This is a genomic window from Pseudomonas sp. D3 (assembly GCF_029320995.1).
Taxonomy (GTDB): domain Bacteria; phylum Pseudomonadota; class Gammaproteobacteria; order Pseudomonadales; family Pseudomonadaceae; genus Aquipseudomonas; species Aquipseudomonas paraveronii.
This window is the reverse complement of sequence record NZ_CP119772.1, coordinates 5822965-5933676: the sequence shown is the minus strand read 5'-3', so window position 1 is coordinate 5933676 and position 110712 is coordinate 5822965. Positions and strand designations below refer to the sequence as shown.

At 58.8% G+C, this 110712-nt stretch carries 120 protein-coding genes, 6 tRNA genes and 3 rRNA genes (2 of these 129 cut by a window edge); 98 read left to right on the top strand and 31 right to left on the bottom strand.

The window, feature by feature from the left end:
• A protein-coding gene (locus P3S72_RS27570; protein WP_276195134.1) for an LPS-assembly protein LptD crosses the window boundary here: on the bottom strand, positions 1-1214 show its 5' end (the start). It extends 1564 nt beyond the left edge of the window; the window shows 1214 of its 2778 coding nt (coding positions 1-1214); the start codon lies at positions 1212-1214; its stop codon lies beyond the left edge, outside the window.
• A gap of 130 nt (positions 1215-1344) precedes the next feature.
• On the opposite strand from P3S72_RS27570, the gene P3S72_RS27565 reads away from it, so the two are divergent.
• Genes P3S72_RS27565 through P3S72_RS27555 form a run of 3 tightly spaced genes read left to right on the top strand, consistent with a single transcriptional unit; the run spans position 1345 to position 3807 of the window.
• Positions 1345-2370 (top strand): phosphotransferase, encoded by a 1026-nt coding sequence (locus tag P3S72_RS27565; RefSeq protein WP_276195133.1) that lies wholly within the window; start codon positions 1345-1347, stop codon positions 2368-2370.
• Complete coding sequence (gene murU / locus P3S72_RS27560; RefSeq protein WP_276195132.1) at positions 2367-3041, top strand: N-acetylmuramate alpha-1-phosphate uridylyltransferase MurU; 675 nt, start codon at positions 2367-2369, stop codon at positions 3039-3041. The genes P3S72_RS27565 and murU overlap by 4 nt, the downstream gene beginning before the upstream one ends.
• A 1-nt stretch (position 3042) precedes the next feature.
• A complete protein-coding gene (locus P3S72_RS27555; protein WP_276195131.1) occupies positions 3043-3807 on the top strand; it encodes a TerB family tellurite resistance protein in 765 nt (254 codons plus the stop codon).
• 26 nt (positions 3808-3833) lie between these two features.
• Here the strand turns inward: P3S72_RS27555 and P3S72_RS27550 are convergent, their stop codons facing one another.
• Positions 3834-4808 carry an alpha/beta hydrolase family protein gene (locus P3S72_RS27550; RefSeq protein ID WP_276195130.1) on the bottom strand — a complete coding sequence of 325 codons (975 nt, stop codon included), beginning with the start codon at positions 4806-4808 and terminating at the stop codon, positions 3834-3836.
• Positions 4809-4885: 77 nt separating this feature from the next.
• Between P3S72_RS27550 and P3S72_RS27545 the strand changes: the two genes are divergently transcribed.
• From P3S72_RS27545 to P3S72_RS27480, 14 genes are all read left to right on the top strand, one after another.
• Positions 4886-6880 (top strand): sensor histidine kinase, encoded by a 1995-nt coding sequence (locus P3S72_RS27545; RefSeq protein WP_276195129.1) that lies wholly within the window; start codon positions 4886-4888, stop codon positions 6878-6880.
• Positions 6881-6898: 18 nt separating this feature from the next.
• Positions 6899-7528, top strand: coding sequence for a response regulator transcription factor (locus P3S72_RS27540; RefSeq protein ID WP_276195128.1), 630 nt, complete (start codon positions 6899-6901; stop codon positions 7526-7528).
• A gap of 225 nt (positions 7529-7753) precedes the next feature.
• Positions 7754-8866, top strand: coding sequence for an ABC transporter ATP-binding protein (locus tag P3S72_RS27535; RefSeq protein ID WP_276195127.1), 1113 nt, complete (start codon positions 7754-7756; stop codon positions 8864-8866).
• A gap of 44 nt (positions 8867-8910) precedes the next feature.
• On the top strand, positions 8911-9951 hold the full coding sequence (locus tag P3S72_RS27530) for an ABC transporter substrate-binding protein (protein WP_253399628.1): 1041 nt from the start codon (positions 8911-8913) through the stop codon (positions 9949-9951).
• A 149-nt stretch (positions 9952-10100) separates the two neighbouring features.
• On the top strand, positions 10101-11348 hold the full coding sequence (locus P3S72_RS27525) for an ABC transporter permease (RefSeq protein ID WP_276195126.1): 1248 nt from the start codon (positions 10101-10103) through the stop codon (positions 11346-11348).
• A gap of 12 nt (positions 11349-11360) precedes the next feature.
• Positions 11361-12185, top strand: coding sequence for an ABC transporter permease (locus P3S72_RS27520; RefSeq protein WP_024077705.1), 825 nt, complete (start codon positions 11361-11363; stop codon positions 12183-12185).
• Positions 12186-12307: 122 nt separating this feature from the next.
• Complete coding sequence (locus P3S72_RS27515; RefSeq protein ID WP_276195125.1) at positions 12308-13456, top strand: iron-containing alcohol dehydrogenase; 1149 nt, start codon at positions 12308-12310, stop codon at positions 13454-13456.
• Between the two features lie 84 nt (positions 13457-13540).
• Positions 13541-14215, top strand: a complete 675-nt coding sequence (gene rpe, locus P3S72_RS27510; protein ID WP_276195124.1) for a ribulose-phosphate 3-epimerase — start codon at positions 13541-13543, stop codon at positions 14213-14215.
• The gene (locus tag P3S72_RS27505) at positions 14212-15030 is read left to right on the top strand and encodes a phosphoglycolate phosphatase (protein ID WP_276195123.1); all 819 of its coding nucleotides are present in this window, start codon (positions 14212-14214) and stop codon (positions 15028-15030) included. Before rpe ends, P3S72_RS27505 begins: the two co-directional genes overlap by 4 nt.
• Positions 15031-15100: 70 nt before the next feature.
• Positions 15101-16582 (top strand): anthranilate synthase component I, encoded by a 1482-nt coding sequence (gene trpE / locus P3S72_RS27500; protein ID WP_276195122.1) that lies wholly within the window; start codon positions 15101-15103, stop codon positions 16580-16582.
• A gap of 20 nt (positions 16583-16602) precedes the next feature.
• Positions 16603-17196, top strand: a complete 594-nt coding sequence (locus P3S72_RS27495) for an aminodeoxychorismate/anthranilate synthase component II (RefSeq protein WP_247401720.1) — start codon at positions 16603-16605, stop codon at positions 17194-17196.
• Positions 17197-17205: 9 nt separating this feature from the next.
• Positions 17206-18255 carry an anthranilate phosphoribosyltransferase gene (trpD, locus tag P3S72_RS27490; protein ID WP_247401722.1) on the top strand — a complete coding sequence of 350 codons (1050 nt, stop codon included), beginning with the start codon at positions 17206-17208 and terminating at the stop codon, positions 18253-18255.
• Complete coding sequence (gene trpC, locus P3S72_RS27485) at positions 18252-19088, top strand: indole-3-glycerol phosphate synthase TrpC (protein WP_276195121.1); 837 nt, start codon at positions 18252-18254, stop codon at positions 19086-19088. The genes trpD and trpC overlap by 4 nt, the downstream gene beginning before the upstream one ends.
• Before the next feature lie 176 nt (positions 19089-19264).
• A complete protein-coding gene (locus tag P3S72_RS27480; protein ID WP_276195120.1) occupies positions 19265-19960 on the top strand; it encodes a lipoate--protein ligase family protein in 696 nt (231 codons plus the stop codon).
• Here the strand turns inward: P3S72_RS27480 and crp are convergent.
• Entirely contained in the window at positions 19957-20601 is a 645-nt protein-coding gene (crp, locus tag P3S72_RS27475) for a cAMP-activated global transcriptional regulator CRP (RefSeq protein ID WP_247406562.1), read from the bottom strand. The two genes, P3S72_RS27480 and crp, sit on opposite strands and share 4 nt — an antisense overlap.
• A gap of 248 nt (positions 20602-20849) precedes the next feature.
• Between crp and P3S72_RS27470 the strand changes: the two genes are divergently transcribed.
• Positions 20850-21272, top strand: a complete 423-nt coding sequence (locus P3S72_RS27470; protein WP_005792019.1) for an OsmC family protein — start codon at positions 20850-20852, stop codon at positions 21270-21272.
• 57 nt (positions 21273-21329) lie between these two features.
• Here P3S72_RS27470 and coq7 read toward each other — a convergent pair whose 3' ends face one another.
• From coq7 to hemJ, 6 genes are all read right to left on the bottom strand, one after another.
• On the bottom strand, positions 21330-21977 hold the full coding sequence (gene coq7, locus P3S72_RS27465) for a 2-polyprenyl-3-methyl-6-methoxy-1,4-benzoquinone monooxygenase (RefSeq protein WP_276195119.1): 648 nt from the start codon (positions 21975-21977) through the stop codon (positions 21330-21332).
• Between the two features lie 117 nt (positions 21978-22094).
• Positions 22095-22433, bottom strand: a complete 339-nt coding sequence (locus P3S72_RS27460) for a histidine triad nucleotide-binding protein (protein ID WP_010568016.1) — start codon at positions 22431-22433, stop codon at positions 22095-22097.
• Between the two features lie 46 nt (positions 22434-22479).
• Positions 22480-23268, bottom strand: coding sequence for an SDR family oxidoreductase (locus tag P3S72_RS27455; RefSeq protein ID WP_276195118.1), 789 nt, complete (start codon positions 23266-23268; stop codon positions 22480-22482).
• A 63-nt stretch (positions 23269-23331) separates the two neighbouring features.
• Positions 23332-24282 (bottom strand): DUF805 domain-containing protein, encoded by a 951-nt coding sequence (locus P3S72_RS27450; protein WP_276195117.1) that lies wholly within the window; start codon positions 24280-24282, stop codon positions 23332-23334.
• Positions 24283-24353: 71 nt separating this feature from the next.
• Positions 24354-25316: a nitronate monooxygenase family protein gene (locus P3S72_RS27445; protein WP_276195116.1), complete on the bottom strand. Its 963-nt coding sequence runs from the start codon at positions 25314-25316 to the stop codon at positions 24354-24356.
• Between the two features lie 24 nt (positions 25317-25340).
• Positions 25341-25769, bottom strand: coding sequence for a protoporphyrinogen oxidase HemJ (gene hemJ, locus P3S72_RS27440; protein ID WP_276195115.1), 429 nt, complete (start codon positions 25767-25769; stop codon positions 25341-25343).
• Between the two features lie 136 nt (positions 25770-25905).
• Here hemJ and argC point away from each other — a divergent pair, with 136 nt between their 5' ends.
• Both argC and erpA read left to right on the top strand, forming a co-directional pair.
• Positions 25906-26940 (top strand): N-acetyl-gamma-glutamyl-phosphate reductase, encoded by a 1035-nt coding sequence (gene argC, locus P3S72_RS27435; protein WP_247405766.1) that lies wholly within the window; start codon positions 25906-25908, stop codon positions 26938-26940.
• 153 nt (positions 26941-27093) lie between these two features.
• Entirely contained in the window at positions 27094-27444 is a 351-nt protein-coding gene (erpA, locus tag P3S72_RS27430) for an iron-sulfur cluster insertion protein ErpA (protein WP_007906865.1), read from the top strand.
• Positions 27445-27523: 79 nt separating this feature from the next.
• On the opposite strand, the gene P3S72_RS27425 is transcribed toward erpA, so the two are convergent.
• Both P3S72_RS27425 and P3S72_RS27420 read right to left on the bottom strand, forming a co-directional pair.
• Positions 27524-28615 (bottom strand): anhydro-N-acetylmuramic acid kinase, encoded by a 1092-nt coding sequence (locus tag P3S72_RS27425; protein ID WP_276195114.1) that lies wholly within the window; start codon positions 28613-28615, stop codon positions 27524-27526.
• Positions 28616-28618: 3 nt separating this feature from the next.
• Positions 28619-30037 carry a peptidoglycan DD-metalloendopeptidase family protein gene (locus tag P3S72_RS27420; RefSeq protein WP_247405759.1) on the bottom strand — a complete coding sequence of 473 codons (1419 nt, stop codon included), beginning with the start codon at positions 30035-30037 and terminating at the stop codon, positions 28619-28621.
• 209 nt (positions 30038-30246) lie between these two features.
• Between P3S72_RS27420 and tyrS the strand changes: the two genes are divergently transcribed.
• The 55 genes from tyrS to bfr all read left to right on the top strand — a co-directional run bounded on the left by tyrS (position 30247) and on the right by bfr (position 72800).
• Positions 30247-31446 (top strand): tyrosine--tRNA ligase, encoded by a 1200-nt coding sequence (gene tyrS / locus P3S72_RS27415; RefSeq protein WP_276195113.1) that lies wholly within the window; start codon positions 30247-30249, stop codon positions 31444-31446.
• A 552-nt stretch (positions 31447-31998) separates the two neighbouring features.
• A 16S ribosomal RNA gene (locus P3S72_RS27410) occupies positions 31999-33535 on the top strand.
• An 82-nt stretch (positions 33536-33617) separates the two neighbouring features.
• Positions 33618-33694: transfer RNA gene (locus tag P3S72_RS27405), tRNA-Ile, on the top strand.
• A 27-nt stretch (positions 33695-33721) separates the two neighbouring features.
• A tRNA-Ala gene (locus P3S72_RS27400) sits at positions 33722-33797 on the top strand.
• 249 nt (positions 33798-34046) lie between these two features.
• Positions 34047-36938 (top strand): 23S ribosomal RNA (locus P3S72_RS27395).
• 157 nt (positions 36939-37095) lie between these two features.
• Positions 37096-37211, top strand: a 5S ribosomal RNA gene (rrf, locus tag P3S72_RS27390).
• The 16S, 23S and 5S rRNA genes sit together here with 2 tRNA genes alongside, the layout of an rRNA operon.
• Before the next feature lie 168 nt (positions 37212-37379).
• A complete protein-coding gene (birA, locus tag P3S72_RS27385; protein WP_276195112.1) occupies positions 37380-38339 on the top strand; it encodes a bifunctional biotin--[acetyl-CoA-carboxylase] ligase/biotin operon repressor BirA in 960 nt (319 codons plus the stop codon).
• Positions 38329-39078, top strand: coding sequence for a pantothenate kinase (locus tag P3S72_RS27380; protein WP_276195111.1), 750 nt, complete (start codon positions 38329-38331; stop codon positions 39076-39078). The genes birA and P3S72_RS27380 overlap by 11 nt, the downstream gene beginning before the upstream one ends.
• Positions 39079-39085: 7 nt before the next feature.
• Positions 39086-39532, top strand: coding sequence for a hypothetical protein (locus P3S72_RS27375; RefSeq protein WP_247396014.1), 447 nt, complete (start codon positions 39086-39088; stop codon positions 39530-39532).
• A 142-nt stretch (positions 39533-39674) separates the two neighbouring features.
• A tRNA-Tyr gene (locus P3S72_RS27370) sits at positions 39675-39759 on the top strand.
• A gap of 24 nt (positions 39760-39783) precedes the next feature.
• Positions 39784-39857: transfer RNA gene (locus tag P3S72_RS27365), tRNA-Gly, on the top strand.
• 26 nt (positions 39858-39883) lie between these two features.
• Positions 39884-39959, top strand: a tRNA-Thr gene (locus P3S72_RS27360).
• A gap of 161 nt (positions 39960-40120) precedes the next feature.
• Positions 40121-40196 (top strand) — tRNA-Trp (locus P3S72_RS27355).
• 45 nt (positions 40197-40241) lie between these two features.
• Positions 40242-40610, top strand: a complete 369-nt coding sequence (secE, locus tag P3S72_RS27350) for a preprotein translocase subunit SecE (protein WP_003194658.1) — start codon at positions 40242-40244, stop codon at positions 40608-40610.
• 9 nt (positions 40611-40619) lie between these two features.
• Complete coding sequence (gene nusG, locus P3S72_RS27345; RefSeq protein WP_003176436.1) at positions 40620-41153, top strand: transcription termination/antitermination protein NusG; 534 nt, start codon at positions 40620-40622, stop codon at positions 41151-41153.
• 116 nt (positions 41154-41269) lie between these two features.
• The gene (gene rplK / locus P3S72_RS27340) at positions 41270-41701 is read left to right on the top strand and encodes a 50S ribosomal protein L11 (protein WP_003210097.1); all 432 of its coding nucleotides are present in this window, start codon (positions 41270-41272) and stop codon (positions 41699-41701) included.
• A complete protein-coding gene (rplA, locus tag P3S72_RS27335) occupies positions 41701-42396 on the top strand; it encodes a 50S ribosomal protein L1 (RefSeq protein ID WP_150642949.1) in 696 nt (231 codons plus the stop codon). The genes rplK and rplA overlap by 1 nt, the downstream gene beginning before the upstream one ends.
• A gap of 199 nt (positions 42397-42595) precedes the next feature.
• Positions 42596-43096 (top strand): 50S ribosomal protein L10, encoded by a 501-nt coding sequence (rplJ, locus tag P3S72_RS27330; RefSeq protein ID WP_276195110.1) that lies wholly within the window; start codon positions 42596-42598, stop codon positions 43094-43096.
• Between the two features lie 78 nt (positions 43097-43174).
• Positions 43175-43540, top strand: coding sequence for a 50S ribosomal protein L7/L12 (gene rplL / locus P3S72_RS27325; protein ID WP_276195109.1), 366 nt, complete (start codon positions 43175-43177; stop codon positions 43538-43540).
• Between the two features lie 219 nt (positions 43541-43759).
• Entirely contained in the window at positions 43760-47833 is a 4074-nt protein-coding gene (gene rpoB / locus P3S72_RS27320; RefSeq protein ID WP_247396018.1) for a DNA-directed RNA polymerase subunit beta, read from the top strand.
• A gap of 64 nt (positions 47834-47897) precedes the next feature.
• Positions 47898-52097, top strand: coding sequence for a DNA-directed RNA polymerase subunit beta' (gene rpoC / locus P3S72_RS27315; RefSeq protein WP_247396019.1), 4200 nt, complete (start codon positions 47898-47900; stop codon positions 52095-52097).
• Between the two features lie 217 nt (positions 52098-52314).
• A complete protein-coding gene (rpsL, locus tag P3S72_RS27310) occupies positions 52315-52686 on the top strand; it encodes a 30S ribosomal protein S12 (RefSeq protein ID WP_002555494.1) in 372 nt (123 codons plus the stop codon).
• A 118-nt stretch (positions 52687-52804) separates the two neighbouring features.
• Positions 52805-53275 (top strand): 30S ribosomal protein S7, encoded by a 471-nt coding sequence (rpsG, locus tag P3S72_RS27305; RefSeq protein ID WP_002555493.1) that lies wholly within the window; start codon positions 52805-52807, stop codon positions 53273-53275.
• A 30-nt stretch (positions 53276-53305) separates the two neighbouring features.
• Complete coding sequence (gene fusA / locus P3S72_RS27300) at positions 53306-55411, top strand: elongation factor G (RefSeq protein ID WP_247396020.1); 2106 nt, start codon at positions 53306-53308, stop codon at positions 55409-55411.
• 30 nt (positions 55412-55441) lie between these two features.
• Positions 55442-56635, top strand: coding sequence for an elongation factor Tu (gene tuf, locus P3S72_RS27295; RefSeq protein WP_247396021.1), 1194 nt, complete (start codon positions 55442-55444; stop codon positions 56633-56635).
• A 158-nt stretch (positions 56636-56793) separates the two neighbouring features.
• A complete protein-coding gene (rpsJ, locus tag P3S72_RS27290) occupies positions 56794-57105 on the top strand; it encodes a 30S ribosomal protein S10 (protein ID WP_003186070.1) in 312 nt (103 codons plus the stop codon).
• A gap of 81 nt (positions 57106-57186) precedes the next feature.
• Positions 57187-57822, top strand: a complete 636-nt coding sequence (gene rplC / locus P3S72_RS27285; RefSeq protein ID WP_007253310.1) for a 50S ribosomal protein L3 — start codon at positions 57187-57189, stop codon at positions 57820-57822.
• A gap of 12 nt (positions 57823-57834) precedes the next feature.
• The gene (gene rplD / locus P3S72_RS27280) at positions 57835-58437 is read left to right on the top strand and encodes a 50S ribosomal protein L4 (protein ID WP_003210082.1); all 603 of its coding nucleotides are present in this window, start codon (positions 57835-57837) and stop codon (positions 58435-58437) included.
• Complete coding sequence (rplW, locus tag P3S72_RS27275; RefSeq protein ID WP_002555488.1) at positions 58434-58733, top strand: 50S ribosomal protein L23; 300 nt, start codon at positions 58434-58436, stop codon at positions 58731-58733. Before rplD ends, rplW begins: the two co-directional genes overlap by 4 nt.
• Positions 58734-58747: 14 nt before the next feature.
• A complete protein-coding gene (rplB, locus tag P3S72_RS27270; RefSeq protein WP_003210080.1) occupies positions 58748-59572 on the top strand; it encodes a 50S ribosomal protein L2 in 825 nt (274 codons plus the stop codon).
• 16 nt (positions 59573-59588) lie between these two features.
• Positions 59589-59864, top strand: coding sequence for a 30S ribosomal protein S19 (gene rpsS, locus P3S72_RS27265; RefSeq protein ID WP_003232420.1), 276 nt, complete (start codon positions 59589-59591; stop codon positions 59862-59864).
• An 11-nt stretch (positions 59865-59875) separates the two neighbouring features.
• Positions 59876-60208: a 50S ribosomal protein L22 gene (gene rplV, locus P3S72_RS27260; protein ID WP_003103908.1), complete on the top strand. Its 333-nt coding sequence runs from the start codon at positions 59876-59878 to the stop codon at positions 60206-60208.
• Between the two features lie 13 nt (positions 60209-60221).
• A complete protein-coding gene (rpsC, locus tag P3S72_RS27255) occupies positions 60222-60908 on the top strand; it encodes a 30S ribosomal protein S3 (RefSeq protein WP_003176422.1) in 687 nt (228 codons plus the stop codon).
• Positions 60909-60920: 12 nt separating this feature from the next.
• Positions 60921-61334, top strand: a complete 414-nt coding sequence (gene rplP / locus P3S72_RS27250) for a 50S ribosomal protein L16 (protein WP_003232424.1) — start codon at positions 60921-60923, stop codon at positions 61332-61334.
• The gene (rpmC, locus tag P3S72_RS27245) at positions 61334-61525 is read left to right on the top strand and encodes a 50S ribosomal protein L29 (protein WP_002555481.1); all 192 of its coding nucleotides are present in this window, start codon (positions 61334-61336) and stop codon (positions 61523-61525) included. The genes rplP and rpmC overlap by 1 nt, the downstream gene beginning before the upstream one ends.
• Before the next feature lie 2 nt (positions 61526-61527).
• Positions 61528-61794 (top strand): 30S ribosomal protein S17, encoded by a 267-nt coding sequence (gene rpsQ, locus P3S72_RS27240; protein WP_003176419.1) that lies wholly within the window; start codon positions 61528-61530, stop codon positions 61792-61794.
• Positions 61795-61817: 23 nt separating this feature from the next.
• Complete coding sequence (rplN, locus tag P3S72_RS27235) at positions 61818-62186, top strand: 50S ribosomal protein L14 (protein WP_002555479.1); 369 nt, start codon at positions 61818-61820, stop codon at positions 62184-62186.
• A gap of 11 nt (positions 62187-62197) precedes the next feature.
• On the top strand, positions 62198-62512 hold the full coding sequence (rplX, locus tag P3S72_RS27230) for a 50S ribosomal protein L24 (RefSeq protein ID WP_003176416.1): 315 nt from the start codon (positions 62198-62200) through the stop codon (positions 62510-62512).
• 20 nt (positions 62513-62532) lie between these two features.
• Positions 62533-63072, top strand: coding sequence for a 50S ribosomal protein L5 (gene rplE, locus P3S72_RS27225; protein ID WP_003176415.1), 540 nt, complete (start codon positions 62533-62535; stop codon positions 63070-63072).
• Positions 63073-63085: 13 nt separating this feature from the next.
• Positions 63086-63391: a 30S ribosomal protein S14 gene (gene rpsN, locus P3S72_RS27220; protein WP_003176414.1), complete on the top strand. Its 306-nt coding sequence runs from the start codon at positions 63086-63088 to the stop codon at positions 63389-63391.
• A 208-nt stretch (positions 63392-63599) separates the two neighbouring features.
• A complete protein-coding gene (gene rpsH / locus P3S72_RS27215) occupies positions 63600-63992 on the top strand; it encodes a 30S ribosomal protein S8 (RefSeq protein WP_003186040.1) in 393 nt (130 codons plus the stop codon).
• Between the two features lie 12 nt (positions 63993-64004).
• Positions 64005-64538: a 50S ribosomal protein L6 gene (gene rplF / locus P3S72_RS27210; protein ID WP_003176412.1), complete on the top strand. Its 534-nt coding sequence runs from the start codon at positions 64005-64007 to the stop codon at positions 64536-64538.
• Between the two features lie 10 nt (positions 64539-64548).
• Positions 64549-64899, top strand: a complete 351-nt coding sequence (rplR, locus tag P3S72_RS27205; RefSeq protein WP_003186037.1) for a 50S ribosomal protein L18 — start codon at positions 64549-64551, stop codon at positions 64897-64899.
• A 3-nt stretch (positions 64900-64902) separates the two neighbouring features.
• Entirely contained in the window at positions 64903-65403 is a 501-nt protein-coding gene (gene rpsE, locus P3S72_RS27200; protein WP_003186035.1) for a 30S ribosomal protein S5, read from the top strand.
• A gap of 2 nt (positions 65404-65405) precedes the next feature.
• A complete protein-coding gene (gene rpmD / locus P3S72_RS27195; protein WP_003176408.1) occupies positions 65406-65582 on the top strand; it encodes a 50S ribosomal protein L30 in 177 nt (58 codons plus the stop codon).
• Between the two features lie 3 nt (positions 65583-65585).
• Positions 65586-66023: a 50S ribosomal protein L15 gene (gene rplO / locus P3S72_RS27190; protein ID WP_276195104.1), complete on the top strand. Its 438-nt coding sequence runs from the start codon at positions 65586-65588 to the stop codon at positions 66021-66023.
• Complete coding sequence (gene secY / locus P3S72_RS27185; protein ID WP_276195103.1) at positions 66024-67352, top strand: preprotein translocase subunit SecY; 1329 nt, start codon at positions 66024-66026, stop codon at positions 67350-67352. It begins immediately after the preceding gene.
• A gap of 27 nt (positions 67353-67379) precedes the next feature.
• Entirely contained in the window at positions 67380-67496 is a 117-nt protein-coding gene (gene rpmJ, locus P3S72_RS27180; protein ID WP_002555468.1) for a 50S ribosomal protein L36, read from the top strand.
• A gap of 129 nt (positions 67497-67625) precedes the next feature.
• Entirely contained in the window at positions 67626-67982 is a 357-nt protein-coding gene (rpsM, locus tag P3S72_RS27175; RefSeq protein ID WP_003210063.1) for a 30S ribosomal protein S13, read from the top strand.
• A 30-nt stretch (positions 67983-68012) separates the two neighbouring features.
• Positions 68013-68402 carry a 30S ribosomal protein S11 gene (gene rpsK, locus P3S72_RS27170; protein ID WP_002555466.1) on the top strand — a complete coding sequence of 130 codons (390 nt, stop codon included), beginning with the start codon at positions 68013-68015 and terminating at the stop codon, positions 68400-68402.
• Positions 68403-68420: 18 nt separating this feature from the next.
• On the top strand, positions 68421-69041 hold the full coding sequence (rpsD, locus tag P3S72_RS27165) for a 30S ribosomal protein S4 (protein ID WP_003176404.1): 621 nt from the start codon (positions 68421-68423) through the stop codon (positions 69039-69041).
• A gap of 22 nt (positions 69042-69063) precedes the next feature.
• The gene (rpoA, locus tag P3S72_RS27160) at positions 69064-70065 is read left to right on the top strand and encodes a DNA-directed RNA polymerase subunit alpha (RefSeq protein ID WP_003176403.1); all 1002 of its coding nucleotides are present in this window, start codon (positions 69064-69066) and stop codon (positions 70063-70065) included.
• Positions 70066-70106: 41 nt separating this feature from the next.
• Positions 70107-70493, top strand: a complete 387-nt coding sequence (rplQ, locus tag P3S72_RS27155; RefSeq protein WP_247396022.1) for a 50S ribosomal protein L17 — start codon at positions 70107-70109, stop codon at positions 70491-70493.
• A gap of 238 nt (positions 70494-70731) precedes the next feature.
• Positions 70732-72180 (top strand): catalase, encoded by a 1449-nt coding sequence (locus tag P3S72_RS27150; RefSeq protein WP_276195072.1) that lies wholly within the window; start codon positions 70732-70734, stop codon positions 72178-72180.
• Positions 72181-72335: 155 nt separating this feature from the next.
• Positions 72336-72800 (top strand): bacterioferritin, encoded by a 465-nt coding sequence (gene bfr / locus P3S72_RS27145; protein WP_247396024.1) that lies wholly within the window; start codon positions 72336-72338, stop codon positions 72798-72800.
• A 66-nt stretch (positions 72801-72866) separates the two neighbouring features.
• Here bfr and uvrA read toward each other — a convergent pair whose 3' ends face one another.
• Complete coding sequence (gene uvrA / locus P3S72_RS27140) at positions 72867-75701, bottom strand: excinuclease ABC subunit UvrA (RefSeq protein ID WP_253399580.1); 2835 nt, start codon at positions 75699-75701, stop codon at positions 72867-72869.
• 178 nt (positions 75702-75879) lie between these two features.
• On the opposite strand from uvrA, the gene P3S72_RS27135 reads away from it, so the two are divergent.
• Together P3S72_RS27135 and P3S72_RS27130 are read left to right on the top strand one after the other, a co-directional pair.
• A complete protein-coding gene (locus tag P3S72_RS27135; protein ID WP_247396028.1) occupies positions 75880-77274 on the top strand; it encodes an MFS transporter in 1395 nt (464 codons plus the stop codon).
• Between the two features lie 9 nt (positions 77275-77283).
• A complete protein-coding gene (locus P3S72_RS27130) occupies positions 77284-77799 on the top strand; it encodes a single-stranded DNA-binding protein (protein WP_003232445.1) in 516 nt (171 codons plus the stop codon).
• An 82-nt stretch (positions 77800-77881) separates the two neighbouring features.
• Here the strand turns inward: P3S72_RS27130 and P3S72_RS27125 are convergent, their stop codons facing one another.
• The gene (locus P3S72_RS27125; protein WP_276195071.1) at positions 77882-78706 is read right to left on the bottom strand and encodes an alpha/beta hydrolase; all 825 of its coding nucleotides are present in this window, start codon (positions 78704-78706) and stop codon (positions 77882-77884) included.
• A gap of 253 nt (positions 78707-78959) precedes the next feature.
• Between P3S72_RS27125 and tam the strand changes: the two genes are divergently transcribed.
• Positions 78960-79721 (top strand): trans-aconitate 2-methyltransferase, encoded by a 762-nt coding sequence (tam, locus tag P3S72_RS27120; RefSeq protein ID WP_276195070.1) that lies wholly within the window; start codon positions 78960-78962, stop codon positions 79719-79721.
• Between the two features lie 21 nt (positions 79722-79742).
• Here the strand turns inward: tam and P3S72_RS27115 are convergent, their stop codons facing one another.
• A complete protein-coding gene (locus P3S72_RS27115) occupies positions 79743-80303 on the bottom strand; it encodes a cysteine hydrolase family protein (protein ID WP_276195069.1) in 561 nt (186 codons plus the stop codon).
• 96 nt (positions 80304-80399) lie between these two features.
• On the opposite strand from P3S72_RS27115, the gene P3S72_RS27110 reads away from it, so the two are divergent.
• Positions 80400-81371, top strand: coding sequence for a GlxA family transcriptional regulator (locus P3S72_RS27110; RefSeq protein WP_276195068.1), 972 nt, complete (start codon positions 80400-80402; stop codon positions 81369-81371).
• A gap of 230 nt (positions 81372-81601) precedes the next feature.
• Positions 81602-82486 carry a sugar nucleotide-binding protein gene (locus tag P3S72_RS27105; RefSeq protein WP_276195067.1) on the top strand — a complete coding sequence of 295 codons (885 nt, stop codon included), beginning with the start codon at positions 81602-81604 and terminating at the stop codon, positions 82484-82486.
• A 136-nt stretch (positions 82487-82622) separates the two neighbouring features.
• On the opposite strand, the gene P3S72_RS27100 is transcribed toward P3S72_RS27105, so the two are convergent.
• The 5 genes from P3S72_RS27100 to P3S72_RS27080 all read right to left on the bottom strand — a co-directional run bounded on the left by P3S72_RS27100 (position 82623) and on the right by P3S72_RS27080 (position 86538).
• Positions 82623-83321, bottom strand: a complete 699-nt coding sequence (locus P3S72_RS27100) for an OmpW family outer membrane protein (RefSeq protein WP_276195066.1) — start codon at positions 83319-83321, stop codon at positions 82623-82625.
• Between the two features lie 94 nt (positions 83322-83415).
• Positions 83416-83937: a DUF3299 domain-containing protein gene (locus P3S72_RS27095; RefSeq protein WP_276195065.1), complete on the bottom strand. Its 522-nt coding sequence runs from the start codon at positions 83935-83937 to the stop codon at positions 83416-83418.
• Positions 83938-83948: 11 nt separating this feature from the next.
• Positions 83949-85214, bottom strand: coding sequence for an ABC transporter permease (locus P3S72_RS27090; protein WP_253399571.1), 1266 nt, complete (start codon positions 85212-85214; stop codon positions 83949-83951).
• Between the two features lies 1 nt (position 85215).
• Entirely contained in the window at positions 85216-85926 is a 711-nt protein-coding gene (locus P3S72_RS27085; RefSeq protein ID WP_276195064.1) for an ABC transporter ATP-binding protein, read from the bottom strand.
• 6 nt (positions 85927-85932) lie between these two features.
• Entirely contained in the window at positions 85933-86538 is a 606-nt protein-coding gene (locus P3S72_RS27080) for a DUF2796 domain-containing protein (RefSeq protein ID WP_276195063.1), read from the bottom strand.
• Positions 86539-86669: 131 nt separating this feature from the next.
• Here P3S72_RS27080 and P3S72_RS27075 point away from each other — a divergent pair, with 131 nt between their 5' ends.
• Positions 86670-87017: a hypothetical protein gene (locus tag P3S72_RS27075; RefSeq protein ID WP_276195062.1), complete on the top strand. Its 348-nt coding sequence runs from the start codon at positions 86670-86672 to the stop codon at positions 87015-87017.
• Here the strand turns inward: P3S72_RS27075 and trxA are convergent.
• From trxA to P3S72_RS27060, 3 genes are read right to left on the bottom strand one after another with little or no spacing between them, the layout of a single operon-like run.
• A complete protein-coding gene (gene trxA, locus P3S72_RS27070; RefSeq protein WP_276195061.1) occupies positions 87014-87886 on the bottom strand; it encodes a thioredoxin in 873 nt (290 codons plus the stop codon). The two genes, P3S72_RS27075 and trxA, sit on opposite strands and share 4 nt — an antisense overlap.
• Positions 87887-87918: 32 nt before the next feature.
• The gene (locus tag P3S72_RS27065) at positions 87919-88581 is read right to left on the bottom strand and encodes a 50S ribosomal protein L11 methyltransferase (RefSeq protein ID WP_276195060.1); all 663 of its coding nucleotides are present in this window, start codon (positions 88579-88581) and stop codon (positions 87919-87921) included.
• The gene (locus tag P3S72_RS27060) at positions 88578-89033 is read right to left on the bottom strand and encodes a YbaY family lipoprotein (RefSeq protein WP_253399554.1); all 456 of its coding nucleotides are present in this window, start codon (positions 89031-89033) and stop codon (positions 88578-88580) included. Before P3S72_RS27060 ends, P3S72_RS27065 begins: the two co-directional genes overlap by 4 nt.
• Before the next feature lie 139 nt (positions 89034-89172).
• Between P3S72_RS27060 and nrdR the strand changes: the two genes are divergently transcribed.
• The 10 genes from nrdR (at position 89173) to P3S72_RS27010 (ending at position 96621) form a co-directional block, all read left to right on the top strand.
• Positions 89173-89643: a transcriptional regulator NrdR gene (gene nrdR, locus P3S72_RS27055; RefSeq protein WP_276195059.1), complete on the top strand. Its 471-nt coding sequence runs from the start codon at positions 89173-89175 to the stop codon at positions 89641-89643.
• On the top strand, positions 89640-90770 hold the full coding sequence (gene ribD / locus P3S72_RS27050; RefSeq protein ID WP_276195058.1) for a bifunctional diaminohydroxyphosphoribosylaminopyrimidine deaminase/5-amino-6-(5-phosphoribosylamino)uracil reductase RibD: 1131 nt from the start codon (positions 89640-89642) through the stop codon (positions 90768-90770). The genes nrdR and ribD overlap by 4 nt, the downstream gene beginning before the upstream one ends.
• Before the next feature lie 47 nt (positions 90771-90817).
• Positions 90818-91495 (top strand): riboflavin synthase, encoded by a 678-nt coding sequence (locus P3S72_RS27045; protein WP_253399543.1) that lies wholly within the window; start codon positions 90818-90820, stop codon positions 91493-91495.
• Between the two features lie 15 nt (positions 91496-91510).
• Positions 91511-92602, top strand: coding sequence for a bifunctional 3,4-dihydroxy-2-butanone-4-phosphate synthase/GTP cyclohydrolase II (gene ribBA / locus P3S72_RS27040; protein ID WP_276195057.1), 1092 nt, complete (start codon positions 91511-91513; stop codon positions 92600-92602).
• A gap of 88 nt (positions 92603-92690) precedes the next feature.
• The gene (gene ribE / locus P3S72_RS27035) at positions 92691-93167 is read left to right on the top strand and encodes a 6,7-dimethyl-8-ribityllumazine synthase (RefSeq protein ID WP_247408428.1); all 477 of its coding nucleotides are present in this window, start codon (positions 92691-92693) and stop codon (positions 93165-93167) included.
• On the top strand, positions 93164-93664 hold the full coding sequence (nusB, locus tag P3S72_RS27030) for a transcription antitermination factor NusB (protein ID WP_276195056.1): 501 nt from the start codon (positions 93164-93166) through the stop codon (positions 93662-93664). The genes ribE and nusB overlap by 4 nt, the downstream gene beginning before the upstream one ends.
• 18 nt (positions 93665-93682) lie before the next feature.
• Positions 93683-94648 carry a thiamine-phosphate kinase gene (thiL, locus tag P3S72_RS27025; protein WP_276195055.1) on the top strand — a complete coding sequence of 322 codons (966 nt, stop codon included), beginning with the start codon at positions 93683-93685 and terminating at the stop codon, positions 94646-94648.
• 142 nt (positions 94649-94790) lie between these two features.
• Positions 94791-95408: a GTP cyclohydrolase II gene (ribA, locus tag P3S72_RS27020; RefSeq protein ID WP_276195054.1), complete on the top strand. Its 618-nt coding sequence runs from the start codon at positions 94791-94793 to the stop codon at positions 95406-95408.
• Positions 95405-95824 carry an MFS transporter gene (locus P3S72_RS27015; RefSeq protein WP_276195053.1) on the top strand — a complete coding sequence of 140 codons (420 nt, stop codon included), beginning with the start codon at positions 95405-95407 and terminating at the stop codon, positions 95822-95824. The genes ribA and P3S72_RS27015 overlap by 4 nt, the downstream gene beginning before the upstream one ends.
• Positions 95821-96621, top strand: coding sequence for a cobalamin-binding protein (locus P3S72_RS27010; RefSeq protein ID WP_276195052.1), 801 nt, complete (start codon positions 95821-95823; stop codon positions 96619-96621). The genes P3S72_RS27015 and P3S72_RS27010 overlap by 4 nt, the downstream gene beginning before the upstream one ends.
• Before the next feature lie 36 nt (positions 96622-96657).
• On the opposite strand, the gene P3S72_RS27005 is transcribed toward P3S72_RS27010, so the two are convergent.
• The 9 genes from P3S72_RS27005 to P3S72_RS26965 all read right to left on the bottom strand — a co-directional run bounded on the left by P3S72_RS27005 (position 96658) and on the right by P3S72_RS26965 (position 105635).
• Positions 96658-98553, bottom strand: coding sequence for a TonB-dependent receptor (locus P3S72_RS27005; protein WP_276195051.1), 1896 nt, complete (start codon positions 98551-98553; stop codon positions 96658-96660).
• Positions 98554-98692: 139 nt separating this feature from the next.
• Positions 98693-100588, bottom strand: a complete 1896-nt coding sequence (dxs, locus tag P3S72_RS27000; RefSeq protein ID WP_276195050.1) for a 1-deoxy-D-xylulose-5-phosphate synthase — start codon at positions 100586-100588, stop codon at positions 98693-98695.
• Positions 100589-100698: 110 nt separating this feature from the next.
• Entirely contained in the window at positions 100699-101586 is an 888-nt protein-coding gene (gene ispA, locus P3S72_RS26995) for a (2E,6E)-farnesyl diphosphate synthase (RefSeq protein WP_276195049.1), read from the bottom strand.
• The gene (locus P3S72_RS26990) at positions 101583-101825 is read right to left on the bottom strand and encodes an exodeoxyribonuclease VII small subunit (protein WP_003176346.1); all 243 of its coding nucleotides are present in this window, start codon (positions 101823-101825) and stop codon (positions 101583-101585) included. Before P3S72_RS26990 ends, ispA begins: the two co-directional genes overlap by 4 nt.
• 138 nt (positions 101826-101963) lie before the next feature.
• Positions 101964-102578 (bottom strand): PAS domain-containing protein, encoded by a 615-nt coding sequence (locus P3S72_RS26985; protein ID WP_276195048.1) that lies wholly within the window; start codon positions 102576-102578, stop codon positions 101964-101966.
• Between the two features lie 57 nt (positions 102579-102635).
• Positions 102636-103604, bottom strand: a complete 969-nt coding sequence (locus P3S72_RS26980; RefSeq protein WP_276195047.1) for an ornithine cyclodeaminase — start codon at positions 103602-103604, stop codon at positions 102636-102638.
• A 120-nt stretch (positions 103605-103724) separates the two neighbouring features.
• Positions 103725-104096, bottom strand: a complete 372-nt coding sequence (locus tag P3S72_RS26975; protein WP_276195046.1) for a MerR family transcriptional regulator — start codon at positions 104094-104096, stop codon at positions 103725-103727.
• The gene (locus tag P3S72_RS26970) at positions 104035-104679 is read right to left on the bottom strand and encodes an NAD(P)H-dependent oxidoreductase (RefSeq protein WP_276195045.1); all 645 of its coding nucleotides are present in this window, start codon (positions 104677-104679) and stop codon (positions 104035-104037) included. Before P3S72_RS26970 ends, P3S72_RS26975 begins: the two co-directional genes overlap by 62 nt.
• Positions 104680-104762: 83 nt before the next feature.
• Complete coding sequence (locus tag P3S72_RS26965; protein WP_247404830.1) at positions 104763-105635, bottom strand: WYL domain-containing protein; 873 nt, start codon at positions 105633-105635, stop codon at positions 104763-104765.
• Between the two features lie 119 nt (positions 105636-105754).
• Here P3S72_RS26965 and P3S72_RS26960 point away from each other — a divergent pair, with 119 nt between their 5' ends.
• From P3S72_RS26960 to P3S72_RS26930, 7 genes are all read left to right on the top strand, one after another.
• On the top strand, positions 105755-106012 hold the full coding sequence (locus tag P3S72_RS26960) for a hypothetical protein (protein WP_276195044.1): 258 nt from the start codon (positions 105755-105757) through the stop codon (positions 106010-106012).
• 188 nt (positions 106013-106200) lie between these two features.
• The gene (locus P3S72_RS26955; RefSeq protein ID WP_276195043.1) at positions 106201-107331 is read left to right on the top strand and encodes a GTPase; all 1131 of its coding nucleotides are present in this window, start codon (positions 106201-106203) and stop codon (positions 107329-107331) included.
• A 98-nt stretch (positions 107332-107429) separates the two neighbouring features.
• Positions 107430-108269 (top strand): GTPase, encoded by an 840-nt coding sequence (locus tag P3S72_RS26950; RefSeq protein ID WP_276195042.1) that lies wholly within the window; start codon positions 107430-107432, stop codon positions 108267-108269.
• Positions 108270-108274: 5 nt separating this feature from the next.
• A complete protein-coding gene (locus P3S72_RS26945; protein WP_276195041.1) occupies positions 108275-108556 on the top strand; it encodes a hypothetical protein in 282 nt (93 codons plus the stop codon).
• A gap of 41 nt (positions 108557-108597) precedes the next feature.
• On the top strand, positions 108598-109410 hold the full coding sequence (locus tag P3S72_RS26940; RefSeq protein ID WP_276195040.1) for a GTPase: 813 nt from the start codon (positions 108598-108600) through the stop codon (positions 109408-109410).
• Positions 109411-109413: 3 nt separating this feature from the next.
• A complete protein-coding gene (locus P3S72_RS26935) occupies positions 109414-109830 on the top strand; it encodes a hypothetical protein (protein WP_276195039.1) in 417 nt (138 codons plus the stop codon).
• A 102-nt stretch (positions 109831-109932) separates the two neighbouring features.
• Positions 109933-110712 carry the start of a GTPase gene (locus P3S72_RS26930; protein ID WP_276195038.1) on the top strand. 930 nt of this gene lie beyond the right edge of the window, so 780 of the gene's 1710 nt are visible here — the first part of the coding sequence; it begins with the start codon at positions 109933-109935; its stop codon lies beyond the right edge, outside the window.

The window sequence follows — 110712 nt, the reverse complement described above, 5'->3', positions numbered from 1 at the left end:
AGCATATAGCGCGTTTTTTCGTAATCGGTCTGCTTGCTGCGTTCGTCGCTGTCGTCGTTCAGGTACGCGCCGCCGAACTGGCCTTCGCTGGATTTGGTGAGGTAGCGGAATTCGCCTTCCATCAACAAGCCGCGTTTGGTCATGTATTGCGGGTACAACGTGGCGTCGTAGTTCGGTGCCAGGTTGAAGTAGTAAGGCGTCACCAGCGTAAAGCCAGTCTCGCTGCCGGTGCTGAAGCTCGGCGGCAGGAAGCCGGATTGACGACGGTTGTCGATCGGGAAATAGATGTAAGGGGTGTACAGGATCGGGATGTTCTTGATCCGCAACGTCGCGTTGGTGGCAGTACCGAAACCGGTGGCCGGGTTCAACGTGATGTTGTTGCCCTTGAGCTGCCAGGCGTTGCTGTCTGGCTCGCAGGTGGTGTACGTACCGTCCTTGAGACGGATGATCGCGTTTTCGGCGCGCTTGGCGTACAGCGCGTTACCGCGCACGCGTGACTTGTGCATCACGTATTCGGCGTTGTCGATCTGCGCCGCGCCGGTATCGAGCTGGACCTGGGCGTGGTCGCCGACGATCAGGGCGCCGTTGTCGCGCAGACGGACATTGCCGTTCAGCTCGCCACGGTTTTCGGCCTGGTACAGGCTGGCTTCCTCAGACTCCAGCTGCATGCTGCCCTGGCGCATGACGACGTCACCGGCCAGGGTCGCGACCTGTTGTTCCTGCTCGTAACGCGAAGCCTTGGCGCCGATGAAGGTCGGTGCATCGCTCTGGTTCGTCTTGTCGTTCATGCCAGGACGAGTCGGCTCGATGTACGCGCCGGAGCAATAAGGGCCGGTTTCAGCCAGTTGGGCGGCGGTCAGCTTCTCGCGGGGCACCCAGTCCAGGTGGCTGTAGTCGGCGCTGCGCGAACGCAGGCCACGGCCCTTGGCTTCGGTGACCAACATGGTCTTCGGCTCGGCCTCGGTGCTGCCTTCAGCGTTGGCTTGCGCCGTGCCGTTGGCCGAGCTGACGGCTGCACCGTCATGCACCGGGCGCGGTGGCAATGGGGCGGCGGCGGTTTTCGGCGCGCAATCCCAGGCACCCGAAGCAGAGACTGAGCAGTCATACTGTTCCGCGGCGACCACGAATGAGGTGGCGAAAGGTTGCATGGCCAGCAGACTGCCGGTTACCAGCAACGGAAATTTTCTACGAAACGCGGGGGATTTCAATGCCATCTTATTAGTCCGGGCTTCCTGCGTGCCATCTGCCCGCGGTGTGGGCCGCACGCCTCTCGATGGTCTGAAAAAGATGCGTGATAATAAAGCATGACCCGCTTGACGGCTAGCGCCGTCGGAGACCCTTGTAATGCCCGAGCAAGATCTACGTTTACAACAGCTGAAAGTCTGGCTGGATGAGCAGTTGCCGATCCTCTTCAACGCTCAGGACTGGGGCGTCGTACCCCCGGCCACATTGACCGCGGCCAGTAGTGACGCGAGTTTCAGGCGCTACTTCCGCTGGGAAGGCGGGGCGCATACTTTCGTGGTGATGGACGCTCCACCCCCCCAGGAAAACTGCAAACCTTTCGTCGATATCGCCGATTTGTTGGCGAAATCCGGAATAAATGTGCCAAAAATTTATGCAGAAGATTTGCCGCGCGGCTTTCTTTTGCTCAACGACCTGGGCAGAAAAACCTACCTGGACGTGATTGACGAGCAAAATGCCGATCAATTGTTTGCCGATGCCATCGACGCCTTGCTGGCTTTTCAGCAGTTGCCGATGCACGCGCCGCTGCCCAGCTATGACGTCGCTTTACTGCGCCGCGAGCTGGAACTCTTCCCCGAATGGTACGCGCGCCGCCACCTGGGTATCGAATTCGACGCGCACCAGCAGGCGCTCTGGCAGCGTGTCAGCGAGCGCCTGATCGACAGCGCCCTGGCCCAGCCGAAAGTGCTGGTACACCGCGACTACATGCCGCGCAACCTGATGATCAGCGAGCCCAACCCCGGCGTGCTGGACTTCCAGGACGCGGTCTATGGCCCGGTGACCTACGACATCACTTGCCTGTTCAAGGACGCGTTCCTCAGCTGGCCCCAGGCCCGCGTGCGCGAATGGCAGCGCGGCTACTGGGAGCGCGCCGCGACGCTGGGCATCCCGGTGCAGGCGGATTTCGACGACTTCCAGCGCGCCTGCGACCTGATGGGCGTGCAGCGTCACCTCAAGGTGATCGGTATCTTCGCGCGCATTTGCCACCGCGACGGCAAGCCACGCTACCTGGCCGACGTGCCGCGCTTCTTTGCCTATATAGAAGCGGTGCTGGCGGACCGCCCGGAGCTGGGCGAACTGGCTGAACTGTTGGCCAGCCTGCGCGAACCCGCCGAGGCGAGCGTATGAAGGCGATGATCCTGGCGGCCGGCAAAGGCGAGCGGATGCGTCCGCTCACCTTGCACACGCCCAAGCCGCTGGTGCAGGCGGGCGGCAAACGCCTGATCGAGTACCACCTGGAAGCGCTGGCCAGGGCCGGTTTCAGCGATATCGTGATCAACCATGCCTGGCTCGGCCAGCAGATCGAAAGCTATTTGGGCGACGGTGCGCAGTTTGGTCTGCGCATCCGCTACTCCCCCGAGGGCGAGCCTTTGGAAACCGGCGGCGGGATTTTCCAGGCATTGTCGTTGCTGGGGGGTGAGCCCTTTGTGGTGGTCAATGGCGATATCTGGACCGACTACGACTTCGCCCAGCTCCAGCGCCCCCTCCAGGGCCTGGCCCACTTGGTGATGGTCGATAACCCGGCGCATCACCCCTCGGGCGGAGATTTCTACCTGGATCATGGCGTGCTTCATGATGCAGCGCCCGGTGCCGATAACCTGACCTTCAGTGGCATTTCAGTGCTCGACCCCAAATTGTTCGCGGGTTGCAGCGCCGGTGCCTTCAAGTTGGCGCCGCTGTTGCGCGCGGCCATGGTGCAAGGGCAGGTAACGGGGGAACACATGACGGGACGCTGGATTGATGTCGGCACGCTAGAGCGCCTGGCGCAAGTCGAAACCCTGCTGACAGCGGGGCGCTAAGATGTTGTGGCCAGGGACGCTGATCGGCGCCGGGGCTGGCTTCGCCATTGCCAGTATTCCGGGTGGCTTGTTGGGCGCCTTGCTGGGGCAGGCGCTGGATCGCCGCCTGCAACTGCAAAGCTGGGCACAATTGCGTGAGCGCCTGGGCGGGCGCCCGGCGTTGCGCAATGACGAACTGTTGTTTGTGCTGCTGGGCCGCCTGGCCAAAAGCAATGGCCGCGTGGTGGACGGGCATATCCAGCAGGCACGCCAGGAAATGCGTGCGCTGGACATGACGGAGCCGGCCCAGCGCCGCGCGATTACGGCGTTCAATCGCGGTAAATCCGGTTCTGACCGGGTGCGTGCCTACCTGCGCGTCCTCAAGTCCCAGCCCCACGCGGCAGAAGGCGTATTGCGCGCCTGTTGGCGGATGGCTTGGGCGGATGGCCGTGCGGATGATGCCGAGCGCGACTTGATCAGCCTGTGGGGCAAGTGGCTGGGCTGGACGCCACAACAGCTTCAGGCGCTGGCCGCCGATTACGCGCCGGAGCGCAAGCCAGTGGCCAGCCGTGGCGCAGCGTATCAGGAGGCGTTGCGGATTCTGGGGGTGACCACCACCACCGAACCGTCGGTGATCAAGCACGCCTATCGCCGCCTGCTCAGCCGCCATCACCCGGACAAAATCGCCGGCACCGGTGCCAGCCCGGCGCAAGTGCTTGAGGCCACCGAGCGAACCCGCGAACTGCATAACGCCTATACGTTGATTCGCGAGCGGCGGGATTTCTGATAGTCGCCCCGTTTTGGCGCGGGCGATCAGCTGTCTTTGGGCTCGGGGCTCAACCACCCGCGAACCCGTCGATACAGTTGCTCATGCTCGGCCGCACTGTTACCGGGCACGGTCTTGAGTGACACCTGCTTGTAGCCGTTATTCTTCAAACGTTTGGCGGCCTGGGCGCGTTCCCGTGCGGTGTCTCGGTCCTGGGCGGCGTCCTGGTAGAAGACATCCGCCGTGGGCACTTTCAAACCCGGGGCGAGTTGTTGCAGGTCCGGTTGGCGACCCACGGGTGCCTTGCCCGCAACCATCACCAGCTTCTGCACCTGGCTCGGTTGTTTCTCGCTCAAGTAACGCGCGGCCCACCAGGCGCCGCTGCCATGGCCGAGCAGCACGACGCTGCGGGCGCCTTGGGTCTGGGCGAAAGCGACGGCGGCATCGATACGCTCGAAGATGCGCTTGGCATCGGTCTTGTCCTGTTCATCCGTGCCTGGCACCACGGCCGGGTCGGTGCCTTCGGCTTCCGCGCTGGCGGCTTGCTCGACCGGTTTGGCGGCGGTGCTGCCGTCTTTGCTGCTGGTGTCGACGGCAGCCTTGGGCGCCTCGATCACCCGTGGCGGCAACGTGTCCAGGTTCACGTCCGGCAGCGATAGGCTGAGGGTGCCCCAGCCGGCATCCGGCAATTTACGTCGCAATGGCGCAATTGCTTGCGGCCAGTCAGCATTTTCACCCGCGCCAGGTACGATAATCACCACGCCTTCGGCTTCGGCGCTGTTGGCCGGTTTCCACAGGGCCAGGAATGAATCGCTGCCGGCCTGCAACTGTTGCTGTTCTTCTCGTGGGATTTGGCGCTCGAGGGCGCTGGCTTCTTCCCGGCTACGCTCCGGCAGGGGCAGGCGTTCGACCGGTTTTTCGGCTGCCGGCGCAGGCGCGTCGGCGGCCTGGGCAGAAAAGACGGCGGTAAAGAGGAGTGACAGGCACAATGCTGGCAGTGCCGAACGGTTTCGAGGTGGCATCGTTAATTCCCGGCCAGAAGTGATTCCAGCAGCCTAATGGGTTGGTCAGTATTTGTCAGTGATGTGAGACGTGGATCATGGGTTTTCGCTGTCTGCTGGTTATCGGCTGTATGTGCTTTGCCTTGATGGCGGGCGCCGCGCCCGTGCCTGTCGCTGCGCAAGCGCAGCTCACTGTGCCGCAGCGTGAATGGCTGGCGCAGCACCCGCAATTGCGGGTGGGGTTGGTCTTGCAGGCGCCGTATGCGCAATACGATCGGCGCCTGCAGCGGTTGTCGGGGGCCAATGTCGAGTTGATGCAATGGCTGGCCAAGGCCCTGAATATCGAGCTGACGTGGCGCAACTTCCCCACTCAGGATCAGTTGGAAGCCGCCCTGCGCGACGGCGAGGTGGACATTGCCCCTGGTCTGCAGCAAACCCCGGCCGGTTTGCGCCTGTGGTTGTTCACGGACCCGTATATGCGCGTGCCCCAGCACATTGTCGGTGTCCGTGAGGGCGGCGGTGCGGTGGAGCTGGAAAAACTCGACGAACATTCCCGCGTTGCCGTGCGCATGCCCAGCGCCGTGGCCGATTACCTGCGCAGCACTTATCCCAGCCTCAACCTGCAAGGCGTGCCGATGGAACGCCAGGCCTTGCAGTTGCTGGTCAGCCAGCAGGCACGTTATGCCGTGGTGGATGAGGCGCAACTGAGCCGGTTGTCGGGCGAGGCTGAGTTTTCCGGGCTGGCGGTGGTCGGCGATATCGGCCTGCCGCAATTGCTGCGCGTGGCGACCCGCCGCGACTGGCCGGAACTGTCCGGCATCATGGAAAGCGCGTTGCGCGCCATCCCCGCCCGCGATCTGGACCAGTTGCACAACCGCTGGCTGCAACCCAAATACCCGCGTCTATCCGAGTCTCCCGGCCTGTGGCAAAACCTCTGCCTGCTGTTGGGGTTGCTGCTGCTCGCCAGCCTCGCGGTAGTGTTTTGGCAGCGTCGCCAGCAACGAGTACTGGAACACAACCTGCTCGCCGCTCGCGAAGAAAGCGCCGCACGCGCTGCCGGCGCCGAAGCGCTGCGCCTGACACAATTTTCCATCGATCAAAGTACCGTCGGCATCCTCTGGGTCAATTGGGACAGTCATGTGCGCTACGCCAACCTGGCGGCGGAAACCATGCTCGGCTACGGTCCCGGCGCGTTGATCGAGCGTCCGCTGGCCGATTTCGACCCGAGCCTGAGCATGGACCGCTGGCTGAACCTATGGAAACGCGCGCGCAACAGTGAAGACGGCCCGCAGCACTTCGCCGCCGACTGCCTGCGCGCAGACGGCAGCATCCTGCCGGCCGAGGTGTCGTTGAGCTTTCTGCGGTTTGCCGAAGGCGAATACTTGGTGGTCTACCTTAATGACGTCACCGAGCGTCGCCGCTATGTGGCCGCGTTGCTGCAAAGCGAAGCGCAGTTGCGTGAGCTGTCGGCGCACCTGGAAACCGTGCGCGAAGAAGAAAAGGCGCGCATCGCCCGGGAAGTACACGACGAACTTGGGCAAATGCTCACCGTGCTCAAGCTGGAAACCTCCATGTGCGAGTTGGCCTATGCGCAACTGGACCCCGGCCTGAACGAGCGCCTGAACAGCATGAAGCGCCTGATTGCCCAACTGTTTCAATTGGTGCGCGACGTGGCCACCGCGTTGCGCCCGCCAATTCTCGACGCGGGGATCGCCTCGGCCATCGAGTGGCAGGCGCGGCGCTTCGAAGCGCGCACGCAGATTCCCTGCCTGGTGCAAGTCCCGGATAACCTGCCGGCCTTGAGCGATGCCAAGGCCATCGGCCTGTTCCGTATCCTGCAGGAGGCGCTGACCAATGTGATGCGCCATGCGCAGGCGCATACTGTCGAATTGACCCTGGCGGTGGAGGGCAAGCAACTGCGGCTGACCATCAGCGACGATGGCGTCGGTTTCGTCGAGGCCCAGGGTCGCCCGGTGTCGTTTGGCCTGGTCGGCATGCGTGAGCGTGTGCTGATCATGGGCGGGCAGTTGAGCCTGGACAGCGAGCTGGGGGAGGGCACCACCCTGAGTGTGACGGTGCCGCTGGATGCATAACGATAAGAGGAAGCCCCTGTGATCCGTGTACTGGTAGCCGAAGACCACACCATCGTGCGTGAAGGCATCAAGCAATTGATCGGCCTGGCCAAAGACCTGCTGGTGGTGGGCGAGGCGGGCAATGGCGAGCAGTTGCTGGAGACCTTGCGCCATGTGCCTTGCGAGGTGGTGTTGCTGGATATCTCGATGCCCGGCGTCAACGGCCTGGAAGCCATTGCGCGGATTCGTGCGCTGAACAACCCGCCGGCGATCCTGGTGCTGTCGATGCACGATGAAGCGCAGATGGCCGCGCGGGCCTTGAAGGTGGGTGCGGCCGGTTATGCCACCAAGGACAGCGACCCGGCCCTGCTCTTGATGGCGATTCGCAAGGTCGCGGCCGGTGGTCGTTATATCGACCCGGACCTGGCCGACCGCATGGTCTTCGAGGTCGGCCTGACCGATTCACGGCCCTTGCATTCGCTGCTGTCGGAGCGCGAGTTCTCGGTATTCGAGCGCCTGGCCCAGGGCGCCAACGTCAACGATATCGCCCAGCAACTGGCGTTGAGCAGCAAGACCATCAGCACCCACAAGGCGCGGCTGATGCAAAAACTCAATATCACCTCCCTGGCCGAACTGGTGAAGTACGCCATGGAGCACAAGCTGCTCTGACGACATGCCTGTTTGCGACCCCCTTTAAAGCGCCAGTTGCCCGTTCTTGCCGCTTGCAGCCTGGCGCTCATAGCGGCTCTGTCCTATCCCCGCCATCGCTGTAGGGCATGCCCTACACCCAACCTTCCATCCGGCTGATGTAATTCTCTCCTGACCCCCGATTTCCGGGGCCCCGTCCCTGGACTACGCTTGTGCCACAGCAGTCCAAAACACAAAGGTGCGGGTATGAGCGAGGTGGATTCAAATGATGTACTGGTCAGCTTTCGTGGCGTGCAGAAGAGCTACGACGGCGAGAACCTGATCGTCAAGGACCTCAACCTGGAGATTCGCAAGGGCGAGTTCCTCACCCTGCTAGGGCCATCGGGTTCGGGTAAGACCACCAGCCTGATGATGCTTGCCGGCTTCGAGACGCCGACCGCTGGCGAAATCCAGCTGGCCGGGCGCGCGATCAACAACGTGCCGCCGCACAAGCGCGATATCGGCATGGTGTTCCAGAACTACGCGTTGTTCCCGCACATGACTGTGGCCGAGAACCTGGCGTTTCCGCTGTCGGTGCGGGGGTTGAGCAAGACCGATGTCAGCGAGCGGGTTAAACGCGTGCTGAGCATGGTCCAGCTCGACGCCTTCGCCCAGCGCTACCCGGCGCAACTCTCCGGCGGCCAGCAACAGCGTGTGGCATTGGCTCGGGCGCTGGTGTTCGAACCGCAGTTGGTGCTGATGGACGAACCCCTCGGCGCCCTCGACAAGCAACTGCGCGAGCACATGCAGATGGAGATCAAGCACCTGCACCAACGCCTCGGCGTGACCGTGGTGTATGTGACCCACGATCAGGGCGAAGCCTTGACCATGTCGGACCGGGTGGCCGTGTTCCACCAGGGCGAGATCCAGCAGATCGCTGCGCCGCGCACCTTGTATGAAGAGCCGAAGAACACCTTCGTCGCCAACTTCATCGGCGAAAACAACCGTCTCAACGGTCGCCTGCACAGCCACACCGGCGACCGCTGCGTAGTCGAGCTGGCGCGGGGCGAGAAAGTCGAGGCGCTGGCGGTGAACGTCGGCCAGGTCGGCGGCCCGGTGACCTTGTCGGTGCGGCCTGAGCGCGTCAGCCTCAATGGCTCCAGCGAACGTTGCGTGAACCGCTTCTCCGGGCGAGTAGCGGAATTCGTTTACCTGGGCGACCACGTGCGCGTGCGCCTGGAAGTCTGCGGCATGACCGATTTTTTTGTGAAACAACCGATCGCCGAGCTGGACCCGGCACTGGCGGTCGGCGACGTGGTACCGATTGGCTGGCAAGTCGAGCACGTTCGCGCACTCGACCCACTTCTAGAGGCGAAATAATCGCCCCCATGGCTTCACCAACCCTGCACGTGGAGAGAACAACAATGTTGAGATCCCTTAAGTATTCCGCACTGGCGATCGGTTTGATCGGCGCGACACAGGCCATGGCCGGCCCGGACCTGACGGTCGTGTCCTTTGGTGGCGCGAACAAGGCAGCACAGGTCAAGGCCTTCTATGCACCGTGGGAAAGTGCAGGCAACGGCAAAATCGTCGCTGGCGAGTACAACGGTGAGATGGCCAAGGTCAAGGCCATGGTCGACACCAAGAGCGTGTCCTGGGACCTGGTGGAAGTGGAATCGCCGGAACTGTCCCGTGGTTGTGACGAAGATATGTTCGAACCGCTGGACCCGAAACTGTTCGGTAACACCGCTGACTACGTGAAAGGCGCCATCCAGCCATGCGGCGTGGGCTTCTTCGTGTGGTCGACCGTGCTCGCCTACAACGCCGACAAGCTGAGCAGCGCGCCGACCAGTTGGGCGGATTTCTGGGACACCAAGAAATTCCCTGGCAAACGCGGCCTGCGCAAGGGTGCCAAGTACACCCTCGAGTTCGCCTTGATGGCCGACGGCGTAGCGCCGAAGGATGTGTACAAAGTGCTGGCCGGCAAAGATGGCCAGGACCGTGCGTTCAAGAAACTCGACGAACTCAAGCCGTCGATCCAGTGGTGGGAAGCCGGCGCGCAACCGCCGCAGTACCTCGCCTCGGGTGACGTAGTGATGAGCTCGGCCTACAACGGTCGCATCGCTGCCGTACAGAAAGAGAGCAACCTGAAAGTGGTCTGGAACGGTGGCATCTACGACTTCGACGCGTGGGCTATTCCAAAAGGCCTGGCCAAGGATCGTGCAGAAGCGGCGAAGAAGTTCATCGCCTTCTCGGTGCAGCCGCAGCAGCAGAAGATCTACTCGGAAAACATCGCTTACGGCCCGGCCAACACCCAAGCCGTACCGTTGCTGGCCAAGGACGTGCTCAAAGACATGCCGACCACGCCTGAGAACATTGCCAACCAGGTGCAGATCGATGTGAGCTTCTGGGCCGATAACGGCGAGCAACTCGAGCAGCGCTTCAATTCCTGGGCTGCCAAGTAACTCCATGTGGGAGGGGGCTTGCCCCCGATAGCGGTGTATCAGTTGGTATATGTACTGACTGACATTCCGCTATCGGGAGCAAGCCCCCTCCCACAGGGGATCTGCTGCGTTTGGCAGAGTGCATTCATTTTCAAGTTTCGGAGTTAGCCATGGCCATCGCCGTTCCCTCGACCGAGGTCAACAGCCCCACCCTCAAGCAGCGCCTGGCGCGTGCCGAGCGGCTTAATCGCTGGAAGGCCCAGGCCTTGATTGCGCCACTGGTGCTGTTTTTGCTGCTGGTGTTCCTGGTGCCGATCGTTGCGCTGCTGTACAAAAGTGTCGGTAACCCGGAAGTCGTGGGTGGCTTGCCGCGCACGGTGGTGGCGGTGAAGACCTGGGACGGTCGCGGCTTGCCTGGCGAGCCGGTGTACCAGGCGCTCAGCGAAGACCTCGGTGAAGCGCGCAAAAACCAGACCCTCGGCGATCTGTCGAAACGCTTGAACATGGAACTGGCCGGCTATCGTAGCCTGCTGACCAAAACCGCCCGTGCGCTGCCGTTTACCGCAGCGCCGGCCTCTTATAAAGAAGCGCTGGAAACCCTCGATGAACGCTGGGGCGACCCGGCGTACTGGCAGGCGATCCGACGCAATACCAGCAGCCTGACGCCGTACTACCTGCTGGCGGCCGTCGATCACCGCATCGACGACCTCGGCGAAGTGGCCCCGGCCACGCCGGACCAGGCGATCTACCTGGACATCTTCGCCCGCACCTTCTGGATGGGCCTGGTGATCACCTTTGTTTGTCTGCTGTTGGCCTATCCGCTGGCCTACCTGCTGGCCAACCTGCCTGCACGGCAAAGCAACCTGTTGATGATTCTGGTCCTGCTGCCGTTCTGGACGTCGATCCTGGTGCGCGTGGCGGCTTGGATCGTGCTGCTGCAGTCCGGCGGCCTGATCAACAGCGCGCTGATGGGCATGGGCCTGATCGATAAGCCGTTGGAACTGGTGTTCAACCGCACCGGGGTCTACATCTCCATGGTGCATATCCTGCTGCCGTTCATGATTCTGCCGATCTACAGCGTGATGAAAGGCATCTCGCCGACCTACATGCGCGCCGCGATTTCCCTGGGCTGTCACCCATTCGCCAGCTTCTGGCGTGTGTACTTCCCGCAAACCTACGCCGGTGTGGGCGCAGGCTGCCTGCTGGTGTTCATCCTGGCGATTGGTTACTACATTACCCCGGCCTTGCTGGGCAGCCCGAACGACCAGATGGTCAGCTACTTCGTGGCCTTCTACACCAACACCAGTATCAACTGGGGCATGGCGACGGCGTTGGGCGGCTTGCTGCTGCTGGCCACCGTGGTGCTGTACCTGATCTACAACCGGCTGGTGGGCGCCAGCCGCCTGCGCCTGAGCTAAGGAGACCTTGCGATGCTGAGCCCTTATATGTCGCCCGTGGAACGGGTGTGGTTCTACAGCTTGCGGATACTCTGCGGCTTGATCCTGCTGTTCCTGATTCTGCCCGTGCTGGTGATCATCCCGCTGTCGTTCAACAGCGGCAGTTTCCTGGTGTACCCGCTGCAAGGCTTCTCGCTGCACTGGTACCAGGATTTCTTCGCCTCGGCCGAATGGATGCGTGCGCTGAAGAACAGCATCATCGTCGCCCCGGCGGCCACCGTGCTGGCGATGGTGTTCGGCACGTTGGCGGCGATCGGCCTGACCCGCGGGCATTTCCCCGGCAAGGCGCTGGTGATGGCCCTGGTGATCTCGCCGATGGTGGTGCCGGTGGTGATCATCGGCGTGGCCAGTTACCTGTTCTTCGCGCCGCTGGGGCTGGGTAACAGTTTCTTCTCGCTGATCGTGGTCCACGCCGTGTTGGGCGTGCCGTTTGTGATCATCACGGTGTCCGCGACCTTACAGGGGTTTAACCATAACCTGGTGCGGGCGGCGGCCAGCTTGGGGGCATCGCCGTTGACCGCGTTTCGCCGGGTGACCTTGCCGCTGATTGCGCCGGGGGTGATTTCCGGCGCGTTGTTCGCGTTTGCCACCTCGTTCGACGAAGTGGTGGTGACGCTGTTCCTCGCCGGCCCCGAGCAAGCTACCCTGCCGCGCCAGATGTTCAGCGGTATCCGCGAAAACCTCAGCCCGACGATTGCGGCAGCGGCGACTTTGCTGATTGCCTTTTCGGTGTTGTTGCTGCTGACCCTGGAATGGCTGCGCGGCCGTAGCGAAAAACTGCGTACCGCCCAGGTCTAAATGTGGGAGGGAGCTTGCTCCCTCCCACATGGGTTCTGTGACCATTCAGCTGTTGAATGGAATACAACCGATCTCCTTCAGCTACTCTTGTGCCAGCCCACAATCAACAAGAGGCCGCGCACATGAGTACTTCCTCATTCAAGATCGCCCATAAACTGCTGACTGGCGCCGGTGCCATCGAACAACTGGCCGCCGAGCTGACGCGGCTGGATGTCGACAACCCGCTGATCGTCACCGACGCCGCGCTGGTCAAGTCAGGCACTGTTGCGCTGGCGCTGGCGCATTTGGGCGGGCGCGCCTACGAGATCTTTGACCGGGTGCTGCCCGACCCGGAAATCGCCATTGTCGAAGATTGCATGCGCGCCTACCGCGAAGGCGGGCACGACGGCCTGATCGGCTTGGGCGGCGGCAGTGCAATCGATATCGCCAAAAGCGTGGCGGCCTATGCCGGTTATCACGGCGCCCTGGCGGATCTGTTCGGCGTCGACCAGGTACCGCGCAAGGGCCCGCCGTTGATCGCCATTCCCACGACGGCCGGCACCGGCTCGGAAGTGACCAACGTCGCGATCCTCTCCGACAAGGTCGCACAACTGAAAAAGGGCATTGTCAGTGACTTCCTGCTGCCGGACGTCGCACTCATCAGCCCGCAGATGACCCTGACCTGCCCGCGCAGCGTCACCGCCGCCAGTGGCGTGGATGCGCTGGTGCATGCCATCGAGTCCTACCTGTCGCTGAATGCCTCACCGATTACCGATGCCTTGGCCATCGGCGCGATCAAGCTGATTACCAAGGCGTTGCCCAAGGCTTACGCCAACCCGGCCAACCTGCAGGCTCGCGACGACATGGCCACCGCCAGCCTGATGGCCGGGATGGCGTTCGGTAACGCTGGGGTCGGGGCGGTGCATGCGTTGGCCTACCCGCTGGGCGGGCGCTTCAATATCGCCCATGGCGTGAGCAACGCGCTGTTGCTGCCGTATGTCATGCACTGGAACAAGCTGGCCTGTGTCGAGCGCATGCAGGACATTGCCCAAGCAATGGGCGTGAATGTCGCCGGCCTGAGCGTCAACGCTGCCGCCGACCAGGCGGTCGAGGCGATGACGCGGTTGTGTGCCGACGTGGAGATCCCTTCGGGCCTGCGCAGTTTCGGCATCCCCGAAGACGCCCTCGCGGGCATGGCCACGGAAGCGGCGGGTATCGAGCGCCTGATGCGCAACAATCCGCGCCGGCTCAGCGTCGCCGATATCGAGAAAATCTACCGGGCAGCGTACTAGCCGTTGAGTTAGGTCACGGTGCGCAGGGCAAAGCATGAGGTATACAATGCGCGCCATCGTGATTTAGCTCAAAAAAGGTGCGTCATGCAGCCCTTCGTTATCGCTCCATCGATTCTCTCCGCCGACTTCGCCCGCCTCGGCGAGGAAGTGGACAAGGTGTTGGCCGCCGGTGCCGACTTCGTCCACTTCGACGTCATGGACAACCACTACGTTCCCAACCTGACTATCGGCCCGATGGTTTGCGCGGCGTTGCGCAAGTACGGCGTCACCGCGCCGATCGACGCGCACCTGATGGTCAGCCCGGTGGACCGCATCGTCGGTGACTTCATTGACGCGGGTGCGACTTACATCACCTTCCACCCGGAAGCCTCGCTGCACGTCGACCGTACCCTGCAACTGATCCGCGAAGGCGGCTGCAAGGCGGGCCTGGTGTTCAACCCGGCCACCCCGCTGGACGTGCTCAAGTACGTGATGGACAAGGTCGACATGGTGTTGCTGATGAGCGTCAACCCAGGTTTCGGCGGGCAGAAGTTCATCCCCGGCACCCTCGACAAGCTGCGCGAAGCCCGCGCGCTGATCGATGCCTCGGGGCGTGACATCCGCCTGGAAATCGACGGTGGGGTCAACGTCAACAACATCCGCGAAATCGCTGCGGCCGGCGCCGACACCTTTGTGGCCGGCTCGGCGATCTTCAATGCGCCTGACTACCAGGAAGTCATCGCCAAGATGCGTGCAGAACTGGCGCTGGCGCGTCCATGAGTGGCTTTGAGCGGCTGTTCCCCGGCAAACTGCCACGGTTGGTGATGTTCGATCTGGACGGTACGTTGATCGATTCGGTGCCGGACCTGGCAGCGGCGGTGGACGAGATGCTGCTCAAGCTGGGGCGCAAGCCGGTCGGCATCGAGTCGGTGCGCGAATGGGTCGGCAACGGCGCGCAGAAGCTGGTGCGCCGGGCGCTGGCCAACCACATCGATGCCGAGGGTGTCGATGATGTCGAGGCCGAGCACGCCCTGGAATTGTTCAATGCGGCCTATGAAGACCACCACGAACTGACCGTGGTGTACCCCGGCGTGCGCGACACCCTCAAATGGCTGAGCAAGCAGGGCGTGGAAATGGCCCTGATCACCAACAAGCCGGAGCGCTTCGTCGCGCCGCTGTTGGACCAGATGAAAATCGGCCGTTACTTCCGCTGGATCATCGGTGGCGATACGTTGCCGCAGAAGAAGCCCGACCCGGCGGCGCTGTTCTTTGTGATGAAAATGGCCAATATCCCGGCGTCCGAGTCGTTGTTTATCGGCGACTCGCGCAGCGATGTGCTCGCGGCCAAAGCGGCGGGCGTGCAGTGCGTCGCCTTGAGTTACGGCTATAACCACGGTCGGCCGATCGCCGAAGAGTCGCCCTCGCTGGTGATTGATGACCTGCGCCGGCTAATCCCCGGTTGCTTGGGAGCTGGCGCTGAGATAACGTTGCCAGACACCGATCCGTCCCCCTCTGGAAGTGCCATCGTGGTAGTCACTCGCAAACTCTGGATGAAAGTCATCAAGGCCCTGGCCCGCTGGCGTTGGCGCGCCTGACTGATCCTCGCCGCGCGTTGCGGCACGTTTGCATACCTGACCGTTAGACCCTCATGCCACGAGGCACCTCATGATCCGCGAAGAATTCCTGCGTTTGGCCGCTGCCGGCTATAACCGTATCCCCCTGGCCTGCGAAACCCTGGCCGACTTCGATACGCCGCTGTCGATCTACCTGAAGCTGGCCGACGAGCCCAACTCGTACTTGCTCGAATCGGTACAGGGCGGCGAGAAGTGGGGCCGTTACTCGATCATCGGCCTGCCGTGCCGCACTGTCATGCGGGTGTACGACCATCACGTCAGCATCACCCATGACGGCGTCGAGATCGAAAGCCATGACGTCGAAGACCCGCTGGCCTTCGTCGAAACCTTCAAGGCGCGCTACAACGTGCCGACCATCCCTGGGTTGCCGCGTTTCAACGGCGGCCTGGTCGGGTATTTCGGCTACGACTGCGTGCGTTATGTGGAAAAGCGCCTGGGCAAATGCCCGAACCCCGATCCGCTGGGCGTTCCGGATATTCTGCTGATGGTCTCCGACGCCGTGGTGGTGTTCGACAACCTCGCCGGCAAGATGCACGCGATCGTGCTCGCCGACCCATCCCAGGCCGACGCTTTCGAGGAAGGCCTGGCGAGCCTCGAAGCCCTGCTGGAAAAACTGCGCCAGCCGATCACCCCGCGTCGCGGTCTGGACCTGCGCCGTCCGCCTGCGGCCGACCCGGTGTTCCGCTCCAGCTTTACCCAGGATGACTACGAGCGGGCGGTCGATACCATCAAGGAATACATCCTGGCTGGCGACTGTATGCAGGTGGTGCCGTCGCAACGCATGTCCATCGACTTCAAGGCCGCGCCGATCGATCTGTACCGCGCGCTGCGTTGCTTCAACCCGACGCCGTACATGTACTTCTTCAACTTCGGCGACTTCCACGTCGTCGGCAGTTCGCCGGAAGTGCTGGTGCGCGTCGAGGACAACCTGATCACCGTGCGCCCGATCGCCGGCACCCGCCCGCGTGGCGCGACCGAGGAAGCGGACCTGGCGCTGGAAGAAGACCTGCTCAGCGACGACAAGGAAATCGCCGAGCACCTCATGCTGATCGACCTGGGCCGTAATGACACCGGGCGCGTCTCGGAAATCGGCTCGGTGAAGTTGACGGAGAAGATGGTCATCGAGCGCTATTCCAACGTGATGCACATCGTCTCCAACGTCACCGGCGAGTTGAAGGCCGGCCTGACCGCGATGGACGCGTTGCGGGCGATTCTGCCGGCGGGCACCTTGTCGGGCGCGCCGAAGATTCGGGCGATGGAGATCATCGACGAGCTGGAGCCGGTCAAGCGCGGTGTTTACGGCGGCGCCGTAGGGTATTTCGCCTGGAACGGCAACATGGACACCGCCATTGCGATTCGCACGGCGGTGATCAAGGACGGGGAGCTGCATGTGCAGGCCGGTGGCGGGATCGTCGCCGACTCGGTGCCGGCCCTCGAATGGGAAGAAACCCTGAACAAGCGCCGCGCCATGTTCCGCGCAGTGGCGTTGGCTGAACAGACCCCCCAGGGCTAAGAATTCTTGAGGTTTCCCCCATGTTGCTGATGATTGATAACTACGACTCCTTTACCTACAACGTTGTGCAGTACCTGGGCGAACTCGGTGCCGAGGTCAAGGTGGTGCGCAACGACGAACTGACCGTCGCCGAAATCGCCGCACTGAACCCGGAGCGCATCGTGGTTTCGCCTGGCCCGTGTACGCCGACCGAAGCGGGCGTGTCCCTTGAAGCCATCAAATATTTCGCCGGCAAGCTGCCGATCCTCGGCGTTTGCCTGGGCCACCAGTCTATCGGCCAGGCGTTTGGCGGTGAGGTGGTGCGGGCGCGCCAAGTGATGCATGGCAAGACCAGCCCGGTGTTCCATAACAACCTCGGCGTGTTCGAGGGCCTCAAGCTGCCGGTCACCGTGACGCGCTACCACTCGCTGGTGGTCAAGCGCGAAACCCTGCCCGACTGCCTGGAACTGACCGCCTGGACTCAGTTGGACGACGGCTCGGTCGACGAGATCATGGGCCTGCGCCACAAGACACTGAATATCGAAGGGGTACAGTTTCACCCCGAGTCGATCCTGACCGAGCAGGGCTACGAGCTGTTCGCCAACTTTCTCAAGCAGAGCGGCGGCACGCGCTAAGGACTTTTCATGGATATCAAGACTGCCCTGAGCCGTATCGTCGGCCATCTGGACCTGAGCACCGCGGAAATGAGCGATGTGATGCGTGAGATCATGACCGGTCAATGCACCGACGCGCAGATCGGCGCGTTCATGATGGCGATGCGCATGAAGAGCGAGAGCATCGACGAAATCGTCGGCGCCGTGTCGGTGATGCGTGAGCTGGCAGACAAGGTCGAGCTCAAAACCCTCGACGGTGTGGTCGATGTGGTCGGCACTGGCGGCGACGGTGCGAATATTTTCAACGTGTCCACGGCGGCGTCCTTCGTGGTCGCGGCGGCCGGTTGCACCGTGGCCAAGCACGGCAACCGAGCGGTTTCCGGCAAAAGCGGCAGCGCGGATCTGCTCGAAGCGGCCGGGATCTACCTGAACCTGACACCCGTCCAAGTGGCGCGCTGCATCGACAACGTGGGCATCGGCTTCATGTTTGCCCAGTCCCACCACGGCGCGATGAAGCATGCTGCCGGCCCGCGCAAGGATCTCGGCCTGCGTACCCTGTTCAATATGCTCGGCCCGCTTACGAATCCGGCCGGTGTGAAGCATCAGGTGGTGGGCGTGTTCAGCCTGGCCCTGTGCCGGCCGTTGGCAGAAGTGTTGCAGCGCATGGGCAGCAAGCATGTGCTGGTGGTGCATTCGAAAGACGGCCTGGACGAATTCAGCCTGGCGGCGCCGACCTTTGTGGCGGAGCTGAAGAATGATCAGATCACCGAATATTGGGTCGAGCCTGAAGACCTCGGCATGAAGAGCCAGAGCCTGCACGGCCTAGCGGTGGAAAGCCCGGCGGCCTCCCTGGCGCTGATTCAGGACGCCTTGGGGCGTCGCAAGACCGAAAACGGCCAGAAAGCCGCAGAAATGATCGTGCTCAATGCCGGTGCTGCGCTCTATGCCGCCGATCACGCCTATAGTCTTAAAGAAGGCGTGGCCCTCGCGCATGACGCGTTGCACACCGGCCTTGCACGCGAGAAGCTCGAAGAACTGGGTGCCTTTACTGCGGTGTTCAAGATGGAGAATGAAGGATGAGTGTGCCGACCGTTCTAGAAAAGATCCTGGCCCGCAAAGCCGAAGAAATCGCTGAACGCCGTGCCCGCGTGAGCCTGGCCGAGCTGGAAAGCCAGGCGAAAATCGCCGATGCGCCGCGTGGCTTCGCCAAGGCCTTGATCGCCCAGGCCAAGCTCAAGCAGCCGGCCGTCATCGCTGAAATCAAGAAGGCCTCGCCGAGCAAAGGCGTGATCCGCGAAAACTTCGCACCGGCGGAAATCGCCGTCAGCTATGAGAAAGGCGGGGCGACTTGCCTCTCCGTGCTGACCGACGTCGACTATTTCCAGGGCTCCGATCTGTTCCTGCAACAGGCCCGCGCGGCGTGCAAATTGCCGGTGATCCGCAAGGACTTCATGATCGATCCATACCAGATCGTTGAAGCCCGCGCCCTGGGCGCCGACTGCGTGCTGCTGATCGTCTCTGCGCTGGATGACGTGAAGATGGCCGAGCTGGCGGCCGTGGCCAAAAGCGTTGGCCTGGATGTGCTGGTGGAAGTTCACGACGGCGATGAACTGGAACGTGCGCTGAAAACCCTCGACACGCCGCTGGTGGGGGTCAACAACCGTAACCTGCACACCTTCGAAGTCAGCCTGGAAAATACCCTCGACCTGCTGCCGCGTATCCCGCGCGACCGTCTGGTGATTACCGAAAGCGGCATCGTCAACCGCGCCGACGTGGAGCTGATGGAAATCAGCGACGTGTATTCGTTCCTGGTGGGCGAGACCTTTATGCGCGCTGAGAACCCGGGCGCCGAACTGCAACGCCTGTTCTTCCCGGAGCGCGGTGTGGCGGTCAGCGGTTCGACCCTGGATTGATCAAACCACGGTCAGTATTTGAAGTGCGGTCAACATGTGGGAGGGGGCTTGCTCCCGATAGCGGTGTATCAGTTGATAGATGTACTGACTGACACTCCGCCATCGGGAGCAAGTCGAACCGTCGCACCGCCCCTCCCACATTGGGTTTTGTGTTTATTCAGCGAGGTAGGTGTTCGATGATCCAGCCAGTGTCGATGACCGTCGAAGCCGGGCTTGCTGCGGAGCAGGCCTTACTGGCGCAAGTGTGCGCGGGTGAGCGGGCGTTTGGCTTGCTGTTCTGGCAACCCAGCGACCAGGCATTGGTGATGCCGCGTCGTTTGAGCCGCTTGCCGGCGTTCGAGCTGGCTAGCCAGGTGTCGGCGCAGGCCGGTTGGCCGGTGCTGTTGCGCGAAACCGGCGGCGAGCCGGTGCCGCAGTCGAGCGCCACGGTGAATATCGCTTTGGTCTACGCACCGCCGCGCAGTGAAGGCGATCAGGCGCGCATCGAAACCGGCTACCTGCGTTTGTGCCAGCCGATCTGCGACCTGCTGCTCGAATTGGGCGGCGATGCCTCCGTCGGCGAGATCGATGGGGCGTTTTGCGACGGTCGCTACAACGTCAACCTTAATGGCCGCAAAATGGTCGGCACCGCCCAGCGCTGGCGCCAAAGTGGTGGCCGTCCGGTGGGGTTGGTACACGGAGCCTTGTTGCTGGACAACGACCGCGAAGAACTGATTGCTGCGGTCAATCGTTTCAATCAAGCCTGCGGCCTGGAACAGCGCGTTCGCGCCGACAGCCATATCGCCCTGCACGAAGCCTTCCCCGCGCCGGACGCGATCAGCCGGCTGGATACTTTGTACCGGCAGATGCTGGCCGGCTTCCTGCCGGGTTAGCGGGTGCCGAACACGACCATCGTCTTGCCTTTGACGTTTACCAGGTTGCGCTCTTCCAGATCCTTGAGCACGCGGCCGACCATCTCCCGTGAACAACCGACAATGCGCCCGATCTCCTGGCGCGTGACTTTGATCTGCATGCCATCCGGGTGAGTCATGGCGTCGGGCTGTTTGCACAGCTCCAGCAGGCAACGGGCCACGCGGCCGGTGACATCAAAGAATGCCAGGTCGCCGACTTTGCGTGTGGTGTCCCGCAGGCGCTGGGCAATCTGGCCGCTCAGCGCGTAGAGGATGTCGGGATCGTGCTGAGTCAGTTCACGAAACTTCGCGTAACTGATCTCCGCCACTTCGCTCTCGATTTTGGTCCGCACCCAGGCGCTGCGCTCCTGCTCTTTGCCGGCTTGTTCAAATAACCCCAGCTCCCCGAAGAAATCGCCGGTATTGAGGTAGGCAATGATCATCTCGCGGCCGTCTTCATCCTCGATCAGGATGGTGACCGAGCCCTTGATAATGAAGAACAGTGTTTCGGAGCGTTCGCCTGCGCAGATGATGTTGTGCTTGGCCGGGTACCGACGACTCTGGCAATGCGTCAGCAGTCTGTCGAGATTCTTGATCTTGGGTATGGGAGTAAAAGCAACCATGGTTGTATCCCGAAAAAGACTGCACAGGGTGGTTGGACTTGTTTTTATATAGCCGTATCTACATTGATACACGTCGCACAAAGGATGGCAATGCGCCACTCATTTGGCGCCAGCTTACCAGACACATTGTGACTCTATTAACCAATTTACCGTGGCACCCTGACGATTGATGACGTTGCGCGGAAAAGCTGTCGGCCGCGGGCCCTGTGCTAAGCTGGCGACCCTTTTTTAGCAGTGGAGTCTGGGCGATGAAGGCACGCATCCAATGGGCGGGCGAAGCCATGTTCCTCGGTGAGTCGGGCAGTGGCCATGTCGTTGTCATGGACGGTCCGCCGGAAGCCGGCGGCCGCAACCTGGGCGTTCGCCCGATGGAAATGCTCCTGCTTGGTGTAGGCGGTTGCAGCAATTTCGACGTGGTCAGCATCCTGAAAAAATCCCGTCAGGCCGTGGAAAGCTGCGAAGCCTTCCTCGAAGCCGAGCGTGCGACTGAAGATCCCAAGGTGTTCACCAAGATCCACATGCATTTCGTGGTCAAGGGCCGGGCGCTGAAAGAAGCCCAGGTCAAGCGCGCCATCGAACTGTCGGCCGAGAAGTATTGCTCGGCGTCGATCATGCTTGGCGCGGCGGGTGTCGCGATTACCCATGATTACGAAATCATTGAGTTGGGCTGATACAGGGAGTTTCCGGCAATAAAGACAGGGCGCTTCGATAGCGCCCTTTTTTGCGGCTTAGATGCGGTAGGTGCTTTTGGTCATGACCTTGGCCATCAGGCTCATGCCAAACCTCACCGGCGCTGGGAAGCGGAAACCGCCGGCATCCAGTGCGCTTTCTGCGTGGTGTTCTTCGTCGATGCGCATCTGCTCAAGAATCGCCCGGGACTTTTCGTCTTCGGCCGGTAACTGTTCCAGGTGCTCATCCAGGTGCTTGCACACTTGCCGTTCCGTGGCGGCGACAAAACCCAGGCTGACTTTGTCGCTGATCAAGCCGGCCGCGGCGCCAATCCCAAACGACAGGCCATAGAACAGCGGGTTCAGCACGCTGGGATGGCTGCCCAATTGGCGAATACGTTGCTCGCACCAGGCCAGGTGGTCGATTTCTTCCTCGGCTGCATGCTCCATTGCCGCGCGCACTTGCGGCAGCTTGGCGGTCAACGCCTGGCCCTGGTACAGCGCTTGGGCACAGACTTCACCGGTATGGTTGATACGCATCAGGCCAGCGACGTGGCGGGTGTCGGTCTCGCTCATTTGCGCGTCGGGCTGCACGATGGCGGGCGACGGACGATACGGCTGGCCGCTGAATGGCAACAGCGTGCGCATGGCCGTGTCGGCTTGCAGCAACAGACGGTCAATCGGCGAGTAGTGACGTTGGGTAGTCATGCTGACCTCCGGGAAGAATCTCGGCGGCCAGTTTACCGCAAGAGAGGGCGAAGCGTTTGCGCTGAGTCAAGGGCATGGGGTCGCATGCCGGGGCTGGCGACCCTTGTGTCAGGCGTATCAGCCCGGCGGCCAGTTCATCTGGCGCTGACCCAGCACATGCATATGGATGTGGTAAACGGTCTGTCCACCTTCTTCATTGCAGTTCATCACCACACGGAAGCCTTTCTCGCAGCCCAGTTCCAGCGCCAGGCGCTGGGCGGTGAACAGGATATGTCCGGCCAAGGTTTTGTCGTCCTCGGTCAGGTCGTTCAGGGTGCGGATCGGTTTTTTCGGGATAACCAGAAAATGTACCGGCGCTTGTGGGGCGATATCGTGGAAGGCCAGGACCTGGTCATCTTCATAGATGATCTTCGCGGGTATTTCTCTGTTGATGATTTTGGTGAACAGAGTATCCAAAGCTGTTTCTCCATTGTGAATGTGCAGGGTGAGTGTACTCAGGCCGTCAGCGCGGGCAATAGGCCTTGTTGATCGCGCCGGCGATCTTGCGTGTCAGCCAGCGTGGGCTCAAGCGCGGGCTGAAAGCCAGCCAGCGGTTGCGGCGGCCGGGGATGATGATGGCTTTGTTCTTTTCCAGTGCGCGCACGGTGTAGAGCGCCACTTCTTCCGGGCTCATCAAGTGCGCGCTGCGCTCGAGCTTGGTGGTGTCCATTTGCGCCGTGCCGAAGAACGCCGTGCGCGTCGGGCCGGGGCACAATACCGAGACCTTGATGCCGCAGGTTTTCAATTCTTCGCGCAAGCCTTCGGAGAAGTGCAGTACATAGGCCTTGCTGGCGTAGTAACTGCTCATCCATGGGCCGGGTTGGAATGCGGCGATCGAGGCGACATTCAGGATCTGCCCGCCGCCATGCAGGGCCATGGCATTGCCGAGGGCGTGGCACATACGGGTCAGTGCGAGGATGTTGACTTCGATCAGGTCCTGCTCGGTCATCCAGTCCTGGGCCAGGAACGGCCCGCTGGTGCCCATGCCAGCGCAGTTGATCAGCAAGTCGATCTGTCGCTCGCCTTCCTCAAGTTCCAGCAGGAACCCGGACAAGCGCAGCGGTTCGCCCAGGTCGCAGGCACGGAACAGCACCTCGACGCCGAAGCGTTGCGTCAATTCGATTGCAATGCTTTCCAACTGATCACGCTGGCGGGCCACCAGAATCAAGCTGCGGCCACGCCGGGCCAGCGCTTCGGCCAAGGCCAGGCCGATGCCGCTGGAGGCACCGGTGATCAGAGCGTAACGGGTCATGCCTTTCTCCATCGCAACGCCGCCGGGCCTGTGACAGAGGCATCACAGGCGGCGGGCGTTTCTTCACTGTTCTGGAGAGTCTACAGGTTCGGCCGCGTCGTCAGCACTTTGCACGTCTGCTTCATCGACGATCACGCTTTGATCGACGTCGTCATCCGAGGTGATGGAGCTGCTTTCGTAGCTGCTGTCGACGTTGCTTTCGAGTTGGTCCAGGTAGCCGTTCATCCCCAAAGCCATCACGATGATGAGCATCAACGGAATAAACGCCAGCCACAGGGAGGCCAGGACTTTCACCGCCGTGGAGTTGCGCGGTGGCGGCGCGCCGTACTGGTTGGCGCCTGTGTTACCCGGCAACACCAGCAGCAACAACGGGAAAATGCTGTTCACCAGTGGCACCAGGTTCAGCAGGTACAGCCAGCCCGACCAGCCCAGGTCGTGTAGACGCTGCACGCCGATTTGCACGCTGACCCAGACAATCGCCACGAACAGCGCAAAGCCCAGCAGCGAACCCAGAATGATGCCTGCCGTCGGCGAAGCGGTCGCCACGGCGAAGCCAGCAGTGGCGAGGATGCCCGAGGCGACGAGCATTGCGACGGTGAGGACCAGCGTCCAGGCCAGGTAACGCAGGCGCCCGATGCGGCCATGGATCGTGAAAACCTTGAGCTCGGCATACTCCGGCAAGTCGTCGCCCACTGTCGCGCGCGGTGGTGCATACGGGGAGGCGGCAGGGCGGGCGGAGAACTCTGTCTCGTGGGTTTCGTCGAGGCTGAAGGCCACGGGCTGTTCGGCTTCGATACGTGCGTCGACCCCGGCGTTCTTCAGCGCGGTGAGGTAGGTGTCGGCATCGGGGCGCGACAGGTCGCGCTTGAGGGCAACGGGGCGGCCGGTAAAGAGCTTCTCGATGGCCTCAACGTCGCTTTTGAACAGTTCGGCGAGATTCAGCTTAGCGGTGGTGCTTTCGACACCCGGGAGCAAGGCTCCATCAAACACAATCTTGAAACGGTTGTCGCTCATGCGGGCATCCTTGTCACGTTACAGGGGGAGGTGGGCAGGCCCGCGTCACAGCGGCGGGGCCAGCAAGTGTATCAGCGCGGCCAGCGCAATTGTGCCGCCGTCTCACGGGCTTCGCGGTATTCGGCATCCAGGCGGGCAACGAGTTCATCGACGCCGGGTAAATCATCGATCTCGCCGACGCCCTGGCCGGCGGACCAGACCGTCTTCCAGGCCTTGGCCTCGTCGCTCAACGGCTTGAGCTTGGCGCCGAAATTGACTTCGCCTTTGTCTTGCAGGGCGGCGAGGTCGAATCCGGCGTTTTCCAGGCTCTGGCGCATAAAGCTGGCGGGCACGCCAGAGACTGCGGCAGTGTGCACGATGTCGACGGCGCGCGATGTGAGCAGCATCTCTTTATACGCATCCGGCGCGTGGCTTTCGGTGGTGCCGATAAAGCGGGTGCCGAGATACGCGAGGTCTGCGCCGAGCAACTGGGCGGCAAGGATCTCGTGCCCGTGGTTGAGGCAACCGGCCAGCAGCAGGGTTTTATCGAAGAACTGGCGAATCTCGGCGATCAACGCGAACGGACTCCAGGTGCCGGCATGGCCACCGGCGCCGGCGGCCACCGCGATCAGACCGTCCACCCCGGCTTCGGCGGCTTTCTCGGCGTGACGCCGCGTGGTCACGTCGTGAAAAACCAGGCCGCCATAACTGTGTACGGCGTCGACCAACTCCTTCACCGCACCGAGGCTGGTGATGACGATCGGCACCTTGTGCTCCACGCAGATCGCCAGGTCAGCCTCCAGCCGTGGGTTGCTGTTATGGACGATGAGGTTGACGGCGTAGGGCGCGGGGTTGTCCATCTGCGCCAGGCCCGCTTCGATTTCCTCCAGCCAGGCCTTGAAACCACTGCTTTCGCGCTGGTTCAGCGCCGGGAAGCTCCCGACCACGCCATTGCGGCAGCACGCCAGGACCAGTTGCGGGTTGGAAATCAGGAACATCGGCGCAGCCACGACGGGCAGGCGCAGACGTTGTTCAAGCAAAGCGGGCAGCGACATTGGAGGTACCCCGAGTCATTGAAGTTAGAACGGTTTGACCACGACCAAAATTACGATAGCCAGCAATATCAGAACCGGGACTTCATTGAACCAGCGATAAAAGACATGGCTGCGGGTGTTTTCGCCACGGGCGAAGCGTTTTACCTGCGCGCCGCACATATGGTGGTAACCGATCAGCAGAACGACCAGGGTCAGCTTGACGTGGAGCCACGCGCCCATATGGAAGAGGCTGGGGTTGAGGGCGATCATCCAGATGCCGAAGACCAGCGTGGCAAGCATCGACGGGCCCATGATGCCGCGATACAGCTTGCGCTCCATCACGCTGAAACGCTCCTTACTCACTGTGTCCTCGCTTTGTGCGTGGTAGACGAACAGGCGCGGCAGGTAGAACAGCCCGGCAAACCAGCACACGATGGCGACGATATGAAAGGCTTTGACCCATAGATAGAGCATTTTTAGTTATTCCCAGGTTCACGGTAACCGAAGATAGTAGTGGCTCATGCGTCCTTACGTCACGTTGGCGGTTGTCGCAGAACGATGCGGCCCCTATTATCGACAGCTTTCCAGTGGATTCGTTGAGGGCAGGTTTATGGTCAAGGTCGGTATCGTCGGCGGCACGGGTTACACCGGTGTCGAATTGCTGCGTCTGTTGGCACAGCATCCGCAAGCTGAGGTGGTGGTCATCACTTCCCGATCCGAGGCCGGTCTGGCTGTGGCCGATATGTATCCGAACCTGCGAGGCCATTACGACGGCCTTGCGTTCAGCGTGCCGGACATCAAGACCCTCGGCGCCTGTGACGTGGTGTTCTTTGCCACACCCCATGGCGTTGCCCATGCGCTGGCCGGTGAGCTGCTGGCCGCCGGTACCAAGGTCATCGATCTGTCGGCGGACTTCCGCCTGCAGGACGCCGATGAGTGGGCCAAATGGTACGGCCAACCACACGGTGCGCCGCAGCTGTTGGAAGAGGCGGTGTACGGCCTGCCGGAAGTCAATCGTGAACAGATCAAGCAAGCGCGCCTGATCGCCGTGCCGGGTTGCTATCCGACCGCGACGCAGTTGGGTTTCCTGCCATTGCTCGAAGCTGGGCTGGCGGATACTTCGCGCTTGATCGCGGACTGCAAGTCGGGTGTCAGCGGCGCCGGTCGTGGGGCCGCAGTGGGGTCGCTGTACTCCGAGACGTCGGAAAGCATGAAGGCCTATGCGGTAAAAGGGCACCGCCATCTGCCGGAAATCCGCCAAGGGTTGCGTCGCGCCGCCGGTAAGGACGTGGGGCTGACTTTCGTGCCGCACCTGACCCCGATGATCCGTGGCATTCACTCGACGCTGTACGCGACTGTGGTGGATCGCTCGGTCGATCTGCAGGCGCTGTTTGAAAAGCGCTACGCCAACGAGCCGTTCGTCGACGTGATGCCGGCCGGTAGCCATCCGGAAACCCGCAGCGTGCGCGGCGCCAATGTGTGCCGGATTGCCGTGCATCGTCCTCAGGACGGTGACCTGGTGGTGGTGCTGTCGGTGATCGATAATCTGGTCAAGGGCGCGTCGGGCCAGGCGGTGCAGAACATGAACATCCTGTTCGGCCTGGATGAGAAGCTGGGATTGTCCCACGCGGGCATGCTGCCTTAAGAGCAGTTGTAGGCTTCAAGTTGTAAGCTGCATGCTTGGAGCTGGCGATTTGAAGCTCGCCGCTGTGCCCATAATAGTTGACCGCTTTTCTAGGAGAAGCGGATAATGCCGACCATTACGCATATGGCGGCGGTACGCCGGGAGATTATCAGCATGAGCGTTGAATCCTTCACCCCCACGGCTTTGCAATTCACCCACGGTGCTGCGCACAAGGTGAAGAGCCTGGTCGATGAAGAGGGTAATGATCGCTTGAAGCTGCGCGTATTTGTTACGGGCGGCGGTTGTTCAGGGTTTCAGTACGGTTTTACCTTCGATGAAGAAGTGGCCGATGACGACACCATCGTTGAGCGCGAGGGCGTGAGCCTGGTTGTGGACCCCATGAGTTTCCAATACTTGGCAGGCGCCGAGGTGGATTACCAGGAAGGTCTTGAGGGCTCGCGTTTCGTGATCAAGAACCCTAATGCCACCACTACGTGTGGTTGCGGGTCTTCGTTCTCGATCTGATCGGTAGCGGATACAAAAACGCCGCTTGGCTTTGATCGGCCAAGCGGCGTTTTGCTGTCTGCGGATTATGGGGGGGCAGTCAGGCGGGGTAGATCCCGCCCAGGACTCGCAGCCCGCGCGCGCCGGTGACGCTGGGGCGGTTGGCGGCGATGCCTTCCAGGCAGCAATGGGCCAGCCAGGCGAAGGCCATGGCTTCGACCCAGTCGGGATCTACGCCGCAGGTGGCGGTGCTGCTGACCTGGGTTGATGGCAACAGCGCGGCCAGGCGCTTCATCAGTGTGGCGTTATGGGTGCCGCCGCCGCAGACCAGCAGGGTCTCTGTCTGGGGTTGGGCGGTTTGCAGGGACTCGACGATGGTCAGCGCCGTCAGTTCGAGCAGCGTGGCCTGGATGTCCTGAGGGGCGAATGCGGGCAGGCGCGCCAGGTGCCGTTGCAGCCATTCCATGTTGAACACTTCGCGCCCGGTGCTTTTTGGGCCTTTGGTCGAGAAGAAGGGGTCGCCGAGCAGAGCGTTGAGCAGTCGAGGTTCAACTTTACCGCTGGCAGCCCACAGGCCATCGCGATCGAAGTGTTCACCGCGCTGTTGGTGAATCCAGGCATCCAGCAAGACATTGCCCGGGCCGCAGTCGAAGCCGGCTACGGGCTTGTCGGTCTCGATCAGGCTGAGGTTGCTGAAGCCTCCGACATTCAATACCGCACGATTTCCGCTGCGCTCGTCAAACAGTGCTTCATGAAAAGCTGGCACCAAGGGCGCACCCTGGCCACCCGCGGCAACGTCGCGGCTGCGGAAGTCGCTGACCACAGTGATTCCGGTCAGCTCGGTGAGCAGGGCGGGATTGCCGATCTGTACGGTGAAGCCGCGTGCCGGTTCATGGCGGATCGTCTGCCCATGGCTGCCGATCGCGCGAATGTCCTGGGGCTTGAGGTTGTGCTGGTCCAGCAGGGCATGGATGCCCTGGGCGGCGAGTGCAACCCAGTGCTGCTGGGCAATGGCTGAGCGGGCGATCTCATCCGGGCCGCTGGCGCACAGGCTGAGCAGTTCCCCGCGCAGGCTATCAGGCATGGGGATGTAGTGAGTGGCGATCAGCTTGATCGCCACATCGTGTTCGATCAGGGCGATATCCAGGCCATCGAGGCTGGTCCCTGACATCACGCCTATATAGAGCGGCATACCTTAACGCTTCGCCGAAGCCAGCAGGGTGGAGCGCTCCTGGTCCATACGCGCCATCAGCGGTTGGCTTTGTTGCATGAAACGTGCGCGTTCGGCCTTGGCGATCGGGTCGGCCATCGGCAGCTTCTGGCCCAATGGATCGACGTGTACGCCATTGACCTGGAACTCATAGTGCAAGTGTGGGCCGGTGGACAGGCCGGTGGTGCCGATGTAGCCGATCACCTGGCCCTGCTTCACGTTGCCGCCAGTCTGTACGCCCTTGGCGAACCCTTGCATGTGGCCATACAGCGTGCGGTAGGTATTGCCGTGCTGGATGATCACCGTGTTGCCGTAACCGCCGCGACGTCCGGCCAGCAGCACCTTGCCGTCACCTGCCGCCTTGATGGGCGTACCGCGCGGAGCGGCATAGTCGACGCCTTTGTGGGCGCGGATTTTGTTCAGAATTGGGTGCTTGCGACCCATGGAGAAACGCGAGCTAATGCGGGCGAAATCCACAGGTGTCCGGATAAAGGCCTTGCGCATGCTGTTGCCATCAGCGGTGTAGTAGCTGCTGTTGCCTTGTTTGTTGGTGTAGCGCACGGCGGTGTAGGTCTTGCCGCGGTTGGTAAAGCGCGCGGAGAGGATGTTTCCGGTGCCGACCACTTTACCGTTGGCGACCTTCTGCTCGTAGATCACATCGAATTCGTCACCCTGGCGGATGTCCTGGGCGAAGTCGATGTCGTAGCCAAACACGCTGGCCATGTCCATGGTCATGCTGTGGGACAAGCCAGCACGGGCGGCCGATTGCGACAGCGAGCTGTTGATCACGCCGTGTACATAGGCGGAACGCATCACTGGTTTGGTGGTGATGCGATTGAACGCGAAGCCCTTGGCATCCTTGGTCAGGGTGATGCTTTCCAGGTCGCTGAGGTTGCTGTGCAGGTTGTTCAACTGGCCGTCGGGGGTCAGTTCGAACTCGAGTTTTTGACCGCGCTTGAGCTGGGTGAATTGCTTGGCTTGTTTATCGCTGGCCAAGACCTCATTAACCGTGGCGGCAGGCAGGCCGACCTTCTCGAACAGCGTGGAAAGCGTGTCGCCCTTGCCGACGATCACCTCGCGATGCTGAGGGTTCTTGGCCAGCGCTGGCGCAGGTGCAGGCTGCTGCTGGGCGGTTTTGTCGGTTTCGTCGGGGGCGCTTTCGATCTGGGCAAACGGCGAATCGACAGGTGCATTTGTGGCTTGTTGCGCGTCGGAAGCGTCTTGATCTTGTGTCAGTTGTTCAACTGGACTTTCCAGGTCAAGGCTCAGGGATGTTCGTTTGGCTTCTACGTCACTGGAAGGGAATACCAGGAGTGCCAGGCTCAAAAGGGCGGCGATACCACTTGCAGCGAGCAAGTGGGTCTTTGGGTAAAGCGGCGGCGCTTTAGACGGTTCTGTGGTCATAGGTAATTTTGACTTTGAAGATGAAATGGAAAAGATGAATGACATGATGAAGATGAAATAACTGTATAAAATATAACCAAATCATCTGTGGCGCAAGCTCGCGAGCGTTGGGTTTGCTGAACGGTGTCCGTGCGCAGGGCAAAACTTGTAATTAGTCCCTGATCTTGTATGGTTGGTTCCCTTTTGAATCTGAGCCTTGCGGGTCTGTTATGAAGTCGGTTGAAGAACAGCTAGCGCTGATAAAACGTGGTGCGGAAGAACTGTTGGTCGAGGCGGAGCTGATCGAAAAGCTCAAGCGTGGCCAGCCCCTGCGTATCAAGGCCGGCTTTGACCCGACGGCGCCGGATCTACACCTGGGTCATACCGTGCTTATTAATAAGTTGCGGCAGTTCCAGGACCTGGGGCATCAAGTGATCTTCCTTATAGGGGATTTCACCGGGATGATCGGTGATCCGAGCGGCAAGAGCGCCACGCGTCCGCCGCTGACCCGTGAACAGGTTCTCGATAACGCCGAGACCTACAAGACTCAGGTGTTCAAGATTCTCGATCCGGCCAAGACCGAGGTGGCCTTCAACTCCACCTGGATGGACAAGATGGCGCCGGCGGATTTTATTCGCCTGACATCCCAGTACACCGTAGCGCGCATGCTTGAACGCGATGACTTCGACAAGCGCTATTCCACCAATCAGCCGATCGCGATTCACGAGTTCCTGTACCCGCTGGTCCAGGGGTATGACTCGGTGGCGTTGCGGGCTGACGTTGAGTTGGGTGGCACCGATCAGAAGTTCAACCTTTTGATGGGGCGTGAGCTGCAGCGGGCGTATGGGCAGGAAGCTCAGTGCGTTCTGACCATGCCGTTGCTGGAAGGGTTGGACGGCGTCAAGAAGATGTCCAAGTCCCTGGGTAACTATGTCGGTATCCAGGAAGCGCCGGGCGTGATGTACGGCAAGCTGGTTTCGATTCCGGATGCGCTGATGTGGCGTTACTTCGAGCTGTTGAGCTTCCGCTCGATGGACGAGATCAATGCGCTGCGTGCGGATGTCGAAGCGGGCGCCAACCCTCGTGATGTGAAGATCAAGCTGGCTGAAGAGATTGTTGCGCGTTTCCATGGTGAAGAGGCTGCGGCCAGTGCTCATCGTGCGGCGGGCAACCGGATGAAAGATGGCGAGCTGCCGGATGATCTGCCGGAGATCGAGCTGACTGCTGCAGAGGCGATGCCGATCGCGGCAGTCCTTAATAAGGCGGGCCTGGTGAAGAACTCGGCGGTCGCGCGTGACCTCTTGGGTTCCGGTGGTGTGCGTATAGATGGTGAAGTGGTTGATCGCACCTTTATATACGAACTGGGCGCGACCCATGTTTGTCAGGCTGGGAAGAAGGCATTTGCGCGTATTACGCTCAAATCCGAATAAGTCTGAAATTAACGGTTGACGGCGATTTATATCTGTCTATAATTCGCCCCACTTCCGGCGCAGTCGAAACGGAAAACTCCTTGGTAAACAAAGAGTTATGCGAGATTCGACAGCGGCCTGCTTCAGTTCATCGAAGCCTGGAAGGAGTTGGTAGAGCGGTGTTGTTAGGCTCTATTAACGTTTCGATCTTCTCGGTCGAAAGCGGAGAAAAAGAGGTGTTGACAGCAGCGTGTAACGCTGTAGAATTCGCCTCCCGCTAACGAGAGATCGGAAGCGCAAGTGGTTGAAGTTACAAAGGAAACTTTGAAAACTTCTGAAAATAATCACTTGACAGCAAATGAGGCTGCTGTAGAATGCGCGCCTCGGTTGAGACGAAAGATCTTAACCAACCGCTCTTTAACAACTGAATCAAGCAATTCGTGTGGGTGCTTGTGGAGTCAGACTGATAGTCAACAAGATTATCAGCATCACAAGTTACTCCGCGAGAAATCAAAGATGTAACCAACGATTGCTGAGCCAAGTTTAGGGTTTCTTAAAAACCCAAAGATGTTTGAACTGAAGAGTTTGATCATGGCTCAGATTGAACGCTGGCGGCAGGCCTAACACATGCAAGTCGAGCGGTAGAGAGAAGCTTGCTTCTCTTGAGAGCGGCGGACGGGTGAGTAATGCCTAGGAATCTGCCTGGTAGTGGGGGATAACGTTCGGAAACGGACGCTAATACCGCATACGTCCTACGGGAGAAAGCAGGGGACCTTCGGGCCTTGCGCTATCAGATGAGCCTAGGTCGGATTAGCTAGTTGGTGAGGTAATGGCTCACCAAGGCAACGATCCGTAACTGGTCTGAGAGGATGATCAGTCACACTGGAACTGAGACACGGTCCAGACTCCTACGGGAGGCAGCAGTGGGGAATATTGGACAATGGGCGAAAGCCTGATCCAGCCATGCCGCGTGTGTGAAGAAGGTCTTCGGATTGTAAAGCACTTTAAGTTGGGAGGAAGAGCAGTTACCTAATACGTGATTGTTTTGACGTTACCGACAGAATAAGCACCGGCTAACTCTGTGCCAGCAGCCGCGGTAATACAGAGGGTGCAAGCGTTAATCGGAATTACTGGGCGTAAAGCGCGCGTAGGTGGTTAGTTAAGTTGGATGTGAAATCCCCGGGCTCAACCTGGGAACTGCATTCAAAACTGACTGACTAGAGTATGGTAGAGGGTGGTGGAATTTCCTGTGTAGCGGTGAAATGCGTAGATATAGGAAGGAACACCAGTGGCGAAGGCGACCACCTGGACTGATACTGACACTGAGGTGCGAAAGCGTGGGGAGCAAACAGGATTAGATACCCTGGTAGTCCACGCCGTAAACGATGTCAACTAGCCGTTGGGAGCCTTGAGCTCTTAGTGGCGCAGCTAACGCATTAAGTTGACCGCCTGGGGAGTACGGCCGCAAGGTTAAAACTCAAATGAATTGACGGGGGCCCGCACAAGCGGTGGAGCATGTGGTTTAATTCGAAGCAACGCGAAGAACCTTACCAGGCCTTGACATCCAATGAACTTTCTAGAGATAGATTGGTGCCTTCGGGAACATTGAGACAGGTGCTGCATGGCTGTCGTCAGCTCGTGTCGTGAGATGTTGGGTTAAGTCCCGTAACGAGCGCAACCCTTGTCCTTAGTTACCAGCACGTAATGGTGGGCACTCTAAGGAGACTGCCGGTGACAAACCGGAGGAAGGTGGGGATGACGTCAAGTCATCATGGCCCTTACGGCCTGGGCTACACACGTGCTACAATGGTCGGTACAGAGGGTTGCCAAGCCGCGAGGTGGAGCTAATCCCAGAAAACCGATCGTAGTCCGGATCGCAGTCTGCAACTCGACTGCGTGAAGTCGGAATCGCTAGTAATCGCGAATCAGAATGTCGCGGTGAATACGTTCCCGGGCCTTGTACACACCGCCCGTCACACCATGGGAGTGGGTTGCACCAGAAGTAGCTAGTCTAACCTTCGGGAGGACGGTTACCACGGTGTGATTCATGACTGGGGTGAAGTCGTAACAAGGTAGCCGTAGGGGAACCTGCGGCTGGATCACCTCCTTAATCGACGACATCAGCTGCTCCATAAGTTCCCACACGAATTGCTTGATTCATTGAAGAAGACGATAAGAAGCAGCCCGAAATTGGGTCTGTAGCTCAGTTGGTTAGAGCGCACCCCTGATAAGGGTGAGGTCGGCAGTTCGAATCTGCCCAGACCCACCAATTTTGTGTGGGAACCTGTAGAAATACGGGGCCATAGCTCAGCTGGGAGAGCGCCTGCCTTGCACGCAGGAGGTCAACGGTTCGATCCCGTTTGGCTCCACCACTACTGCTTCTGAAGTTTGAGAGCTTAGAAATGAGCATTCCATCGTGATGATGGTGAATGTTGATTTCTAGTCTTTGATTAGATCGTTCTTTAAAAATTTGGGTATGTGATAGAAAGATAGACTGAACGTTACTTTCACTGGTAACGGATCAGGCTAAGGTAAAATTTGTGAGTTGCTCTTAATTGAGTATTATCGAATTTTCGGCGAATGTCGTCTTCACAGTATAACCAGATTGCTTGGGGTTATATGGTCAAGTGAAGAAGCGCATACGGTGGATGCCTTGGCAGTCAGAGGCGATGAAAGACGTGGTAGCCTGCGAAAAGCTTCGGGGAGTCGGCAAACAGACTTTGATCCGGAGATGTCTGAATGGGGGAACCCAGCCATCATAAGATGGTTACCTTACACTGAATACATAGGTGTAAGGGGCGAACCAGGGGAACTGAAACATCTAAGTACCCTGAGGAAAAGAAATCAACCGAGATTCCCTTAGTAGTGGCGAGCGAACGGGGACTAGCCCTTAAGTGGCTTTGAGATTAGCGGAACGCTCTGGAAAGTGCGGCCATAGTGGGTGATAGCCCTGTACGCGAAAATCTCTTAGTCATGAAATCGAGTAGGACGGAGCACGAGAAACTTTGTCTGAATATGGGGGGACCATCCTCCAAGGCTAAATACTACTGACTGACCGATAGTGAACTAGTACCGTGAGGGAAAGGCGAAAAGAACCCCGGAGAGGGGAGTGAAATAGATCCTGAAACCGTATGCGTACAAGCAGTGGGAGCCTACTTTGTTAGGTGACTGCGTACCTTTTGTATAATGGGTCAGCGACTTATTTTCAGTGGCGAGCTTAACCGAATAGGGGAGGCGTAGCGAAAGCGAGTCTTAATAGGGCGTCTAGTCGCTGGGAATAGACCCGAAACCGGGCGATCTATCCATGGGCAGGTTGAAGGTTGGGTAACACTAACTGGAGGACCGAACCGACTACCGTTGAAAAGTTAGCGGATGACCTGTGGATCGGAGTGAAAGGCTAATCAAGCTCGGAGATAGCTGGTTCTCCTCGAAAGCTATTTAGGTAGCGCCTCATGTATCACTGTAGGGGGTAGAGCACTGTTTCGGCTAGGGGGTCATCCCGACTTACCAAACCGATGCAAACTCCGAATACCTACAAGTGCCGAGCATGGGAGACACACGGCGGGTGCTAACGTCCGTCGTGAAAAGGGAAACAACCCAGACCGTCAGCTAAGGTCCCAAAGTTATGGTTAAGTGGGAAACGATGTGGGAAGGCTTAGACAGCTAGGAGGTTGGCTTAGAAGCAGCCACCCTTTAAAGAAAGCGTAATAGCTCACTAGTCGAGTCGGCCTGCGCGGAAGATGTAACGGGGCTCAAACCATACACCGAAGCTACGGGTATCACTTAGGTGATGCGGTAGAGGAGCGTTCTGTAAGCCTGTGAAGGTGAGTTGAGAAGCTTGCTGGAGGTATCAGAAGTGCGAATGCTGACATGAGTAACGATAATGGGTGTGAAAAACACCCACGCCGAAAGACCAAGGTTTCCTGCGCAACGTTAATCGACGCAGGGTTAGTCGGTCCCTAAGGCGAGGCTGAAAAGCGTAGTCGATGGAAAACAGGTTAATATTCCTGTACTTCTGGTTATTGCGATGGAGGGACGGAGAAGGCTAGGCCAGCTTGGCGTTGGTTGTCCAAGTTTAAGGTGGTAGGCTGGAATCTTAGGTAAATCCGGGATTCTAAGGCCGAGAGCTGATGACGAGTTAACTTTTAGTTAACGAAGTGGTTGATGCCATGCTTCCAAGAAAAGCTTCTAAGCTTCAGGTAACCAGGAACCGTACCCCAAACCGACACAGGTGGTTGGGTAGAGAATACCAAGGCGCTTGAGAGAACTCGGGTGAAGGAACTAGGCAAAATGGCACCGTAACTTCGGGAGAAGGTGCGCCGGTGAGGGTGAAGGACTTGCTCCGTAAGCTCATGCCGGTCGAAGATACCAGGCCGCTGCGACTGTTTATTAAAAACACAGCACTCTGCAAACACGAAAGTGGACGTATAGGGTGTGACGCCTGCCCGGTGCCGGAAGGTTAATTGATGGGGTTAGCTAACGCGAAGCTCTTGATCGAAGCCCCGGTAAACGGCGGCCGTAACTATAACGGTCCTAAGGTAGCGAAATTCCTTGTCGGGTAAGTTCCGACCTGCACGAATGGCGTAACGATGGCGGCGCTGTCTCCACCCGAGACTCAGTGAAATTGAAATCGCTGTGAAGATGCAGTGTATCCGCGGCTAGACGGAAAGACCCCGTGAACCTTTACTATAGCTTTGCACTGGACTTTGAATTTGCTTGTGTAGGATAGGTGGGAGGCTTTGAAGCGTGGACGCTAGTTCGCGTGGAGCCAACCTTGAAATACCACCCTGGCAACTTTGAGGTTCTAACTCAGGTCCGTTATCCGGATCGAGGACAGTGTATGGTGGGTAGTTTGACTGGGGCGGTCTCCTCCTAAAGAGTAACGGAGGAGTACGAAGGTGCGCTCAGACCGGTCGGAAATCGGTCGTAGAGTATAAAGGCAAAAGCGCGCTTGACTGCGAGACAGACACGTCGAGCAGGTACGAAAGTAGGTCTTAGTGATCCGGTGGTTCTGTATGGAAGGGCCATCGCTCAACGGATAAAAGGTACTCCGGGGATAACAGGCTGATACCGCCCAAGAGTTCATATCGACGGCGGTGTTTGGCACCTCGATGTCGGCTCATCACATCCTGGGGCTGAAGCCGGTCCCAAGGGTATGGCTGTTCGCCATTTAAAGTGGTACGCGAGCTGGGTTTAGAACGTCGTGAGACAGTTCGGTCCCTATCTGCCGTGGACGTTTGAGATTTGAGAGGGGCTGCTCCTAGTACGAGAGGACCGGAGTGGACGAACCTCTGGTGTTCCGGTTGTCACGCCAGTGGCATTGCCGGGTAGCTATGTTCGGAATAGATAACCGCTGAAAGCATCTAAGCGGGAAACTAGCCTCAAGATGAGATCTCACTGGGACCTTGAGTCCCCTGAAGGGCCGTCGAAGACTACGACGTTGATAGGTTGGGTGTGTAAGCGCTGTGAGGCGTTGAGCTAACCAATACTAATTGCCCGTGAGGCTTGACCATATAACACCCAAGCAATTTGACTACTCGAAAGAGCATCAGATTGCGGTGTGTGAAGACGAAACGAACCGAAAGTTCGAATCTCACAAAACACCGAAAGCTATCACATACCCAATTTGCTGAAGCGAGGCCAGCTGGCCACGACTCAGTACCCGAATTTCTTGACGACCATAGAGCATTGGAACCACCTGATCCCATCCCGAACTCAGCAGTGAAACGATGCATCGCCGATGGTAGTGTGGGGTTTCCCCATGTGAGAGTAGGTCATCGTCAAGATTAAATTCCAGAACCCCTGTTTGCTTACGCAGACAGGGGTTTTGTTTTGCGCGCTCGGAAAGTGCGAAGAGGCTCATCGCGATAGTCTTCAGTGCTAAGGTCCGGCCTTTCTATGCAATGACCCTGCGCATGGCTATCATGCGTGCCTCATTGTGAGGCGATACTTGCATGCTGACGTTGTTAAAACTTCTGAAAGATGGCCGATTCCACTCCGGGGAAGCACTTGGCGCCGCCCTGGGCGTCAGTCGCAGTGCTGTATGGAAGCAGCTTCAGCATCTTGAGGCTGAGTTAAACTTGCCCATCCACAAAGTGCGTGGCAGGGGGTATCAGTTGGCATCGCCGCTGGTGTTCTTGAATGCTGAAGATATTGCGCTGAAGGCGCCTTCATTGGCATGGCCCGTCCACATCTCTGATTCTATTGACTCCACCAATGCTGAGGCCTTGCGCCTTGTCGATGCGGGGTGCGCGGCGCCATTTCTAGTGCTCGCGGAGCAACAAACCGCAGGAAGAGGCCGGCGCGGGCGCAAGTGGGTCAGTCCGTTCGCCCAGAATGTGTATTACAGCCTCGTGCTGCGCATCGAGGGCGGCCTGCGGCAGCTAGAGGGGCTGAGCCTGGTTGTGGGGCTTGCGGTTATGCAGGCCCTGCGTGAGTCGGGGGTGCAAGGGGCTGCCTTGAAATGGCCAAACGACGTCCTGGTGGGGCAGAAAAAAATTTCCGGAATCCTGTTGGAGTTGGTGGGCGATCCTGCTGATATCTGTCACGTTGTTCTCGGGATCGGCATTAACGTGAATATGCAGAAAGCCACTGCAGTTGATCAGCAGTGGACGTCGGTGCAGCTGGAAACGGGCCTTCCTGTGGATCGTAATCTACTTGTGGCGCAGCTGGGTCTGCAGTTGCAAAACTACCTGCAGCGACATACAGCCTCTGGCTTTGCGGCGCTTCAGGAAGAGTGGGAGCAGAATCACCTATGGCAGGACAGGGCGGTGTCCCTCATTGCTGGAGTCAATCGTATTGACGGGGTGGTCCTGGGTGTCGACCGCCAGGGTGCGTTGCGTTTGAGCGTGGATGGTGTTGAAAAAATATTTAGCGGTGGTGAGTTAAGCCTGAGGTTGCGTGATGATTCTTGAGCTCGACTGTGGGAATAGCTTTATCAAATGGCGCGTACTTGAATCGGATCAGGCGAAAGCATCCGCCGAAGGTGTTGTAGGTTCGGATTTCGCATTGATTGAAAGCCTGGCAGCGCTACCTGGGCTGTCGTTGACGCGTTGCCGCTTGGTGAGCGTTCGGGCTTTGGAAGAAACCAATAAGCTCGTCGAGGTGCTGCAAGGCGCTTTCGGTGTTGTCGTATCCTGTGCTGTATCCTCGCGTGAGATGGCCGGAGTGCGCAATGGCTACGAAGACTTCGAGCGTCTTGGTCTTGATCGCTGGTTGGCGATGCTGGGAGGCTTCAAGCTGGCGCCGGGCGCGTGCCTGGTGCTGGATTTTGGTACTGCGGCCACGGCAGATTTCATCGCGGGGAATGGCGAGCACCTGGGAGGCTTCATTTGCCCCGGCATGCCGTTGATGCGCAACCAGTTGCGAACGCACACCCGCAAGATACGCTACGACGACGCGGCTGCTGAGCGTGCCCTGGAGCGGCTTTCCCCTGGGCGCACGACCGCAGAGGCTGTCGAGCGAGGCTGTACGCTGATGCTCAGGGGGTTCGTGTTGACCCAGCTTGAGTTGGCCCGAAGCTACTGGGGTGATGATTTCACCGTATTCCTCACGGGTGGGGATGCTGATCTGGTCACGGATGCCGTACCGCAGGCGCGGTTGGTTCCGGACCTGGTTTTCGTTGGTCTGGCAATGGCGTGTCCTTTGTCCTGAGGTGTTTATGCGTTGGCTGTTTTTACTTTTACTCGTTCTTAATGCCTTCTATTACGTTTGGCATCAGCAAGAGGCTCCGTTGCGCGCCAAGGATGTCACGCCCCTGAGTCTTTATCGTGGCCCTCAGCAGGATATTCGGCTGCTGAGTGAATCCTCGGATTCGGTGTCTCGGCGCGACCGAGCAAAAGCGCCTGACGCGCAGAATACCTGCTTATACATCGGCGGCTTTGCCGACCAGCGTCAGGCACAGTCTGTTGAGCAGCGTCTTACAAGCCTGGATATAAAGGTCAAGGTTCAACTGTTGAGCACGCCTGAGGCATCCGGTTACTGGCTTCGTGTGGCCCCTGAAAGCCGACGCCTGGCTGAGGATCTGCCGTTTGAAAACCTTGCTAAAGAATTCAATGAGTTAAAACATAAAATAATGCTGTGCGAAGGCATTGCAACTCTCGAATAGTTTGCATAGAATGGCGCCCGCTTCGCAGTGAAGACCTTTAAGGTCTACAGCGTGAAGCGAACGTCAACGCAGCTAACCTCATATTTTTAATGAGAAAATGCTTGACAGAAGGTCGGCGTGATGTAGAATGCCGGCTCGCTTAGGAGGGGTTCCCGAGCGGCCAAAGGGATCAGACTGTAAATCTGACGTCTACGACTTCGAAGGTTCGAATCCTTCCCCCTCCACCATTTTTAGCGTGAGCTGCAAGCTCCGCGGGTATAGTTTAGTGGTAGAACCTCAGCCTTCCAAGCTGATGATGCGGGTTCGATTCCCGCTACCCGCTCCAAGTTTGCAGGTTGTGCGGCGTGTTTTGCTCTTGTAGCTCAGTTGGTAGAGCACACCCTTGGTAAGGGTGAGGTCAGCGGTTCAAATCCGCTCAAGAGCTCCATATAACAAGGCAGATATGAAAATATCTGCCTTTGTTTTAACGGCTATCTCGGCTTGATTCTGTTGTAGCTGGCGTTTATGTCAGGTGGTATCAAGTCTCTTGGGGTTTGCTGTTGTAAAGTCTTTTTCAGGCCTGCATAATGGTCGGCCTGATTTTGTTTTAGGTCAGTAGCTCAATTGGCAGAGCGACGGTCTCCAAAACCGTAGGTTGGGGGTTCGATTCCCTCCTGACCTGCCAGATTCACGTGGTGTATCTGGCTTTCTTTTCACAGGATCTTCATAGATGACTCCTAAGGCTGAAGCTCAAAGCTCTCGTTTCGATCTGGTCAAGTGGCTTGCAGTAGTCGCATTGGTGGTCGTAGGCGTTGTTGGCAATCAGTACTATTCTGCTTCGCCGATCCTGTACCGTGTACTCGCTTTGCTCGCCCTCGCTGCTGTAGCTGCCTTTGTAGGCCTGCAGACTGCCAAAGGCAAGTCTTTCGCGGTCTTGGTAAAGGAAGCTCGCACCGAAATTCGTAAAGTCGTTTGGCCGACTCGCCAAGAAACCACGCAGACCACGTTGATTGTTGTGGCTGTTGTTCTGGTTATGGCGTTGCTGTTGTGGGGGCTTGATTCCCTGCTCGGCTGGCTTGTTTCCTTGATTGTTGGCTAAGGGTGTCCCGTGGCTAAGCGTTGGTACGTTGTGCATGCTTACTCGGGTTACGAGAAGCATGTTATGCGCTCTTTGCTAGAGCGCGTAAAGCTGGCAGGCATGGAAGATGGCTTCGGCGAAATTCTGGTTCCCACTGAAGAAGTGGTTGAAATGCGGAATGGTCAGAAGCGCAAGAGTGAACGCAAGTTCTTCCCGGGCTACGTGCTGGTTCAGATGGACATGAATGAAGGTACTTGGCACTTAGTCAAGGATACGCCTCGTGTCATGGGTTTCATTGGTGGTACTGCCGATAAGCCTGCTCCGATCACCGACAAAGAAGCAGAAGCGATTCTGCGTCGTGTTGCTGATGGTAGCGACAAGCCCAAGCCGAAGACGTTGTTCGAGCCGGGTGAGGTTGTTCGTGTTACCGATGGTCCGTTTGCTGATTTCAACGGCACCGTCGAAGAAGTTAACTACGAAAAGAGCCGGATCCAAGTGGCGGTGCTCATTTTCGGACGCTCTACTCCGGTAGAGTTGGAGTTCAGTCAGGTCGAGAAGGTCTAGCTGAGCAAGCATCCCAACCCCGCAGCCTAGGCTGTGGGGTTTTGTCGTCACTGGGATAAACGCGCAAGTAACCGGGGAGCCTTTTGAGGCGTTCGAACCCGTAATTGGAGTGCCTCATGGCCAAGAAGATTACCGCTTACATCAAGCTGCAAGTGAAGGCCGCTCAGGCCAACCCTAGCCCACCCGTCGGTCCAGCTCTGGGTCAGCACGGCGTGAACATCATGGAATTCTGCAAGGCCTTCAACGCCCGTACACAGGGTATTGAGCCAGGTCTGCCGACTCCAGTGATCATCACTGTATACAGCGACCGTAGCTTCACCTTCGAAACCAAGTCGACCCCGGCTTCGGTTCTGTTGAAGAAAGCTGCTGGCCTGACTAGCGGTTCCGCTCGTCCTAACACCGTTAAGGTTGGCACCGTGACTCGTGCTCAGCTGGAAGAAATCGCGAAAACCAAAAACGCGGATCTGACTGCAGCTGATATGGATGCAGCCGTGCGTACCATCGCCGGTTCTGCTCGTAGCATGGGCCTTAACGTGGAGGGTGTGTAATGGCTAAGCTGACCAAACGCCAAAAGGCTATCGCCGGCAAAATCGAAGCAGGCAAGGCCTACAACTTTGTAGACGCTGCTGCACTGCTGACCGAGCTGTCGACTGTCAAGTTCAGCGAGTCTGTTGACATTGCTGTAAACCTGGGTGTTGACCCACGTAAATCCGACCAGGTCGTTCGTAGCGCTACTGTGCTGCCACACGGTACTGGCAAGACTGTACGTGTTGCTGTCTTCACCCAAGGTCCAGCAGCTGAAGCTGCTCTGGCCGCTGGCGCCGATCGCGTTGGCATGGACGACCTGGCTGCCGAAATGAAAGGCGGCGACCTGAACTATGACGTCGTTATTGCTTCCCCGGATGCAATGCGCGTTGTAGGTCAGTTGGGTCAGATCCTTGGTCCACGTGGTCTGATGCCTAACCCGAAAGTCGGCACCGTAACCCCAGACGTAGCTACCGCGGTTAAAAACGCCAAGGCTGGTCAGGTTCGTTATCGCACTGACAAAAACGGCATCATTCACACTTCCGTTGGCAAAGTCGGCTTCGATGCCGTCAAGCTGAAGGAAAACGTTGAAGCCCTGATCGCTGATCTGAAGCGTATCAAGCCAGCTTCTTCGAAAGGCATCTACGTCAAGCGCGTTACCCTGAGCACCACTATGGGCCCAGGTCTGGTCATCGACCAAGGTTCGCTGGACGTATAAGACACACGTTGGCGTGAGCGATCGCGTCAATTGAAAAAATTGGGGTCCCTGCCTGGCGGGGGCTATCCAAGACCGTAGGCGGCGCAAGTCTTAAACCTCAAGCCTACGCAGATGGTGCTCCCGGTTCCTTACCGAATCAGACACCAAAACGACATCCGGCTTCGGCCAGATGAAACGGTAACAAGCAGGAGTTTAACCCGTGGCAATTAATCTCGAAGACAAGAAGGCCATCGTCGCTGAAGTCAACGAGGCTGCCAAAGCTGCTCTGTCCGCTGTCGTGGCTGATGCCCGTGGTGTGACAGTAAGCGCTATGACCGGACTCCGTAAAGAGGCTCGTGAAGCTGGCGTATACGTACGTGTTGTACGTAACACCCTGCTCAAGCGCGCTGTTGCTGACACTGAATACAGTGTCCTCAACGACGTGTTCACCGGCCCGACTCTGATCGCGTTTTCCACAGATCATCCAGGCGCTGCTGCCCGTTTGTTCAAGGAATTTGCCAAGAGTCAGGATAAGTTCGAGATCAAGGCAGCTGCGTTCGAGGGCAAGTTCCTCGCAGCTAACCAAATCGACGTACTGGCAACACTGCCGACCCGTAACGAAGCTATTTCTCAGCTGATGAGCGTGATTCAAGGCGCTACCAGCAAGCTGGCTCGTACTCTGGCTGCAGTTCGCGAGCAAAAAGAAGCTGCCGCAGCCTAAGGCTGAGCATTTTCTCTCGCGTATTTTTGTTTATTTCGATGGCCGCGTAGGCCGTCCCCCAATTCAGGAAATACAGTAATGTCTATCTCCCAAGAAGATATCCTCAACGCCGTAGCTGAGATGTCGGTTCTGCAGGTTGTTGAGCTGATCAAAGCTTTCGAAGAAAAATTCGGCGTTTCCGCTGCCGCTGCTTCCGCCGGTCCAGCTGCTGCTGCTGCCGTTGTTGAAGAGCAAACCGAATTCAACGTCATGCTGCTGGAAGCTGGCGAGAAGAAAGTAAACGTGATCAAGGCCGTTCGTGAACTGACCGGTCTGGGCCTGAAAGAAGCCAAGGCTGTAGTTGACGGCGCTCCTGGCGTTGTTCTGGAAGCTGTGTCGAAAGACGCCGCTGACAAAGCCAAAGCTACTCTGGAAGAAGCAGGCGCTAAAGTCGAGCTGAAGTAAGCATCGACCTTGCGTCTCCAGCCCAAGCGTTAAGCTGAAGGCTGATGGCTGGTGGCTCATGCCACCGGCCTTTTTCCGTTCTTGGCTGTCGACTCGGTCGCCGCCATTAACGCGCTGTAGCCACCCGATGCGGTGGTGCAAACCAAGGGGTTTGCAAGATTTTCTGGCTGCTCCCGTCGGGAGGGCCAAACAAGCAGGTGACCAAGCTGGGGAACGCTGATGGCTTACTCATATACTGAGAAAAAACGTATCCGCAAGGACTTTAGCAAGTTGCCGGACGTCATGGATGTCCCGTACCTTCTGGCTATCCAGCTGGATTCGTATCGTGAATTCTTGCAGGCGGGAGCGACCAAAGATCAGTTCCGCGACGTGGGCCTGCATGCGGCCTTCAAATCCGTTTTCCCGATCATCAGCTACTCCGGCAATGCTGCGCTGGAGTACGTCGGTTATCGCCTGGGCGAACCGGCATTTGATGTCAAAGAATGCGTGTTGCGCGGTGTTACGTACGCCGTACCTTTGCGGGTAAAAGTCCGTCTGATCATTTTCGACAAAGAATCGTCGAACAAAGCGATCAAGGACATCAAAGAGCAAGAAGTCTACATGGGCGAAATCCCACTGATGACTGAAAACGGTACCTTCGTTATCAACGGTACCGAGCGTGTTATCGTTTCCCAGCTGCACCGTTCCCCGGGCGTGTTCTTCGACCACGACCGCGGCAAGACGCACAGCTCCGGCAAGCTCCTGTACTCCGCGCGGATCATTCCGTACCGCGGTTCGTGGTTGGACTTCGAGTTCGACCCGAAAGACTGCGTGTTCGTGCGTATCGACCGTCGTCGCAAGCTGCCGGCCTCCGTGCTGCTGCGCGCGCTCGGCTATACCACTGAGCAAGTGCTGGACGCTTTCTACACCACCAACGTCTTCAGCCTGAAGGATGAAACCCTCAGCCTGGAACTGATTGCTTCGCGTCTGCGTGGTGAAATTGCTGTCCTGGATATCCAGGACGAAAATGGCAAGGTCATCGTTGAAGCTGGCCGCCGTATCACTGCGCGCCACATCAACCAGATCGAAAAGGCCGGTCTCAAGTCGCTGGACGTGCCTCTGGACTACGTCCTGGGTCGCACGACCGCCAAGGTCATCGTTCACCCGGCCACAGGCGAAATCCTGGCTGAGTGCAACACCGAGCTGAACACCGAAATCCTGGCAAAAATCGCCAAGGCTCAGGTTGTTCGCATCGAAACCTTGTACACCAACGATATCGACTGCGGTCCGTTCGTCTCCGACACCCTGAAGATCGACTCCACCAGCAACCAATTGGAAGCGCTGGTCGAGATCTATCGCATGATGCGTCCTGGCGAGCCACCTACCAAAGACGCTGCCGAAACCCTGTTCAACAACCTGTTCTTCAGCCCTGAGCGCTATGACCTGTCTGCGGTCGGCCGGATGAAGTTCAACCGTCGTATCGGTCGTACCGAGATCGAAGGTTCAGGCGTGCTGTGCAAGGAAGACATCGTTGCGGTCCTGAAGACTCTGGTCGACATCCGTAACGGCAAAGGCATCGTCGATGACATCGACCACCTGGGTAACCGTCGTGTTCGCTGCGTAGGCGAAATGGCCGAGAACCAGTTCCGCGTTGGCCTGGTACGTGTTGAGCGTGCGGTCAAAGAGCGTCTGTCGATGGCTGAAAGTGAAGGCCTGATGCCGCAAGACTTGATCAACGCCAAGCCAGTGGCTGCAGCGGTGAAAGAGTTCTTCGGTTCCAGCCAGCTCTCGCAGTTCATGGACCAGAACAACCCGCTCTCCGAGATCACCCACAAGCGCCGTGTATCCGCACTGGGCCCGGGCGGTCTGACCCGTGAACGTGCTGGCTTTGAAGTCCGTGACGTACACCCGACGCACTACGGTCGTGTTTGCCCGATCGAAACGCCGGAAGGTCCGAACATCGGTCTGATCAACTCCCTGGCTGCCTATGCGCGCACCAACCAGTACGGCTTCCTTGAGAGCCCGTACCGTGTGGTGAAAGACGCTCTGGTCACCGACGAGATCGTGTTCCTGTCCGCCATCGAAGAAGCTGATCACGTGATCGCCCAGGCTTCGGCCACGATGAACGACAAGAAAATGCTGATCGACGAGCTGGTAGCTGTTCGTCACTTGAACGAATTCACCGTCAAGGCGCCGGAAGACGTCACCTTGATGGACGTTTCGCCGAAGCAGGTAGTTTCGGTTGCAGCGTCGCTGATCCCGTTCCTGGAACACGATGACGCCAACCGTGCGTTGATGGGTTCCAACATGCAGCGTCAAGCTGTACCGACCCTGCGCGCTGATAAGCCGCTGGTAGGTACCGGCATGGAGCGTAACGTAGCCCGTGACTCCGGCGTTTGCGTCGTGGCCCGTCGTGGCGGCGTGATCGACTCCGTTGATGCCAGCCGTATCGTGGTTCGTGTTGCCGATGACGAAGTTGAAACTGGTGAAGCCGGTGTCGACATCTACAACCTGACCAAATACACCCGCTCGAACCAGAACACCTGCATTAACCAGCGTCCGCTGGTGCGTAAGGGTGATCGTGTTCAGCGTAGCGACATTATGGCCGACGGCCCTTCCACCGATATGGGTGAGCTGGCTCTGGGCCAGAACATGCGCATCGCGTTCATGGCCTGGAACGGTTACAACTTCGAAGACTCCATCTGCTTGTCCGAGCGTGTTGTTCAAGAAGACCGTTTCACCACGATCCACATCCAGGAACTGACCTGCGTGGCGCGTGACACCAAGCTTGGGCCTGAGGAAATCACTGCAGACATCCCGAACGTGGGTGAAGCTGCACTGAACAAGCTGGACGAAGCCGGTATCGTTTACGTAGGTGCTGAAGTTGGCGCAGGCGACATCCTGGTTGGTAAGGTCACTCCGAAAGGCGAGACCCAACTGACTCCGGAAGAGAAGCTGCTGCGTGCCATCTTCGGTGAAAAAGCCAGCGACGTTAAAGACACCTCCCTGCGTGTACCTACCGGTACCAAGGGTACTGTCATCGACGTACAGGTCTTCACCCGCGACGGCGTTGAGCGCGATGCTCGTGCTCTGTCCATCGAGAAGATCCAGCTCGACGAGATCCGCAAGGACCTGAACGAAGAGTTCCGTATCGTTGAAGGCGCGACCTTCGAACGTCTGCGTTCCGCCCTGGTAGGCCGCAAGGCTGAAGGCGGCGCGGGCCTGAAGAAAGGTCAGGACATCACCGACGAAGTACTCGACGGTCTTGAGCACGGCCAGTGGTTCAAACTGCGCATGGCTGAAGACGCTCTGAACGAGCAGCTCGAGAAGGCCCAGGCCTACATCGTTGATCGTCGCCGTCTGCTGGACGACAAGTTCGAAGACAAGAAGCGCAAACTGCAGCAGGGCGATGACCTTGCTCCAGGCGTGCTGAAAATCGTCAAGGTTTACCTGGCAATCCGTCGCCGCATCCAACCGGGCGACAAGATGGCCGGTCGTCACGGTAACAAGGGTGTGGTCTCCGTGATCATGCCGGTTGAAGACATGCCGCACGATGCCAATGGCACCCCGGTCGACGTCGTCCTCAACCCGTTGGGCGTACCTTCGCGTATGAACGTTGGTCAGATCCTTGAAACCCACCTGGGCCTCGCGGCCAAAGGTCTGGGCGAGAAGATCAACCGTATGATCGAAGAGCAGCGCAAGGTTGCTGACCTGCGCAAGTTCCTGCACGAGATCTACAACGAGATCGGCGGCCGCAAAGAAGAGCTGGATACCTTCACCGACCAGGAAATCCTGGATCTGGCGAAGAACCTGCGCGGCGGGGTTCCAATGGCTACCCCGGTGTTCGACGGTGCCAAGGAAAGCGAAATCAAGGCCATGCTAAAACTGGCAGACCTGCCAGAAAGCGGCCAGATGCAGCTGTTCGACGGCCGTACCGGCAACAAGTTCGAGCGCCCGGTTACTGTTGGCTACATGTACATGCTGAAGCTGAACCACTTGGTAGACGACAAGATGCACGCTCGTTCTACCGGTTCGTACAGCCTGGTTACCCAGCAGCCGCTGGGTGGTAAGGCTCAGTTCGGTGGTCAGCGTTTCGGGGAGATGGAGGTCTGGGCACTGGAAGCATACGGTGCTGCTTACACTCTGCAAGAAATGCTCACAGTGAAGTCGGACGATGTGAACGGTCGGACCAAGATGTACAAAAACATCGTGGACGGCGATCACCGTATGGAGCCGGGCATGCCCGAGTCCTTCAACGTGTTGATCAAAGAAATTCGTTCCCTCGGCATCGATATCGATCTGGAAACCGAATAACACGTGACGCGAATCGAGAGCGGGGCTATTTAGCCCGCTCTCTGCTCCGCCAGGAGGAAAGGCCTTGAAAGACCTACTGAATTTGCTGAAAAACCAGGGTCAAGTCGAAGAGTTCGACGCCATCCGTATTGGACTGGCATCGCCTGAGATGATCCGTTCGTGGTCGTTCGGTGAAGTTAAAAAGCCGGAAACCATCAACTACCGTACGTTCAAACCTGAGCGTGACGGCCTGTTCTGCGCCAAGATCTTTGGCCCGGTAAAGGATTACGAGTGCCTGTGCGGTAAGTACAAGCGCTTGAAGCACCGTGGTGTGATCTGCGAGAAGTGCGGCGTTGAAGTCGCACTGGCCAAGGTTCGTCGTGAGCGCATGGCGCACATCGAACTGGCTTCGCCGGTTGCCCACATCTGGTTCCTGAAATCGCTGCCGTCCCGTATCGGCTTGCTGATGGACATGACCCTGCGTGATATCGAACGCGTTCTCTACTTCGAGAGCTATGTCGTTATCGATCCAGGCATGACCACCCTTGAAAAAGGTCAGCTGCTGAACGACGAGCAGTACTTCGAAGCGCTGGAAGAGTTTGGCGACGATTTCGATGCCCGCATGGGTGCCGAAGCTGTCCGCGAACTGCTGCACGCTATCGACCTGGAGCACGAGATTGGCCGTCTGCGTGAAGAAATTCCGCAAACCAACTCCGAAACCAAGATCAAGAAGCTGTCCAAACGTCTGAAGTTGATGGAGGCCTTCCAGGGTTCCGGCAACTTGCCAGAGTGGATGGTGCTGACCGTTCTGCCGGTTCTGCCGCCAGACCTGCGTCCGCTGGTACCGTTGGACGGTGGTCGTTTCGCGACGTCCGACCTCAACGACCTGTACCGCCGCGTGATCAACCGTAACAACCGCTTGAAGCGCCTGCTCGATCTGTCCGCTCCGGACATCATCGTGCGCAACGAAAAGCGTATGTTGCAAGAAGCCGTCGATGCCCTGCTCGACAACGGTCGTCGTGGCCGCGCTATCACTGGTTCGAACAAGCGTCCTCTGAAATCCTTGGCTGACATGATCAAGGGTAAGCAAGGTCGTTTCCGTCAGAACTTGCTCGGTAAGCGTGTTGACTACTCCGGTCGTTCGGTAATTACCGTAGGCCCGACCCTGCGTCTGCACCAGTGCGGTCTGCCTAAGAAGATGGCTCTCGAGCTGTTCAAGCCGTTCATCTTCGGCAAGCTGGAAATGCGCGGTCTCGCGACCACCATCAAAGCGGCCAAGAAAATGGTCGAGCGCGAACTGCCAGAGGTTTGGGACGTTCTCGCTGAAGTGATTCGCGAACACCCGGTTCTCCTCAACCGTGCACCGACCCTTCACCGTCTGGGTATCCAGGCGTTTGAACCGGTACTGATCGAAGGTAAGGCTATCCAGCTGCACCCGCTGGTCTGTGCTGCGTACAACGCCGACTTCGACGGCGACCAAATGGCCGTGCACGTACCGCTGACACTGGAAGCCCAGTTGGAAGCGCGTGCGTTGATGATGTCGACCAACAACATCCTGTCGCCAGCCAACGGTGAGCCAATCATCGTTCCTTCGCAGGACGTTGTATTGGGTCTGTACTACATGACCCGTGAAGCGATCAACGCCAAGGGCGAAGGTCGTGTATTCGCTGACCTGCAGGAAGTTGACCGTGTGTTCCGTGCCGGCGAAGCCGCACTGCACGCCAAGGTCAAAGTGCGGATTCACGAAACCGTGAACGACCGTGACGGCGGCAGCGTGAGCAATGTCCGTATCGTCGACACCACTGTCGGCCGTGCGCTGTTGTATCAGGTTGTGCCAAAAGGTCTGTCTTACGACGTCGTCAACCTGCCGATGAAGAAAAAGGCGATCTCCAAGCTGATCAACCAGTGCTACCGCGTGGTTGGTCTGAAAGAGACCGTGATTTTCGCTGACCAGTTGATGTACACCGGTTTTGCTTATTCGACTATTTCCGGCGTTTCCATCGGTGTTAACGACTTCGTTATCCCGGATGAAAAAGCCCGCATCATCAGTGCTGCTACTGATGAAGTGAAAGAGATCGAAAGCCAGTACGCCTCCGGCCTGGTAACCCAGGGCGAGAAGTACAACAAAGTGATCGACCTTTGGTCCAAGGCCAACGACGAAGTGTCGAAGGCGATGATGTCTAACCTCTCGAAAGAGAAGGTTATCGACCGTCATGGCGTGGAAGTCGATCAAGAGTCGTTCAACTCGATGTACATGATGGCTGACTCGGGCGCACGGGGTTCTGCTGCGCAGATCCGTCAGCTCGCCGGTATGCGTGGCCTGATGGCCAAGCCGGACGGCTCCATCATCGAAACGCCAATTACTGCGAACTTCCGTGAAGGTTTGAGCGTACTTCAGTACTTCATCTCCACTCACGGTGCTCGTAAAGGTCTGGCGGATACCGCGTTGAAAACCGCGAACTCCGGTTACCTGACTCGTCGTCTGGTAGACGTGGCACAAGATCTGGTTGTAACCGAGATCGATTGCGGCACCGAACACGGTCTGCTGATGACACCGCACATTGAAGGCGGTGACGTTGTAGAGCCGCTGGGTGAGCGCGTATTGGGTCGTGTTATTGCCCGTGACGTATTCAAACCAGGTACCGAGGAAATTATCGTTCCTGCCGGCACCCTGGTTGACGAGAAGTGGGTCGAGTTCATCGAACTCAACAGCATCGACGAAGTGATCGTTCGCTCGCCGATCAGCTGCGAAACCCGCTTCGGCATTTGCGCCAAGTGCTATGGCCGTGACTTGGCTCGTGGTCACCAGGTGAACATCGGTGAAGCGGTCGGCGTTATCGCTGCCCAGTCCATCGGTGAGCCGGGTACCCAGCTGACCATGCGTACATTCCACATCGGTGGTGCGGCAAGCCGGACCTCCGCAGCCGACAGCGTTCAGGTGAAGAACGGCGGTACCGTCCGCCTGCACAACCTGAAACACGTTGAGCGAGTGGACGGTTGCCTGGTTGCTGTGTCCCGTTCCGGTGAGCTGGCAATCGCTGATGACTACGGTCGTGAGCGTGAGCGTTACAAGCTGCCGTATGGTGCTGTGATTTCGGTTAAAGAAGGTGACAAGGTCGACGCTGGCGCAATCGTGGCTAAGTGGGACCCGCACACTCACCCAATCGTTACCGAAATGAAAGGTACCGTGACCTACGTGGGCATGGAAGAAGGCATCACGATCAAGCGTCAGACTGACGAATTGACCGGTATGACCAACATTGAAGTACTCGACGCGAAAGATCGTCCAGCTGCCGGTAAAGACATCCGTCCTGCCGTGAAGATGGTCGATGACAACGGCAAGGATCTGTTGCTGCCAGGCACTGACGTAATCGCTCAGTACTTCCTGCCAGCCAACGCCCTGGTCGGTGTAGCGGATGGTGCGAAGATCGCGATCGGCGACGTTATCGCGCGTATCCCGCAAGAGACTTCGAAGACCCGTGACATCACCGGTGGTCTGCCGCGTGTTGCCGACTTGTTCGAAGCTCGTCGTCCGAAAGAAGCGTCGATTCTGGCTGAAGTCAGCGGCACCATCGCGTTCGGTAAAGAGACCAAGGGCAAGCGCCGCCTGGTCATTACCCCGAACGACGGTAGCGATCTGTATGAAGAGCTGATTCCGAAGTGGCGTCACCTGAACGTGTTCGAAGGCGAACAGGTAAACCGCGGCGAAGTTATCTCCGACGGTCCTAGCGATCCACACGACATCCTGCGTCTGCTGGGTGTGAGTGCGCTGGCCAAGTACATCGTTAACGAGATCCAGGACGTTTACCGCCTGCAAGGCGTGAAGATCAACGATAAGCACATCGAGACCATCCTGCGTCAGATGCTGCGTAAAGTTGAAATCGCTGAATCCGGCGATTCTACTTTCATCAAGGGCGACCAGATGGAACTGACTCACGTACTGGTAGAGAACGAGCGTCTGGCAGCCGACGAGAAATTTGTTTCCAAATTTACTCGTGTACTGCTGGGTATCACCAAGGCGTCGTTGTCCACTGAATCGTTCATCTCGGCGGCCTCCTTCCAGGAGACCACTCGTGTACTGACCGAAGCAGCGGTAACCGGCAAGCGCGATTACCTGCGCGGCCTGAAAGAAAACGTGGTTGTGGGTCGTCTGATCCCAGCCGGTACCGGTTTGGCTTACCACAGCGAGCGCAAGCGCCGCCGTGAAGCTGACAAGCCGTTGCGCGTAAGCGCCAGTGAAGTGGAAGCTGCACTGACCGAAGCGCTGAACTCAAGCGGTAACTGAGTTCTGCGATAAATAAGTCTGGGCCCTGGCAGCCCCCATTCGTCGGATCGAGGCAGTTTTGCCCCGGTTCGTTGAGAGGGGAGGTCGGGGCCTTGCCTTGACTGGGGACAAGATCCTCTTTAGACTCTTGTACCCCTAAATTTGGCGGGAATTCGTTCCTGCCATTTTGCTTTTCTTGCAAGACAATAGCGTCGCAAGACAACAGTGGAGCTAGTAGATGGCAACTATCAACCAGCTGGTACGTCAGCCGCGTAAGCGTATCGTCGAGAAATCCGACGTGCCTGCGCTGCAGAACTGCCCGCAACGTCGTGGCGTATGCACTCGCGTGTATACCACTACGCCGAAAAAACCTAACTCGGCACTGCGTAAAGTATGCCGTGTGCGTCTGACCAACGGTTTCGAGGTTTCCTCGTACATCGGCGGTGAAGGCCACAACCTGCAAGAGCACAGCGTGGTGCTGATCCGCGGCGGTCGTGTAAAAGACTTGCCAGGTGTTCGTTACCACACCGTACGCGGCTCCTTGGATACTTCCGGCGTTAAAGGTCGTAACCAGGGTCGTTCGAAGTACGGTACCAAGAAGCCTAAGTAGTAGCGGCTTTTTGTAAAACTGAATCATCTTATTTTCTGAGTCGATAAGAGTAAGGTCGGAGGCGTCCCGAAAGGGCACCGATTCCGAGCGAACCTGAAGACCGTTTGAGGGCTTATCCATGCCAAGAAGACGCGTAGCAGCCAAGCGCGAAGTGCTTGACGATCCAAAATACGGAAGCCAAATTCTGGCCAAGTTCATGAACCACGTGATGGAAAGCGGCAAAAAAGCCGTTGCCGAGCGTATCGTTTATGGCGCGCTGGAAAAGGTTAAAGAACGCAAGAACAGCGACCCCCTGGAAATCTTCGAGAAAGCTCTCGACGCCATCGCTCCGCTGGTCGAAGTGAAGTCGCGCCGTGTAGGCGGTGCTACTTACCAGGTTCCGGTCGAAGTTCGTCCGTCCCGTCGTAACGCCCTGGCAATGCGCTGGTTGGTAGACTTCGCCCGTAAGCGTGGCGAGAAGTCTATGGCTCTGCGTTTGGCTGGCGAACTGTTGGACGCTGCTGAAGGTAAAGGTGCTGCTGTTAAGAAGCGTGAAGACGTGCACCGTATGGCTGAAGCTAACAAAGCTTTCTCGCACTACCGCTTCTAATTCTAGCTTCACTAATTTTGCGAGGGCTTTATGGCTCGTACTACTCCGATTAGTCGCTACCGTAACATCGGTATCGTCGCTCACGTGGATGCTGGTAAAACCACCACCACCGAGCGCGTCCTTTTTTACACCGGCAAAAGTCACAAGATGGGCGAGGTGCATGACGGCGCCGCGACCACAGACTGGATGGTTCAGGAGCAGGAGCGTGGTATTACCATTACTTCTGCTGCTATTACCGCCTTCTGGAAAGGTTCCGAGAAGCAGTACAAAGATGAGCACCGCTTCAACGTAATCGATACCCCGGGCCACGTAGACTTCACCATTGAAGTTGAGCGTTCCCTGCGCGTACTCGACGGCGCTGTCGTTGTGTTCTGCGGCACCTCGGGTGTTGAGCCTCAGTCGGAAACCGTATGGCGTCAAGCCAACAAATACGGCGTTCCACGTCTTGTTTACGTAAACAAGATGGACCGTGCTGGTGCGAACTTCCTGCGCGTGATCGGTCAGATCAAGCAGCGTCTGGGTCACACCCCAGTGCCAATCCAGTTGGCTATCGGTTCCGAAGACAACTTCCAGGGGCAGATCGATCTGCTGGCCATGGAAGCTGTTTACTGGAACGATGCTGACAAAGGTATGGTTCCTCGTCGCGAAGCTATCCCAGCAGACATGCAGGAATTGGCTGACGAGTGGCGCAATAACATGGTTGAGGCTGCAGCCGAAGCCAACGAAGAGCTGATGAACAAGTACCTCGAAGGTGAAGAACTCACCAACGCGGAAATCAAGGCCGCTCTGCGTCAGCGTACTATCGCTGGTGAGATCGTCTTGGCTGTTTGCGGTTCTTCCTTCAAGAACAAGGGTGTTCCCCTGGTTCTCGACGCCGTGATCGACTACCTGCCTGCGCCGGTTGATATTCCTGCCATCAAGGGTACTGACCCGGATGACGAGACTATCGAGCTGGAGCGTCATGCAGACGACAGCGAGCCGTTCTCGGCTCTGGCGTTCAAGATCGCTACCGACCCATTCGTGGGTACCCTGACCTTCGTCCGCGTTTACTCGGGCGTGTTGAACTCCGGCGACGGCGTGATCAACTCGGTCAAGGGCAAGAAAGAGCGTGTGGGTCGTATGGTGCAAATGCACGCAAACGCCCGTGAAGAGATCAAGGAAGTGCGCGCTGGTGACATCGCGGCCTTGATCGGCATGAAGGACGTCACCACTGGTGAAACTTTGTGCAACGCTGACAAGCCAATCATCCTGGTTCGCATGGACTTCCCGGAACCGGTTATTTCGGTTGCCGTAGAGCCTAAGACCAAGGATGACCAGGAAAAAATGGGTATTGCTCTGGGCAAACTTGCTCAGGAAGATCCATCTTTCCGCGTCAAGACTGATGAAGAGACTGGTCAAACGATCATCTCCGGCATGGGCGAGTTGCACCTGGACATCCTGGTTGACCGGATGCGCCGTGAGTTCAACGTCGAAGCCAACATCGGTAAGCCTCAGGTTTCCTATCGTGAGCGCATCACGAAGAACTGTGAAATCGAAGGCAAGTTCGTTCGTCAGTCCGGCGGTCGTGGTCAGTTCGGTCACTGCTGGATCCGTTTTGCTCCTGCTGATGAAGGTCAGGAAGGTTTGCAATTCGTGAACGAAGTAGTGGGTGGTGTTGTTCCTAAGGAATACATCCCTGCTATCCAGAAGGGTATCGAAGAGCAGATGAAGAACGGTGTTGTTGCCGGCTATCCGCTGATCGGCCTGAAAGCAACCGTTTTTGACGGTTCTTACCACGACGTCGACTCCAACGAGATGGCGTTCAAGGTGGCTGCTTCCATGGCAACCAAGCAACTGGCCCAGAAGGGCGGTGGTGAGTTGCTTGAGCCAATCATGGCGGTAGAAGTTGTTACACCTGAAGACTATATGGGTGATGTCATGGGCGACCTTAACCGTCGTCGCGGCATGATCTTGGGTATGGAAGACACGGTTTCCGGCAAAGTGATTCGCGCCGAGGTTCCGTTGGGTGAGATGTTCGGTTATGCGACCGACGTTCGCTCCATGTCCCAGGGTCGCGCAAGCTACTCTATGGAATTCAAAAAATACAACACAGCTCCGGCGCACATCGCTGAAACTGTATCCAAAAAACAAGGCTGATTCAGTCCTTTAGGCAAGGAGTTAATTGTCGTGGCTAAAGAAAAATTTGATCGTTCCCTACCGCACGTCAACGTTGGCACTATCGGTCACGTTGACCACGGTAAAACCACTCTGACTGCTGCTCTGACTCGCGTTTGCTCCGAAATTTTCGGTTCTGCAATCGTTGATTTCGATAAAATCGACAGCGCACCAGAAGAAAAAGCTCGTGGTATCACCATCAACACCGCTCACGTTGAATACAACTCGCTGATCCGTCACTACGCTCACGTTGACTGCCCAGGTCACGCTGACTATGTGAAGAACATGATCACCGGTGCTGCCCAAATGGACGGCGCGATTCTGGTTTGCTCGGCCGCTGATGGTCCGATGCCACAAACCCGTGAGCACATCCTGCTGTCCCGCCAGGTTGGCGTTCCGTACATCGTGGTTTACCTGAACAAGGCTGACCTGGTAGACGACGCTGAGCTGCTGGAACTGGTTGAGATGGAAGTGCGCGATCTGCTGAGCACTTACGACTTCCCAGGCGACGACACTCCGATCATCATCGGTTCTGCTCGTATGGCTCTGGAAGGCAAAGACGATAACGAAATGGGCACCACGTCCGTTCGTAAACTGGTTGAGACTCTGGACAGCTACATCCCAGATCCAGTTCGTGTTATCGACAAGCCGTTCCTGATGCCAATCGAAGACGTATTCTCGATCTCCGGTCGTGGTACTGTTGTTACCGGTCGTATCGAGCGCGGTATCGTTAAGGTTCAAGATCCACTGGAAATCGTTGGTCTGCGTGACACTACCGTCACCACCTGCACCGGTGTTGAAATGTTCCGTAAGCTGCTCGACGAAGGTCGTGCTGGCGAGAACTGCGGCGTTCTGCTGCGTGGTACCAAGCGTGACGACGTTGAGCGTGGCCAGGTTCTGGTTAAGCCGGGTTCGGTTAAGCCGCACACCAAGTTCGAAGCTGAAGTGTACGTGCTGAGCAAAGAAGAAGGCGGTCGTCACACTCCGTTCTTCAAAGGCTACCGTCCACAGTTCTACTTCCGTACTACTGACGTGACTGGTAACTGCGAACTGCCGGAAGGCGTTGAAATGGTAATGCCAGGCGACAACATCAAAATGGTTGTCACCCTGATCAAAACCATCGCAATGGAAGACGGTCTGCGCTTCGCTATCCGTGAAGGCGGCCGTACCGTTGGTGCTGGCGTTGTAGCTAAAATCATCGAGTAAGCTCTTTTTTGAGTTAGCTTCGAGGTTTTGAGAAAGCCCCCGCTTAGCGGGGGCTTTTTTTATTGGGTTGACACCCATCTGGGGCGTCTATAGAATTGCGCCTCCTTTTAACGGGCGTATTGCGCTCGCTGGGAATAGCAGCCGGAGTCTGAAATCCAATGCAAAATCAGCAAATCCGTATCAGGTTGAAGGCTTTTGACCATCGCCTGATCGACCAATCCACCCAGGAAATCGTGGAAACCGCGAAACGTACTGGTGCACAAGTGCGTGGTCCAATTCCACTGCCTACCCGTAAAGAGCGGTTCACCGTTCTGGTCTCCCCGCACGTCAACAAAGACGCGCGTGACCAGTACGAGATCCGTACTCATAAGCGCGTACTGGACATCGTCCAGCCAACGGATAAAACCGTTGATGCACTTATGAAGCTTGATCTGGCGGCCGGTGTGGAAGTACAGATCAGCCTCGGCTAAGACTTGGGTCTTAGTCGTGTAACGCTCTGAAATGGGCGGCCATAGCGGGTGAAAGCCCCGTACACTCATGAGGTTTACAACATGACTATTGGTGTAGTCGGTCGTAAATGCGGTATGACCCGTATTTTCACCGAAGAAGGTGTCTCCATTCCGGTTACGGTCATTGAGATCGAGCCGAATCGCGTCACCCAGTTTAAAACTGAAGAAACCGATGGCTATCGTGCAGTGCAAGTCACTGTCGGCGAGCGTCGTGCTTCGCGTGTGACTGCTGCTCAAGCAGGTCACTTCGCTAAAGCAAACGTTGCAGCTGGTCGCACTGTTATGGAGTTCCGTCTTGAAGAAGGCGACTACCAGGCTGGCGATCTGATCAACGCTGAAATCTTCGCCGCTGGTCAACTGGTTGATGTAACCGGTCAGTCCAAAGGTAAAGGCTTCCAGGGTACGATCAAGCGTTGGAATTTCCGTGGCCAAGACAACACTCACGGTAACTCCGTTTCCCACCGCGTCCCGGGCTCTATTGGCCAGTGCCAGACTCCTGGTCGTGTATTCAAGGGCAAAAAAATGTCCGGTCATATGGGCGCTGAGCGCGTGACCGTGCAGTCCCTCGAAGTAGTGCGCGTCGACGCTGAACGCAATCTGTTGTTGGTCAAGGGTGCTGTTCCTGGCGCTACTGGCGGCAACCTGGTTGTACGTCCAGCGGCCAAGGCTCGCGGTTAAGGGGAAGCTGACATGCAATTAAATGTAAATGACGCTCAAGCGATCGAAGTTTCCGAACTGACATTTGGCGGCGAATTCAACGAGACGCTCGTTCACCAAGCAGTCGTGGCCTACATGGCCGGCGGCCGTCAAGGTAGCAAGCAGCAAAAGACCCGTTCCGACGTTCGTGGTGGCGGTAAGCGCCCTTGGCGTCAGAAAGGTACTGGCCGTGCTCGTGCCGGTACTATCCGTAGCCCAATCTGGCGCGGCGGCGGTACCACTTTCGCAGCTCGTCCTCAGGATCACACTCAGAAGCTCAACAAGAAGATGTACCGCGCAGCACTGCGCTCCATCCTTGCTGAACTCGTGCGTACTGATCGTCTGGTCGTGGTTCAGGACTTCGCTGTTGAAGCACCGAAAACCAAAGATCTGCTGAACAAGCTGAACGGCATGGGCCTGACTGACGTCTTGATCGTGTCTGAAGCTGTTGATCAGAACCTGTACCTGGCTGCTCGCAACCTGCCACACGTTGATGTACGTGACGTGCAAGGTTCCGATCCAGTTAGTCTGATCGCATACGACAAGGTGTTGATCACCGTGTCGGCCGTGAAGAAATTCGAGGAGCTGCTGGGATGAACCAGGAACGCGTATTTAAAGTTCTGCTTGGCCCGCACGTTTCCGAAAAGGCTACGGTTCTGGCTGACAAGAAAGGCCAGTTCGTTTTCAAGGTTGCAACTGACGCAACCAAGCTGGAAATCAAGAAGGCCGTCGAAAGCCTGTTCAGCGTGAAAGTAGAGCGTGTTACTACCCTGAATGTTCTGGGTAAGAGCAAGCGCACTGCTCGCGGTCTGGGCAAGCGTAATGACTGGAAGAAGGCGGTTATCTCCCTTCAGCCAGGCCAAGATCTCGATTTCAGCAGCAGTGCTGAGTAAGGAAGGGGTGCATCATGGCAATCGTTAAATGCAAACCGACTTCCCCTGGCCGCCGTTTCGTGGTCAAGGTGGTCAACCAGGAGCTGCATAAAGGCGCTCCTCACGCACCGCTGCTCGAGAAGAAATCGAAGACTGGTGGTCGTAACAACAATGGTCGCATTACCACTCGTCACATCGGTGGTGGCCATAAGCAGCATTATCGTCTGGTCGACTTCCGTCGCAACGACAAAGATGGCATCGCTGCCACTGTCGAGCGTATCGAATACGATCCAAACCGTACTGCTCACATCGCTCTGCTGCTGTACGCAGATGGCGAGCGTCGCTACATCATCGCCCCTAAAGGCGTGAGTGCTGGCGACCAGCTGATCGCAGGTGCCTTGGCACCGATCAAGCCGGGCAACGCTCTGCAACTGCGTAACATTCCAGTTGGTAGCACCGTACACGGCATCGAATTGAAGCCAGGTAAAGGCGCGCAAATCGCTCGTTCCGCTGGTGCTTCGGCTCAGCTGATCGCTCGTGAAGGTGTCTACGTGACCCTGCGTCTGCGTTCTGGTGAGATGCGTAAAGTGCTGGCTGAATGCCGCGCGACCTTGGGCGAAGTCTCGAACTCCGAGCACAGCCTGCGTTCGCTGGGTAAAGCTGGTGCCAAACGCTGGCGTGGCGTTCGCCCAACCGTTCGTGGTGTTGCCATGAACCCGGTTGACCACCCACACGGTGGTGGTGAAGGTCGTACCTCTGGTGGTCGTCATCCGGTATCGCCATGGGGCTTCCCGACTAAGGGCGCGAAGACTCGTGGTAATAAGCGTACCGACAAAATGATCGTCCGTCGTCGCAAGTAAATAGAGGGATACGACAGTGCCACGTTCTCTGAAAAAAGGTCCTTTTATTGATCTTCACCTACTGAAGAAGATCGAAGTGGCGGCGGAAAAGAACGATCGCAAACCGGTGAAAACCTGGTCGCGTCGTTCGATGATCCTGCCACAAATGGTCGGTTTGACCATCGCAGTACACAACGGTCGCCTTCACGTCCCAGTTCTCGTGAACGAAGACATGGTCGGCCACAAACTAGGCGAGTTTGCCGGTACCCGCACATATCGTGGGCACGTGGCAGACAAGAAAGCCAAGCGTTAAGGGGTTAGGAAATGGAAGTAGCCGCTAAGTTGTCGGGCGCTCGAATCTCCGCCCAGAAAGCCCGCTTGGTCGCCGACCAGATCCGCGGGAAGAAGGTGGGCGAAGCGCTCAACCTGTTGGCTTTCAGCAGTAAGAAAGCCGCCGAGATCATGAAGAAAGTGCTGGAGTCGGCCGTAGCCAACGCCGAGCATAACGAAGGCGCAGACGTTGATGACCTGAAGGTCAGCACCGTTTTCGTCAACGAAGGGCGTTCGCTGAAGCGTATCATGCCGCGTGCCAAAGGCCGTGCTGATCGCATCGTCAAGCGGTCTTGCCATATCACTGTCAAGGTTGCTGACAAGTAACGGAGTCGAAGAGATGGGTCAGAAAGTACATCCCATTGGCATTCGCCTGGGAATCGTCAAGGAGCACACCTCCGTCTGGTACGCAGACGGTCGGACTTATGCGGACTATTTGTTCGCTGATCTGAAGGTGCGTGAGTATCTCCAAGACAAACTAAAAAGCGCGTCCGTAAGCCGTATCGATATCCATCGTCCGGCACAAACTGCACGTATCACCATCCACACCGCTCGTCCAGGTATCGTTATCGGGAAGAAAGGTGAAGATGTTGAGAAACTGCGTCAGGACCTGACCAAGCAAATGGGTGTGCCTGTGCACATCAATATCGAAGAGATCCGCAAGCCGGAGCTCGACGGTATGCTGGTTGCGCAGAGCGTAGCTCAGCAGCTGGAGCGTCGCGTCATGTTCCGTCGCGCTATGAAGCGCGCCGTACAGAACGCCATGCGCATTGGTGCCAAAGGCATCAAAATCCAAGTGAGCGGTCGTCTCGGCGGTGCTGAAATCGCACGTACTGAATGGTATCGCGAAGGTCGTGTGCCATTGCACACCCTGCGTGCCGACATCGACTATGCCAACTACGAAGCTCACACCACTTATGGTGTGATCGGTGTAAAGGTTTGGATCTTCAAAGGCGAAGTAATTGGTGGTCGCCAAGAAGAACTGAAACCACAAGCACCAGCGCCTCGTAAAAAAGCTGCTAAGTAAGGGGTACGCCAAATGTTGCAACCAAAGCGTACGAAGTTCCGCAAGCAGATGACAGGCCACAACCGTGGTCTGGCTCAGCGCGGTAGCAAAGTCAGCTTCGGCGAGTTCGCGCTGAAGTCTGTAGCTCGTGGTCGTCTCACCGCTCGTCAGATCGAGTCAGCGCGTCGTGCTCTGACCCGTCACGTAAAACGTGGCGGCAAGATCTGGATCCGTGTATTCCCGGACAAGCCAATCTCCAAAAAGCCCCTCGAAGTTCGGATGGGTAAAGGTAAGGGCAACGTGGAATACTGGGTTGCCCAGATTCAGCCAGGCAAAGTCCTGTATGAAATCGAGGGTGTAACTGAAGAGCTGGCGCGTGAGGCTTTTGCCCTGGCTGCTGCAAAGCTGCCGCTCGCCACCGCCTTTGTTAAACGGACGGTGATGTGATGAAAGCGAATGAACTTCGTGAAAAATCCGCACAGCAGCTGAACGAGCAACTGCTCGGCCTGCTGCGCGACCAGTTCAATCTGCGCATGCAGAAAGCAACTGGCCAGTTGGGGCAGTCTCATCTGCTCTCGCAAGTTAAGCGTGACATTGCTCGCGTGAAGACTGTGCTCAACCAGCAGGCAGGTAAGTGATCATGGCTGAAGCCGAAAAGACTGTCCGTACGCTGACTGGCCGTGTTGTCAGCGACAAGATGGACAAAACCATCACCGTTTTGATCGAGCGTCGCGTTAAGCACCCGATCTACGGTAAATATGTTAAGCGTTCGACTAAGCTGCACGCGCACGACGAAACCAACCAGTGCCACATCGGCGACAAAGTCACTATTCGTGAAACTCGTCCGCTGGCCAAGACCAAGTCTTGGGCACTGGTTGATGTTCTCGAACGCGCTGTGGAAGTCTAAGGACTAGGGGTCGGAGAAATTATATGATTCAGACTCAATCCATGCTCGATGTGGCCGATAACAGCGGCGCTCGCCGTGTTATGTGCATCAAGGTGCTGGGTGGCTCCCATCGTCGTTACGCTGGTATCGGTGACATCATCAAAGTTACCGTGAAGGAAGCAATTCCTCGCGGTAAAGTGAAAAAAGGCCAAGTGATGACTGCTGTTGTAGTCCGCACTCGTCACGGCGTTCGCCGTGCAGATGGCTCCATTATCCGCTTTGATGGCAACGCTGCTGTTCTTCTGAACAACAAGCAAGAGCCGATCGGCACCCGTATCTTTGGGCCAGTGACCCGTGAACTTCGTACTGAGAAGTTCATGAAGATCGTCTCGCTCGCCCCAGAAGTGCTGTAAGGAGATCCGACATGCAAAAGATTCGTCGTGACGACGAGATCATCGTGATCGCCGGCAAAGACAAAGGTAAGCGCGGTAAGGTGCTTAAGGTTCTCGCTAATAACCGTCTGGTTATTGGTGGTCTGAACCTGGTTAAGCGTCATACCAAGCCTAACCCGATGTCGGGCGTACAAGGCGGTATCGTCGAAAAAGAAGCTCCGCTGGACGCTTCTAACGTCGCCATTTTCAACGGCGAAACCAACAAGGCAGACCGCGTTGGTTTCAAAGTAGAAGATGGCAAGAAAATTCGTGTCTTCAAGTCGACCCAAAAAGCGGTTGATGCTTGAACACTGCTAGGTAGAAGACCATGGCACGACTAAAAGAGATTTATTGGAAAGAAATCGCACCGAAGCTTAAGGAAGAACTTAAGCTTTCGAACGTGATGGAAGTTCCACGCGTTACCAAAATCACCCTGAACATGGGTCTGGGCGAAGCGGTCGGCGACAAAAAAGTCATCGAGCACGCTGTTGCTGACCTGGAAAAGATCACCGGTCAAAAAGTCGTTGTGACTTACGCTCGGAAATCCATCGCTGGCTTTAAAGTCCGTGAAGGTTGGCCGATCGGCGTCAAAGTGACTCTGCGCCGTGAGCGTATGTACGAATTCCTGGATCGTCTGCTGTCGATCTCCCTGCCTCGGGTCCGCGACTTCCGCGGCCTGAATGCCAAGTCCTTCGATGGTCGTGGTAACTACAGCATGGGCGTGAAAGAGCAGATCATCTTCCCGGAAATCGACTACGACAAGATCGATGCTCTCCGCGGTCTGGACATCACCCTGACCACCACTGCCAAGAACGATGATGAAGGTCGCGCCCTGTTGCGTGCTTTCAAATTCCCGTTCCGCAACTGATTGGAGTAGGACCATGGCCAAGATGAGCATGAAAAACCGCGAGCTGAAGCGTCAGCTCACGGTTGCCAAGTACGCCAAGAAGCGTGCAGCACTGAAAGCAATCATCGTTGATCTGAACGCAAGTCCAGAAGCACGTTGGGAAGCGACAGTAGCACTGCAGAAGCAGCCACGTGACGCAAGCGCCTCGCGCATGCGTAACCGCTGCCGCCTGACCGGTCGTCCACACGGCGTTTACCGCAAGTTCGGCCTCGGCCGTAACAAGCTGCGTGAAGCGGCAATGCGTGGTGACGTACCGGGTCTGGTTAAAGCCAGCTGGTAAGTACGTTCAGCGTCCAGGTGGTCGGTTTCGCAAGATACTGACCGCCGGTGGCCTTGAATCTGGAACAAGCCCCTTTTGGGGCTTGTTTCATTTCCGTAGTGTGTCTAAAATACGCGGCTCGCCTGAGCCCGTGTGTTTTATGCTCGGAGATTCTCGGCGACATATGTAGCCGCAAGGCTAATTTTTTTGTATTAGGAGCGTCTAGCCCATGAGTATGCAGGACCCGTTAGCGGACATGCTAACTCGTATCCGTAATGCCCAGATGGCTGAAAAGTCCGTCGTAAGCATGCCATCTTCCACGTTGAAGGTTGCTGTTGCCAAAGTCCTGAAAGACGAAGGCTACATTGCGGGTTATCAGATCAGCAGCGAAATCAAACCTCTGCTGTCCATCGAGCTGAAGTACTTCGAAGGCCGTCCGGTCATCGAGGAAGTGAAGCGCGTTAGCCGTCCAGGCCTGCGTCAGTACAAGTCCGTCGATGATCTGCCAAAAGTTCGTGGCGGTCTCGGTGTGTCTATCGTCTCCACCAACAAAGGTGTGATGACGGATCGTGCTGCGCGCGCTGCCGGTGTCGGCGGCGAAGTTCTTTGCACTGTGTTCTAAGGGGGGATAAGCATGTCACGCGTCGCTAAGAACCCCGTTAAGCTGCCAGCCGGTGTCGAAGTAAAATTCGCAGGCCAACAGCTTTCGGTGAAGGGTGCCAAGGGTACTCTCGAACTGAACATCCATTCGTCCGTTGAGATCGTTGAAGAAGCTGGTGAGCTGCGTTTCGCTGCTCGCAATGGCGATCAACAAACTCGCGCAATGGCCGGTACCACTCGTGCGTTGGTAAACAACATGGTCCAAGGCGTAAGCCAAGGCTTCGAGCGTAAGCTCCAGCTGGTCGGTGTTGGTTACAAAGCGCAAGCAAAAGGCACGGTTTTGAACCTGGCCCTTGGCTTCTCGCACCCAGTGGATTACGAACTGCCAGAAGGCATCACCGCTGAGACCCCGAGCCAAACCGATATCCTGATCAAGGGTATTGATAAGCAGCTGGTAGGTCAGGTGGCCGCTGAGATCCGCGACTTCCGTCCACCAGAGCCGTACAAAGGCAAAGGTGTGCGCTACGCGGACGAAGTCGTCCGTCGTAAAGAAGCCAAGAAGAAGTAGGGCATAGCAAATGACCGACAAAAAAGTTACTCGACTGCGTCGCGCTCGCAAAGCACGCCTGAAAATGCACGAACTCGAAGTCGTGCGTCTCTGCGTGTTCCGCTCGTCGCAGCACATCTACGCCCAGGTCATCTCGGCCGACGGCAACAAAGTCCTGGCAAGCGCCTCGACTTTGGATAAAGAACTGCGTGATGGTGCCACTGGCAACATCGACGCGGCCACTAAGGTTGGCCAGCTGGTCGCTACGCGTGCAAAAGCCGCTGGCGTCTCGCAGGTGGCTTTCGACCGCTCTGGCTTCAAGTATCACGGTCGCGTCAAGGCGCTGGCTGATGCTGCTCGTGAAGCTGGGCTGGAGTTCTAAGTTATGTCAAATAACGACCAAAAGCGCGACGAAGGCTACATTGAGAAGCTGGTTCAAGTTAACCGCGTAGCCAAAACCGTTAAAGGCGGCCGTATCTTCACTTTCACCGCGTTGACCGTGGTTGGTGATGGTAAAGGGCGTGTTGGCTTCGGCCGTGGCAAGTCACGTGAAGTGCCTGCTGCGATCCAGAAGGCAATGGAAGCTGCTCGTCGCAACATGATCCAAGTTGATCTGAACGGCACTACTCTGCAGTACGCAATGAAGTCCGCCCATGGCGCTTCGAAGGTGTACATGCAGCCTGCTTCTGAAGGTACCGGTATCATCGCTGGCGGCGCTATGCGTGCTGTCCTCGAAGTTGCTGGCGTTCAGAACGTTCTGGCCAAGTGCTACGGCTCGACTAACCCAGTAAACGTGGTTCACGCCACTTTCAAGGGTTTGAAAGCAATGCAGTCTCCTGAATCCATTGCCGCCAAGCGTGGCAAAAGCGTCAAGGAGATCTTCTGATCATGGCTACCGTTAAAGTAACGCTGATCAAAAGCATGACCGGTCGCATCCCTAACCACAAATTGTGCGTTAAGGGTTTGGGTCTGCGTCGCATCGGTCACACTGTAGAAGTCCAGGATACTCCCGAGAATCGCGGGATGATCAACAAGGCTTACTACATGCTGCGTGTCGAGGGTTAATCGATGAAACTCAATGATCTGAGTCCAGCGCCGGGTTCCCGTCGCGAAAAGCATCGTCCGGGCCGTGGTATCGGTAGCGGTTTGGGTAAGACTGGTGGCCGTGGCCACAAAGGTCAAACCTCCCGCTCCGGTGGCACCATCGCTCCAGGCTTTGAAGGCGGTCAACAGCCGCTGCATCGTCGCCTGCCTAAGTTCGGTTTCGTATCCCTGAAAGCCATGGATCGCGCAGAAGTGCGTTTGTCCGAGCTGGCTAAAGTGGAAGGCGACATCGTTACTGTGCAGACCCTGAAAGATGCCAACGTGATCAACGTCAACGTACAGCGTGTGAAAATCATGCTGTCCGGTGAAGTGACCCGCGCTATCACTATCGGCAAGGGAATCGGCGCCACCAAAGGTGCGCGTTCGGCTATCGAAGCAGCTGGCGGCAAGTTCGAGGAATAAATGGCTAAGCAAGGTGCTCTCTCAGCGCTCGGCAAAGGCGGTATGTCTGAACTTTGGGCTCGTCTGCGTTTTCTGTTCCTGGCGATTATCGTCTACCGAATAGGCGCACACATCCCGGTTCCAGGTATCAACCCGGACCGACTCGCAGACCTGTTTCGACAGAATGAGGGGACCATTCTTAGCTTGTTCAACATGTTTTCCGGCGGCGCGCTGGAACGGATGAGCATCTTTGCACTGGGGATCATGCCGTACATTTCGGCATCGATCATCATGCAGTTGATGACCGCCGTCAGCCCGCAGTTGGAGCAGTTGAAGAAGGAAGGTGAAGCTGGCCGTCGCAAGATTAGCCAGTACACCCGCTACGGCACTGTCATCCTTGCCCTGGTTCAAGCTGTCGGCATGTCCGTTGGCTTGGCGGGGCAGGGTGTTGCGTTCACTGGTGACTTTGGCTTCCATTTCGTTGCGGTATCCACGTTTGTGGCTGGTGCGATGTTTATGATGTGGCTGGGTGAGCAGATTACTGAGCGTGGTGTTGGTAACGGTATCTCGATGTTGATTTTCGCAGGTATCGTCGCCGGTCTTCCGAGAGCAATCGGGCAGTCTTTCGAGTCTGCACGTCAGGGTGATATCAATATTTTTGCCCTGGTTGCCATCGGTTTGCTGGCAGTAGCGATTATCGGTTTTGTGGTGTTCATTGAGCGTGGCCAGCGTCGTATTGCTGTTCACTACGCCAAGCGTCAGCAGGGCCGCAAGGTTTTTGCTGCGCAGACCAGCCACTTGCCGCTGAAAGTGAATATGGCCGGTGTTATTCCGGCAATTTTCGCGAGCAGCATTTTGCTGTTTCCGGCTTCGTTGGGTACCTGGTTTGGTCAGTCTGAAAACATGGGCTGGCTGCAGGACCTTTCTCAGTCGATCGCTCCTGGTCAGCCGTTGAATATTCTGCTGTTTAGTGCAGGGATTATTTTCTTCTGCTTCTTCTATACGGCGTTGATGTTCAATCCGAAAGACGTAGCGGAAAACCTGAAGAAGTCCGGTGCCTTTATTCCGGGCATCCGTCCAGGTGAGCAGTCTGCACGCTACATTGATGGCGTTCTGACTCGTTTGACCCTGTTCGGTGCTCTATATATGACGGCCGTGTGCTTGTTGCCCCAGTTCCTGGTGGTTGCGGCAAACGTTCCGTTCTACCTTGGCGGGACCTCGTTGCTGATCGTCGTCGTGGTTGTGATGGACTTCATGTCCCAAGTACAATCGCACCTCGTTTCGCACCAGTACGAATCCCTGATGAAGAAAGCCAACCTGAAGGGTTACGGCAGCGGCATGTTGCGCTGAGTACCCATAAGGTTCGAGGAGTTGGTGATGAAAGTTCGTGCATCGGTGAAAAAGCTGTGCCGTAACTGCAAAATTATTCGCCGCGAAGGTGTTGTTCGAGTAATTTGCAGCGCGGAACCGCGTCACAAACAGCGCCAAGGCTGAGTGTGATCCGCTTGAAGCCCGGCAGCTAGTGCGCTGCCGGGTTGATTATTTGTTATTACAGCGATATTATCTCGCGCCCTATTTCTTGGCTTCCGGGGCGTAGGTAGCTGTCAATTGGAGTCCCACTGAATGGCCCGTATTGCAGGCGTTAACATTCCAGATAACAAGCACACTGTTATCTCGCTGACCTACATCTATGGTGTTGGTCGCACTACTGCGCAGAAAATTTGCGCAGATACTGGGGTAAACCCAGCCGCAAAGATTAAAGATCTGAGCGACGAGCAGATTGAGCTGTTGCGTGGCGAAGTGGCGAAGTTCACCACTGAAGGTGACCTGCGTCGCGAAATCAACATGAAAATCAAGCGTTTGATGGACCTCGGTTGCTACCGTGGTCTGCGTCATCGTCGTGGTCTTCCAGTACGCGGTCAGCGTACCAAGACTAACGCGCGTACCCGTAAAGGTCCGCGTAAGCCGATCCGCAAGTAATCGCCCACGCGAATCGACAGGAAATTAATCATGGCAAAACCTGCTGCTCGTCCTCGTAAAAAAGTTAAAAAGACAGTGGTTGATGGCATCGCCCACATCCATGCTTCTTTTAACAACACAATCGTGACCATCACCGACCGTCAAGGTAACGCGCTTTCTTGGGCTACCTCCGGTGGTTCGGGTTTCCGCGGTTCCCGCAAGTCCACCCCGTTTGCTGCTCAAGTAGCTGCTGAACGTGCTGGTCAAGCTGCGCTGGAATACGGCCTGAAAAACCTTGACGTTAACGTCAAAGGTCCAGGTCCAGGTCGTGAGTCTGCTGTCCGTGCTTTGAACGGCTGTGGCTATAAGATCGCCAGCATCACCGACGTGACGCCAATCCCGCACAACGGGTGCCGTCCGCCGAAGAAGCGCCGCGTGTAATCCAGGAGATTGTAAAGAATGGCTCGTTACATTGGTCCAAAATGCAAACTCGCTCGTCGCGAAGGCACCGATCTCTTCCTGAAGAGCGGCGTGCGCGCGATCGAATCGAAGTGCAACATTGAAGCAGCACCTGGTATCCACGGCCAACGCCGCGGTCGCCAGTCCGATTACGGCACCCAACTGCGTGAAAAGCAGAAGGTCCGTCGTATTTACGGCGTTCTCGAGCGTCAGTTCAGCGGCTACTACAAAGAAGCTGCTGGCAAGAAAGGTGCAACCGGTGAAAACCTGCTGCAACTGCTCGAATGCCGTCTGGACAACGTTGTATACCGTATGGGCTTTGGTTCTACTCGTGCCGAATCCCGTCAGCTGGTATCGCACAAGTCGATCAGCGTTAACGGTCAGACCGTAAACGTTCCGTCCTACCAGGTTCGTGCTGGTGACGTGGTCGCTGTCCGCGAGAAAGCAAAAAACCAACTTCGCATTGTCCAAGCTCTCGATCTGTGTGCCCAACGTGGCCGCGTAGAATGGGTAGAAGTAGACACTGAGAAGAAGTCGGGCGTTTTCAAGAACGTTCCTGCTCGCAGTGATCTGTCCGCCGACATCAACGAAAGCCTGATTGTCGAGCTCTACTCCAAGTAAGGGCTAGAAAATAGGTGCATCCATGCAGATTTCGGTAAATGAGTTCCTGACACCCCGCCACATTGATGTGCAGGTTGTCAGTCCAACCCGCGCCAAAATCACTCTCGAGCCTCTCGAGCGTGGTTTTGGCCACACCCTGGGCAACGCGCTGCGCCGCATCCTGTTGTCCTCAATGCCCGGCTGTGCAGTAGTCGAGGCCGAGATTGACGGTGTGCTCCACGAGTACAGCGCCATCGAAGGTGTACAGGAAGACGTAATTGAAATCCTGTTGAACCTTAAAGGTCTGGCTATCAAGCTGCACGGCCGTGACGAAGTTACGCTGACCTTGTCGAAGAAGGGTTCGGGGGTGGTTACCGCTGCCGATATTCAGCTGGATCATGATGTCGAGATCGTTAACCCCGATCACGTAATCGCTAACCTGGCGTCTAACGGCGCCCTGAACATGAAGCTCACTGTAGCTCGTGGTCGTGGTTATGAACCGGCCGACTCGCGTCAGAGCGATGAAGACGAAAGCCGCAGCATTGGTCGCTTGCAGCTTGATTCTTCGTTCAGCCCGGTTCGCCGCATCGCATACGTGGTGGAAAACGCCCGTGTCGAGCAGCGTACTAACCTGGACAAGCTGGTTATTGATCTGGAAACCAACGGTACTCTGGACCCTGAAGAGGCTATCCGTCGCGCTGCAACCATTCTGCAACAGCAGTTGGCTGCGTTCGTCGACCTCAAAGGTGACAGCGAACCAGTGGTAATCGAGCAGGAAGACGAGATCGATCCGATCCTGCTTCGCCCGGTTGACGATCTGGAACTGACTGTACGTTCGGCTAACTGCCTTAAGGCGGAAAACATTTACTACATCGGCGACCTGATTCAGCGTACCGAAGTAGAACTGTTGAAGACTCCGAACCTGGGCAAGAAATCCTTGACTGAAATCAAGGACGTTCTGGCCTCCCGCGGTCTGTCCCTCGGCATGCGCCTCGACAACTGGCCGCCTGCAAGTCTTAAGAAGGACGACAAGGCGACTGCCTGATCGTCGTAATCACCGAACGTGAGTTTGGTAAGGAATGAACCATGCGTCATCGTAAAAGTGGACGTCACCTGAGCCGTACCAGCTCGCACCGTAAGGCCATGTTTCAAAACATGGCGGTGTCGCTGTTCGAGCACGAGCTGATCAAAACTACACTGCCGAAAGCTAAAGAACTGCGTCGCGTTGCTGAGCCGCTGATCACTTTGGCTAAGACAGACAGCCTGGCTAACCGCCGTCTGGCATTCGACCGTACTCGTTCGAAAGCTATCGTTGGTAAGCTGTTCAACGACCTGGGCAAGCGTTACGCTACCCGTGAGGGTGGCTACCTGCGCATCCTCAAGTGCGGTTTCCGCTCTGGCGACAACGCGCCTATGGCGTATGTCGAGTTGGTTGATCGTGCTACTGCCGGCGAAGCTGTAAGCGCCGAGTAAGACGACAGTCTGTAACGAAGAACCGGGCCTCGTGCCCGGTTTTTTGTGCGCGTAAGAAAAACGCCATTTGTACAAGCTGCGTCAGGTCAACACTGGCACGATGGTGGCCAGGTGTATTGGTAGTAATTTTCTATTGATTCCCACAATTTAATGAATTTGTAGGTGTCATGTTGATGATCAATACTCACTGCAAGCCGATTAGCCGGCAGTTCCAAGTCCGACCTGAGGAAGATTGAGCATGAGCCAGAACAAAATTCTTACCACCGCCAGCGGCGCTCCCGTGGCGGACAACCAGAACTCCCGTTCCGCCGGCCCACGTGGCCCGTTGTTGCTCGACGATTTTCACCTGATTGAGAAGCTCGCGCACTTCAACCGCGAAAACATCCCTGAGCGTCGAGTACATGCCAAAGGTTCGGGGGCTTACGGCACGTTCACCGTTACCCAGGACATCGCTGAATACACCAGCGCCAAGCTGTTCGAGTCCGTGGGCAAACAAACGCCGACCTTTCTGCGCTTCTCCACGGTGGGTGGGGAGCGTGGTTCGGCTGATACCGAGCGCGATCCTCGTGGCTTTGCCTTGAAGTTCTACACCGAAGAAGGCAACTGGGACATCGTCGGTAACAACACGCCGGTGTTCTTCATCCGTGACCCTCTGAAGTTCCCTGATTTTATCCACACCCAGAAACGCCTGCCGCAAAGCAATCTGAAAAGTGCGCAGATGATGTGGGACTTCTGGTCGCACTCCCCGGAGGCGCTGCACCAGGTCACCATCCTATTTTCGGACCGTGGTATCCCTGATGGTTACCGTCACATGCACGGCTTCGGTAGCCACACCTACAGCCTGATTAACGCCAAGGGCGAGCGGCACTGGGTAAAGTGGCACTACAAGACCAAGCAAGGCATCAAGAACCTTGCACCGGCTGAGGCCGCACGCTTGGCTGGCACCGATCCTGATTACGCACAGCGCGATCTGTTTGGTGCGATCGAGCGCGGCGACTTCCCGAAATGGCGCGTCTGCATTCAGATCATGACCGAGGCCCAAGCCAACGCGCATTACGAGAACCCCTTTGACGTGACCAAAACCTGGTCACAAAAGGAGTTCCCGCTGATCGAAGTCGGCGAACTGGAGCTCAACCGTAATCCACAGAACTACTTCGCTGAAGTGGAACAAGCTGCGTTCGGCCCGAGCAACATGGTCCCGGGTGTCGGTCTGTCGCCAGACCGCATGCTGCAGGGCCGCGTTTTCGCTTATGCAGATGCACATCGCTACCGTATCGGCACCAACCACCAACAATTGCCGGTGAATGCCCCACGCAGTCCGGTCAACAGCTACCAGCGTGATGGCTCGATGGCCTTCGGCAGCAATGGCGGTGCGACTCCCAACTATGAACCAAACAGCTATGCCGACGCGCCGAAACAAGCACCACAGTACGCCGAGCCTGCATTGGCCCTGAGCGGTGCCGCAGATCGTTACGATCACCGCGAAGACACCGACTATTACAGCCATGCCGGTGCGCTGTTCCGCCTGATGAACGATGAGCAGAAGGCCTTGCTCACCGGCAACATCGCCGGCGCCATGTCGGGGGTTTCCAGTGATGTGGTCCAGCGTCAGTTGCAGCACTTCTTCAAAGCCGATCAGGCTTATGGAGAAGCAATCGCAAAGGCACTGGGTGTATCGCTTAACTGACTCTAAACGATAAGCAGAACCGCCCTCATTTGGGCGGTTTTTGCGCTAATTTAGCTACTTTTCTCTGTAAATCTTCACTTTTCTGCCGTTGCTTCCGTGACCTATAGGTCAGCATGGTTCAAACTGAAGACTTTCAAGCAGGGAGATGTAGGGCGATGCAAGGTCACCCCAACGTAATCGATTACCTCAACACGTTGCTGACGGGCGAACTGGCTGCTCGTGACCAATATTTCATCCATTCGCGTATGTACGAAGACTGGGGCTTTACCGAGCTCTATGAACGTATCAACCACGAGATGGAAGAAGAGACGCAGCACGCCGATGCGCTGATGCGCCGTATCCTGATGCTCGAAGGCACGCCACGCATGCGTCCGGACGACCTGGACGTAGGCACCACGGTGCCTGAGATGCTCGCAGCCGACCTTCGCCTCGAGTACAAGGTCCGTGCCGCGCTGTGCAAGGGCATCGAGCTATGCGAGCAGCACAACGACTATGTCACGCGTGAAATTCTGCGCGTGCAGTTGGCCGACACCGAAGAAGATCACACCTACTGGCTGGAAAAGCAGTTGGGCCTGATCAAGCTGGTCGGCCTGGAGAATTACCTGCAATCGCAGTTCTGATTCCCGGCTGTAAAAAAGCCCCTGTCACCGTTGAAGTGACAGGGGCTTTTTATTGGGTCGGATAAATCACGCCCTGTCGCGTGCGAGCAATGGTTTCAAGTAGTAACCCGTGTGCGACTGCGGCATTTCGGAGACCTGCTCCGGCGTACCCACCGCGATGATCTGGCCGCCCTTGGAACCGCCTTCCGGTCCGAGGTCGACCAGCCAGTCGGCGGTCTTGATCACATCCAGGTTGTGTTCGATCACCACCACGGTGTTGCCGTGGTCACGCAGGCGGTGCAACACATCCAGTAATTGCTGAATATCCGCGAAGTGCAGGCCCGTGGTCGGTTCATCGAGGATATACAGGGTTTTACCCGTATCCCGCTTGGACAGCTCGCGGGACAGCTTGACCCGCTGCGCCTCACCACCGGACAGCGTGGTCGCCGATTGCCCCAGCTTGATGTACGACAAGCCCACATCCATCAGTGTCTGCAGCTTGCGCGCCAACGCTGGAACCGCGTCGAAGAACACCCGCGCTTCTTCGATGGTCATCTCCAGGGTTTCGTGGATGTTCTTGCCCTTGTATTTGATCTCAAGGGTTTCGCGGTTATAGCGCTTGCTCTTGCACACATCGCATGGCACGTAGATGTCCGGCAGGAAGTGCATTTCCACTTTGATCAAGCCATCGCCCTGGCACGCTTCGCAGCGCCCGCCCTTGACGTTGAACGAGAACCGGCCCGGCCCGTAGCCCCGCGAGCGGGATTCCGGGACGCCAGCGAACAACTCGCGAATGGGCGTAAACAGCCCGGTATAGGTCGCCGGGTTGGAGCGTGGTGTGCGGCCAATCGGGCTCTGGTCGATATCGACCACTTTGTCCAGGAGCTCAAGGCCCTTGATGCTGTCATGTGCAGCCGCTTCCAGAGTGGTCGCGCCGTTCAAGGCGGTGGCGCTCAGTGGGAACAGCGTGTTGTTGATCAGCGTCGACTTGCCCGAGCCGGAAACACCCGTCACGCAGGTCAGCAGGCCCAGGGGAATCTCCAGGTCGACATTGCGCAGGTTGTTGCCACGCGCGCCCTTGAGGTGCAACGCCATCTTCTTGTTGCGTGGCGTGCGCTTGGCCGGCACCTCAATCTTCACGCGACCGGACAGGTACTTGCCCGTCAGTGAGTCCGGATGGGCCATCACCTCGGCAGGCGTACCTTGGGCGACGATATGTCCACCATGCACGCCGGCACCCGGGCCAATATCGACCACATAATCTGCCAGGCGAATCGCGTCTTCATCGTGCTCGACCACAATCACCGTGTTGCCGATATCCCGCAGGTGCTTCAGCGTGCCCAGGAGACGATCGTTGTCGCGCTGGTGCAAGCCGATCGATGGTTCATCGAGGATATACAGCACACCCACCAGGCCCGCACCGATCTGGCTGGCCAGGCGAATACGCTGGGCTTCACCGCCAGACAAGGTATCGGCGCTGCGGTCCAGTGACAGGTAATCCAGGCCGACGTTGACCAGGAACTGCAGGCGCTCGCGAATCTCCTTGAGGATCTTGTCGGCGATCTCCCCACGGCGTCCGGTCAGTTTGAGGACACCAAAGTATTCACAGGCATCACCGATCGGCAGGTTGGTCACTGCCGGCAGAGTCTTCTCGCCAACCCATACGTGCCGCGCCTCACGGCGCAGGCGGGTGCCACGGCAATCCGGGCAGGGCTGGGTGCTGAGAAACTTCGCCAGCTCTTCACGCACGCTCGCCGACTCGGTCTCGCGGTAGCGGCGTTCGAGGTTCGGCACGATGCCTTCGAACGGGTGCGAGCGTTTGACGATGTCGCCACGGTCGTTGAGGTATTTGAAGTCGACGCTCTGCGAACCGCTGCCGTTGAGAATGACCTTCTGCTGATCTGCCGGCAGTTGGTTGAACGGTACTTCCAGGCTGAACTTATAGTGCGACGCCAACGACCCGAGCATCTGGAAGTAATAGACGTTACGCCTGTCCCAGCCGCGTATCGCGCCTTCCGCCAACGTCAGTTCGCCATTGACCAGGCGCTTGATGTCGAAGAACTGCTTCACCCCCAGGCCATCACAGGTCGGGCATGCGCCGGCCGGGTTGTTGAAGGAAAACAGCTTGGGTTCCAGCTCGCTGATGGCGTGGCCACAGATCGGGCAGGCAAAGCGTGCGGAGAAGATGATCTCTTCGCCAGGCTCGTCGTCCATCGGCGCGACCAGGGCAATCCCGTCCGCCAGCTTCAGGGCGGTCTCGAAGGATTCGGCCAGGCGTTGCTGCAAGTCGGCGCGCACTTTGAAACGGTCGACCACGACATCAATCGAGTGCTTCTTCTGCTTGTCGAGCTTCGGCGCTTCGTCCAGCTCATACAGCTTGCCGTTGATCCGCGCACGCACGAAACCTTGGGCCCGCAGTTCTTCAAACACCGAAAGGTGTTCACCCTTGCGCTCGCGAATTACCGGCGCCAGCAACATCAGCTTGGCGCCTTCCGGCTGGGCCAGCACCAGGTCGACCATCTGGCTGACGGTCTGGGCTTCCAGCGGAATGTCGTGGTCCGGGCAGCGCGGGATACCTACGCGCGCATAGAGCAGGCGTAGGTAGTCGTAGATCTCGGTGATGGTGCCCACGGTGGACCGCGGGTTATGGGACGTCGACTTCTGCTCGATGGAAATCGCCGGCGACAGGCCTTCGATGGTGTCGACGTCGGGTTTTTCCATCATCGACAGGAACTGGCGGGCATAGGCCGACAGCGACTCGACATAGCGCCGCTGGCCTTCGGCGTACAGCGTGTCGAACGCCAGCGACGATTTGCCGGACCCGGACAAACCGGTGATGACGATCAGTTTGTCCCGGGGCAGGGTCAGGTCGATATTCTTCAGGTTGTGGGTTCTAGCCCCACGAATCAGGATCTTGTCCAAGATGGCCTCGCACGGCGGGCGTAAATAATGCAGGAGTATACGGATAAAGACTGGATGAATATACACTGTCAAGGTGCTAGGTGCAGCCTTACATGAAACCTGCGCGGCAAAGCGCCGCATATACCCTCTCAATCGATGGGACTGGTAGAATCGCCGCCGGTTCACACGAGGTTTTTCCATGCACGATCCCCACAGCGAACGCATGAGTAGCGGCGAGACCCGAGCGGCAAGCGGTCTGGCCCTGGTGTTCGCCTTCCGTATGCTTGGCATGTTCATGGTGTTGCCGGTACTGGCGACCTATGGGATGGACCTCGCAGGCGCGACCCCCGCCCTGATCGGCCTGGCCATTGGCGCCTATGGCCTGACCCAGGCGATTTTCCAGATTCCGTTCGGGATCATTTCCGACCGCATCGGCCGCCGCCCGGTGATCTATCTCGGGTTGATCGTGTTCGCCCTCGGCAGCGTGCTCGCGGCTCAGTCCGATTCTATCTGGGGCGTGATCGCCGGACGTGTCCTGCAGGGCGCCGGGGCAATTTCTGCGGCGGTCATGGCCTTGCTGTCGGACCTGACCCGGGAACAACACCGTACCAAGGCCATGGCCATGATCGGCATGACCATCGGCCTATCGTTCGCCGTCGCGATGGTGATCGGCCCGTTGCTGACCCGCGCCTTTGGTTTGCACGGACTGTTCCTGGCCACCGGCGGCATGGCGTTGTTCGGTATCGTGATCGTGGCCTTTATGGTGCCGCGCTCCACCGGCACCCTGCAGCACCGTGAATCCGGGGTTGCGCGCCAGGCCTTACTGCCGACCCTCAAGCATCCGGACCTGCTGCGCCTGGATTTAGGTATCTTTGTATTGCACGCGATGCTGATGAGCAGCTTCGTTGCCTTGCCCCTGGCCCTGGTGGAAAAAGCCGGGCTGCCCAAGGAACAGCACTGGTGGGTCTACCTGACCGCACTGCTGATTTCATTCTTCGCCATGATCCCATTCATCATCTATGGCGAGAAGAAACGCAAAATGAAACGAGTTTTACTCGGCGCCGTCGTGACGCTGATGCTCACTGAGCTATTCTTCTGGCAGTTCGGCGACAGCCTGCGGGCGCTGGTAATCGGTACGGTGGTGTTCTTTACCGCGTTCAACCTGCTAGAGGCTTCGTTGCCTTCGCTGATCAGTAAAGTTTCACCGGCCGGCGGCAAGGGCACGGCGATGGGGGTGTATTCCACCAGCCAGTTCCTGGGCTCGGCACTCGGCGGCATCATGGGTGGCTGGATGTTCCAGCACGGCGGTTTGTCGGTTGTCTTCCTGGGATGCGCCGGGCTTGCTGCACTTTGGCTGGCCTTTGCTGTTACCATGCGCGAACCCCCATACGTCACAAGCCTGCGCCTGCCGTTGTCGCCCGAAGCCGTTCGTGAAGCTGGCCTGGTCGAGCGCCTGAAGGCCGTCGTTGGGGTAACCGATGCAGTCGTGGTTGCTGAAGAAGCGGCCATTTACATCAAATTGGACACCGAATTATTGGATCGCGCGACGCTCGAGCAACTGGTCAACCCAGTGCCGACAGCGCGCCCAGCTTAGGAGAACGTTATGGCCCGTGGGGTTAACAAAGTCATATTGGTCGGTACATGCGGCCAGGATCCCGAAGTTCGCTACTTGCCTAACGGTAACGCCGTGACCAACCTGAGTCTGGCGACCAGCGAACAGTGGACCGACAAGCAGACCGGCCAGAAGGTCGAGAAAACCGAATGGCACCGTGTGTCGATGTTCGGCAAAGTGGCGGAGATCGCCGGTGAATACCTGCGCAAAGGTTCGCAGGTCTACATCGAAGGCAAACTGCAGACCCGCGAGTGGGAAAAAGACGGCATCAAGCGTTACACCACTGAAATCGTGGTCGACATGCAAGGCACCATGCAACTGCTCGGCGGCCGTCCACAGGGCGACCAACAGGGCCAGGGCGGCATGTCCAACTCGGCACCGCGTCCACAGCAGTCGCGTCCGCAGCCAAGCCAGCAGCCGCAGCGTGAGTCGCGCCCAGCGCCACAACAGGCCGCTCCGCAACCGGCTCCGGATTTCGACAGCTTTGATGACGATATCCCGTTCTAGCGCTTACCGAAGCAACAAGCTGCAACTTAAAAAACCGCGCCGCCCTCAAGGCCGCGCGGCTTTTTTATGCGTCTTATGCGGCCTAAGACTGCGCGAAGCGCAACATATCGGCGTTAACCCGCTGCTTGTGAGTGTCGGTCAACCCATGAGGGGCGCCTGAATACACCAACAACTGGGCGTCTGGAATGAGGCGTTTGCTCTCCAAGGCTGACGCCTGGATCGGCACGATCTGATCGTCGCCCCCATGGATAATGAGCGTGGGGATGTTGAAATGCTTCAGGTCATCCCGAAAGTCGGTTTCCGAAAATGCCTTGATACTGTCAAAGGTATTTTTGTGCCCTCCCATTACACCCTGCATCCAGAATGAATTGATCAAGCCTTGCGAGGGTTCGACGCCTAGCCGGTTGAATCCGTAGAAAGGACCGCTGGCCAGATCAAGGTAAAGCTGCGAACGGTTGGCGATGGAGTCGGCCCGCATCCCGTCAAAAACTTCGATCGGTGTGCCTTGGGGGTTACTGGAGGTTCTCAGCATCAGTGGCGTTACAGCGCAGATCAAGCCGGCCTTGGCCACGCGCGACGTGCCATGGCGAGCGATATAACGCGCAACTTCACCGCCTCCGGTGGAAAAACCGAAGAGGATCAGGTTGGTCAGATCCAGGTGCTCGATCAATTCCGCCAGGTCGTCCGCGTAGTGGTCCATGTCATTGCCGTTCCACGGCTGGCTTGAGCGGCCATGCCCTCGGCGGTCATGCGCAATGGCGCGAAAACCGTTGTTGGCGAAATGCAGCATTTGCGATTCCCAGCTGTCGCTGTTCAGTGGCCAGCCGTGGCAGAACACAACAGGTTGGCCGCTGCCCCAGTCCTTGTAGTAAAGATCGTTGCCTTCGCGAGTTTTCAGATAAGTCATGGCGTAGCTCCATTGACGTGTACAGATTTGGCGGTGAAGGCCAGAAAACCGTCCGTGGACACTACGCTGGCATGGGTATTAACGATCTGCAGAGGACTTGGCTCGTGCAGGTCTAACCTGATCTTAGTTCGGGTTTGCGAGCGCTGCGTAGGGTGTGCAGGCATCTTCCGATGGTGATGTGAACCCTGGCGTTTGTTCTCATGGCTCACACGATTTAGGCTGTGGCCAACCGTTAAACAAAAGGAAAGCCGTGATGACCTGGTCAGCCAAGCAATACACCCTGTTCGAGCAGCAGCGCACACGCCCCGTCCGCGATCTGGTTGCGGCCATCCCCAATACCGCTGTGCAAACCGCCGTTGACCTGGGGTGCGGCCCCGGTAATTCCACGCAAGTGTTGGCCGAGCGTTTTCCACAGGCTCACGTTACCGGCATGGACAGCTCCGACGACATGCTGGCCGACGCCCGCAAACGCTTGCCGGCGCTGAGCTTCGAACTGGCGGACATCGGCGCATGGACCCCGGCACAACCCTTCGATGTGATCCTGGCGAATGCTTCCCTGCAATGGCTGCCGGACCACGCCACGCTCTACCCGCACTTGGTCAGCCAACTGACACGCGGCGGAACCCTGGCGGTGCAAACCCCGGACAACCTTGACGAGCCCGCCCATCGGCTGGCCCGTGAGGTCGCGGCCGATGGCCCATGGTCCGCCAGGATCGGCACGGTTAAACACAATGAACGGCACACAGCGAGCTATTACTACGAGCTGTTGAGCCAACACTGCAGCACCGTCGATGTGTGGCGCACCACCTACCTGCACCCGCTGGCGGATCACGCGGCCGTGGTGGAGTGGTTCAAGGCCTCGGCATTGCGGCCGTTCCTCGCGCCGTTGAGCGACGACGAAAAAGCCGCTTTCCTGCAGGACTATAAGGCGCGGATCAGCCAGGCTTATCCGGCCCTGGATGATGGCACCGTACTTCTGCCTTTCCCGCGCCTGTTCATCATTGCGACCCGCTAGCGCCACGCCCGCACGCGGCGGTCAGGCCGCCGCCTGGGCCTGCAAGTATTCTTGTGTCGACACTACGCTCGCATACCCAAACGCCAGCGCCGCCATATACGCACCGTGCACCTGCGCCGCCGGAATCACTTGCCCGTTGAATTCCTGATCCCGCGTGGCGCAGGCGTCATGGATCAGCGTGACCTTGTAACCCAGGTCCGCCGCCGCCCGTACCACCGCGTCGATGCACATATGGCTCATGCTGCCGACCACCACCACGTCAGTGATGCTGCATTGTTCCAGCACCGTGCGCAGTTGGGTTTCGCGAAACGCATTCACAAAGTGTTTAAGCACCACCGGCTCACTGCCTTCGTTCAGCACCTTGGGATGCAGGTGCGCGCCTTCGGAGCCTGGGGTGAAGAACGGTGCATCGTCCGAGGTGAACTCATGACGCACATGAATCACCGCATCGCCCGCCTGACGAAATGCCTGCAGCACCTGCGCGGCCTTGTCTGCCGCAGCCTCCACGCCGTCGAGCGGCCACTTGCCCTGGGGGAAGTAGTCGTTCTGGATATCGATTAGGATGAGCGCTTGCTTGGCCATGTGTGTTGCCTCGTGATGGGTTGATGGGGCCAGTATCTTAGCTGGCGCGCAGAGCGGGGATTGGCTGCACCGACAATAACAGGGGGAAAACTGACAATGGCCGTGGAACGCTCGATCATCGAGCTGGGTGTGTTGATCTACCAGGGCGCGCAACTGGCGGCGGTGCATGGCTTGACCGATCTGTTCGGGGTGGCCAATCGGATCGCCGCCGCGCACCAATCCGCGCAATTGCCGCTGCTGCGGGTCAGCCATTGGCAGGTGGCGCCGGATGGCTCGCCCGCGCGCATATTCGCCAGCCATCCCGGTCCAGGCCAACCACTGATGGCCGTGCTGGTGCCACCGTCGATCGGCGAATTCACCGAGGAACAGACGCCCCCCGCGCTGCTGGATTGGCTACGTCAGCAACACGCAGCGGGCACCGTGCTCGGTGGCGTGTGCATCGGCTCGATCATGCTGGCGCGCAGTGGTCTGTTGGACGGGCGCAGCGCCACCACCCATTGGTCTTCCGCCAGCACCTTCGCTGCGCGTTACCCGGCGGTGCGCCTGGAAGCGGATAAACCGATCGTTGACGACGGCGACCTGATCACCACCGCCGGGCTGATGGCGTGGTCCGAACTGGGCCTGCGCCTGGTCGACCGCCTCATGGGGCCGAGCATTGCGGCCGACACGGCGCGCTTTTTGGTGATCGAACACAGCGACAGCGCCAGCCAGTGCGGGAGCAACTTCGCGCCGATTCTTGGGCATGGCGACGGCGCGATCCTGAAAGTGCAGCACTGGTTGCAAGCGAGCGGCGCGGTGGATGTCTCGGTGGCGGCGATGGCGCAGCAGGCGGGCCTCGAAGAGCGCACGTTCCTGCGGCGCTTTCGCGGCGCGACGGGTTTGAAACCCACTGAATATTGCCAGCACCTGCGAGTGGGCAAGGCCCGGCAAATGCTCGAATTTACCAATGGCACCATCGACCATATCGCCTGGACCGTGGGGTATCAGGACCCCAGCGCGTTTCGCGCCACGTTCAAGAAAATCACCGGCCTGGCGCCCAGCGAGTATCGCAGCCGGTTTGGCGTGTGAATCATGCAGAACGCCTCGCTGTTAATGCGTCATCGTGCAGAATAAAGAGCTTTATCGGCGGTCACGTGTTCAGCTACTGCGGCGAGCAATACCTGGCAAGCCCGCAGTTTATCCGTGACGGTTGCGCTACAAACCCGCAAAATGCAACGATTCTGGCAAACACCCACGGCAAGGCTCAAACGCCTGTCGATACTAACCATCGTTCCAAACAGACCGGGCCTGCTCAATCTATGCGAATGCGCCTTATGTTATTGGGCGGCGGGAATGCCCTCGGGCAGGCGCTGATTCGCCTCGGTGCAGAGGAAGACATCGGTTTCCTCGCCCCCAAACCGCCCCAAGACGGCTGGGATGCCGCGAGTCTTACCCAATTGCTCGACGACACCCGTCCCGATGCGTTGATCAACCTCGCCTACTATTTCGACTGGTTCCAGGCCGAAGCGGTCAGCGAAAGCCGTCTGGCCGCCCAGGAGTCTGCGATCGAACGCCTGGCCGAACTGTGCCAGCACCACAACATCACCTTGCTGCAACCGTCCAGCTACCGCGTGTTCGATGGCTCCCGCGCCACCGCCTACAGCGAAAAGGACGAGCCGGTGCCCCTGGGCCTGCGCGGCCAGGCGTTGTGGCGTATCGAACAAAGCGTGCGCGCCACGTGCCCGCAACATGTGCTGCTGCGGTTTGGCTGGCTGCTGGATGACAGTGTCGACGGTACCCTCGGGCGTTTCCTGGCGCGGGCCGAGAAGCCTGAAGAATTGCTGATGGCAGACGACCGTCGCGGCAACCCGACGCCGGTGGACGATGCGGCGCGGGTGATCATCTCCGTGCTCAAGCAACTCGATTGCGCGGCGCCGCTGTGGGGCACTTATCACTACGCCGGTCACGAGGCGACCACGCCGTTGGCGCTGGGCCAGGCGATCCTCACCGAAGCGCGCAGTTTCCGTGCGCTGGCCATCGAAGCGCCCACCGCCCAGGCCCATGCGGCTCGGCCGGATGCCGGTGAAGAACCACAACACGCGGTGCTGGCCTGCAAGAAAATCCTGCATACCTTCGGCATCAAACCACGGGCGTGGCGGGCGGGGTTGCCGGCGTTGCTGGATCGGTTTTACCGCCGTAGCTGAAACACCCCAAAGCAAAATGTGGGAGGGGGCTTGCCCCCGATAGCCCGGTGTCAGTCAACAGAATCATTGACTGAACCACCGCTATCGGGGGCAAGCCCCCTCCCACATTGGTTTTGTGGCGTTTGTGAAATATCGCTTAGAACTTGTAGCCGATACCAACCATGTAAACGAGTGGGTCAACGTCCACATTGACCTTGGCGCGGGTGCCCTGGCCCAGGGCGTTGTTGTCCACGGTGGCCGTGGTGCTGATGTCGATATAACGGACCTGGCCGTTGATCATCCACTTGTCGGTGATCATGTAGTCGGCGCCGATCTGCGCGGCCCAGCCCCAGGAGTTATCGGCCTTGAAGTTGCTGAACCCGTTTTGTTTCGCGGTGCCGCTGAGGCTCTCGTCATAGATCCAGGTGTAGTTGATACCTGCACCTACATACGGTTGGAACTTCGAGGCGCTGTCCAGCGGGTAGTACACGACGCTCAGGGTTGGCGGCAGTTGTTTCAGGGAGCCGAGTTTACCGTTGGCTGCGCCCACGGAGGTGCCCTTGAGCTTCACGTCATGCGAGAACGGCGTGGCCGCCAGCAGTTCGATACCCCAGTGGCTGGTGAACATGTAAGCGAAGTTCAGACCCAGTTGCGTGTTGCTGCTCAAGGTCGCCTTGCCACCCAGGTTGGCGCCGCTCAATGGACCCTGGTCAACTTTGACGTTGCCGCTGTCGGTATTCGGGTTCACGGTGATTGCACCGGCACGAACCAGAATGTCACCGGCCTCGTAAGCGTGGGCAACAGGGGCGGCGAGGGCGAGGGCGAAGAGGGACGCGCCGAGCAGGGACTTGTTCATGGGAGCTCCAGAGGACGTTTAAAGGTTGTACATCCAATGGTAAAGATCGTTCCGCTTGGTCTTTTGACGCAGCTCAATGAAAGGGTGATAAGCGCTATTCCGGCAATTCGTAGATGTAAATCTTCTCGGCGTCCATCTGATAGCCCGCGTCGGCCAACTCACTGGACGACGGTTTGACCTGCATCGCGCCCTCGATCCAATACGGCTGATACAGCTCATCGAGCTTCACGCCGACTTCGCTTTTCACATGCACGATCTGGTTCGACGGCGGCGGCGGTACGTGAATGCACGCGCCGAAATACGGCACCAGAAGGAACTCGGTGGTGCGGCCTTCTTCACTGACTTCCAGCGGCACGATATAGCCCGGCAGGCGGATCTGTTGGCCGTTGAGGCTCTGCACCACCGGCGCGTTGGGCAAGTCCTGCTTGGCCGCTGGCGCGGCCTCGACCGACAAGGCATCGGCCATCTTCGACAGGTCGTGCAGCGGTTTCATATTGGGGATTTCCGGCGGCGCGTCCGGTGGAATCATCTCCTGCCAGGACAAATCCTTGGGCTGATCCTCCGCCCAGGCGGGCGCGGCCAGCAGCAACAACAGGGTAAACAGGGCACGACGCATCGAAGCCTTCCTCATAAACGTATGGACAGGCCATCGGCCAAGGATTGTCGATAAGCACGCCACGCGGGCACGCTGCCCATCAGCAGCGCCGCCGCCAGGATACCGGCGAGCAAGGTCCATTCATATTCGCTGGGCCAGGCCATCGGCAGGTCCAGGCCGTAGTTGGCCTGCAAATACCCGCGCGAAGCCGCGATGCACACGTACAGCAAACCCACGCCTGCGATCACACCGGACAGCGCCAGGGCAAAGGCTTCGAAGATCAGCAATGTTGCGATATGCCAGGGCCGTGCGCCCACCGAACGCAGGATCGCCATTTCGCGACGGCGCTCGTTGAGGCTGGTGAGGATCGCGGTGAGCATGCCGATCAACCCGGTCAGCACCACGAACAGCGAGATCACGAACAGCGCCTTTTCCGCAGTGCCCATCATGCTCCACAGCTCTTGCAGCGCCACGCCCGGCAGAATCGCCAGCATCGGCTCGCCGCGAAATTCATTGATCTCGCGTTGCAGGGCGAAGGTGGAAATCTTGTTGTTCAACCCGAGCATGAAGGCGGTGATGGCTTGCGGCGTCAGGTCCATGTTGCGCGCCTGATCGGCACTGATGCGGCCTTTGCCCTGGGCGGGTACGCCGTTGTGCCAGTCGATATGGATCGCCTCCATGCCGCCGAGGCTGATATGCAGCGTGCGGTCCACCGGCGTGCCGGTGCGCTTGAGGATGCCGACCACGGTGAACGGTTTGTCATCGTGCTTGACCAGGCTGACCACCGCCACGCCGTGGGCCAGCACCAGCTTGTCGCCGAGCTTGTAGTGCAACGCTTCGGCCACTTCGGCGCCGAGCACCACTTCGAACGGATCGGTGGCGAAGGCGCGGCCGCTGGCCAGCTCGAGGTTTTGCTTGCGGCCGTACTGGTAGTGCTCGAAGTAGGACGCGTTGGTGCCCATCACCCGGTAGCCGCGATGGGAGTCGCCGAGGGAAATCGGAATGGCCCATTTCACCTGGGGGCTGGCGGCGAAGTGTTCGTAGCTGTCCCAGCGGATATTGTTGGTGGCGTTGCCGATGCGGAACACTGAATACAGCAGCAGGTTGACCGAGCCGGAACGCGCACCGACGATCAGGTCGGTGCCGCTGATGGTGCTGGCGAAACTGTTGCGCGCTTCAACGCGCACCCGCTCCACAGCCAGCAGCAGGCACACCGAGAGGGCGATGGCGAAGGCGGTGAGGATCGCGGTAAAGCGGCGGTTAGCCAGGCTGGCCATGGCTAGACGGAACAGATACATCTCAAACCTCTGCGGGCGTGGCGGCGCGATTGAGTTCGGCCAGCGACAGGTGACGGTCGAACAGTGGGGCCAGGCTCTGGTCATGGCTGACAAACAACAGGCTGGCGCCGGCGTCGCGGCATTCGGCGAACAGCAGTTGCAGGAAGGCTTCGCGGGCGTCGTAGTCCAGGGCCGAGGTCGGCTCGTCGGCGATCACCAGTTCCGGCTGGCCGATCAACGCGCGGGCGGCGGCCACTCGTTGTTGCTGGCCGATCGACAGCGAATCGGCGCGGCGTTCCAGCAGGGCGCTGTCCTTCAACCCCAGGTGCGCGAGTAAGCTCGCGGCGGCCTGGTCGACACTGCCGTGGCGCTGCTTGGCCCGCTGCGCGCGCAGTTTGGAAAAGTGGCACGGCAGCTCGACGTTTTCGCGCACCGACAGGAACGGCAGCAGGTTGAACTGCTGGAAGATGTAGCCGGTGTGGTCGACGCGAAAACGGTCGCGGGCGCCGGCCGAGAGGTCGGTCAGCTCCTGGCCGAGCAGGCGAATGCTGCCCCGGCTGGGTGTCTGCACGCCGCCCAGCAGGCCGAGCAGGGTGGTCTTGCCGCTGCCGCTGGGGCCCTTGAGAAACAGGGTCTCCCCCGGTTCCAGGCGGAACGCGGGGATGTCCAGCAACTGTGGGTGCCCGGGCCAGTTGAAGCCCAGGTCGGACAGTTCGATCAATGCGTGGGTCATGGCTACTCAGAACTTCAGGGTGGCTGCTGTGACCGTCGCTTCCACACCTTGCTGGCCGCTCGGGCCGATCAGTTGTACCTGAATTTTTTGCGTGGCGGGGAAGGTCTTGAACACTTGGCTCAGGTCGAGGTTGCTCAAGGCAGTCGGCGTGGCGCAGGTGAATTGGTAGTGGGCGTGGATTTCGCTGTGGTCGTGATGATGCTCGTGGGCAGCCGCGCCTTTGCTGTCGGTGGCGTGGTCGTCATCGTCGTCGTCATGCTCGACTTCGGGCTTGTCGCCGAACAGCGGGCTGTTGAGTTCCTGGGTGCTGATCACGCAACCGGCGGCCTTTGGCAGGTTGAACAGGGCCACGGGATTTTCCAGCTGTTTGCGCACGGCGGCGACCTTGGCTTTGTCGGCGGCGCTGGTGGCCAGGTGTTCGAAACCCACCAGGTTCATCGCCGGGCTGTCCAGCTCAAGCTCCAGGGCCTGGCCATCGAGCACCGCGTTGAGGCGGCCGACCCCGTGTTCATGGGCGCCGAGGCTGGCGTGCTCATGATCATGCTCGTCAGCGGCATGGGCGATAGCCAGTGGCAGCAGGGCAAACGGCAAAGCAAGCAGCAGACGGCGCATGGGGAGGCTCCAGAACATGAAAGTTATGTTATGTGATCTTATAACAATAGTGCGGGGAGTTTGACCGCACGCTTGGCGTTGCGCAAGCCGCATGGGAGCATGCCCGTCGGAAAAATGCAGGAGTAAGGACGATGTTGCGAATTCGTGGAACCGTCGGTGACCTGCCAGTGGACTTGACCCTGGAGCTCGATGACGCTGATTGGGCGCGACTGAGCGCGCAGTTGCAGGCAACGCCCGTGGCCAGCGCGACCGCCGCGCCGGCCGTTGCGGTCAAGCACAATGATGACCTGTGGCAGAACGCCCAGGACCTGTTGCGCGCCGCCGGCCAACTCAACGGGCTGGAATTGCTCGATCAACTCGAAGGACTGGCCGGCGATGCGGCGGCGGGCAAGCGCCTGCTGGTGCGCCTGCGCCACAGCGCCCAGGTGAAAGTCACCAGCGGCGGCGATACGCCGCTGTACCGCTGGGTTGGCGATTAGTACAGCGCGGCGAACAGCTTGCGGCGGTATGCGGTCACGAGTGGGTGATCATTGCCCAGCAGTTCGAACACCTGCAGCAAGGTCTTGTGCGGCAGGCCCTCGCTGTAGCTGCGGTTGCGGATAAACAGCTTGAGTAAGCCTTCCAGCGCGGCGTCGTACTGCTGGCGCGCCAGTTGCTGAATGGCCAACTGATAGGCGGCTTCATCGTCCTGCGGGTTTTGCGCCAGGCGGCTTTTCAGGTCGGCGGCGTCCGGCAGGTCGGCAGCCTGGCGCAGGAAAGTGATTTGCGCCTTGGCGCCGGCGAGGGCGGCTTTGTGATCGTCGCTCTTCACGGCGTCGAGAACGGCTTGGGCTTCACCCAGTTCACCGCGCTCGGCCAGGCAGCGCGCGTACAGAATCAGCGCGGCGGCGTTGCTGTTGTCCTCGCCCAACAGCGCGACCAGCACGGCTTCGGCTTCGCTGATGCTGCCCTCGGCAAACAGCGCCTGGGCCTGCTCCAGTGGGGCCGCTGCGGCTGGCGGCGGCATCTGCACGTGAGGTTCGAGCATCGCCCGCACCGCCGACTCCGGCTGCGCCCCGGCAAACCCGTCCACCGGTTGGCCGTCCTTGAACAGCACCACCGTCGGCAGGCTCTGAATACCAAAGCGCGCAACGATGTCCTGCTCGGCCTCGCAATCGACCTTGGCCAGCAGCAACTCGCCCTGATAACTCTCGGCGATTTTCGCCAGCATCGGCATCAGCGCTTTGCACGGCGCGCACCATTCGGCCCAGAAGTCCACGAGCACGGGCTTTTCGAAGGAGTTCTGGATCACCGCCTGGTCGAACGTGGCAGTGGTGGCGTCGAAGATATACGGCGTGGGCTCACTCATGGGGCGTCTCGAATAAAGCGGGAATGGGGCAACTATAAGGGCTGGCGCCGCGAATGGTACAGGCTCACCTTGCGAAACTCCCAAGGCTCCGCCAAGTCCGGCAATGTCAGCGCCTCTAGTATCGCCAGGCGCTGATAATCCGGATGCTGAAAATCCCGTACCCGCGAATCCGCCACCAGCGCTTCACGCCCGCGCGTGAGGAACTGGTCCAGCAGCGGCAGGTTGGCGCGGTCATAGAGCACGTCGGCCACCAGGATCAGGTCGAAACGGTCGGCTTCGGCGAAAAAGTCCGCCGAATAGCCCAGTTCAACCTCGTTGAGTTCGGCATTCGCCCGGCAGGACGCCAACGCCAGCGGATCAAGGTCGCAGGTCACCACTTCCAACGCACCGGCTTTGACGGCGGCAATCCCGGCGACGCCGGAGCCGGCGCCAAAATCCAGCACGCGCTTGCCCGCAACCCACGTCGGGTTCGCCGCCAGGTAGCGCGCCAGTGCCAGGCCGCTGGCCCAGCAAAAACTCCAGTAGGGCGGCTCATGCAGGATGCGCCGGGTTTCTTCGGGGCTGAAGGCGCGGTCCATGTTGTCGGCGTCGAGCAGCCATAACGCCAGGTCGGTGCCCGGCAGCGGGCAGGGCACCAACTGTGCGTCACCGATCAGGGCGCTCAGCGCGCGTTGCAGGTCCAGCGGTGGCGTCATGGTGCTGTGACGAGTTGCAGAGGGCCGGTGGTCTGGGTGATCGCCTGGGTGATGCGCACGGCGGGCAGGTGCAGGATCAACTGGCCGGACTGGCTGGCGCGCCCGCGCAGTTCAACCCGTGCACCGGCCGGGAACGCGTCGGGGCTGAAGCGCAGGCGGAACGCCAGGGGTTTGCCGTTGCCGCTCAGCACGCTGCTGGCGAGCAGTTGTTGCGGGCGGCTGCGGTCGTCGATTACCAACAGCGCCATCTCGACTTCGGCGCCGGCGGGCACGTTGGTCAGGCTGCCGTTGATTTCACGCTGGTAGGCCGGCAGCGGGCCGAGGTCTTCAATGCCGGGGACTTTTTTCTCTTGTGCAGGCTGAGGTTGCGGCGTCGACGGTTTCGGGGCTTCGCTGCTGCAGGCGACCAGAAAACCGAACAAGGTGAGTAAAACGAGTGGTCGTAACTGCATGTAAGGCTCCAGAAAGGACAATATCCGTGGCTTAAAAAACATGAAACATAATCGTCAGCCTATATACCGCAAAGGCTATGGCTTGTCTTGCCACGGGGATGCGCTACCATGGCCCTCCCTTTTTTTGTTGCCTGCCACCATGCACTGTCCCTTCTGCGGTGCCAACGAAACCAAGGTCATTGACTCGCGTCTGGTCGCCGAGGGCGATCAAGTGCGTCGCCGGCGCGAATGCCTGGCCTCTGGCTGCGGTGAACGTTTCACCACCTTCGAAACCGCCGAACTGGTATTGCCACGTCTGATCAAATCCGACGGCAGCCGCCAGCCTTTCGACGAAGAAAAATTACGCGCCGGTATGCAGCGCGCCCTGGAAAAACGCCCGGTGAGTGTCGAGCGGCTGGAGGCGGCGCTGGCGCATATCAAGCACAAGCTGCGCGCGACCGGCGAGCGCGAGGTCAAGTCCCTGGTGGTTGGAGAGCTGGTGATGGGCGAGCTGCAAAAGCTCGACGAAGTCGCCTATATCCGTTTCGCTTCGGTGTATCGACGCTTCCAGGACCTCAATGAGTTCCGCGAAGAGATCGACCGCCTGGCCCGTGAGCCGGTCAAAAAATGAACCCACCGTCTGCTGAACAGGCCGTCCTCGACGCCCATTACATGGCCCGCGCCCTCGAATTGGCGCGCAACGGCCTGTACACCACCCATCCCAACCCGCGTGTGGGCTGCGTGATCGTGCGTGACGGGCAGGTCGTCGGCGAAGGCTGGCATGTGCGTACCGGCGAGCCCCATGCGGAAGTGCATGCCTTACGCGCTGCCGCTGACAAAGCCCGCGGCGCCACGGCCTACGTCACCCTCGAGCCCTGCAGCCATTACGGTCACACCCCGCCGTGCGCCGATGCGCTGGTGAGTGCCGGGGTGGCGCGGGTGGTCGCGGCCATGCAGGACCCCAACCCGGACGTCGCCGGGCGCGGTATGCAGCGCCTGGCCCAGGCTGGCATCGAGGTACACAGCGGTGTGCTCGAAGTGGACGCGCGGGCCCTCAATAAAGGTTTCCTCAAACGCATGGAACACGGCCTGCCATTTGTGCGGGTCAAGCTGGCGATGAGCCTGGACGGCCGCACCGCGATGGCCAGCGGCGAGAGCCAATGGATCACCGGCCCCGCCGCTCGCGCCGCCGTGCAGCGCCTGCGCGCCGAGGCCAGCGTGGTGCTGACCGGCGCCGACACCGTGCTGGCCGATGGCGCTCGCCTGACCGTGCGCGCCGCCGAACTCGGCCTGGACGCGCAAACCACCGCCCTGGCCATGTCGCGTCCGCCGCTGCGTGTGCTGATCGACGGTCGCTTGCGGGTGCCGCTCAATGCGCCGTTCTTCAAGGCCGGCCCGGCGCTGGTCATCACCTGCGTCACGGCGGAAAACCAGTTTCCCCGTGGGCCCGAGTGCCTGGTGGTGCCCGGTGTCGATGGCCAGGTCGACCTGCGCTCGGCGCTGGTGGCGTTGGCGGCCCGTGGTGTCAACGACGTCCTGGTGGAAGCCGGCCCAAGCCTGGCGGGCGCGTTCGCCCAGCAGGGCCTGGTGGACGAATACGTGATTTTCGTCGCCGGCAAGTTCCTCGGTTCTGCGGCCCGGCCTTTGCTGGACTGGCCGCTTGAGAAACTGGCCGACGCGCCCCAACTCAAGATCACTGAAATGCGCGCTGTGGGCGATGACTGGCGAATCACTGCCATCCCAGTAGCGAGCGTATAATTCTGACCGGGCGCTCAAGCGCTCGCCCCGTTTTCCAGGAGAAGGCCATGTTCACCGGCATTATCGAATCCATCGGCAGCATCCGTGCCATGACCCCCAAGGGCGGCGACGTGCGCCTGCTGGTTGACACCGGCAAGCTCGACCTGGGCGACGTCAAGCTGGGCGACAGCATCGCCGTCAGCGGCGTGTGCCTGACTGTCGTCGACTTGCCGGGCAACGGCTTTGCCGCCGATGTCAGCCGGGAAACCCTGGACTGCACGGCGATGAGCGATCTTGCGGCCGGCAGCCCGGTCAACCTGGAAAAAGCCCTGACCCCGACCACGCGCCTGGGCGGTCACCTGGTCAGCGGCCACGTCGACGGCGTCGGCGAAGTGGTGGCCCGCAGCGAAAATGCCCGCGCTGTCGAGTTCCGCATCCGTGCGCCCAAGGCGCTGGCCAAGTACATCGCCCACAAAGGCTCGATCACCGTCGATGGCACCAGCCTGACCGTGAACGCCGTGGACGGCGCCGAATTCGCACTGACCATCATTCCTCACACCCTGAGCGAAACCATCATGGCGTCGTACCAGCCAGGTCGCCGGGTGAACCTGGAAGTCGACTTGCTTGCCCGTTACCTGGAGCGCCTTCTATTGGGCGATAAGGCCGCAGAGTCTGACTCTCGACAAAAGCCTGCCGGGAACATCACCGAAAGTTTTTTGGCCGCTAATGGCTACCTGAAATCCTGACCAAGGGGGTGCCCTGTGGCGCTCAATAGCATCGAAGAACTGGTTGAAGACATCCGCCAAGGCAAGATGGTCATCCTGATGGATGACGAAGACCGTGAGAACGAAGGCGACATCATCATGGCCGCCGAGGCGTGCAAGCCCGAGCACATCAACTTCATGGCCAAGCATGCCCGTGGGTTGATCTGCATGCCCATGAGCCGCGAGCGCTGCGAGTTGCTCAAGCTGCCGCTGATGTCACCGCGCAACGGTTCCGGGTTTGGCACCAAGTTCACCGTGTCGATCGAGGCCACCACGGGCGTGACCACCGGGATCTCCGCCGCTGACCGTGCGCGCACCGTGCAAGCGGCTGCTGCGAAAGACGCCAAGGCCGAAGACATCGTCAGCCCGGGTCACATCTTCCCGCTGATGGCGCAGTCAGGCGGCACCCTGGCCCGTGCCGGTCATACCGAAGCCGCCTGCGACCTGGCGCGCATGGCCGGTTTCGAGCCGAGCGGGGTGATCTGCGAAGTGATGAACGACGACGGCACCATGGCCCGTCGTAGCGAGCTCGAAACCTTTGCCGCCCAACACAACCTCAAGATCGGCACGATTGCCGACCTGATTCACTACCGGATGATCCACGAACGTACCGTTCAGCGGATTGCCGAGCAGCCGCTGGACAGCGAACTGGGCCAATTCAACCTGGTGACCTACCGTGATTCGGTGGAAGGCGACGTCCACATGGCGCTGACCCTGGGCACCATCTGCGCCGACGAGCCGACCCTGGTGCGTGTCCACAACATGGACCCGCTGCGCGACCTGTTGATGGTCAAACAACCCGGACGCTGGAGCCTGCGCGCCGCGATGGCTGCGGTCTCCGAGGCCGGCAGCGGAGTGGTGCTGCTGCTGGGCAACGCGGTGGATGGCGACGTCTTGCTCGCGCATATTCGCGAGTCCGCCGAGCAAACTCCGGTCAAAACGCCGACCACCTACAGCATCGTCGGCGCCGGTTCGCAGATCCTGCGCGACCTCGGCGTGCGCAAAATGCGTCTGATGAGCGCACCGATGAAATTTAATGCGATATCCGGTTTCGACCTGGAAGTTGTAGAATACGTGCCCTCCGAATAAAGGCTGGCGATTGTTGCGCCTTGTTCGCGGTTAAATCATCACTGAGGGACGCACTTTTAGCGTCCCGGCTCTTTAAGAGATTTGTCGAATGACCCTGAAGACCATCGAAGGTACCTTCATTGCCCCCAAAGGCCGCTATGCCCTGGTGGTTGGCCGCTTCAACAGCTTCGTGGTTGAAAGCCTGGTAAGCGGTGCCGTGGACGCCCTGGTTCGCCACGGTGTGAGCGAGAGCGACATCACCATCATCCGCGCCCCTGGCGCCTTCGAAATTCCACTGGTTGCGCAAAAAGTTGCGCAACGCGGTGAATACGCGGCGATCATCGCCTTGGGCGCGGTCATTCGTGGCGGCACGCCGCACTTCGAATACGTGGCTGGCGAATGCACCAAGGGCCTGGCCCAGGTGTCCATGGAGTTCGGCGTACCGGTTGCTTTCGGCGTGCTGACCGTGGATTCGATCGAACAAGCCATCGAACGTTCCGGCACCAAAGCCGGTAACAAAGGTGCTGAAGCTGCCCTGTCCGCCCTGGAAATGGTCAGCCTGCTGGCGCAGTTGGAGGCCAAGTGATTTCCGACGAGAGCGATCGTTTCAACCCGCGCGACGAGCGTCCGGCGGACGCCGGTAAGCCATCGAAAAGCGAAAAGCGCCGTGCTGCCCGTCAGCTCGCCACCCAGGCGCTGTACCAGCGTCACATGGCCGGCACTTCGCTGAACGAAATCGAAGCGCAATTTCGCGTCGACAATGACTTCGCCTTCGCCGACCAGAGTTACTTCCACGACATCCTGCACGGTGTTCCGGCCAACCTGACCGAGATCGATGCTGCATTGACCCCGTGTCTGGACCTGACTATCGATGAGCTGGACCCGGTTGAACTGGCTGTACTGCGCCTGTCCACCTGGGAACTGCTCAAGCGCGTCGACGTGCCGTACCGCGTGGTGATCAACGAAGGTATCGAACTGGCGAAAGTCTACGGTTCGACCGACGGTCACAAGTTCGTCAACGGCGTGCTCGACAAGCTGGCCCCGCGCCTGCGTGAAGCCGAAGTGAAGGCGTACAAGCGCTAACCTGCGCTTGAGTCCTGAATGGGCGAGTTTGAGCTGATCCGCAAATACTTCGCCGCCGCGCCCTGTGCGCAGGGCGGCGAGGGCATTGCCCTGGGGATCGGCGATGACTGCGCCTTGCTGGCGCTCCCCGCCGGGGAGCAGTTGGCAATCTCCACCGATACCTTAGTGGCCGGCGTGCATTTCGCCGACCCCTGTGATCCGTTCCTGCTCGGCCAGCGCTCGCTGGCCGTTGCAGTGAGCGATCTGGCCGCCATGGGCGCCCACCCCGTTGCATTTATCCTGGCCCTCACCACCCCCACCGTCGATGCCGACTGGCTGCAACGCTATGCCCAGGGTTTGAACGCCATGGCGCAGAACTGCGGCGTGGGCCTGGTCGGCGGCGATACCACGCGCGGGCCGCTGAGCTTGACCATGACCGTGTTCGGCCGCTTGCCGGCCGGCCAGGCACTGACCCGCAGCGGTGCGCGGCCGGGTGACTTGCTGTGTGTGGGCGGTGAATTGGGCAACGCGGCGGGCGCTCTGCCGTTGGTACTGGGCCAGCGCAGCGCCGATGCCAGCATCGCCGATCCGCTGCTGGCTCATTACTGGTCGCCGCAACCGCAGTTGGCCTTGGGGGTGGCCCTTCGGGGCAAGGCGACGTCTGCGATGGATATCTCCGACGGGTTATTGGCCGATTGTGGGCATATCGCCAAGGCATCGGCTGTCAGCCTGCTTATCGAGCGCCAGACGCTGCCGTTGTCCCAGGCCTTGCTCGCGTTTGTCGGCGATGACGCGGCGCGGGTGGCGGCCTTGAGTGGGGGCGACGACTACGTGTTGGTGTTCACCCTGCCGCCGGCCGAACTCGCGCCGTTGCTGGCGGACGGCTGGCCGGTGCATGTGATCGGCCGGGTCGAGGTGGGGCAGGGTGTGACACTGCTCGACGTGAACGGGCACGACATCACCCCGGCCATTCGCGGCTATCAGCATTTTCGCGAGACGCCCTGAGCCAGTGTTCTGGCTTGCATAGAACCGAGACGAAGGCCAATCGAACCGATTGATCTTTATCAGCGATAATTCAGCTTAAGCGTCTGTAGGAACGTGCTGTTACAATGCGTGCCTCTGTGAAATCTGAAATCAGGAGCACACGGTGCCCGTCGTTTTCGTCGCTGCTTCCAAGCTGCCTACCCCTTTTGCCTCGTTCACCATGCATGGCTTCCTCGAAGAAGCCAACGGGCGCGAGCACGTTGTGCTCAGCCTGGGCGATATCGCCGATGGCGCGCCGGTGCTTGGCCGCGTCCACTCCGAGTGCCTCACCGGTGACGCGCTGTTCAGCCAGCGCTGCGACTGTGGCTCGCAACTGGAAGCCGCGATGCGCGCCATCGCCCATGAAGGCCGTGGCGTCTTGCTGTACTTGCGCCAGGAAGGTCGTGGCATTGGTCTGCTGAACAAAATCCGCGCCTACGAGTTGCAGGATGGCGGCGCCGACACCGTCGAAGCCAACGAGCGCCTGGGCTTTGCCGCTGACCAGCGTGACTACGGCATCTGCCTGCCGATGCTGCAGCACCTGGGCGTGAAATCCCTGCGCCTGATGACCAACAACCCGCGCAAGGTCAAAGCCTTGACCGAGATGGGCATCACCGTCGCCGAGCGCGTGCCGCTGCACACCGGGCATAACCCGCACAACAAACTCTACCTGGCCACCAAAGCCAGCAAGCTCGACCACATGATGGGCAACGAGCATCAGGGCGAGGTCGACCGCGCGTGACCCGAGGCCAGGTGAAACGGCGATTGACCTTCAATTGGTGGCAATACCTGGCGCTCGCGTTGCTGCCTTTGTTCGTGATCAACCTGGTGTTCGGTCGGGCCGAGCCGCTGTTGCCGGTGCTGGCCATGCCGTTCTTCATTGCCGGCGTGGCCTCGATGTTTCTCAGCCTGCGGTATTTCCATGGCTATAAACATGCGTTGATCGCCACGTCCAAAGCCCTCGATACCGCCGAGGAACCGGCAGCCTGGCTCACCCTTGCCGCCCGTCGCCGCATGGCCTTGCTGATTGCTGCCGTGCCGGCGTGGATTGGCGCGCTGGCGGTGTTTGTCGGCCTGGAAGCGGTGCCGTTGTTTTTGCTCGTGCTGTCGACCCTGGTGTTGTTTTACCTCTACCGCATCCCGCGTCAGTTGGGATGAGGCTTCGCTGGCTGGCGGTCCTGCTGCTGGCGTTCGGTGCCCAGGCGCTGGCGGTCGAGCGGGTGGTCAGCCTGGCGCCGTCGCTGTCGGAAATCGTGGTTGAACTGGGCGCTGCCGACCTGCTGGTGGGCGTGCTCGACGGCGGCGATCGGCCGGTGGCGCTGGCGAAGGTGGCGTCGGTAGGTCGCTATGGGCAATTGAACATCGAGCGTTTGCTCAGCCTCAAGCCCGACTTGATCCTGCTCTGGCCCGGCAGTGTCGGCCCGGCCCAGCGCGAACAGTTGCAGCGCCTGAATATCCCGGTCTATGTCGCCGAACCCCATAACCTCGAACAACTGACCCGCCAGGTCCAGGCCATCGCCGAGCAACTGGGGCGCGCCGACGCCGGCCGGCAATTGTCTGCGCAGTTGCGCCAGCGCCTGGCCGAGTTGCGCCAGCGCTATCAGCGTGCCGAGCCCTTGCGGGTGTTTTACCAAGTGTGGAGCCCGCCGCTGTACACCGTGGGCGGTGAGCAGATCATCAGCGATGCGCTGAGTGTGTGCGGCGCACGCAATGTGTTCGACGACCTCACGCTGCCCGCGCCGCAGGTCAGCATCGAGTCGGTGTTGCAGCGCAATCCCGAGGTGATTCTGGCAGCGGATCAGCCGCAGTTGGATGCCTGGAAAGCCTGGCCGCAGGTGGCGGCGGTGGCGCAGGGGCGATTGCTGTTGGTGCCGGATAAAGGCCTGGAGCGGCCGAGTGGGCAGATGTTGGAGGCGTTGGCGCGGTTGTGTCAGGTGATTGCGCCAAACCTGTGAGGCCTGCGATGAGGCCAGGGCAAACCGACGTTCCAATCAGAGCGCCGGCGTCCAGGTCACCCCAACCTTCCATACCCGGCCTTCTTCCCGGTAATCCTGATTATTCAGAAACGCCGGATCGTCGTAGCTGTAACGCGCCCGTGCGTAAGTCTTGTCCAGCAGGTTATCGACGTTCAGCGACAGCGCCACCTCCCGACTCACCGCCCAACTGCTGCGCAGCCCGAGCAGGGCATAACCGCTCAGGCGATTGCGATTGGCTTCGTCGTCGTAGCTGCTGCTGATCGCCTGCCAGCTCGCGCCCACGCCGAGTTGATCGAATTGCCGATCCAGGTCCAGGCTTAGGGTGCGTCGCGCGCGGCGGGCCAGGGTGTGGCCGCTGTCGCGGTCACGCGGGTCGATGATCGACAGCCCCAGGTTGCCTTGCCAGCCAAACAGCTCCTGCTTGAGCGCCGCTTCAACCCCATTGATCCGCGCCGACGCCACGTTCTGCGGCTTGCCACTGCTGTCTAGGATGATCGCGTCGCTCAAGTCGGTGCGGTACAGCGAGGCTTCCAGGCGCGTGTGGTCGCCGAGTTGGCTGCGCCATTGCAGCTCGTAACTCTTCGACGTCTCGGGCTGAAGATTGGGGTTGCTGTACTGCGTGTCCGGGTAATAGAGGTCATTGAAGGTCGGCGCACGGAAGCCTTCGCTGTAGCTCAGCAGCACATCGTTGTCGGGATTGATCGGCACGGTGAGGGTGCCGCTCCAGCTGTTCTGGCGGCCGAACTGCTGGTTCTGGTCATGGCGCAGGCCCAGCTCGGTGGAAAACCAGTCGCTGTGGAAACGATGCTGCACAAACGCCGCGCGGTTCCAGCGGCTGTTTTCGGTGAAGGTGGTGGAACCGTGGAAGCGGTCTTCGTACCAGTCGCCGCCGAGGATCAGGTTGTTGCGGTCATTCAGCGTCAGGTCGTTCTGCCAGTTGAGCGAGTCGCGGTAGGTGTTGAACACGCTGAAGTCATCGCTGAGGGTGTCGCGCTTGGTATCGCGGTTCTCGCTGTGGCCCAGTTCCAGGCGCGATTGCCAGCGCTCGGTGAGGCTGGCGTCGAGATAGCCGCTGGCGCTGCTCACGGCGTAGTCGGTGTAGGGTTTCTGGCCGACGGTCTGCTTGGTGGCGACGTCATAGCGGCCGAAACTGTTGTCGTACTCCGACTTGCCGCGGCTGTCCAACAGATTGAAACCGGCTTCGAGCTCGTCACTGAAGCTGTGGCTGAGGTTAAGGCTGACGGACTGGTTGCGGTAGGCATCATGGTCGCCATCGCTGGGAAACGAGGTGCGTGTCGAATTGATGCCGGCGGTTTCATCCAGGCTCGCGCTCAGGTTGAAGCGTGTGTGTTCGTCGCCGCCGGACAGCCCGAGGCTGCGTTCCCAGCTCTGGTGGCTGCCGAAGCCCAGTTTCAGGCGCGGCTGCAGGCCCTGTTCGGCGTTGCGCCGGGTAAACACCTGGATCACCCCGCCAATCGCATCGCTGCCGTAGATCACCGAGCGCGAGCCGCGCAGCACTTCGACCCGCTCGATCTGATCGACGTTGAGGTACTGCAGGCCGCTGTCGCCGGAGGTGGTGTTGGCGATGCGCTGGCCGTCCACCAGCACCAGGCTTTGCGCGGACTTGGTGCCGCGCAGGTAGATGCCCGGCAAGCTGCCACGGCCTCCAGTGGGCGCCACTTGCACGCCGGGCACGCGGCTGAGCAGGTCGGTCAGGCTGGTGGGTTGCAGGCGGTCGATGTCGTCGCGGGTGAAGACGGTGTTGGCGGCGCTGCTGTCGTTGCGCGCCTGGACCTGGCGGTTGGCGCTGATGACCACATCGGGGAGTTTAAGCGCCTGGTCGCGGGTGTTGGCGAGCAGGTCGGGTGTGGGCAGAAGCAGCAAGGGCAGGACAAAGCGAAGATGATTCATGGCTGTCCACAGCGTTGAAAGTTGGCACAAAAACAATGTGGGAGGGGGCTTGCCCCCGATAGCGGTGTACCAGTTAACGTATCTGTCACTGACCCACTGCCATCGGGGGCAAGCCCCCTCCCACATTTTGATCCGGTTTCTACAGGCCCAGCAGCGCCATACGTTTGCGTACCGAAGCCTCGATCCCGGCTTCATCCAGGCCGCACTCGGCCAACATCTGCGCCGGCTTGGCGTGTTCGACGTACATGTCCGGCAAGCCCAGGTGCAGCACCGACTTGAGGATGTTCTCGCGTGCCAGGAACTCGCTGATCGCCGCACCGGCACCGCCCATGATGGCGTTTTCTTCGACCGTCACCAGCAATTGATGGCTCGCGGCGATCTCGCGCACCAGGGCTTCATCCAAGGGTTTGACGAAGCGCATGTCGATCACGGTGGCGTCGATGTTCTCGGCCACTTTCAGGGCCTCGACCAGTTGCACGCCGAACACCAGGAATGCGGTCTTGCTGCCTTGGCGTCGCACGATGCCTTTGCCGATTTCGATCGGTGCCAGGTCTTTTTCGATCACTGCATTCGGGCCGTTGCCACGTGGGTAACGCACGGCGGCCGGGCCGTTGTACAGGTAGCCGGTGCTGAGCATCTTGCGCAGTTCGTTTTCGTCGCTCGGCGTCATCACCAGCATGCCGGGGATGCAGCGCAGGTAGGACAGGTCGAAGCTGCCGGCGTGGGTCGGGCCGTCTTCGCCCACCAGGCCGGCGCGGTCGATGGCGAACAGCACGTCGAGGTTCTGCACCGCGACGTCATGCACCAGTTGGTCGTAAGCGCGCTGCAGGAAGGTGGAGTAGATCGCCACCACCGGCTTGGCGCCTTCGCAGGCCATGCCGGCGGCGAACGTCACCGCGTGTTGCTCGGCGATGGCGACGTCGAAGTAGCGCAGCGGGAAACGCTCGCTGAATGCCACCAGGTCGGAACCTTCCTTCATCGCTGGGGTAATCCCCACCAGGCGCGGGTCGGCGGCGGCCATGTCGCACAGCCACTCGCCGAACACCCCGGAATACTTCGGCCCGCTGGCCTTTTTCGGCGCGGCGGGGGCGTCCAGGGGGTCGAGCTTGGTGATCGCGTGGTAACCGATCGGGTCGACTTCCGCCGGCGCGAAGCCTTTACCTTTTTTGGTGACGATGTGCAGGAACTGCGGGCCTTTGAGGTCACGCATGTTGCGCAGCGTGGCGATCAGGGTCGGCAGGTCGTGGCCGTCGATGGGGCCGATGTAGTTCCAGCCCAGCTCTTCGAACAGCGTGCCGGGCACCAGCATGCCCTTGGCATATTCTTCGGTGCGGCGGGCGATTTCCCACGCGCCGGGCAGGCGCGACAGCACTTTCTTACTGCCTTCGCGCATGCTGGCGTAGGTCCGGCTGGACAGGATCTTCGCCAGGTAGTTGGACAGCCCGCCGACATTGCGCGAGATCGACATGTCGTTGTCGTTGAGGATCACCAGCATGTTGGCTTCCACTTCTGGCGCATGGTTCAGCGCTTCGAAAGCCATGCCGGCGGTCAGCGCGCCGTCACCGATCACCGCAATCGCCTTGCGATCACTGTTTTGCAGGCGCGAGGCAATCGCCATGCCCAGTGCGGCACTGATGGAGGTGCTGGAGTGGCCGACGCCAAAGGTGTCGTACTCGCTCTCGGAGCGGCGCGGGAAGGCGGCGATGCCGTCCTTCTGGCGCAGGGTGCTCATGCGCTCGCGACGGCCGGTGAGGATTTTATGCGGATACGCCTGATGGCCCACGTCCCACACCAGCCGGTCGTCCGGGGTGTCGAACACGTAGTGCAGCGCGATGGTCAGCTCGATGACGCCCAGGCCGGCACCGAAATGCCCACCGGTCTGGCCGACCGTGTAGAGCAATTCCAGGCGCAATTCATCGGCCAGGGTTACCAGCTCGGTTTCACCCAGACGCCGCAGGCCGTCCGGCGTGGCAGCACGGTCGAGCAGGGGCGTGGACGGGCGTTTGCGGGGAATCTCTTGAAACGTCGTGGGCATCAGGCGAATCGTTATAGGTATAGAAGAGGCGGCAGTTTACCTCAAGCATCGCAAACTGCCCACGCGGAGCGCCGAACTTGACTGATATGCGGCCGTAATGGCCGCTGTTATCAGTAGCGACGTTCGACGATGTACCGCGCCAGGTCACGCAGGGGCTCGGCCGCCGCGTCGAAAGGTCGCAGGGCGGCCAGGGCCTGGTCGCGCAGTTCCAGGGCGTAGGCCTTGGCGGCATCCAGCCCGAGCAGCGCAGGATAAGTCGGTTTGTCCCGTGCGATATCGGCACCCTGGCGTTTGCCCAGGGTGGCGGTGTCACTTTCTACGTCGAGAATGTCGTCCTGCACCTGGAACGCCAGGCCGATGGCCCGGGAGTAGACCTGCAAGGCCGCCAATTGCGCGGCGTCGGCACGACCACTGGCCAGGGCGCCCAAGTGGACGGCGGCTTCGATCAGGGCGCCGGTCTTGTGCCGGTGCATGTGTTCGAGTGCCGGTTGATCGAGCTTCTGGCCCACCGAACCAAGATCGATGGCCTGGCCGCCAACCATACCGGCGGGGCCTGCGGCCACCGCCAGGGCAGTGACCATGCGCAAGCGGATCTCGGCGTTCACGCTGCTCAAGCTCGGGTCCAGCAGCGCGCTGAACGCCAGGCTTTGCAGGCCATCGCCAGCGAGAATCGCGCAGGCTTCGTCAAAGGCTTTATGGGTGGTCGGCTGACCGCGACGCAGGTCATCGTCGTCCATCGCCGGCAAATCGTCATGCACCAGCGAATAGGCGTGAATCAACTCCACCGCACAGGCCGCGCCATTGGCTTGTTCGGCGGGCGCGCCGAGGGCTTCGCACGCCGCATACGCCAGCAACGGGCGCACACGCTTGCCGCCATTCATTACGCTGTAGCGCATGGCCTCATAGAGACGTTTGATTTCGGGGCTTGGCGCAACAAACAAGGGCTCCAGCGCCGCATTGACCCGGGCTTGGCTACTGGCCTGATACGCGTCGATCATTCCGGCTGTTCCGCATCGAAAGGTTCTTCGGCCAACTCCCCGTCGCGTTCCAGCAACACCTGGACCTTCTGCTCCGCCTGCGCCAACGCGCTCTGGCAGTCACGGGTCAGGCCGATGCCTTGCTCAAACGCGGTCAGCGAGTCTTCCAGCGACAACTCGCCGTTCTCCAGACGCTCGACCAGGGTTTGCAGGTCGGCGAGGGATTGTTCGAAATCGAGTGCAACTTTTTTGCGGGCCATGGCGGCTATTCCGGTAGACGGTAAACCGGCGCGACACTAGCAGACATGGGGGATGGGGGCAAATGAGCGGGGGGGCAGACGACCCGGTCATCGCCTGCTGTAGGCTGTGCAACAGGGGTGAGCCGATTGTGCGCTCGCCTATGACTGCGCCGCAGCGGCACGCAAATAGTTATACACACTGGCCCGGGAAATCTTGAAGTAATCGCCGACGTATTCGACAAAATTACGCACGTCCAGCAAGCCGTGCTCCCGTGCCTGTACCAGCACCTGGATGATTTCCCCTCGACCGAAATCGGCGGGTTTCAAATGATTCGCGGCGGCGAGGGTTTCGATGATCTCATTGAGTTTTTCCCGCCAATCGCCACTGAACAGCGATTCTGGGCGCACTTGGGACTGCTGGCCTACGGCAAAGCCGCTGAGCAGTTTTTGCACGTGGGCCAGTGCGGTTACATCGAAGTTCAGGCACAGCAAGGCGTTGGGCTCCCCGTTTGCCGCGCGGGCGACGAGGGAGATTGAACGCAACTGACGGCTGTTGAGGCCGGTCTTTTCATACGGCCCGACTACGTCGGGTCCGGCATCCAACTCAGCCAAATCGGTGATCAGCGATTCATCCCCGACCTTACGTCGGGAAAATCCATTGGCGATGTGGGCAATGCGCCCGCTGCTCAGGTCGTGTACCACGGCTTCCAGGTCCGGATAGAGCAGGGCGGCGATGCCGTCGGCGGTTGCCTTGATGAACGCGATATCGACCATGGGTTAACCGGGCACAGGGAAAGGAACGGTGATTGTACGCAGGCGTCCGAACAGTTGTCAGTTCACGGCCTGCATGCGCTGCACCGCGAGGGTGGCCAGTGCGATGTCCTGAGCGGCCAGGCCGGTCAAGTCGGCAATGGTCAGGTCGTCGTCGCTGAAACGTCCGCACGCCTTGCCGGCCAGCACATGGCCGAGGGAAACGTCGGCGTGGTCGCTGATCAAATGGGCCCGTACTGCGTGGCTCATTTCGCCATGGTCGACGCATTGGCTGCGGTCATCCGTCATGAGCACGCGTGCCCGTTGCAGCAGTAGCGGGTCCAGTTCCTGTTTGCCAGGGCTGTCTGCACCCAGGGCGACAATATGCGTGCCTTTACGGACCACGGCGGCCGGCACGATTGCCTGGGTCGACGGCGTGCAGGTAATCACCAGATTGCACTGTGCGAAAACAGCCTCAACGTTGTCGGCTGCTTGGGCCTTGAGCCCCTCTTGAGTCAGCGTCCTGGCGAGATGTTGTGCCTTGTCAGGGGCGCGCGCCCAGATCACTACACGTTCGATTCCCAGTAGTTCGCAGGTCCAGCGTGCCTGCAGTTGCGCCTGATGCCCGCTGCCGATTATCCCTAACGCGCTCACCCGCCGAGGTGCCCCGGCCCGCGCAGCCAGGGCGCCGGCGGCGGCAGTGCGGCAACTGGTCAGCCAGCCTTCGTCATTGAGGACGGCGCGGGTCTTGCCGGTGTGAGAATCGAACACCAATACCAGGCCATTATTGGTCTCCAGGCCGCGGGAAGGATTCTCGTAAAAGCCCATGGCCAGCTTGACCACAAACACCGAACCGTCTTTCGCATAGCCGGACTTGATATGACAGTCCCCCGGCGGGTTTTCAAACAGTAACACCCCCGGCGGCGGGGCCACGATGCGGCCGTCGGCGTGGCTGATCAATGCCTGTTCCACCGCGTACAGCATGTCTTGGCGCGATAGCGTGGCGCGTAACGCACTGAGCCCGTAAACCGCCAGTGGTGCCGCGCTCATCAGGCACGCTCCCACGTGGAAAAGCAGGTTTTGAGATTGAAATCCGAGGGTGTGGCCATGGCGCGTTCCTGACGATCAGCGGGGCGAAAGCGCGACACTAGCCTGATTTATATTTTTTGTCTAATTTGTATTTTCTGTGTAATTATCGTTTGAGTGTTTAAGCATTGCGTCAAACTCGGCCAGCCCCGCCTGCATCTTCTGCAGTGCCGTCATTTGCCGCGCCAGCTCCTCTTGCTTGCGAGCAATCGCCTGGCTCGCGCGCTCCCAAGGCAGCGCGTCGCCCTGGTGCCCCTGCAAAATGGCCTGCAGCTCCTTGAGCTTGAAACCCAACTGCTGAGCACATTTGATCACCATCAGCCGCTCGACACTCTGTGTCGAATAGACCCGATAGCGCCCCTCTCTCTGCGGGGTGGGCAGCAGGCCGATCGCCTCATAGTGACGAATCGCCTTGATGGTCGTGCCCGACAGTTGCGCGGCTTTGCCGATGAACATGAAAACGCCCTTTTTCAAATAATCCGCCGGCCCGCGTCAGCCAGCGATTGCGCTGCGCGGACGTGGAGCCCAGCACCGGGCCGAGCAACAAGGTCTTGGTCACCGTGATGCCGCAAAACTCCAGCGTCGTCTTGCGCATCTGATGGATGCCCGGCATGCGGTAGAACCAGCGGTAATACCACGGCGGCGTGTCCATGGTCACCAGTAAGTGCGCGGTTCGGCCATGCAGCAGTTTGTCAGGAAATGCCTTGCCTGCACGGTACTTGAAGGCAAAGCCGGGTAGGAAAACTCTGTCGATGAAGCCCTTCATCAAGGCCGGAATACCGCCCCACCAAATCGGGAAGACAAACGCCAAATGGGTGGCCCAAAGGATATCTTCCCGGGCGCCGAGTAAATCGGGCTCCAGGGCTTGAATGTCGTTGTAGCCGTTATGCAGGACAGGGTCGAAAGCCAGCGCGCCCAGCCGTAGGACGCGTACTTCATGGTCAGCGTTTGTTGCCGATTGGATGTAGGTGTCTGCCAGCGCCGAACAGAAGCTGGAGCCGCAGGGGTGACCGAGGATGACCAGAATGCGCTGAGCCATGGGGGCGAGTCCTGAAAAGGGGCTTGCAGAGTAGGGGCTGCCGTATAGGGGAGAGTCAAGCGGCGGCGGCGCTGCAGCATCCGTTAGTCATAGAGCCACGGTCTCAAGTCCTTGAGGTTCGTCACCACAATCTGTTGTGCTTCAGGGTTCGGGTCCAGGTTGCGTGCATCAATCTGATAACGCTGCAGGACATACTTCACCAGCGCCCTGCGGCTGGGCACAACGAGCTGGCCGTCAACCATGCCAAAGTCGGTTTCGATGATCGCCTTTTGTGCCGCGCTCAAACGCCCGTCGGGCGCGATGATCACGGGTGTTTCGGTGTTCCAGTCATCGTCCAGCGCCTGGGTGTTCTCTGATACGTCCAGCAAACCAGGCTCGCCCCGCAGCCGGCTCAACACAAAGTCCCGGTACTCTCGATTCTTCTCACAGTACGCGCGCACGTGCCAGCGCATGCCGGTGTAGACCAGGGTGTGTGGTGCGATCAGGCGGATATCGACCTGGGGCGAATTCAGCGACACATACTCGGTCTCCAGGCGCAGGCCATCGCGGCAAGCCTTCAACAGAGGGCGCAGAATTTCCGGGCGGATGGGCCGATCCGGAACATCCAGAACCTTGGTATGCGCGTAGGCCAACGCCAAGCCATCAATGTGGGGCGCGCGTTCGTGGTTTTGATAAAGCAGGTGCAAATAGGCGCTCGCGCTGTCGTCGATGAACAGCGGCTTGAACGTTTTGCTTGGCACATAGCCCTTTATTTTTTTGTCATATGTAAGGTTTTTAGGCGCATGTTCGGTGATGTACGTATTGATGTCTTTGGAGGCCTGCTGACGGCTGATACCAAAGCTCTGGATCAAGTGGCCCGTGGTCAGCCGGCCCTCCCACCAGACAACGGTTTCGATCAAACGATAGCGAAGTGCCAGGTCCCAGCGAACCTGTTCGATGGATTGCTTGCGTTTCATACCCTCTCCATGTGCGCGAATACTTTACCTGTATAAGTCTACATTCTAGACCTGTCGTCTATCACTACATATCGTGTGGCTGTCGTTTAAACAAATCGAACACACCCAAGGAAGTACACATGACTATGGCAGAAGCAGTGTCGACAGGGGCGCTGGTAGTGCTGGGGAGCATCTTGCTGGTCCTCCTGCTGCAATACTTGCGGCTGCGTGAACTCTGGAAAATGGCGCTTAACTGCCGCAGAGACGCACGCTGGGGGCGGATCTGGGAGGCTGAGAACCGGGAGCTGCGTTCTGCGCTGCGCGCTGAGAAGGCGCATATCAAGCAGTTGCAGAGGAAGGTGGGGATTTTGCAGGGGGTGATTGCGCAAGGAGAGTAGGGGCGGGATGTCTTGCTCATTGATATTCAGACGAGAGCAGGCGTCTTGAACCCCGATACCCGTAGGAGCCTACGCTTGACACGGATAGTGGCAAAATGCGATTGAGGCTTAAGAATTTTGGATCCAGGGCGAAAACCTTTTTTAGCGCGCACGTTTGCGAGCGTCGCGCAGTGACGGAGAAAAGAACGATGGCAAGTATGGAAGCTCAATTGGAAGAGCAGTTCGATAAGGAAATGGCTGCGGTCAAACGCCCGAACCTGATGATTGTCGGCGGCACCGGTGTTGGAAAGAGCAGCCTGATCAATTATATCTTCGGCAAAACGATTGCCGAGGTCGGTACCGGGCAGCCTGTCACTCGGGGTTGTCATCGGTACGAAGATGCCAACATCCCTCTGGTCATCTTTGATACCGAAGGTTACGAGGTGACTGAAGGCGGGCCTTCGGCAGGCAATTTTCGGGAAAAAATCATTCCCGAGATCATTCAGCGCAAATCCAAAGTGCTGGATGAGCACATCCATCTCATTTGGTACTGCCTGAGCGTGGCCAACCACCGCGTTACCGATTTTGACCTGGAAAACTTGCGACTCATTACCGGCGAACTGGATATCCCGGTGGCTGTGGTACTCACCCAGTGCGATGCCGAGCCCGTCGACGACGAAGGTCGCGGTGAGACTTCCCAGGCGTTTCGCAAAGTCCTGCGCGAGCATGGTGTTCATTGTGAGGTTTTTGAGACCTGTGCAAATAACCCCAACCATGACCCAGAGCTGAAACTGGACCTTGAAAAGTTGATCGCCTGGTCGAGCGCATCGCTCAAGGACGATGCGTTGCGCCAGTCCTTTGTGGCTGCCCAGATCGCCTCGCTACCGGCCAAACGCAGCGAAGCGATGACGATCATCATGACCTACAGCGCCACCACCGCCGCCAGCGCCGGGCTTAACCCGGTGCCGATGTCGGACGCGTTACTCATTGTGCCTCAGCAGATGGCGATGGCCGCATCCCTGGCCAAGCTCTACGGGTTTGGCTCGATGGGTGAAATGGCCGTCAGCATGCTCAAGGGCCAGATCCTCAGCCTGGTGGGGCGCCAGTTGGCAGCCAGCCTGACCAAGATGATCCCCGTGCTTGGGCAGATCATTAACGCCGCTGTCGCCGGGGCTATCACCGGAGCGCTTGGCTTGGCCCTGGTCGAGGTCTATGAACGAGCCGTGGACGGCTACCTTAAGACAGGCAAGTCGCCGGACTGGGCCCGCCTCTTTTCTAACGAGCAGTTCATGCAGGCGTTCAAGATTGCGCTGGGAAAATGGGGCAATCAAAAAGCTTGAAGCCACTTGTCGCACTTTGAAGGCCGTGGCGAGAGACAGATCACGCTGTTTCTGTGCAGGTCTTCATCCCCTTTCCGCGGTTCAGGGTTTAGAGAGACATGGATCAGTTTGCGATCAACATCATCGTGCTGGGTAAAAGCGGCGTCGGCAAAAGCAGCTTCTGCAACTATCTTTTCGACCAGGCGGGTTTGTTTGAGACGGGCAGCGGCAAGCCCGTCACCTCCTGGGAGAAAAACTTCCAGTCGCACACCTTCGAGCATCAGGGGCACCTGTTGAATGTGTTCGACAGCGTTGGCCTGGAAGCTGACAACTATGAGCGATGGCTCAAACAGTTCGACAGTTTCATGCAGCAACGTCGCGCCCGCCCGATGGAGCCGGAAACCTGGATTCATGGCGCCTTTTATGTGATCAACGCCAGCTCGGCACGCCTGGAACCGGTGGATGTGAACCTGATCAAACGGCTCGGGCAGGATGCCAGGATTCCCCTGCAAGTCATCCTGACCAATGCCGACGTTGCGGGCGATAAGGTCGAGGCCCTCCAGCGAGAAATTCACCACCTATGCCCGGGTGTATCGGTGACGCCGCTGTGTTCGGTATCGGTACGCAGGCGCGGTGGCCAGTCGACGCAAGCCTTTGGCCGCGATGAAGTGCTTTCGCTCTACCTGGAACAGTCGCACGCCTTTCTCAGCAAGCGTCTGGCAGCGATGAGCTGCTTGAACTTCAAGGGTGTACTTCGCGAAATGCGCAATACGGTGGTTGCCAAGATAGAACAGGCCGACCTCAGCATTTTTAGAATCGCGGACCTCGATCTGGATACGGAAATCGAGTTGCCCGATTTCGATGAAGTGTTTTCCGATCTGAAAGGTTTCGATGACTACCTCTCATCCTTTGGTTTCGTGGGGACTGGGAGACCAGCGATGAGCTGGAAAACGCAGTAACCCGTGTGTTTGATGACTTCCAGGGCGAGATGGAGAGCCGTTTCAAAGAGATCGAAGACGGGTTCGAGTCCGATAGCCTCCTGCGCAAGGTGGGCGCGCTCTACGAAGCGGCAAAGATCATCCTGACCCTGAAGTCGACCATGATCGAATGGCTGGATGAAGGTTTTGGCCGCGTCCACACAGCACTCGATCAGCTTTTCATCAAATATGCCGAGGACGACAACTTCTTCGCCAGCCATCTAACGGGACGCGTCTTCATTCGCCCCAAACTGTTCGGCATTTTCTAAGCACGGACTGCATCAGCGCTATTTAAGGGAGAGCAGTAACCATGGGGTTCGATACGATTTATGCGGTGCTGCCGGATCAGGTGGCCGAAATAAGCCGCTTGCAGTACCTGTTGGCTGAAGCACGGTTGCCGGTTGTGTCGGTGATCGGCAAATACAACCATGGCAAGAGCTCCTTGCTCAACGCCCTCGTGGAGCGCGAGCAGTTCGCCGTGTCCGATGCTCGGGAAACAACTGTATTGAGCTACTTCGAGCATGAAGGCGTGAGGTGGTTGGACACACCGGGGTTGGATGCTGACCTGGCGCGCGAAGACGACCGCGAGGCGATGAATGGCGCATGGCAGCAATCGGATATTCGGCTGTTCGTGCATTGCGTTCGAGAGGGCGAGTTCGACCAAAGCGAAAGCGAGATGATTGATGCGTTGCAACGGGACGCGTCAGACAGTGGGCGTCAAACCTTGATCGTACTGACCCAGATCGAGCAAGTCGAAGAACAGGCCCTGGCCAATGTTCAGGCGAGCATCAGAAAACAGGCGCCAACGCTGTCGATCATCCCCGTCTCTGCCCATCGTTACCTTCAGGGCTTACAAAGCGGTAGTGCGTTGAAGGTGAAGAAGAGTGGCGTCAAAGCGTTGCGCCAGGCTTTGCAAACGGCATTGGACGATGTGTCGCAAACCCGTCTCGATGAAGTGTCGGCGCTGGGAGAAACCCTCGGTGGCCTCATCGACCAGGGCCTGAGCAACCTGCAGGCGCAGCTTGAACATCGGCAATCCACTCAGCAAGCGCAATTGACTGGGTTTATGGATGACTACAGGCAACTGCACAGCAAACTCCATCAACAACTCAAAGGGACCTGAGCAATGCTTCCACTATTTTTGTTGGCCGGTGCTGCAATCGCTGCCGTCGCTGCTGCGGTGTCCAGCAGTTCGTCTTCGTCTTCGTCCTCTTCCTCTTCTTCGGGGCCTTCCCGCGACTATGAACGTGAAGCGGCTGAAAAAGCGCACAAAGTAAAACTTCAAGCCAACACCGACGCGGCGGAGCGTCAGCTCAAGGCTTTCCTTCAGAGCAAAGGCATTGAAGTGACGGCCGTGCAGTTTGCGGCATTGATTAAGTCGATGATCAGTCAGCCGGATAGATACCCCAGCGAGACGCTGAAAAAAGCCTTCCAGCGCACCGCCTCCATGCGCGCCATCGATGCGCAAGTCAGCGCATTGGAGCAGCAGATTGCACAGCGCAGCCAAGCCAAGACCTTCCTTGACAGTTTGCCGATTGGCTGACTGCCTCTTGATACCGGTGTGACGCGTATTTGCGCTCGCACCGCCCCTTTTTGGACTCTCTGTTCGCGACTTCGAGTGGCGTTAACAGGCACAGGATTGTGTATGCAGGAAAAAGCATTTATCGACGCGCTCAAAGGGTTTGAATACCTGACCCAGCGCGTGGAAGCCGAAGAAAGTGAATTACGCGATTGGCAGGCTGCATTGACGCGCGCGCTGAGCGTTCAGCCATCGCTGGGCAAGCTGAACCGCGATGGCCACCTCGCACGCCAAGCGCAAGGTGTGCGCGAAGTGGTGCAGGTGTGCATTAACGATTGGGGTAAGTCATGGGCGCGCAATCAGCCGTCTGCCCAGCTTGCCGAAACCTTTGGCGACAAAGCTGTGATTCTGGTGTTCGGCAAGGTCAATGCCGGCAAGAGTTCGTTCTGTAACTTCATCGCCGAGCGCTTTGCCGCTCAGGGCGAAGCCGTTCAGTACTTTCATCTGGCGAACGATTCGATTGTCGACCGTGATGAGCCGTTCGCCGAAGGCGAGACGGAAACCACGTCGCAGATCCAGGGCATTCGCCTGGGTCAGAAGTTGATTCTCATCGATACGCCCGGCCTGTTGTCGGTGACGGGGGTCAATGGCGAACTGACCAAACGCTACACCGACAGCGCCGATGCGGTGCTGTGGTTGAGCAGCTCCACGGCGCCCGGGCAGGTGCAGGAGTTGGCTGAACTCGAAGGTGAACTCAAGCGTAACAAGCCACTGCTGCCCATCATCACCAAAAGCGACTTCTTCGACGAGGATGAGGTGCCGGGTCAGGACGAACTGGTCAAGGTGCTGCGCAACAAGACTGCGGCAAACCGCAAGATGCAAGAAGAGGATGTGCATAAAAGGGCT

Bases quoted from the DNA above. Each gene is read 5' to 3' on its own strand.
- P3S72_RS27565 (WP_276195133.1), top strand. From the start codon at position 1,345: ATGCCCGAGCAAGATCTACGTTTACAACAGCTGAAAGTCTGGCTGGAT.
- murU (WP_276195132.1), top strand. From the start codon at position 2,367: ATGAAGGCGATGATCCTGGCGGCCGGCAAAGGCGAGCGGATGCGTCCG.
- P3S72_RS27555 (WP_276195131.1), top strand. From the start codon at position 3,043: ATGTTGTGGCCAGGGACGCTGATCGGCGCCGGGGCTGGCTTCGCCATT.
- P3S72_RS27550 (WP_276195130.1), bottom strand. From the start codon at position 4,808: ATGCCACCTCGAAACCGTTCGGCACTGCCAGCATTGTGCCTGTCACTC.
- P3S72_RS27545 (WP_276195129.1), top strand. From the start codon at position 4,886: ATGGGTTTTCGCTGTCTGCTGGTTATCGGCTGTATGTGCTTTGCCTTG.
- P3S72_RS27535 (WP_276195127.1), top strand. From the start codon at position 7,754: ATGAGCGAGGTGGATTCAAATGATGTACTGGTCAGCTTTCGTGGCGTG.
- P3S72_RS27530 (WP_253399628.1), top strand. From the start codon at position 8,911: ATGTTGAGATCCCTTAAGTATTCCGCACTGGCGATCGGTTTGATCGGC.
- P3S72_RS27525 (WP_276195126.1), top strand. From the start codon at position 10,101: ATGGCCATCGCCGTTCCCTCGACCGAGGTCAACAGCCCCACCCTCAAG.
- P3S72_RS27520 (WP_024077705.1), top strand. From the start codon at position 11,361: ATGCTGAGCCCTTATATGTCGCCCGTGGAACGGGTGTGGTTCTACAGC.
- P3S72_RS27515 (WP_276195125.1), top strand. From the start codon at position 12,308: ATGAGTACTTCCTCATTCAAGATCGCCCATAAACTGCTGACTGGCGCC.
- rpe (WP_276195124.1), top strand. From the start codon at position 13,541: ATGCAGCCCTTCGTTATCGCTCCATCGATTCTCTCCGCCGACTTCGCC.
- P3S72_RS27505 (WP_276195123.1), top strand. From the start codon at position 14,212: ATGAGTGGCTTTGAGCGGCTGTTCCCCGGCAAACTGCCACGGTTGGTG.
- trpE (WP_276195122.1), top strand. From the start codon at position 15,101: ATGATCCGCGAAGAATTCCTGCGTTTGGCCGCTGCCGGCTATAACCGT.
- P3S72_RS27495 (WP_247401720.1), top strand. From the start codon at position 16,603: ATGTTGCTGATGATTGATAACTACGACTCCTTTACCTACAACGTTGTG.
- trpD (WP_247401722.1), top strand. From the start codon at position 17,206: ATGGATATCAAGACTGCCCTGAGCCGTATCGTCGGCCATCTGGACCTG.
- trpC (WP_276195121.1), top strand. From the start codon at position 18,252: ATGAGTGTGCCGACCGTTCTAGAAAAGATCCTGGCCCGCAAAGCCGAA.
- P3S72_RS27480 (WP_276195120.1), top strand. From the start codon at position 19,265: ATGATCCAGCCAGTGTCGATGACCGTCGAAGCCGGGCTTGCTGCGGAG.
- crp (WP_247406562.1), bottom strand. From the start codon at position 20,601: ATGGTTGCTTTTACTCCCATACCCAAGATCAAGAATCTCGACAGACTG.
- P3S72_RS27470 (WP_005792019.1), top strand. From the start codon at position 20,850: ATGAAGGCACGCATCCAATGGGCGGGCGAAGCCATGTTCCTCGGTGAG.
- coq7 (WP_276195119.1), bottom strand. From the start codon at position 21,977: ATGACTACCCAACGTCACTACTCGCCGATTGACCGTCTGTTGCTGCAA.
- P3S72_RS27455 (WP_276195118.1), bottom strand. From the start codon at position 23,268: ATGACCCGTTACGCTCTGATCACCGGTGCCTCCAGCGGCATCGGCCTG.
- P3S72_RS27450 (WP_276195117.1), bottom strand. From the start codon at position 24,282: ATGAGCGACAACCGTTTCAAGATTGTGTTTGATGGAGCCTTGCTCCCG.
- P3S72_RS27445 (WP_276195116.1), bottom strand. From the start codon at position 25,316: ATGTCGCTGCCCGCTTTGCTTGAACAACGTCTGCGCCTGCCCGTCGTG.
- hemJ (WP_276195115.1), bottom strand. From the start codon at position 25,769: ATGCTCTATCTATGGGTCAAAGCCTTTCATATCGTCGCCATCGTGTGC.
- argC (WP_247405766.1), top strand. From the start codon at position 25,906: ATGGTCAAGGTCGGTATCGTCGGCGGCACGGGTTACACCGGTGTCGAA.
- erpA (WP_007906865.1), top strand. From the start codon at position 27,094: ATGAGCGTTGAATCCTTCACCCCCACGGCTTTGCAATTCACCCACGGT.
- P3S72_RS27425 (WP_276195114.1), bottom strand. From the start codon at position 28,615: ATGCCGCTCTATATAGGCGTGATGTCAGGGACCAGCCTCGATGGCCTG.
- P3S72_RS27420 (WP_247405759.1), bottom strand. From the start codon at position 30,037: ATGACCACAGAACCGTCTAAAGCGCCGCCGCTTTACCCAAAGACCCAC.
- tyrS (WP_276195113.1), top strand. From the start codon at position 30,247: ATGAAGTCGGTTGAAGAACAGCTAGCGCTGATAAAACGTGGTGCGGAA.
- birA (WP_276195112.1), top strand. From the start codon at position 37,380: ATGCTGACGTTGTTAAAACTTCTGAAAGATGGCCGATTCCACTCCGGG.
- P3S72_RS27380 (WP_276195111.1), top strand. From the start codon at position 38,329: ATGATTCTTGAGCTCGACTGTGGGAATAGCTTTATCAAATGGCGCGTA.
- P3S72_RS27375 (WP_247396014.1), top strand. From the start codon at position 39,086: ATGCGTTGGCTGTTTTTACTTTTACTCGTTCTTAATGCCTTCTATTAC.
- secE (WP_003194658.1), top strand. From the start codon at position 40,242: ATGACTCCTAAGGCTGAAGCTCAAAGCTCTCGTTTCGATCTGGTCAAG.
- rplK (WP_003210097.1), top strand. From the start codon at position 41,270: ATGGCCAAGAAGATTACCGCTTACATCAAGCTGCAAGTGAAGGCCGCT.
- rplA (WP_150642949.1), top strand. From the start codon at position 41,701: ATGGCTAAGCTGACCAAACGCCAAAAGGCTATCGCCGGCAAAATCGAA.
- rplL (WP_276195109.1), top strand. From the start codon at position 43,175: ATGTCTATCTCCCAAGAAGATATCCTCAACGCCGTAGCTGAGATGTCG.
- rpoB (WP_247396018.1), top strand. From the start codon at position 43,760: ATGGCTTACTCATATACTGAGAAAAAACGTATCCGCAAGGACTTTAGC.
- rpsL (WP_002555494.1), top strand. From the start codon at position 52,315: ATGGCAACTATCAACCAGCTGGTACGTCAGCCGCGTAAGCGTATCGTC.
- rpsG (WP_002555493.1), top strand. From the start codon at position 52,805: ATGCCAAGAAGACGCGTAGCAGCCAAGCGCGAAGTGCTTGACGATCCA.
- fusA (WP_247396020.1), top strand. From the start codon at position 53,306: ATGGCTCGTACTACTCCGATTAGTCGCTACCGTAACATCGGTATCGTC.
- rpsJ (WP_003186070.1), top strand. From the start codon at position 56,794: ATGCAAAATCAGCAAATCCGTATCAGGTTGAAGGCTTTTGACCATCGC.
- rplC (WP_007253310.1), top strand. From the start codon at position 57,187: ATGACTATTGGTGTAGTCGGTCGTAAATGCGGTATGACCCGTATTTTC.
- rplD (WP_003210082.1), top strand. From the start codon at position 57,835: ATGCAATTAAATGTAAATGACGCTCAAGCGATCGAAGTTTCCGAACTG.
- rplW (WP_002555488.1), top strand. From the start codon at position 58,434: ATGAACCAGGAACGCGTATTTAAAGTTCTGCTTGGCCCGCACGTTTCC.
- rplB (WP_003210080.1), top strand. From the start codon at position 58,748: ATGGCAATCGTTAAATGCAAACCGACTTCCCCTGGCCGCCGTTTCGTG.
- rplV (WP_003103908.1), top strand. From the start codon at position 59,876: ATGGAAGTAGCCGCTAAGTTGTCGGGCGCTCGAATCTCCGCCCAGAAA.
- rpsC (WP_003176422.1), top strand. From the start codon at position 60,222: ATGGGTCAGAAAGTACATCCCATTGGCATTCGCCTGGGAATCGTCAAG.
- rplP (WP_003232424.1), top strand. From the start codon at position 60,921: ATGTTGCAACCAAAGCGTACGAAGTTCCGCAAGCAGATGACAGGCCAC.
- rpmC (WP_002555481.1), top strand. From the start codon at position 61,334: ATGAAAGCGAATGAACTTCGTGAAAAATCCGCACAGCAGCTGAACGAG.
- rpsQ (WP_003176419.1), top strand. From the start codon at position 61,528: ATGGCTGAAGCCGAAAAGACTGTCCGTACGCTGACTGGCCGTGTTGTC.
- rplN (WP_002555479.1), top strand. From the start codon at position 61,818: ATGATTCAGACTCAATCCATGCTCGATGTGGCCGATAACAGCGGCGCT.
- rplX (WP_003176416.1), top strand. From the start codon at position 62,198: ATGCAAAAGATTCGTCGTGACGACGAGATCATCGTGATCGCCGGCAAA.
- rplE (WP_003176415.1), top strand. From the start codon at position 62,533: ATGGCACGACTAAAAGAGATTTATTGGAAAGAAATCGCACCGAAGCTT.
- rpsN (WP_003176414.1), top strand. From the start codon at position 63,086: ATGGCCAAGATGAGCATGAAAAACCGCGAGCTGAAGCGTCAGCTCACG.
- rpsH (WP_003186040.1), top strand. From the start codon at position 63,600: ATGAGTATGCAGGACCCGTTAGCGGACATGCTAACTCGTATCCGTAAT.
- rplF (WP_003176412.1), top strand. From the start codon at position 64,005: ATGTCACGCGTCGCTAAGAACCCCGTTAAGCTGCCAGCCGGTGTCGAA.
- rplR (WP_003186037.1), top strand. From the start codon at position 64,549: ATGACCGACAAAAAAGTTACTCGACTGCGTCGCGCTCGCAAAGCACGC.
- rpsE (WP_003186035.1), top strand. From the start codon at position 64,903: ATGTCAAATAACGACCAAAAGCGCGACGAAGGCTACATTGAGAAGCTG.
- rpmD (WP_003176408.1), top strand. From the start codon at position 65,406: ATGGCTACCGTTAAAGTAACGCTGATCAAAAGCATGACCGGTCGCATC.
- rplO (WP_276195104.1), top strand. From the start codon at position 65,586: ATGAAACTCAATGATCTGAGTCCAGCGCCGGGTTCCCGTCGCGAAAAG.
- secY (WP_276195103.1), top strand. From the start codon at position 66,024: ATGGCTAAGCAAGGTGCTCTCTCAGCGCTCGGCAAAGGCGGTATGTCT.
- rpmJ (WP_002555468.1), top strand. From the start codon at position 67,380: ATGAAAGTTCGTGCATCGGTGAAAAAGCTGTGCCGTAACTGCAAAATT.
- rpsM (WP_003210063.1), top strand. From the start codon at position 67,626: ATGGCCCGTATTGCAGGCGTTAACATTCCAGATAACAAGCACACTGTT.
- rpsK (WP_002555466.1), top strand. From the start codon at position 68,013: ATGGCAAAACCTGCTGCTCGTCCTCGTAAAAAAGTTAAAAAGACAGTG.
- rpsD (WP_003176404.1), top strand. From the start codon at position 68,421: ATGGCTCGTTACATTGGTCCAAAATGCAAACTCGCTCGTCGCGAAGGC.
- rpoA (WP_003176403.1), top strand. From the start codon at position 69,064: ATGCAGATTTCGGTAAATGAGTTCCTGACACCCCGCCACATTGATGTG.
- rplQ (WP_247396022.1), top strand. From the start codon at position 70,107: ATGCGTCATCGTAAAAGTGGACGTCACCTGAGCCGTACCAGCTCGCAC.
- P3S72_RS27150 (WP_276195072.1), top strand. From the start codon at position 70,732: ATGAGCCAGAACAAAATTCTTACCACCGCCAGCGGCGCTCCCGTGGCG.
- bfr (WP_247396024.1), top strand. From the start codon at position 72,336: ATGCAAGGTCACCCCAACGTAATCGATTACCTCAACACGTTGCTGACG.
- P3S72_RS27135 (WP_247396028.1), top strand. From the start codon at position 75,880: ATGCACGATCCCCACAGCGAACGCATGAGTAGCGGCGAGACCCGAGCG.
- P3S72_RS27130 (WP_003232445.1), top strand. From the start codon at position 77,284: ATGGCCCGTGGGGTTAACAAAGTCATATTGGTCGGTACATGCGGCCAG.
- P3S72_RS27125 (WP_276195071.1), bottom strand. From the start codon at position 78,706: ATGACTTATCTGAAAACTCGCGAAGGCAACGATCTTTACTACAAGGAC.
- tam (WP_276195070.1), top strand. From the start codon at position 78,960: ATGACCTGGTCAGCCAAGCAATACACCCTGTTCGAGCAGCAGCGCACA.
- P3S72_RS27115 (WP_276195069.1), bottom strand. From the start codon at position 80,303: ATGGCCAAGCAAGCGCTCATCCTAATCGATATCCAGAACGACTACTTC.
- P3S72_RS27110 (WP_276195068.1), top strand. From the start codon at position 80,400: ATGGCCGTGGAACGCTCGATCATCGAGCTGGGTGTGTTGATCTACCAG.
- P3S72_RS27105 (WP_276195067.1), top strand. From the start codon at position 81,602: ATGCGAATGCGCCTTATGTTATTGGGCGGCGGGAATGCCCTCGGGCAG.
- P3S72_RS27100 (WP_276195066.1), bottom strand. From the start codon at position 83,321: ATGAACAAGTCCCTGCTCGGCGCGTCCCTCTTCGCCCTCGCCCTCGCC.
- P3S72_RS27095 (WP_276195065.1), bottom strand. From the start codon at position 83,937: ATGCGTCGTGCCCTGTTTACCCTGTTGTTGCTGCTGGCCGCGCCCGCC.
- P3S72_RS27090 (WP_253399571.1), bottom strand. From the start codon at position 85,214: ATGTATCTGTTCCGTCTAGCCATGGCCAGCCTGGCTAACCGCCGCTTT.
- P3S72_RS27085 (WP_276195064.1), bottom strand. From the start codon at position 85,926: ATGACCCACGCATTGATCGAACTGTCCGACCTGGGCTTCAACTGGCCC.
- P3S72_RS27080 (WP_276195063.1), bottom strand. From the start codon at position 86,538: ATGCGCCGTCTGCTGCTTGCTTTGCCGTTTGCCCTGCTGCCACTGGCT.
- P3S72_RS27075 (WP_276195062.1), top strand. From the start codon at position 86,670: ATGTTGCGAATTCGTGGAACCGTCGGTGACCTGCCAGTGGACTTGACC.
- trxA (WP_276195061.1), bottom strand. From the start codon at position 87,886: ATGAGTGAGCCCACGCCGTATATCTTCGACGCCACCACTGCCACGTTC.
- P3S72_RS27065 (WP_276195060.1), bottom strand. From the start codon at position 88,581: ATGACGCCACCGCTGGACCTGCAACGCGCGCTGAGCGCCCTGATCGGT.
- P3S72_RS27060 (WP_253399554.1), bottom strand. From the start codon at position 89,033: ATGCAGTTACGACCACTCGTTTTACTCACCTTGTTCGGTTTTCTGGTC.
- nrdR (WP_276195059.1), top strand. From the start codon at position 89,173: ATGCACTGTCCCTTCTGCGGTGCCAACGAAACCAAGGTCATTGACTCG.
- ribD (WP_276195058.1), top strand. From the start codon at position 89,640: ATGAACCCACCGTCTGCTGAACAGGCCGTCCTCGACGCCCATTACATG.
- P3S72_RS27045 (WP_253399543.1), top strand. From the start codon at position 90,818: ATGTTCACCGGCATTATCGAATCCATCGGCAGCATCCGTGCCATGACC.
- ribE (WP_247408428.1), top strand. From the start codon at position 92,691: ATGACCCTGAAGACCATCGAAGGTACCTTCATTGCCCCCAAAGGCCGC.
- thiL (WP_276195055.1), top strand. From the start codon at position 93,683: ATGGGCGAGTTTGAGCTGATCCGCAAATACTTCGCCGCCGCGCCCTGT.
- P3S72_RS27010 (WP_276195052.1), top strand. From the start codon at position 95,821: ATGAGGCTTCGCTGGCTGGCGGTCCTGCTGCTGGCGTTCGGTGCCCAG.
- P3S72_RS27005 (WP_276195051.1), bottom strand. From the start codon at position 98,553: ATGAATCATCTTCGCTTTGTCCTGCCCTTGCTGCTTCTGCCCACACCC.
- dxs (WP_276195050.1), bottom strand. From the start codon at position 100,588: ATGCCCACGACGTTTCAAGAGATTCCCCGCAAACGCCCGTCCACGCCC.
- ispA (WP_276195049.1), bottom strand. From the start codon at position 101,586: ATGATCGACGCGTATCAGGCCAGTAGCCAAGCCCGGGTCAATGCGGCG.
- P3S72_RS26990 (WP_003176346.1), bottom strand. From the start codon at position 101,825: ATGGCCCGCAAAAAAGTTGCACTCGATTTCGAACAATCCCTCGCCGAC.
- P3S72_RS26985 (WP_276195048.1), bottom strand. From the start codon at position 102,578: ATGGTCGATATCGCGTTCATCAAGGCAACCGCCGACGGCATCGCCGCC.
- P3S72_RS26980 (WP_276195047.1), bottom strand. From the start codon at position 103,604: ATGAGCGCGGCACCACTGGCGGTTTACGGGCTCAGTGCGTTACGCGCC.
- P3S72_RS26975 (WP_276195046.1), bottom strand. From the start codon at position 104,096: ATGTTCATCGGCAAAGCCGCGCAACTGTCGGGCACGACCATCAAGGCG.
- P3S72_RS26970 (WP_276195045.1), bottom strand. From the start codon at position 104,679: ATGGCTCAGCGCATTCTGGTCATCCTCGGTCACCCCTGCGGCTCCAGC.
- P3S72_RS26965 (WP_247404830.1), bottom strand. From the start codon at position 105,635: ATGAAACGCAAGCAATCCATCGAACAGGTTCGCTGGGACCTGGCACTT.
- P3S72_RS26960 (WP_276195044.1), top strand. From the start codon at position 105,755: ATGACTATGGCAGAAGCAGTGTCGACAGGGGCGCTGGTAGTGCTGGGG.
- P3S72_RS26955 (WP_276195043.1), top strand. From the start codon at position 106,201: ATGGCAAGTATGGAAGCTCAATTGGAAGAGCAGTTCGATAAGGAAATG.
- P3S72_RS26950 (WP_276195042.1), top strand. From the start codon at position 107,430: ATGGATCAGTTTGCGATCAACATCATCGTGCTGGGTAAAAGCGGCGTC.
- P3S72_RS26940 (WP_276195040.1), top strand. From the start codon at position 108,598: ATGGGGTTCGATACGATTTATGCGGTGCTGCCGGATCAGGTGGCCGAA.
- P3S72_RS26935 (WP_276195039.1), top strand. From the start codon at position 109,414: ATGCTTCCACTATTTTTGTTGGCCGGTGCTGCAATCGCTGCCGTCGCT.